This window comes from Rhodoblastus sp. 17X3 (genome assembly GCF_030056575.1).
In the GTDB taxonomy this organism is placed as follows: domain Bacteria; phylum Pseudomonadota; class Alphaproteobacteria; order Rhizobiales; family Beijerinckiaceae; genus Rhodoblastus.
Genome location: NZ_JASHHX010000009.1, coordinates 1 through 110,908 on the forward strand (window position 1 = coordinate 1; position 110,908 = coordinate 110,908).

At 64.7% G+C, this 110,908-nt stretch carries 112 protein-coding genes (1 of these 112 cut by a window edge); 53 read left to right on the forward strand and 59 right to left on the reverse strand.

Features of this window, described 5'->3' with window-relative positions:
* The coding region (locus tag QM467_RS10100) for a Calx-beta domain-containing protein (RefSeq protein ID WP_283366193.1) at positions 1–1,828 on the forward strand (1,828 nt) is incomplete at its 5' end.
* Between the two features lie 20 nt (positions 1,829–1,848).
* Here the strand turns inward: QM467_RS10100 and dnaN are convergent.
* On the reverse strand, positions 1,849–2,979 hold the full coding sequence (gene dnaN, locus QM467_RS10105) for a DNA polymerase III subunit beta (protein ID WP_283366194.1): 1,131 nt from the start codon (positions 2,977–2,979) through the stop codon (positions 1,849–1,851).
* A gap of 290 nt (positions 2,980–3,269) precedes the next feature.
* Here dnaN and QM467_RS10110 point away from each other — a divergent pair, with 290 nt between their 5' ends.
* Both QM467_RS10110 and QM467_RS10115 read left to right on the forward strand, forming a co-directional pair.
* Positions 3,270–5,498 carry a transglycosylase domain-containing protein gene (locus tag QM467_RS10110; protein WP_283366195.1) on the forward strand — a complete coding sequence of 743 codons (2,229 nt, stop codon included), beginning with the start codon at positions 3,270–3,272 and terminating at the stop codon, positions 5,496–5,498.
* A gap of 51 nt (positions 5,499–5,549) precedes the next feature.
* Positions 5,550–5,897, forward strand: a complete 348-nt coding sequence (locus QM467_RS10115; protein WP_283366196.1) for a hypothetical protein — start codon at positions 5,550–5,552, stop codon at positions 5,895–5,897.
* A 17-nt stretch (positions 5,898–5,914) separates the two neighbouring features.
* On the opposite strand, the gene QM467_RS10120 is transcribed toward QM467_RS10115, so the two are convergent.
* Together QM467_RS10120 and QM467_RS10125 are read right to left on the reverse strand one after the other, a co-directional pair.
* Positions 5,915–6,394, reverse strand: coding sequence for a GyrI-like domain-containing protein (locus QM467_RS10120; protein WP_283366197.1), 480 nt, complete (start codon positions 6,392–6,394; stop codon positions 5,915–5,917).
* The gene (locus tag QM467_RS10125; protein WP_283366198.1) at positions 6,391–7,719 is read right to left on the reverse strand and encodes a dihydroorotase; all 1,329 of its coding nucleotides are present in this window, start codon (positions 7,717–7,719) and stop codon (positions 6,391–6,393) included. The genes QM467_RS10120 and QM467_RS10125 overlap by 4 nt, the downstream gene beginning before the upstream one ends.
* Before the next feature lie 252 nt (positions 7,720–7,971).
* Between QM467_RS10125 and ygfZ the strand changes: the two genes are divergently transcribed.
* The gene (gene ygfZ, locus QM467_RS10130) at positions 7,972–8,784 is read left to right on the forward strand and encodes a CAF17-like 4Fe-4S cluster assembly/insertion protein YgfZ (protein WP_283366199.1); all 813 of its coding nucleotides are present in this window, start codon (positions 7,972–7,974) and stop codon (positions 8,782–8,784) included.
* A gap of 2 nt (positions 8,785–8,786) precedes the next feature.
* On the opposite strand, the gene QM467_RS10135 is transcribed toward ygfZ, so the two are convergent.
* A complete protein-coding gene (locus QM467_RS10135) occupies positions 8,787–9,149 on the reverse strand; it encodes a carboxymuconolactone decarboxylase family protein (protein WP_283366200.1) in 363 nt (120 codons plus the stop codon).
* 110 nt (positions 9,150–9,259) lie between these two features.
* On the opposite strand from QM467_RS10135, the gene QM467_RS10140 reads away from it, so the two are divergent.
* From QM467_RS10140 to QM467_RS10170, 7 genes are all read left to right on the forward strand, one after another.
* A complete protein-coding gene (locus tag QM467_RS10140; protein WP_283366201.1) occupies positions 9,260–9,889 on the forward strand; it encodes a DNA-3-methyladenine glycosylase I in 630 nt (209 codons plus the stop codon).
* Between the two features lie 11 nt (positions 9,890–9,900).
* Positions 9,901–10,503 carry an HD domain-containing protein gene (locus QM467_RS10145; RefSeq protein ID WP_283366202.1) on the forward strand — a complete coding sequence of 201 codons (603 nt, stop codon included), beginning with the start codon at positions 9,901–9,903 and terminating at the stop codon, positions 10,501–10,503.
* Positions 10,503–11,012: a tyrosine phosphatase family protein gene (locus tag QM467_RS10150; RefSeq protein WP_283366203.1), complete on the forward strand. Its 510-nt coding sequence runs from the start codon at positions 10,503–10,505 to the stop codon at positions 11,010–11,012. The genes QM467_RS10145 and QM467_RS10150 overlap by 1 nt, the downstream gene beginning before the upstream one ends.
* Entirely contained in the window at positions 11,009–12,028 is a 1,020-nt protein-coding gene (locus QM467_RS10155; RefSeq protein ID WP_283366204.1) for an NUDIX hydrolase, read from the forward strand. Before QM467_RS10150 ends, QM467_RS10155 begins: the two co-directional genes overlap by 4 nt.
* 61 nt (positions 12,029–12,089) lie before the next feature.
* Positions 12,090–12,335, forward strand: coding sequence for an exodeoxyribonuclease VII small subunit (locus QM467_RS10160; RefSeq protein ID WP_283366205.1), 246 nt, complete (start codon positions 12,090–12,092; stop codon positions 12,333–12,335).
* A gap of 4 nt (positions 12,336–12,339) precedes the next feature.
* The gene (locus tag QM467_RS10165; RefSeq protein ID WP_283366206.1) at positions 12,340–13,233 is read left to right on the forward strand and encodes a pirin family protein; all 894 of its coding nucleotides are present in this window, start codon (positions 12,340–12,342) and stop codon (positions 13,231–13,233) included.
* Positions 13,230–14,126, forward strand: a complete 897-nt coding sequence (locus QM467_RS10170; RefSeq protein ID WP_283366207.1) for a 4-(cytidine 5'-diphospho)-2-C-methyl-D-erythritol kinase — start codon at positions 13,230–13,232, stop codon at positions 14,124–14,126. Before QM467_RS10165 ends, QM467_RS10170 begins: the two co-directional genes overlap by 4 nt.
* Positions 14,127–14,264: 138 nt before the next feature.
* On the opposite strand, the gene QM467_RS10175 is transcribed toward QM467_RS10170, so the two are convergent.
* Positions 14,265–15,647 (reverse strand): cation diffusion facilitator family transporter, encoded by a 1,383-nt coding sequence (locus tag QM467_RS10175; protein WP_283366208.1) that lies wholly within the window; start codon positions 15,645–15,647, stop codon positions 14,265–14,267.
* 174 nt (positions 15,648–15,821) lie between these two features.
* Here QM467_RS10175 and QM467_RS10180 point away from each other — a divergent pair, with 174 nt between their 5' ends.
* The 5 genes from QM467_RS10180 (at position 15,822) to QM467_RS10200 (ending at position 19,124) form a co-directional block, all read left to right on the forward strand.
* Complete coding sequence (locus QM467_RS10180) at positions 15,822–16,262, forward strand: VOC family protein (RefSeq protein WP_283366209.1); 441 nt, start codon at positions 15,822–15,824, stop codon at positions 16,260–16,262.
* Complete coding sequence (locus QM467_RS10185; protein WP_283366210.1) at positions 16,262–16,969, forward strand: class II aldolase/adducin family protein; 708 nt, start codon at positions 16,262–16,264, stop codon at positions 16,967–16,969. Before QM467_RS10180 ends, QM467_RS10185 begins: the two co-directional genes overlap by 1 nt.
* A gap of 200 nt (positions 16,970–17,169) precedes the next feature.
* Positions 17,170–17,568 carry a hypothetical protein gene (locus tag QM467_RS10190; protein WP_283366211.1) on the forward strand — a complete coding sequence of 133 codons (399 nt, stop codon included), beginning with the start codon at positions 17,170–17,172 and terminating at the stop codon, positions 17,566–17,568.
* Positions 17,569–17,727: 159 nt separating this feature from the next.
* Positions 17,728–18,318: a DedA family protein gene (locus QM467_RS10195; RefSeq protein WP_283366334.1), complete on the forward strand. Its 591-nt coding sequence runs from the start codon at positions 17,728–17,730 to the stop codon at positions 18,316–18,318.
* A gap of 116 nt (positions 18,319–18,434) precedes the next feature.
* Positions 18,435–19,124 (forward strand): DedA family protein, encoded by a 690-nt coding sequence (locus QM467_RS10200; RefSeq protein WP_283366212.1) that lies wholly within the window; start codon positions 18,435–18,437, stop codon positions 19,122–19,124.
* A gap of 27 nt (positions 19,125–19,151) precedes the next feature.
* Here QM467_RS10200 and QM467_RS10205 read toward each other — a convergent pair whose 3' ends face one another.
* The 5 genes from QM467_RS10205 to QM467_RS10225 all read right to left on the reverse strand — a co-directional run bounded on the left by QM467_RS10205 (position 19,152) and on the right by QM467_RS10225 (position 23,830).
* A complete protein-coding gene (locus QM467_RS10205) occupies positions 19,152–20,129 on the reverse strand; it encodes a branched-chain amino acid ABC transporter permease (protein WP_283366213.1) in 978 nt (325 codons plus the stop codon).
* Between the two features lies 1 nt (position 20,130).
* Positions 20,131–21,018: a branched-chain amino acid ABC transporter permease gene (locus QM467_RS10210; RefSeq protein WP_283366214.1), complete on the reverse strand. Its 888-nt coding sequence runs from the start codon at positions 21,016–21,018 to the stop codon at positions 20,131–20,133.
* Between the two features lie 73 nt (positions 21,019–21,091).
* Positions 21,092–22,318, reverse strand: a complete 1,227-nt coding sequence (locus QM467_RS10215) for an ABC transporter substrate-binding protein (protein ID WP_283366215.1) — start codon at positions 22,316–22,318, stop codon at positions 21,092–21,094.
* Positions 22,319–22,359: 41 nt separating this feature from the next.
* Complete coding sequence (locus QM467_RS10220; RefSeq protein ID WP_283366216.1) at positions 22,360–23,067, reverse strand: ABC transporter ATP-binding protein; 708 nt, start codon at positions 23,065–23,067, stop codon at positions 22,360–22,362.
* Positions 23,060–23,830, reverse strand: coding sequence for an ABC transporter ATP-binding protein (locus QM467_RS10225; protein WP_283366217.1), 771 nt, complete (start codon positions 23,828–23,830; stop codon positions 23,060–23,062). The genes QM467_RS10220 and QM467_RS10225 overlap by 8 nt, the downstream gene beginning before the upstream one ends.
* 457 nt (positions 23,831–24,287) lie before the next feature.
* Between QM467_RS10225 and ccoN the strand changes: the two genes are divergently transcribed.
* From ccoN to thiD, 11 genes are all read left to right on the forward strand, one after another.
* Complete coding sequence (gene ccoN, locus QM467_RS10230; protein ID WP_283366335.1) at positions 24,288–25,910, forward strand: cytochrome-c oxidase, cbb3-type subunit I; 1,623 nt, start codon at positions 24,288–24,290, stop codon at positions 25,908–25,910.
* 10 nt (positions 25,911–25,920) lie between these two features.
* Positions 25,921–26,655, forward strand: coding sequence for a cytochrome-c oxidase, cbb3-type subunit II (ccoO, locus tag QM467_RS10235; protein WP_283366218.1), 735 nt, complete (start codon positions 25,921–25,923; stop codon positions 26,653–26,655).
* 8 nt (positions 26,656–26,663) lie between these two features.
* Positions 26,664–26,813, forward strand: coding sequence for a cbb3-type cytochrome oxidase subunit 3 (locus QM467_RS10240; protein WP_283366219.1), 150 nt, complete (start codon positions 26,664–26,666; stop codon positions 26,811–26,813).
* A 3-nt stretch (positions 26,814–26,816) separates the two neighbouring features.
* Positions 26,817–27,686, forward strand: a complete 870-nt coding sequence (gene ccoP, locus QM467_RS10245) for a cytochrome-c oxidase, cbb3-type subunit III (RefSeq protein ID WP_283366220.1) — start codon at positions 26,817–26,819, stop codon at positions 27,684–27,686.
* Positions 27,687–28,001: 315 nt separating this feature from the next.
* The gene (ccoG, locus tag QM467_RS10250) at positions 28,002–29,480 is read left to right on the forward strand and encodes a cytochrome c oxidase accessory protein CcoG (protein WP_283366221.1); all 1,479 of its coding nucleotides are present in this window, start codon (positions 28,002–28,004) and stop codon (positions 29,478–29,480) included.
* Between the two features lie 33 nt (positions 29,481–29,513).
* The gene (locus QM467_RS10255; protein WP_283366222.1) at positions 29,514–30,017 is read left to right on the forward strand and encodes a FixH family protein; all 504 of its coding nucleotides are present in this window, start codon (positions 29,514–29,516) and stop codon (positions 30,015–30,017) included.
* Position 30,018: 1 nt separating this feature from the next.
* Positions 30,019–32,307: a heavy metal translocating P-type ATPase gene (locus tag QM467_RS10260; protein WP_283366223.1), complete on the forward strand. Its 2,289-nt coding sequence runs from the start codon at positions 30,019–30,021 to the stop codon at positions 32,305–32,307.
* A gap of 27 nt (positions 32,308–32,334) precedes the next feature.
* A complete protein-coding gene (gene ccoS, locus QM467_RS10265; protein ID WP_283366224.1) occupies positions 32,335–32,487 on the forward strand; it encodes a cbb3-type cytochrome oxidase assembly protein CcoS in 153 nt (50 codons plus the stop codon).
* Positions 32,484–33,680, forward strand: a complete 1,197-nt coding sequence (locus QM467_RS10270; RefSeq protein ID WP_283366225.1) for an MFS transporter — start codon at positions 32,484–32,486, stop codon at positions 33,678–33,680. Before ccoS ends, QM467_RS10270 begins: the two co-directional genes overlap by 4 nt.
* Before the next feature lie 242 nt (positions 33,681–33,922).
* A complete protein-coding gene (locus QM467_RS10275; RefSeq protein ID WP_283366226.1) occupies positions 33,923–34,822 on the forward strand; it encodes a TonB C-terminal domain-containing protein in 900 nt (299 codons plus the stop codon).
* Between the two features lie 8 nt (positions 34,823–34,830).
* Entirely contained in the window at positions 34,831–35,667 is an 837-nt protein-coding gene (gene thiD / locus QM467_RS10280) for a bifunctional hydroxymethylpyrimidine kinase/phosphomethylpyrimidine kinase (RefSeq protein WP_283366227.1), read from the forward strand.
* 34 nt (positions 35,668–35,701) lie between these two features.
* Here the strand turns inward: thiD and QM467_RS10285 are convergent, their stop codons facing one another.
* Both QM467_RS10285 and QM467_RS10290 read right to left on the reverse strand, forming a co-directional pair.
* Positions 35,702–36,550, reverse strand: coding sequence for a C40 family peptidase (locus QM467_RS10285; RefSeq protein ID WP_283366228.1), 849 nt, complete (start codon positions 36,548–36,550; stop codon positions 35,702–35,704).
* A gap of 56 nt (positions 36,551–36,606) precedes the next feature.
* Positions 36,607–38,016, reverse strand: coding sequence for a leucyl aminopeptidase family protein (locus QM467_RS10290; RefSeq protein WP_283366229.1), 1,410 nt, complete (start codon positions 38,014–38,016; stop codon positions 36,607–36,609).
* A gap of 149 nt (positions 38,017–38,165) precedes the next feature.
* On the opposite strand from QM467_RS10290, the gene QM467_RS10295 reads away from it, so the two are divergent.
* On the forward strand, positions 38,166–38,996 hold the full coding sequence (locus QM467_RS10295; RefSeq protein WP_283366230.1) for a tetratricopeptide repeat protein: 831 nt from the start codon (positions 38,166–38,168) through the stop codon (positions 38,994–38,996).
* Between the two features lie 77 nt (positions 38,997–39,073).
* On the opposite strand, the gene QM467_RS10300 is transcribed toward QM467_RS10295, so the two are convergent.
* The 11 genes from QM467_RS10300 to QM467_RS10350 all read right to left on the reverse strand — a co-directional run bounded on the left by QM467_RS10300 (position 39,074) and on the right by QM467_RS10350 (position 48,913).
* Positions 39,074–40,048: a type II secretion system F family protein gene (locus tag QM467_RS10300; protein WP_283366231.1), complete on the reverse strand. Its 975-nt coding sequence runs from the start codon at positions 40,046–40,048 to the stop codon at positions 39,074–39,076.
* 33 nt (positions 40,049–40,081) lie between these two features.
* The gene (locus tag QM467_RS10305; RefSeq protein ID WP_283366232.1) at positions 40,082–41,068 is read right to left on the reverse strand and encodes a type II secretion system F family protein; all 987 of its coding nucleotides are present in this window, start codon (positions 41,066–41,068) and stop codon (positions 40,082–40,084) included.
* A gap of 18 nt (positions 41,069–41,086) precedes the next feature.
* A complete protein-coding gene (locus QM467_RS10310; protein WP_283366336.1) occupies positions 41,087–42,526 on the reverse strand; it encodes a CpaF family protein in 1,440 nt (479 codons plus the stop codon).
* Positions 42,527–42,582: 56 nt separating this feature from the next.
* A complete protein-coding gene (locus QM467_RS10315) occupies positions 42,583–43,833 on the reverse strand; it encodes an AAA family ATPase (protein WP_283366233.1) in 1,251 nt (416 codons plus the stop codon).
* A gap of 3 nt (positions 43,834–43,836) precedes the next feature.
* Positions 43,837–44,586 carry a CpaD family pilus assembly protein gene (locus tag QM467_RS10320; protein ID WP_283366234.1) on the reverse strand — a complete coding sequence of 250 codons (750 nt, stop codon included), beginning with the start codon at positions 44,584–44,586 and terminating at the stop codon, positions 43,837–43,839.
* Between the two features lie 80 nt (positions 44,587–44,666).
* Entirely contained in the window at positions 44,667–46,121 is a 1,455-nt protein-coding gene (locus tag QM467_RS10325) for a type II and III secretion system protein family protein (RefSeq protein WP_283366235.1), read from the reverse strand.
* 49 nt (positions 46,122–46,170) lie between these two features.
* Entirely contained in the window at positions 46,171–46,980 is an 810-nt protein-coding gene (gene cpaB, locus QM467_RS10330) for a Flp pilus assembly protein CpaB (RefSeq protein ID WP_283366236.1), read from the reverse strand.
* A gap of 196 nt (positions 46,981–47,176) precedes the next feature.
* Entirely contained in the window at positions 47,177–47,683 is a 507-nt protein-coding gene (locus tag QM467_RS10335; protein WP_283366237.1) for an A24 family peptidase, read from the reverse strand.
* Positions 47,684–47,825: 142 nt separating this feature from the next.
* A complete protein-coding gene (locus QM467_RS10340) occupies positions 47,826–47,990 on the reverse strand; it encodes a Flp family type IVb pilin (protein ID WP_283366238.1) in 165 nt (54 codons plus the stop codon).
* Positions 47,991–48,287: 297 nt separating this feature from the next.
* Complete coding sequence (locus QM467_RS10345; protein WP_283366239.1) at positions 48,288–48,452, reverse strand: Flp family type IVb pilin; 165 nt, start codon at positions 48,450–48,452, stop codon at positions 48,288–48,290.
* Between the two features lie 296 nt (positions 48,453–48,748).
* Positions 48,749–48,913: a Flp family type IVb pilin gene (locus QM467_RS10350; RefSeq protein WP_283366238.1), complete on the reverse strand. Its 165-nt coding sequence runs from the start codon at positions 48,911–48,913 to the stop codon at positions 48,749–48,751.
* A gap of 419 nt (positions 48,914–49,332) precedes the next feature.
* Between QM467_RS10350 and QM467_RS10355 the strand changes: the two genes are divergently transcribed.
* From QM467_RS10355 to QM467_RS10365, 3 genes are all read left to right on the forward strand, one after another.
* The gene (locus QM467_RS10355) at positions 49,333–49,794 is read left to right on the forward strand and encodes a pilus assembly protein N-terminal domain-containing protein (RefSeq protein WP_283366240.1); all 462 of its coding nucleotides are present in this window, start codon (positions 49,333–49,335) and stop codon (positions 49,792–49,794) included.
* 131 nt (positions 49,795–49,925) lie between these two features.
* Entirely contained in the window at positions 49,926–50,555 is a 630-nt protein-coding gene (locus tag QM467_RS10360; protein ID WP_283366241.1) for a TadE/TadG family type IV pilus assembly protein, read from the forward strand.
* 92 nt (positions 50,556–50,647) lie between these two features.
* The gene (locus QM467_RS10365) at positions 50,648–51,328 is read left to right on the forward strand and encodes a TadE/TadG family type IV pilus assembly protein (RefSeq protein WP_283366242.1); all 681 of its coding nucleotides are present in this window, start codon (positions 50,648–50,650) and stop codon (positions 51,326–51,328) included.
* A gap of 191 nt (positions 51,329–51,519) precedes the next feature.
* On the opposite strand, the gene QM467_RS10370 is transcribed toward QM467_RS10365, so the two are convergent.
* The 3 genes from QM467_RS10370 to QM467_RS10380 all read right to left on the reverse strand — a co-directional run bounded on the left by QM467_RS10370 (position 51,520) and on the right by QM467_RS10380 (position 53,143).
* A complete protein-coding gene (locus tag QM467_RS10370; RefSeq protein ID WP_283366243.1) occupies positions 51,520–51,738 on the reverse strand; it encodes a hypothetical protein in 219 nt (72 codons plus the stop codon).
* Positions 51,739–51,872: 134 nt separating this feature from the next.
* On the reverse strand, positions 51,873–52,529 hold the full coding sequence (locus tag QM467_RS10375; RefSeq protein ID WP_283366244.1) for a uracil-DNA glycosylase family protein: 657 nt from the start codon (positions 52,527–52,529) through the stop codon (positions 51,873–51,875).
* Between the two features lie 2 nt (positions 52,530–52,531).
* Complete coding sequence (locus tag QM467_RS10380) at positions 52,532–53,143, reverse strand: glutathione S-transferase family protein (protein ID WP_283366245.1); 612 nt, start codon at positions 53,141–53,143, stop codon at positions 52,532–52,534.
* Positions 53,144–53,310: 167 nt separating this feature from the next.
* Between QM467_RS10380 and QM467_RS10385 the strand changes: the two genes are divergently transcribed.
* Positions 53,311–54,855 carry a sensor histidine kinase gene (locus tag QM467_RS10385; protein ID WP_283366246.1) on the forward strand — a complete coding sequence of 515 codons (1,545 nt, stop codon included), beginning with the start codon at positions 53,311–53,313 and terminating at the stop codon, positions 54,853–54,855.
* A 302-nt stretch (positions 54,856–55,157) separates the two neighbouring features.
* Here QM467_RS10385 and QM467_RS10390 read toward each other — a convergent pair whose 3' ends face one another.
* The 3 genes from QM467_RS10390 to QM467_RS10400 all read right to left on the reverse strand — a co-directional run bounded on the left by QM467_RS10390 (position 55,158) and on the right by QM467_RS10400 (position 57,312).
* Complete coding sequence (locus QM467_RS10390; protein WP_283366247.1) at positions 55,158–55,451, reverse strand: HdeA/HdeB family chaperone; 294 nt, start codon at positions 55,449–55,451, stop codon at positions 55,158–55,160.
* A 25-nt stretch (positions 55,452–55,476) separates the two neighbouring features.
* Positions 55,477–55,776: an HdeA/HdeB family chaperone gene (locus tag QM467_RS10395; RefSeq protein WP_283366248.1), complete on the reverse strand. Its 300-nt coding sequence runs from the start codon at positions 55,774–55,776 to the stop codon at positions 55,477–55,479.
* A 102-nt stretch (positions 55,777–55,878) separates the two neighbouring features.
* A complete protein-coding gene (locus QM467_RS10400; RefSeq protein WP_283366249.1) occupies positions 55,879–57,312 on the reverse strand; it encodes a DUF1254 domain-containing protein in 1,434 nt (477 codons plus the stop codon).
* A gap of 109 nt (positions 57,313–57,421) precedes the next feature.
* On the opposite strand from QM467_RS10400, the gene QM467_RS10405 reads away from it, so the two are divergent.
* Positions 57,422–58,456 carry an AraC family transcriptional regulator gene (locus QM467_RS10405; RefSeq protein WP_283366250.1) on the forward strand — a complete coding sequence of 345 codons (1,035 nt, stop codon included), beginning with the start codon at positions 57,422–57,424 and terminating at the stop codon, positions 58,454–58,456.
* 203 nt (positions 58,457–58,659) lie between these two features.
* Here the strand turns inward: QM467_RS10405 and cobT are convergent, their stop codons facing one another.
* A complete protein-coding gene (gene cobT / locus QM467_RS10410; RefSeq protein WP_283366251.1) occupies positions 58,660–59,691 on the reverse strand; it encodes a nicotinate-nucleotide--dimethylbenzimidazole phosphoribosyltransferase in 1,032 nt (343 codons plus the stop codon).
* A 137-nt stretch (positions 59,692–59,828) separates the two neighbouring features.
* A complete protein-coding gene (ispH, locus tag QM467_RS10415) occupies positions 59,829–60,800 on the reverse strand; it encodes a 4-hydroxy-3-methylbut-2-enyl diphosphate reductase (RefSeq protein WP_283366252.1) in 972 nt (323 codons plus the stop codon).
* Between the two features lie 209 nt (positions 60,801–61,009).
* Here ispH and QM467_RS10420 point away from each other — a divergent pair, with 209 nt between their 5' ends.
* Positions 61,010–62,878, forward strand: coding sequence for a cation:proton antiporter domain-containing protein (locus QM467_RS10420; RefSeq protein ID WP_283366253.1), 1,869 nt, complete (start codon positions 61,010–61,012; stop codon positions 62,876–62,878).
* A 398-nt stretch (positions 62,879–63,276) separates the two neighbouring features.
* Positions 63,277–64,659 (forward strand): glutamate--cysteine ligase, encoded by a 1,383-nt coding sequence (locus tag QM467_RS10425; RefSeq protein WP_283366254.1) that lies wholly within the window; start codon positions 63,277–63,279, stop codon positions 64,657–64,659.
* Between the two features lie 35 nt (positions 64,660–64,694).
* Here QM467_RS10425 and QM467_RS10430 read toward each other — a convergent pair whose 3' ends face one another.
* From QM467_RS10430 to QM467_RS10440, 3 genes are all read right to left on the reverse strand, one after another.
* Entirely contained in the window at positions 64,695–64,985 is a 291-nt protein-coding gene (locus tag QM467_RS10430) for a hypothetical protein (protein WP_283366255.1), read from the reverse strand.
* A gap of 81 nt (positions 64,986–65,066) precedes the next feature.
* Complete coding sequence (locus QM467_RS10435; protein WP_283366256.1) at positions 65,067–65,816, reverse strand: 16S rRNA (uracil(1498)-N(3))-methyltransferase; 750 nt, start codon at positions 65,814–65,816, stop codon at positions 65,067–65,069.
* Between the two features lie 25 nt (positions 65,817–65,841).
* Positions 65,842–66,717 (reverse strand): protein-disulfide reductase DsbD domain-containing protein, encoded by an 876-nt coding sequence (locus QM467_RS10440; protein ID WP_283366257.1) that lies wholly within the window; start codon positions 66,715–66,717, stop codon positions 65,842–65,844.
* Between the two features lie 8 nt (positions 66,718–66,725).
* Here QM467_RS10440 and QM467_RS10445 point away from each other — a divergent pair, with 8 nt between their 5' ends.
* Positions 66,726–67,394 (forward strand): YqgE/AlgH family protein, encoded by a 669-nt coding sequence (locus tag QM467_RS10445; protein ID WP_283366258.1) that lies wholly within the window; start codon positions 66,726–66,728, stop codon positions 67,392–67,394.
* A 13-nt stretch (positions 67,395–67,407) separates the two neighbouring features.
* On the opposite strand, the gene QM467_RS10450 is transcribed toward QM467_RS10445, so the two are convergent.
* The 4 genes from QM467_RS10450 to thrC all read right to left on the reverse strand — a co-directional run bounded on the left by QM467_RS10450 (position 67,408) and on the right by thrC (position 73,838).
* Entirely contained in the window at positions 67,408–70,293 is a 2,886-nt protein-coding gene (locus tag QM467_RS10450; RefSeq protein ID WP_283366259.1) for an EAL domain-containing protein, read from the reverse strand.
* A gap of 168 nt (positions 70,294–70,461) precedes the next feature.
* Positions 70,462–71,085, reverse strand: a complete 624-nt coding sequence (locus tag QM467_RS10455; RefSeq protein ID WP_283366337.1) for a GNAT family N-acetyltransferase — start codon at positions 71,083–71,085, stop codon at positions 70,462–70,464.
* Positions 71,086–71,147: 62 nt separating this feature from the next.
* Positions 71,148–72,410, reverse strand: a complete 1,263-nt coding sequence (locus QM467_RS10460) for a M16 family metallopeptidase (RefSeq protein WP_283366260.1) — start codon at positions 72,408–72,410, stop codon at positions 71,148–71,150.
* Between the two features lie 12 nt (positions 72,411–72,422).
* Positions 72,423–73,838 (reverse strand): threonine synthase, encoded by a 1,416-nt coding sequence (gene thrC, locus QM467_RS10465; RefSeq protein WP_283366261.1) that lies wholly within the window; start codon positions 73,836–73,838, stop codon positions 72,423–72,425.
* Positions 73,839–74,012: 174 nt separating this feature from the next.
* Between thrC and QM467_RS10470 the strand changes: the two genes are divergently transcribed.
* The gene (locus QM467_RS10470; RefSeq protein ID WP_283366262.1) at positions 74,013–74,366 is read left to right on the forward strand and encodes a diacylglycerol kinase; all 354 of its coding nucleotides are present in this window, start codon (positions 74,013–74,015) and stop codon (positions 74,364–74,366) included.
* A gap of 46 nt (positions 74,367–74,412) precedes the next feature.
* Here the strand turns inward: QM467_RS10470 and QM467_RS10475 are convergent, their stop codons facing one another.
* The 10 genes from QM467_RS10475 to coxB all read right to left on the reverse strand — a co-directional run bounded on the left by QM467_RS10475 (position 74,413) and on the right by coxB (position 82,098).
* Positions 74,413–74,937 (reverse strand): SixA phosphatase family protein, encoded by a 525-nt coding sequence (locus tag QM467_RS10475; protein WP_283366263.1) that lies wholly within the window; start codon positions 74,935–74,937, stop codon positions 74,413–74,415.
* A gap of 26 nt (positions 74,938–74,963) precedes the next feature.
* The gene (locus QM467_RS10480; protein WP_283366264.1) at positions 74,964–75,296 is read right to left on the reverse strand and encodes a hypothetical protein; all 333 of its coding nucleotides are present in this window, start codon (positions 75,294–75,296) and stop codon (positions 74,964–74,966) included.
* Between the two features lie 133 nt (positions 75,297–75,429).
* Positions 75,430–76,185, reverse strand: a complete 756-nt coding sequence (locus tag QM467_RS10485) for an SURF1 family protein (RefSeq protein WP_283366265.1) — start codon at positions 76,183–76,185, stop codon at positions 75,430–75,432.
* Positions 76,186–76,193: 8 nt separating this feature from the next.
* The gene (locus QM467_RS10490; protein WP_283366266.1) at positions 76,194–76,556 is read right to left on the reverse strand and encodes a DUF983 domain-containing protein; all 363 of its coding nucleotides are present in this window, start codon (positions 76,554–76,556) and stop codon (positions 76,194–76,196) included.
* A gap of 106 nt (positions 76,557–76,662) precedes the next feature.
* Positions 76,663–77,532, reverse strand: a complete 870-nt coding sequence (locus QM467_RS10495) for a cytochrome c oxidase subunit 3 (protein ID WP_283366267.1) — start codon at positions 77,530–77,532, stop codon at positions 76,663–76,665.
* Between the two features lie 73 nt (positions 77,533–77,605).
* A complete protein-coding gene (locus tag QM467_RS10500; protein ID WP_283366268.1) occupies positions 77,606–78,235 on the reverse strand; it encodes a cytochrome c oxidase assembly protein in 630 nt (209 codons plus the stop codon).
* A gap of 3 nt (positions 78,236–78,238) precedes the next feature.
* Positions 78,239–78,400, reverse strand: coding sequence for a hypothetical protein (locus QM467_RS10505; RefSeq protein ID WP_283366269.1), 162 nt, complete (start codon positions 78,398–78,400; stop codon positions 78,239–78,241).
* 3 nt (positions 78,401–78,403) lie between these two features.
* Positions 78,404–79,348, reverse strand: coding sequence for a heme o synthase (locus tag QM467_RS10510; RefSeq protein WP_283366270.1), 945 nt, complete (start codon positions 79,346–79,348; stop codon positions 78,404–78,406).
* Between the two features lie 71 nt (positions 79,349–79,419).
* On the reverse strand, positions 79,420–81,105 hold the full coding sequence (gene ctaD / locus QM467_RS10515) for a cytochrome c oxidase subunit I (RefSeq protein WP_283366271.1): 1,686 nt from the start codon (positions 81,103–81,105) through the stop codon (positions 79,420–79,422).
* Positions 81,106–81,162: 57 nt separating this feature from the next.
* Positions 81,163–82,098, reverse strand: coding sequence for a cytochrome c oxidase subunit II (coxB, locus tag QM467_RS10520; RefSeq protein ID WP_283366272.1), 936 nt, complete (start codon positions 82,096–82,098; stop codon positions 81,163–81,165).
* A 320-nt stretch (positions 82,099–82,418) separates the two neighbouring features.
* Between coxB and QM467_RS10525 the strand changes: the two genes are divergently transcribed.
* The 4 genes from QM467_RS10525 to QM467_RS10540 all read left to right on the forward strand — a co-directional run bounded on the left by QM467_RS10525 (position 82,419) and on the right by QM467_RS10540 (position 85,344).
* On the forward strand, positions 82,419–82,952 hold the full coding sequence (locus tag QM467_RS10525; protein WP_283366273.1) for an invasion associated locus B family protein: 534 nt from the start codon (positions 82,419–82,421) through the stop codon (positions 82,950–82,952).
* A 78-nt stretch (positions 82,953–83,030) separates the two neighbouring features.
* Positions 83,031–84,167 carry a glycine cleavage system aminomethyltransferase GcvT gene (gene gcvT, locus QM467_RS10530; RefSeq protein ID WP_283366274.1) on the forward strand — a complete coding sequence of 379 codons (1,137 nt, stop codon included), beginning with the start codon at positions 83,031–83,033 and terminating at the stop codon, positions 84,165–84,167.
* A 15-nt stretch (positions 84,168–84,182) separates the two neighbouring features.
* Positions 84,183–84,560, forward strand: a complete 378-nt coding sequence (gene gcvH, locus QM467_RS10535) for a glycine cleavage system protein GcvH (protein WP_283366275.1) — start codon at positions 84,183–84,185, stop codon at positions 84,558–84,560.
* Positions 84,561–84,588: 28 nt separating this feature from the next.
* Positions 84,589–85,344, forward strand: a complete 756-nt coding sequence (locus tag QM467_RS10540) for a tRNA-uridine aminocarboxypropyltransferase (RefSeq protein ID WP_283366276.1) — start codon at positions 84,589–84,591, stop codon at positions 85,342–85,344.
* Here the strand turns inward: QM467_RS10540 and QM467_RS10545 are convergent.
* Positions 85,324–85,758 (reverse strand): ribosomal maturation YjgA family protein, encoded by a 435-nt coding sequence (locus tag QM467_RS10545; RefSeq protein WP_283366277.1) that lies wholly within the window; start codon positions 85,756–85,758, stop codon positions 85,324–85,326. The genes QM467_RS10540 and QM467_RS10545 overlap by 21 nt on opposite strands.
* A gap of 102 nt (positions 85,759–85,860) precedes the next feature.
* On the opposite strand from QM467_RS10545, the gene rlmN reads away from it, so the two are divergent.
* On the forward strand, positions 85,861–87,069 hold the full coding sequence (rlmN, locus tag QM467_RS10550) for a 23S rRNA (adenine(2503)-C(2))-methyltransferase RlmN (protein ID WP_446737761.1): 1,209 nt from the start codon (positions 85,861–85,863) through the stop codon (positions 87,067–87,069).
* Here the strand turns inward: rlmN and QM467_RS10555 are convergent.
* Positions 87,066–87,509, reverse strand: coding sequence for an organic hydroperoxide resistance protein (locus tag QM467_RS10555; protein ID WP_283366278.1), 444 nt, complete (start codon positions 87,507–87,509; stop codon positions 87,066–87,068). The genes rlmN and QM467_RS10555 overlap by 4 nt on opposite strands.
* Positions 87,510–87,673: 164 nt before the next feature.
* Here QM467_RS10555 and QM467_RS10560 point away from each other — a divergent pair, with 164 nt between their 5' ends.
* The 7 genes from QM467_RS10560 to QM467_RS10590 all read left to right on the forward strand — a co-directional run bounded on the left by QM467_RS10560 (position 87,674) and on the right by QM467_RS10590 (position 98,641).
* Entirely contained in the window at positions 87,674–88,768 is a 1,095-nt protein-coding gene (locus QM467_RS10560) for an ATP-dependent DNA helicase (protein WP_283366279.1), read from the forward strand.
* Positions 88,769–89,172: 404 nt separating this feature from the next.
* Positions 89,173–90,603 (forward strand): bifunctional enoyl-CoA hydratase/phosphate acetyltransferase, encoded by a 1,431-nt coding sequence (locus tag QM467_RS10565; RefSeq protein ID WP_283366280.1) that lies wholly within the window; start codon positions 89,173–89,175, stop codon positions 90,601–90,603.
* A gap of 100 nt (positions 90,604–90,703) precedes the next feature.
* Positions 90,704–91,912 (forward strand): acetate/propionate family kinase, encoded by a 1,209-nt coding sequence (locus QM467_RS10570; RefSeq protein ID WP_283366281.1) that lies wholly within the window; start codon positions 90,704–90,706, stop codon positions 91,910–91,912.
* A gap of 11 nt (positions 91,913–91,923) precedes the next feature.
* The gene (locus QM467_RS10575) at positions 91,924–94,311 is read left to right on the forward strand and encodes a DUF3141 domain-containing protein (protein ID WP_283366282.1); all 2,388 of its coding nucleotides are present in this window, start codon (positions 91,924–91,926) and stop codon (positions 94,309–94,311) included.
* A 177-nt stretch (positions 94,312–94,488) separates the two neighbouring features.
* Positions 94,489–95,583, forward strand: a complete 1,095-nt coding sequence (locus QM467_RS10580; protein WP_283366283.1) for an HlyD family secretion protein — start codon at positions 94,489–94,491, stop codon at positions 95,581–95,583.
* A complete protein-coding gene (locus QM467_RS10585) occupies positions 95,580–97,160 on the forward strand; it encodes a DHA2 family efflux MFS transporter permease subunit (protein WP_283366284.1) in 1,581 nt (526 codons plus the stop codon). Before QM467_RS10580 ends, QM467_RS10585 begins: the two co-directional genes overlap by 4 nt.
* Complete coding sequence (locus QM467_RS10590; RefSeq protein WP_283366285.1) at positions 97,157–98,641, forward strand: efflux transporter outer membrane subunit; 1,485 nt, start codon at positions 97,157–97,159, stop codon at positions 98,639–98,641. Before QM467_RS10585 ends, QM467_RS10590 begins: the two co-directional genes overlap by 4 nt.
* Before the next feature lie 3 nt (positions 98,642–98,644).
* Here the strand turns inward: QM467_RS10590 and QM467_RS10595 are convergent, their stop codons facing one another.
* Both QM467_RS10595 and uvrB read right to left on the reverse strand, forming a co-directional pair.
* The gene (locus QM467_RS10595) at positions 98,645–100,267 is read right to left on the reverse strand and encodes a long-chain fatty acid--CoA ligase (RefSeq protein WP_283366286.1); all 1,623 of its coding nucleotides are present in this window, start codon (positions 100,265–100,267) and stop codon (positions 98,645–98,647) included.
* Positions 100,268–100,328: 61 nt separating this feature from the next.
* On the reverse strand, positions 100,329–102,872 hold the full coding sequence (uvrB, locus tag QM467_RS10600; protein ID WP_283366287.1) for an excinuclease ABC subunit UvrB: 2,544 nt from the start codon (positions 102,870–102,872) through the stop codon (positions 100,329–100,331).
* 233 nt (positions 102,873–103,105) lie between these two features.
* Here uvrB and QM467_RS10605 point away from each other — a divergent pair, with 233 nt between their 5' ends.
* Positions 103,106–103,702, forward strand: a complete 597-nt coding sequence (locus tag QM467_RS10605) for a cache domain-containing protein (RefSeq protein WP_283366288.1) — start codon at positions 103,106–103,108, stop codon at positions 103,700–103,702.
* Positions 103,703–103,873: 171 nt separating this feature from the next.
* On the opposite strand, the gene QM467_RS10610 is transcribed toward QM467_RS10605, so the two are convergent.
* Positions 103,874–104,458, reverse strand: coding sequence for a hypothetical protein (locus QM467_RS10610; protein ID WP_283366289.1), 585 nt, complete (start codon positions 104,456–104,458; stop codon positions 103,874–103,876).
* 159 nt (positions 104,459–104,617) lie between these two features.
* Between QM467_RS10610 and QM467_RS10615 the strand changes: the two genes are divergently transcribed.
* Together QM467_RS10615 and QM467_RS10620 are read left to right on the forward strand one after the other, a co-directional pair.
* On the forward strand, positions 104,618–105,820 hold the full coding sequence (locus QM467_RS10615; protein ID WP_283366290.1) for a pyridoxal phosphate-dependent aminotransferase: 1,203 nt from the start codon (positions 104,618–104,620) through the stop codon (positions 105,818–105,820).
* 124 nt (positions 105,821–105,944) lie between these two features.
* Positions 105,945–106,265 (forward strand): hypothetical protein, encoded by a 321-nt coding sequence (locus tag QM467_RS10620; protein ID WP_283366291.1) that lies wholly within the window; start codon positions 105,945–105,947, stop codon positions 106,263–106,265.
* 9 nt (positions 106,266–106,274) lie between these two features.
* Here the strand turns inward: QM467_RS10620 and QM467_RS10625 are convergent, their stop codons facing one another.
* The 5 genes from QM467_RS10625 to QM467_RS10645 all read right to left on the reverse strand — a co-directional run bounded on the left by QM467_RS10625 (position 106,275) and on the right by QM467_RS10645 (position 109,952).
* The gene (locus QM467_RS10625) at positions 106,275–106,427 is read right to left on the reverse strand and encodes a DUF3309 family protein (RefSeq protein WP_283366292.1); all 153 of its coding nucleotides are present in this window, start codon (positions 106,425–106,427) and stop codon (positions 106,275–106,277) included.
* A gap of 363 nt (positions 106,428–106,790) precedes the next feature.
* On the reverse strand, positions 106,791–107,474 hold the full coding sequence (locus QM467_RS10630) for a haloacid dehalogenase type II (protein ID WP_342395120.1): 684 nt from the start codon (positions 107,472–107,474) through the stop codon (positions 106,791–106,793).
* Positions 107,475–107,592: 118 nt separating this feature from the next.
* Positions 107,593–108,234 carry a 3-oxoacid CoA-transferase subunit B gene (locus tag QM467_RS10635; protein ID WP_283366293.1) on the reverse strand — a complete coding sequence of 214 codons (642 nt, stop codon included), beginning with the start codon at positions 108,232–108,234 and terminating at the stop codon, positions 107,593–107,595.
* Positions 108,234–108,965, reverse strand: a complete 732-nt coding sequence (locus tag QM467_RS10640) for a CoA transferase subunit A (RefSeq protein WP_283366294.1) — start codon at positions 108,963–108,965, stop codon at positions 108,234–108,236. Before QM467_RS10640 ends, QM467_RS10635 begins: the two co-directional genes overlap by 1 nt.
* Positions 108,966–109,043: 78 nt before the next feature.
* Positions 109,044–109,952, reverse strand: coding sequence for a class I SAM-dependent DNA methyltransferase (locus QM467_RS10645; protein ID WP_283366295.1), 909 nt, complete (start codon positions 109,950–109,952; stop codon positions 109,044–109,046).
* A gap of 136 nt (positions 109,953–110,088) precedes the next feature.
* Here QM467_RS10645 and QM467_RS10650 point away from each other — a divergent pair, with 136 nt between their 5' ends.
* Positions 110,089–110,394 (forward strand): hypothetical protein, encoded by a 306-nt coding sequence (locus tag QM467_RS10650; RefSeq protein WP_283366296.1) that lies wholly within the window; start codon positions 110,089–110,091, stop codon positions 110,392–110,394.
* Positions 110,395–110,453: 59 nt separating this feature from the next.
* Here QM467_RS10650 and QM467_RS10655 read toward each other — a convergent pair whose 3' ends face one another.
* Positions 110,454–110,908, reverse strand: the 3' portion of a protein-coding gene (locus QM467_RS10655) for a universal stress protein (protein WP_283366297.1). The gene runs 367 nt beyond the window's last position; the window shows 455 of its 822 coding nt (coding positions 368–822); the start codon falls outside the window, past its right edge; the stop codon is at positions 110,454–110,456.

A 110,908-nucleotide genomic window follows, 5' to 3' on the forward strand; every position in this document is an offset into this window, starting at 1 on the left:
CGTGGTCGGCGACATCTCGATTGGAGACGTGTCCATCGCCGAGGGCGATTCCGGCACGAAGACGCTGACCTTCACGGTGAGCCGCACGGGAACGGCGGCGTTCAGCGTCGGCTACGCCACGGCGGACGGAACAGCCTCCGCCGGCAGCGACTATGTCGCAGCTTCGGGAACGCTGAACTTCGCGCAAGGCCAGACGACCCAGACCATCTCGGTCACGATCAATGGCGACGCGACTATCGAGCCCAACGAGACCTTCTTCGTCAATCTCGCCAACGCCACCAATGGCGGCGTCATCTTCGACGGGCAGGGGCTTGGGACGATCACGAATGACGACGGAGCCGGCGTCAATCACGCGCCAACCGCGATCGCGCTGGACGCACCGCAACCGGTCAAGGAGAATGTTGCGGGGGCTGTCGTCGGAACTCTGTCGACGACCGATGACCTTGGCGATACACACGCCTACACAGTGAACGACTCCAGGTTCGAAGTCGTGGGCAACCAGCTCAAACTGAAGGCTGGCCAACGCCTTGATTTTGAGCGCGCGCCGACGATCGGTCTCAATATCACAGCCACCGACCAGGGCGGACTGAGCGTCACCAAGGGGGTGACCGTTTCCGTCGGCGACGTGGCGGAGGTTCGGTTCGCCGAAACCAGCGATTACGGCGGCGGCGCAGGCGAGGCGGCTGTCGCCGCTCTCATAGCGAGCATGAACGTCGACTTTATTGTCACGGCGGGCGACAACGTACAGTTCAGCGGCGTTCCCATAGACCAGCAGATCGGGCTATATTACTCCAGCTATATACAGAATTATATTGGCGCATATGGAACGGGGAGCGCAATAAATCGCTTTTTCCCGACAGTTGGCAACCACGAGTACGAGGAGGCCGCCGGCGGCGTCAATGCAAGCAATTATTACAATTATTTCACCCTACCGGATAACGAGCATTATTACGACTACCAGATGGGCTCCGTTCACTTCTTCTCGATAAATAACACGCAATACGAGCCGGACGGTTACAAATATCCATCGACGCAGGCCAGTTGGCTGCAAGCGGGCCTCGCGGCGTCGGATTCGGCGTTCAATATAGTGCTCTCGCACTATCCGGCATATTCTTCGGGCTCGATCCATGGATCGCAACCATCCGCACAGTGGCCTTTCGAGGCTTGGGGCGCCACGGCCGTTATCAGCGGGCACGATCACGACTACGAACGCATTCTGCGCGACGACAATGGCGACGGCCAGACAATGCCCTATTTCGTCGCGGGGCTCGGAGGCTTCGGCAGGTATGATTTCTCCACCCCTGTCGATGGAAGTCAGATTCGTTACAATGCCGATTACGGAGCGATGCTGATCCAGGCCAGCGATGCGACGATTACATTCGAGTTCTGGTCGGTCGCCAATGGCGGCACGCTCATTGACAGCTACACGATCGATCGCCAGGGCGCGGATCCGCTTCTGGCCGACGGCGACGACATAATGAACGGCAGCTCGGGCTCCGACTACATGAATGGACTTTCGGGCGCCGATCGTCTTGAAGGCAAGGGCGGCGACGACATGCTCATCGGCGGCCAGGGCGCGGACACCTTTGTGTTCAAGCCGGGCTTCGGCCGGGACACCATCGCCGACTTTGTCGTCGAGGGGTTCGGCCATGACGTCATCGAGTTCTCAACCGCTGTCTTCGCCGACTGGAACGCTTTGCGCGCGGCGATTACCGACAGCGTTCAGGGCGCGGTGATCACGCTTGACGCAAATAATACGATCACGCTGGCCAATGTGACGAAGGCCCAGCTCGTCGCCAATAATGGCGAAGACTTCTTATTCGTGTAGGAACGCGCCTTGGCGCCCGTCTACACGCGCATGGGCATGAGCACATAGAGCGCGCTGGCGCCGTCGCGGTCCTGGATGATGGTCGGCGAGCCGGAATCATTCATCTTGAACAAAGCCGTGTCGCTGTCGAGCTGGTTGGCGATGTCGATCAGATAACGGGCGTTGAAGCCGATTTCGAGCGGCGGCGCGTCATAATCGACCTCCAGTTCTTCCACGGCGGAACCCGAATCGGGATTGGTGACCGAGAGCACCAGCTTGCCGTCGGCGACGGCGAGCTTCACGGCGCGGCCGCGCTCCGAGGAAATGGTCGAGACGCGATCCACGGCTTCGGAGAAGTCCTTGCGCTCGACGGTGAGGAACTTGTCGTTATTGGGCGGAATGACGCGGGCGTAATCGGGGAAGGAGCCGTCGATCAGCTTGGAGGTCAGCACCACCGAACCCAGCGTGAAGCGGATCTTGGCCGAGGACAGCTCGATCGAGATCTCGGCTTCGGGGTCTTCGATCAGCTTTTGCACTTCGGCGACCGCCTTGCGCGGCACGATCACGCCCGGCATGCCGACGGCGCCTGCGGGGGCGGCGGTTTCGAGCCGCGCCAGCCGGTGGCCGTCGGTGGCCACCGCGCGCAGTAGGGACTTGCCGTCCACTTCCGTCACATGCAGGAACACGCCATTGAGGTAATAGCGCGTCTCCTCGTTGGAAATGGCGAATTGCGTCTTGTCGAGCAGGCGTTTGAGCTCGCCGGCGCCGAGCTTGAAGCTGTGGCTCAGCTCGCCGGCGGCGAGATCGGGGAAATCGCTTTCGGGCAGGGATTGAAGGCTGAAGCGCGACCGGCCCGAGCGCAGTTGCAGCTGTCCGCTGTCATGCCCAATTTCTTGTCCGCTTTCCAGCGACACCTGCGCGCCGTCCGGCAGCTTGCGGACGATTTCATAGAGCGTATGGGCGGGCAAGGTGGTGGCGCCGGGCTGGCCGACATCGGCTGGCGTGGTCTCGGTGACCTCGAGATCGAGATCGGTCGCCTTCAGCTGCAAACCGCCGCCGCTCGCGCTGAGCAGGACATTGGAGAGAATCGGAATGGTCGTCCGCCGCTCGACGACGCGATGGACATGACCGAGCGACTTCAGGAGAGCCGTTCTCTCAAGCGTGACTTTCATGGGGCGGCGTTCCAGATTTCAAAACTTGCCTTGCGGGGGCGCAACTTTGCAGCGGCTCGTCTGGCAAAGCAAGCGCCGCGCGCCAATTGGCGGTTCGGTGGCGGGGGATAAGCCAATCGTCCTGTGGCCCTAACGGTTAACTGGCCCTTAAACCGCCGGATTTATTCTGTCTTTCGCCGGAAGCGAAGGGTCGCGGCCGCCGATTCCCTTCGGCGCCCGTCGCGCGCGCTGATTCTTCGCTGGCGAAGCCGCCCGGCAAGGCGGCCCATTGGGAAGTCGGACCGCGAGACATGGCGCGCAAAAAGGCGCTGAAAGAGCGCATCGAGCCCAGATTTTCCGCCGGAGACGACGAAGCTGCGCCGCGCGTCGTCGCGGAAAAGCGCGCCTCGCGCGGTGATCGCGGCGTCGGCGGCGAAAAGCCCGCGCGCGGCAAGACGAAGAAAAAAGCGCGGCGCTCCCTGCTCGGCGGCCTGTTCTACTGGGGCTTCGTGCTGGCGATCTGGGGCGTGATCGGCGCCGGCGGGCTGTTCGTGTTCTATGGCTCGCAACTGCCTCATATCGACCAGCTCGCGGTGCCCAAGCGCCCGCCCAATATCGCCGTGCTGGCCGTGGACGGCTCGCTGCTCGCCAATCGCGGCGACACCGGCGGCGCGGCGATCCCCGTGCAGGACCTGCCGCCTTACCTGCCGAAAGCCTTCATCGCGATCGAGGACCGGCGCTTCTACAGCCATTGGGGCGTCGATCCGCTCGGAATCGTGCGCGCGCTCAGCAAGAACATCATTGGCCATGGATCGATGCAGGGCGGCTCGACGCTGACCCAGCAATTGGCGAAAAACCTCTTCCTGACGCAGGAGCGCACTTTTTCCCGCAAGATCCAGGAGGCGATCCTCGCGCTCTGGCTGGAGCATAAATATTCCAAGGACCAGATTCTCGAACTTTACCTGAACCGGGTCTATTTCGGCTCCGGCGCTTATGGCGTGGACGCTGCGTCGCAGAAATATTTCGGCCATTCGGCCAGGGCGGCGACTTTGCCGGAGGCGGCCATGCTCGCCGGCCTCATGAAGGCGCCGACCAAGCTCGCGCCGAATCACAATGAATCGGCCGCGATCGAGCGCGCAAATCAGGTCGTTACCGCCATGGCGCGCGAGGGCTTCATCACCGAGGCCGAGGCCAAGGCGGCGCTGGCTCACCCGGCCCACGCCGTGCGCGGACGCGACGGCGGCTCGCTCAATTACGCCGCCGATTATGTAATGGACGTGCTCGACGACACCATCGGCGCCATCGACGAGGACATTGTCGTCACCTCGACCATCGCGCCCGCCATGCAGGCTTCGGCGGAGCGCGCCCTGACCGACGTTCTCAACAAACAGGGCGGGAAGTTCGGCGTCTCGCAAGGGGCGCTGGTCTCGCTTGACGGAACCGGCGCGATTCGCGCCCTGATCGGCGGACGCGATTACGAGGACAGCCAGTTCGACCGCGCCGTGCTGGCGCATCGCCAGCCGGGCTCTTCCTTCAAGCCCTTCGTCTATCTGACGGCGCTGGAGCATGGCCTGACGCCGGATAGCGTGCGCGAGGACGGCCCGATCAATGTGCGCGGCTGGCAGCCGGAAAATTCGACCCATAAATTCATGGGCCAGGTCAATCTCACGACGGCGCTGGCGCTGTCGCTCAATACGGTCGCGGTGCGGCTGGGCCTCGAAGTCGGCCCGCGCGCCGTGATCCAGACCGCGCATCGGCTCGGAATCGCCTCCGAGCTTCAGCCCAACGCCTCGATCGCGCTGGGCACGTCCGAGGTCACGCCGCTCGAACTGACGACGGCCTATGTGCCCTTCGCCAATGGCGGCATCGGCGTGCAGGCGCATATCATCACCAAGGTCCGCACGGCGGACGGCAAGCTGCTTTACGCCCGCAAGGGGTCGAGCAATGGAAGGGTGATCGACCCGACCTATGTGGCGATGATGAACGCCATGCTGGAGCAGACGCTCATCATCGGCACAGGCAAGAAGGCGGACCTGCCCGGCTGGCAGGCGGCGGGCAAGACCGGCACCAGCCAGGATTACCGCGACGCCTGGTTCGTCGGCTACACCAGCCAGCTCGTGACTGGCGTCTGGCTCGGCAATGACGACAATTCGCCGACCAGGAAAGCGTCGGGCGCCAACCTGCCGGTGGAAATCTGGTCGCGCTACATGCGCGAGGCCCTGCGCGGCATGGCGGTCGCGGGCCTGCCGAGCGGCGGCTGGCGCAGCGAAAGCCTCGCCGGCCCGGCAAATTCGCTCTGGCCCTTCCCGCAACCGGCGCAAAACCCGCCGCCACAGCAGACGCCGCATATGGACACCAGCAATCCCTCCGCGCCGACCGTCATGACCGGCGCCGGCCGGCCAGCCGCGCCGCCCTCCGCCGCGCCGCGCGGCGACGATGCGCCGATTCCGCCCGAGGACATTCCCGGCGCGCCGACGGGCGACCGCCTGCCGCCAGTCCCTGACAACCGCAATATCCTGGAAAAACTTTTCGGCGGTTGAGTTTTTCCTTCGCGTCTCCAATTAGAAAGCAGGCGCGGAAAGGTCTCGAACATGTTTACCCGGCTTTTGATCGCCAAAGTGATATTGGGTGCGGGCCTTGTCCTGTGCGGACAGGCGGCCCCGGCGCAGGCGCAGAAAATGAAGATCGTCCAGGGGCAGGCCTATTGGGATGAGGATCCGGGGCCGGTCTATGATTCCTACTGGGTCTCGGGCCAGTACAAATATGATCCGAACGGCTATATGGAGCGCAATTGGCGCGATCCGGAGCTCCACGTCATGACGGTGCTTGCCGATCATGCCGGCAAGGCCAATTGCGTCTTCCGCAAACGCGTCCAGGTTTCGGATTGGGATTTCAACCATCCCATCCTGCGCGTGTGCCGTACGCCGCCGAAGGATTGAAGCCGGCGTTTTACGGATCAGTCCAGCGGCTGCGCCAGCTCGGTCCGCCAGTCCTGCGGCGGCAGGCCGGAATCCGGGCCGCAGAGATAGGTTTCCCAGAAATCGGCGCGGGTTTTCACGCCCTGCGCCGCGACCCAGTTTGAAAACGCGGTCCATGCGCCCGGCAGGCCGGAATAATCGCCGACATATTGGCCGCGCGCGATCCTCGCCGCCGATATGACGCCGGGGCGAACGCGGCCCGCCGCGGCGATGGGGCGCTGCGTCGGCAGACAAAGGTCGAAAAGGAATTTTTCGTCCGGCCACCGCCAATGATGCGTGAGCCAGGGGCCGTCCGCTGCAAGGCCCTGCGCGGCGACGGCGACGCGAAGCTCGGCCAGAGTTGGCCCCATGATGTCGCGAATGCGCGCGGCCTCAACCTCCACCGGGATGAAGGCGACGTCGAAATCCGCCATATCCACGATTTCCAGCCGGTCCAGCGTCGGTGATCCGGTCGTCACAACGCTTCCAGAAAGCGGATCGCCTTCCCGGTCGAGGGCGCCAGAACCTCGCCTTCCCACATTACGCGGGCGCCGCGCACGAATGTGCCGACGGGCCAGCCCGTGACCTCCTTGCCGTGATAAGGCGTCCAGCCGCAGCGCGAGGCGATCCATTCGTCGCGGATGGTTTCCCGCCGCTTGAGATCGACGATGGTCAGGTCAGCGTCATAGCCCACGGCGACACGGCCCTTGCGCGCGATCTGGAACAGCCGCGCCGGCCCGGCGCTGGTGAGGTCGACAAAACGCTGCAGGCTCAGGCGGCCCGCCGCGACATGGTCGAGCATGATCGGCACGAGGGTCTGCACGCCGGTCATGCCGGACGGGCTGTCTGGATAGGCTTTGGCCTTTTCCTCCAGCGTGTGCGGGGCGTGATCGGAGCCGAGCACGTCGACCACGCCCTGATCGAGCCCGCGCCAGATCTTTTCGCGATGGCTCTTGTCGCGCACCGGAGGGTTCATCTGGATTTTCGTGCCGAGCGTGGCGTATTCGTCTGCTGACAGGGTCAGATGATGCGGCGTGACCTCGACGCTGGCGACATCCTTGTGCGCCGCCAGAAAGGTGATTTCCTCAGCCGTAGAGACATGCAGCACATGGATGCGCGCGCGCTGCTCGCGCGCGATGGCGATCAGGCGCCTGGTGCAGGCCAGGGCGGTCTCGGCGTCGCGCCAGACCGGATGCGAGGCCGGGTCGCCGGGGATGCGCTCGTTCATGCGCTCGTTGAGGCGATATTCGTCCTCGCTGTGGAACGCGGCGCGCCGGCGCGCATGGCGCAGGATCTCCTTGACGCCCGCGTCGTCCTCCACCAGCAGCGAACCGGTCGACGAGCCCATGAAGACTTTTATGCCCGCCGCGCCTGGCAGGCGCTCCAGTTCCGCGACATGTCTGGCGTTTTCATGCGTGCCGCCGACGTAAAAGGCGAAATCGCAGTGCATCCGCGATGTCGCGCGGGAAACCTTTTCCGCCAGGGCCTCGGGCGTCGTGGTCAGCGGATTGGTGTTGGGCATTTCGAAAACGGCGGTGACGCCGCCAAGCACGGCGGCCCGCGACCCGGTTTCGAGGTCTTCCTTGTGGGTTGGGCCGGGCTCGCGGAAATGGACCTGGCTGTCGATCACGCCCGGCAGGATGTGTAGCCCGGCGCAGTCAATGACCTGACCAGCGCTTGCCTGCGACAGGTCGCCGATGGCGGCGATGGTCTCGCCAATAATTCCGACGTCGCGCGGCGCGACTCCGTCCTGATTGACCAGCACGCCGCCGCGCAGGATCACATCATAGGTTTCTTGCGGCATGGGGCCTCCGGATATTTTGTTCGAGCGCGGACCAAAGCTTGCATGGACGCGTTGGTTTGGAGCGAGGCCGACATTATATCGGACAATTGCGTTTGGACAGGGCGACCCACTGGCGCTTGCCTTTGTGCACGGACGTCGGCTCTTGCAGAATGGGGATCAGTCAGGAGCGAATGCGACGCCGAACTGATGTGAGGGATCCGGTGATTGCGACGCGTCGCGATCACCGGCAACGGAAATAAGGTGGGGAAGACGATGAAAGCGGCTCTTTTGACGGATCGTGGCGTGGTGCGGGTCGGCGGCCCGGAGGCGCGCAGTTTCCTTCAGGGTCTTGTCACCGGCAACGCCGTGACGCTTGGGGAGGACGAGGCGCGCTGGGCGGCGCTGCTGTCGCCGCAGGGCAAGATCCTGTTCGATTTCCTGATGAGCGCGACTCCCGACGCCATCTTGCTCGACGTCAATCGCGAGAAAATCCCGGATCTGGTCAAGCGCCTGACTATGTACAGGCTGCGGGCGAAGGTCGAGATCTCGGACGAGAGTGAAAATCTCTCTGTCATCGCGCTCTATGACGGCGCTCCGGGCGAGGGCGCGCGCGATTCGCGCCATGCGGAAATGGGCACGCGCCTGATCGTCCCCGCGGGCAAAGTCGCCGCGCAAATGCTGACCTTCGGCGGCGATTTCGGCCTGGCCGATTACGCCGCCCATCGCATCGCGCTGGGCGTGCCCGAGGGCGGGGTCGATTTCGCCTATGGCGACGCGTTTCCGCATGAAGCCGACATGGACCAACTCAATGGCGTCGATTTCAAAAAAGGCTGTTTCGTCGGCCAGGAAGTGGTGGCGCGCATGCATTATCGCGGCACGACCCGCAATCGCGTGCTGAAAGTGCTGTTGGAAGGCGCTGCGCCGCCGCCCGGCGCCATCGTCATGGCGGGCGAGATCAGGGTCGGAACCATGGGGTCGAGCGCCGGCGCGCAGGGCCTCGCCTTGCTGCGGATCGACCGCGCCGAAGAGGCGGCGCAGGCGGGCCAGGCTTTGGTCAGCGGCGAAACCCGGCTGCGGCTGGCCTGATTTCAGGCCTCGGCTGTCTCGACGGCGAATTGCGAAAAGGCCTGGACGGCGTGGCTGGCGTACATGACCGAAGGCCCGGCGCCCATATAGATCGCCATGCCGAGAGTCTCCATGACCTCTTCGCGCGTCGCGCCGAGTTTTGCGGCGGCCTTGGCGTGGAAGGCGATGCAATCGTCGCAGCGGGTGGCCACGCCGATCGCCAGGGCGATCAGCTCCTTGGTCTTGGCGTCGAGAGCGCCGGCTTTGGTCGCGGTCTGCGCCATGGCCGAAAATGTCTTCATCACTTCGGCGGCGCCTGCGCCCGCGCGCAGGTCGCGCAACTGTGCGGAAAGCTTTTGGGTGGTTTCGGGCCAGTCGAGAATCATCGGGCGCTCCCTTTATCTGTTCAAAACATATATATGAATAAACGCATATAACAAGGGGCGGCGAGGCCCCGTCCTTGGCGAAAAGCCGCCAAGCGGCTAAAACTTTCCAGATGACGGACGCTCCCAGACGAATCGCCATCGCCCATCTCGACGGAAAAATGCGCTGCCCCTGGCCGGGGCAGGACGCCGCCTATGTCGCCTATCACGACGACGAATGGGGCGTGCCCGAATTCGACTCCCGCGCGCTGTTTGAGAAGCTCATTCTCGATGGTTTCCAGGCCGGGCTGTCCTGGATCTCCATCCTGCGCAAGCGCGAGAATTTCCGCCGCGCCTTCGACGGCTTCGATCCCGAAAAGATCGCGGCCTATCAGCCCGCCAAGCTGGAAAGCCTGATGCAGGACGCGGGCATCGTCCGCAATCGCGCCAAGATCGCCGGAACCGTCGCCTCCGCGAGGCTCTATCTCGAAATCGAGGCCGGGCAGGGCTTCTCCAATTTTATTTGGGATTTCGTCGATGGGCGGCCCATCGTGAATACGTTCCGCGCCCTTGACGACGTTCCCGCCCTCACGCCGGCATCGGAAAAGCTCTCGCGCGAGTTGAAGCGGCGCGGCTTCAAATTCTGCGGTCCCACTATCGCTTACGCCTTCATGCAGGCGGTCGGCATGGTCAATGACCATCTGGTCGATTGCCATTGCCATCAGGCCTGCCAGCTGGCCTACACAAAATCGGGGTCGGCATGAAGGCCAAGGCTATGAAAACGAGCGCTGCGCCGCGCGCCTGGCAGCGCATGCTGTCGGGCCGGCGTCTCGACATTCTCAATCCTTCGCCGCTGGACGTCGAGATCGAGGACATCGCCCACGGCCTCGCCCGCGTCGCGCGCTGGAACGGCCAGACCCAGGGCGGCGTCATTTTCTCGGTGGCGCAGCATTCTGTTCTGGTGGCGGATATCTGCGCGCTGCTTGACCCCGCCCTTTCTCCGCGCGGAAAACTTTACGCCCTGCTGCATGACGCCCCGGAATATGTCATCGGCGACATGATTTCGCCCTTTAAGGCGGCGCTCGGCAGCGTCTATCGCGAGTTCGAGGCGCGGTTGGCGCAGGCGATTCTGCAGAGGTTCTCGCTCAACCCGGATCCGCCAGCGGCGCTCGAACGCCTGACCAAGAAGGCGGACCGCATCTCGGCCTTTTTCGAGGCCACGCGCTACGCCGGCTTCGAGGCCGACGAGGCGAAAACCCTGTTCGGCGCGCCGGACGTCGCGCCGGAGCCGCTCGAAAGCCTGCTGGCGCCGATGTCTTCGGAGCAGGCGCAGGCGCTGTTCCTTGATCGGTTCAAAGCCTTCGACAGGGGGCCATGATGGGCCGGCTCTATGTCTGTCCGCTCGGCAAGGTCGAACAGGTTGTCGAGCAAAGCGGCGCGGAAAGCCTGATTTCCCTGCTCAGCCCGCCTGCGTCGCCGCCGCGCCCCTCGCGCATCGCCCCGCAGCGCCATCTCGTGCTCGGCCTGTCCGACATTGTCGCGCCCTGCGACGGCCATGTGCTGGCGGGCGCGGATCATGTCGAGGCCTTGCTGGCTTTTCTGCGGGACTGGGATCGCACGGCCCCGCTCGTCATTCATTGCTATGCCGGGGTCAGCCGCTCGCCGGCGGCGGCTTTCATCGCCGCCTGCGCGCTGACGCCGAGGCCAGAAGGCGAAATCGCCCGGGACCTGCGCCGCTTGTCGCCCTCGGCCACGCCGAATAGGCATCTGATCGCACTTGCCGACTCGCTGCTGTCGCGCGAAGGAAGGATGATCGCCGCCGGCGAATCGATCGGGCGCGGCGCTGAATGTTTCGAGGGCGAAATCTTCTGCATGGATCTGGCATGAGCGGGGTCCCCCATCCATCCGTCCCGGTGGAGATCGGCCTCACGGCGGCCATCGTCGCCGTGCGCGGCGATGCGCCCTTGATTCTGGTGGCGCGCGGCGCGCGGCGCGAGGATCTTGCATCGCGGCGCGCGGATATTGGCGCGGGCGTGGCGGCGCTGCCGTCCGGTCCGTTCGATCCGGTCAATCACCGCACCTTCGAGATGGGCCTGCGCGCCTGGGTTGCCGAACAGACCGGCGTGCCGGTCGGCTATGTCGAGCAGCTCTACACTTTCGGCGACCGCGGCCGCCACAGCCGCGCCGACAGCCGCGACCCCCATGTGGTTTCGATCGGCTATCTGGCGCTCACCCGCATCAGCGGCGAGGACATCGCCACGGCGCCAGATGCGGGCTTTCGCGAATGGTACCGATTCTTCCCCTGGGAGGACTGGCGCCAGGGCCGGCCCCCGCTGATCGACGCCGCCATCATGCCGGGGCTGCGCGCCTTTATCGCGCGCGGCGGCGATTCGACCCATCGGCGCGGCCTTTCGCGCATCGAGCGCGTGCGCCTGCTGTTTGGCGAGGACGGCGACCGATTTGACGAGGAGAACGTCCTCGACCGTTATGAACTGCTCTATGAGGCCGGTCTGGTCGAAGAGAGCGTGCGCGACGGCCGCGAGCCGGCGCCGGGTTTCAAGGAGCGTCCGCCGCTGGGCGAATCCATGCAGGCCGATCATCGCCGGATTCTGGCCACCGCCATGGGCCGGCTGCGCGCCAAGATGAAATATCGCCCCGTGATCTTCGAGCTGATGCCGGAAAACTTCACGCTCACGGCTTTGCAGACCACGGTCGAGGCCATTTCCGGGCGTCATCTGCACAAGCAGAATTTCCGGCGCCTCGTCGAGGCCTCCGCCGTGGTCGAGCCGACCGGCGAAATGTCGCGCGCCACAGGGGGGCGTCCGGCGGCTTTGTTCCGCTTCCGCCGCGACGTGCTGCAGGAGCGTCCCGCCCCGGGTCTTAGGGTGGGCATAAGGGGCTGAACTTGTCGAGCGCGGCCGCGCGGTCCATATTGGAGCGCAGCGAACAGGACGGAAGACGATATTGAGCCAGCCCGAAACAGTCGCCAGTTTGAGTTTCGAAGCCGCCATGCGCGAGCTGGAGGAAATCGTCGGCGCGCTCGAAAAGGGCAATGTCGATCTCGACAAGTCCATCGCGCTTTATGAGCGCGGCGAAATCCTCAAGAAACATTGCGACGCGCTGCTGAAAAGCGCCGAGGCGCGTATCGAGAAAATCGTGCAGGGGGCGGACGGCGCCGCCAAGAGCGTAGCCCCCCTCGACGTGGAGTGAAATCATGTCCGAGCTTGCGTCGGCTTCGGTCGAAACCATCGTCGTTCCGGTGGCGAAGGACCTCGGCGGCTTCGGCGTGCGCCGCGTTTTGCCTTCGGCGAAACGGCGCATGGTCGGCCCCTTCGTCTTCCTCGACCGCATGGGGCCGGCGGATTTCGCGCCCGGAACCGGCATTGACGTTCGCCCGCATCCCCATATCGGCCTCGCCACACTGACCTATCTGCTCGATGGCGAAATGTTCCACCGCGATTCGCTCGGCAGCTCCCAGCAAATTTCCCCGGGCGCGGTCAATCTCATGGTCGCGGGGCGCGGCATCGTCCATTCGGAACGCTCGCCGCAGGATTTCCGCGCTTCGGGCGGGCGCATGGACGGGCTGCAATTCTGGGTCGGCTTGCCCAAGAAATTCGAGGAAACCGAGCCGAGCTTCGAGCATCACGAGCGCGATGCCTTGCCGGAGATTGGAGGCGAGGGTTGGCGCCTGCGCCTCGCCATCGGCACCCTGCACGGCCATAGCGCGCCGGTCAAAACCTTCTCGACCTGCTTTTTCGCGGACATCCAGCTCGACCAGGGCGCCGTTTACGAATTTTGCGGCGGCCATGACGAACGCGCCTTTTACATCGTTTCCGGTCAGGTCGAGATCGACGGCGCGACTTTCGCCGCCGATCAATTGGTCGTTATCCGTCCCGGCGCGCGGGCGGCGGTGCGCGCGAGCGAGCCGAGCCGATTCGCTGCGCTCGGCGGCGACGCAATGGATGGCCCGCGCTTCCTGTGGTGGAATTTCGTGTCCTCCGACCGGGAGCGTATTCTGGCCGCCCGCGCCGATTGGGTTGCGGGGAAGTTCAAGATGCTCGAAGGCGATCCGGAATTCACCCCGGCGCCGGAACTGAAAGCTCTATGACGGAAACGAAAATCTCGACCGCCGCCGTGCTGGCGTCCCGCGCCCCGGCGAAAATCAATCTCACGCTGCATATCGAAGGGCGACGCCCCGACGGCTATCACGAATTGCAAAGCCTGGTCGCCTTCGCCGGAGCGGGCGATTACCTCAGCTTCACGCCCGCCGAATATTTCGACCTGACGCTGGAAGGCCCGACCGCCTTCGAGGCGGGCGACGGAGGCGATAATCTGGTGGCGCGGGTCGAGCGGGCGCTCCGGGCGGAAAAGCCGGGCCTGATCTCGGGCGTCTTCCATCTCGTGAAACGCCTGCCGGTTGCGGCGGGGATCGGCGGCGGCTCCTCTGACGCGGCCGCCGCCTTGCGCCTGCTCGCCCGGGCCAATGGGCTCGCCGCCGACGATCCGGCGCTCTATGCCGCCGCCCGCCTCACCGGCGCGGACATTCCGGTTTGCCTTGATCCGCGCGCAAAGATGATGGGCGGCTCCGGGGAAAGGCTCGGTCCGCCGATGGCGCTGCCGCCGCTTTTCGCGGTGCTGATCAATCCGCGCGTCCCGGTCGAGACGCGGGCGGTGTTCCAGAAGCTCGGCCTCAGGCCCGGCGAAAGCCTGGGCTATGGCCCGCATCCGGCGATCGCCTCGGGCATGGATTTCGAAAGCCTGCTGCGCGCCTTGAAAAAAGGCCGCAACGACATGGAGGACGCGGCTTGCGTGCTGGCGCCCGTGGTCGGCCATGTGCTGGCGGTGCTGAGCGGCGCGCGCGGCTGCCGGCTCGCCCGCATGTCGGGCTCCGGCGCCACCTGTTTCGCCTTGTTCGAGTCCTGCCGTCAGGCCGGCGCGGCGGCGAAGGCCATTTCGCGCGGCCACCCCGACTGGTGGGTGAAGGCGACCCTGCTGCGCTAGAGAGGAACGCCAGCCCCCATAAATGAAGGCTGGCCAGGAGCGAATGCGACCAACAGCCCTCCGAACGACGGGCGTCTGTAGACGCCCTTTGGCAGATGCGAGGGGCCCGTCGATCGCGGATTTTGCGATCGACAAAATTTAGGCCGCGCAGCAGAGCGGCTCGGCGTGGCCGACGACGCGCAGCAGGCCCGGCGTGGCTTCGCGGATGGCGCGCTCCAGCCGGTCGACGGCGTCGTGGGTCGCCGCCACGGACAGGGCCGGATCGACGGTGGCGTGGAAATTGACCACCAGCCCGTCCTCGGTGCGGCGGACGCGCACGTCATGCACGCCATGGAGCACGCCGCCCTCGCGCGCCAGTTGGCGCAGGGACCCCGCAATCGCGGCGACCGTGTCGGGATCGGCTTCATGTCCGGTCAGCGCATGGTCCTGCAACGGCTCGATATGGCTTTCCACTTCGATCCCGGCGCCGACCTCCGCGCGAATTTCGTCTTCCAGCGCCGTGGCGATCTCATGGGCGGCGCCATGGGACATGGCGCCGTCGATCTCGAGATCGAAGGCAATGCAGTCGCGTCCGTCAAGGCGCTGGACGATGATGTGATGCACCGCAAGCTTGCGCCGCGCGGCGATCAGCATGATCCGCTCGGTCAGGGTCTCTTCGTCGAGCGCGCGCGGCGAGGTGATGATGCTGGCCTGGGTCTCGGGCGAAATCTCCGCGATCTTCGCCTGCACGGCGCGCTCGATCTGGATCAGGCGCTCCACCGGCAGCGTGCGCGAGACGCCGACGGTGACCTCGCCCAGAATATGCGGGCCATTGCCGCGCAGCTTCACGTCCTCGACCTCAACGACGCCGGGAATCTGCCCGATGGCGGCCCGGAGATCCTCGGCCAGCCCCTCGGGCGCCGTATCGAGCAGGGTCTCGATGGTTTCTCGGCCCAGATGATAGCCGGCGTAGCCGATGAACAAGGCGACGCCGATAGCCGCTAAGGCGTCGCCCTGGTGGAATCCGTATGAACTGGCGGCAAGTCCGATCAGAACCAGCGCCGAGCCGACGAGGTCGCTGGCGAAATGCATGGCGTCGGCGGCGAGCGCATGGCTGCCGGTCTTTTTCGCCACGGCGCGCAAGGTCTGCCAGCGGGCGAGGTCCACCACGATGGAGACGCCGAGCACGGCGAAGACCGGCCAGCTCGCGTCGATGGGCTCGGCGCCTTCCCATAGCCGCCGGATGGCGGCGACGAGAACATAGCAGGCGAGGCCGGCGAGCAGGCCTGTTTCGGCCAGAGCCGAAAGCGATTCGAACTTGCCGTGGCCATAATGGTGGCGGTCGTCGGCGGGCTTATTGGCCTCGCGCACGGCGAAATAGGTAAGGATGGTGGCGCCGGTGTCGAGCGCGTTATGGGCGCCTTCCGACAGAAGCGCCAGCGATCCGGACGCGACGCCCGCCACGAGCTTGCCGATCGTGAGCAGAAAGCTGGCGATGATCGAGCTGAGGGCGACTTTTTCCTTGAGGGCGGCGTCGGTCAAGGGCGGTCCTCCTGCCTTGCGCGGCTGCAATAACATTTCGGCGCGGGGCCGGGCAAGGCGGAAAAGCCCCAAACGCCTCGCGCAGCGCCCGCGGCGGCGGCGCGGGCGCATTGAAATCGGGCTCGAATTCGCGTGAATTCGGTTATAAAGGCGGCGCAACAGAAGGAGGCGGCGATGCGCTACCTGCATACGATGATCCGGGTCGGCGATCTCGACGCGGCGCTCGATTTTTTCGTCAACAAGCTTGGCATGGTCGAAACCCGCCGGATGGAGAATGAAAAGGGCCGCTTCACGCTCATCTTCCTCGCCGCGCCGGGGGACGCCGCGCAAGCCTCGGCGAGCGCCGCGCCCGTGGTGGAGTTGACCTATAACTGGGACCCGGAGACCTATACGGGCGGCCGCAATTTCGGCCACCTCGCCTATGAGGTCGACGACATCAACGCCTTCTGCGACAAGCTTTCCCAGGCCGGCGTGACCATCAACCGTCCGCCGCGCGACGGTCGCATGGCCTTCATCCGCTCGCCGGACGGCATCTCCATCGAATTGCTGCAAAAGGGCGGGGCGCTGCCCGCGCGGGAGCCCTGGGCCAGTGCGCCGAATATTGGAAGCTGGTGATGGCCAAGTCGAAACAAGCAGTGTTGAAACAAGCAGTTTCGAAAAAGGCGGAGCGCAAGGCGCGCGAGGCGATCGTGGCGGCCTGTCGCGCGATGAACGCCAAGGATTTCAACCAGGGCGCGGCGGGCAATATTTCCGCGCGTCTCGGCGAAGCCATGCTGATCACGCCGAGCGGCGTCGATTACGACGAGCTGACGCCGGACATGATCGTCGCCATGGATCTCGCCGCCGAGGCTCCGGTCCGCGACGCGAAGACCGGGTTCAAGGCCTCCAGCGAATGGCGTTTCCATCGCGATATTTTCCGCGCGCGTCCGGATGTCGCCGCCGTGGTGCACGCCCATGCGCCCTACGCCACGGTCATGGCCATGCTGCGCCGCCCGATCCCGGCGAGCCATTACATGATCGCGGCCTTTGGCGGCGCCAGCATTGAATGCACGGATTACGCGCCCTTCGGCACGCCGGAGCTGTCCGAACTGGCCGTGGCCGGGCTCGGGCCGCGCCAGGGCGTGCTGCTCGGCAGCCATGGCATGATCGCGGTCGGGCCCGACCTCAAGCGGGCGCTCTGGCTCGCCGGAGAACTCGAAACCCTGGCGCGGCTGCATTTTCTCGCCAGCCTCGCGGGCGGCCCGGTCATCCTGCCGGACGAGGAGGTTCTGTCGCTGGTGGAGCGCTTCGCCGGCTATGGTCCCGGCGCGCAAAAACGTTAACGAATCCTTAAACCGCGTCAATTCAACGCGCCCCATTTCGGGATTCTCACGGCATTGTGATTCGTTCGCCGTCCTCCTTCATTGGTATTATCTCCGCGTTCCCACTGGCGTTGAGTTTTTGGAACGGTTTTCCCCGAAATGCCGCGCGGTCGCACTTGCATAAGCAAGGTGGCGGCGCCCACCGGAAATCGGAGACCTTCATGCGAACGAGCGAATTGTTCCGAACATGCGCCAATGAACATGTCGCCGCAGCGGCTCTCGCCTGCATCGGCGGCAAGCTTCAGCGGCGGGTGGCGGCGGCGGCGCGAAACGCGGGCGTGCCGGCTGGCGCATTCGTGGCGCTTCTGGCCGCCGATTATGACCGCAAGGCCAGCCCCCTGCGGCGCAAGATGCTGGAAACCGGGATGGTCCGCAGCGAAATGCCGATCCTGACCGGCTTGCGCCATGTCGTCGAGACGGCGCTGGAAGACGCCTGGGACGCCACGCGTGACATCGCGCGCGCGGAAGCCGGCGCCATGGAGCAGCGGCGCCTGCGCTGGGAGGCCGGACCGCGCACATTGCTGCGCCGGGAGCCCGAGTTGAAGAGCGTTTACGGCTGAGCCGGATCGGAGCGCTGTGAGGGCGCTCCGATCCGTCCCGGGCCTTGCGCTCGCCAGCATTCCCGGGGATAAGGCTTCCTTCCGGGCGAGGTCCGATTGGAACATCTCCATTCCCTGCTGGTTCATTATGGCCCCTGGGCCATTTTTTTTATCGTGGCGATGGAAAGCGCGGGCATCCCCATGCCCGGCGAAACCATTCTGGTAACCGCCGCCATTGTCGCGGGCCGCACGCAGCAAGGCTCGATCGGACTCATCATCGCCGCCGCGGCGGCGGGAGCGATTTGCGGCGACAACGCCGGCTTCTGGGCCGGGCGGCGCTTCGGCCTCGACATCCTGATCCGCCACGGCGGGCGCATCGGCCTCGACGAGGATCGGCTCAGGCTCGGGCAATATCTGTTCCTGCGTTATGGCGGCGCCATTGTATTTTTCGGCCGCTTCGTCGCCGTGCTTCGCGCTTTCGCGGCCGTGCTGGCCGGGGCCAATAAACTGGCGCCGTGGCGATTTTTCATCTACAACGCCTGCGGCGGCGTCGTCTGGGCGACGATTTTCGGCCTTGGCGGCTATTTTCTCGGCGGGGAATTTCACAAGATCGCGGGGCCATTCGGAATCGCGGGGCTCGTTCTCGCGATTGGCCTGATTTTCGCCGCGTGGCGCCATTACCGAAAGAACGAGCGGCGCATGATCGAACTGGCGAAGGCCGCGCTGCCCGGACCCATCGGCTTTGATGGGCGGCACGAGACCGCGTCATAAGTTGCAGTTACGCCAAGGGAATTTCAACCCTATTGTCTTAACCTGGGCGCAAGCGCCACCTCATGGCGCGGCCAGCCCACGCCGGAAACGACAGCCCGGCGCCGACGGAATCCGAAATGTTCATCGAAACGATAAAGCCCCTGATTGCACAGCATGGCTATCTCGCGGTCTTCTGCATCGTCGCTCTTGAAAGCGCTGGCATTCCGCTGCCGGGCGAAACGGCGCTGGTCCTCGCCGCGATGTTCGCCGGCGCGACGGGCCTGATCGACATCAAGCTGGTCATCTTTTTCGCCGCGCTCGGCGCCATTCTCGGCGACAATGTCGGCTTCTGGGCGGGGCGGCGCTTCGGCCTGCCGCTGTTGCTGAACCATGGCGCCCGGTTGGGGCTCACCGACGACCGGATCAAGCTCGGGCAATATCTGTTCGAGCATCATGGCGCGAAAATCGTGTTTTTTGGCCGCTTCATCGCGCTGCTGCGGATTTTCGCGGCTTTCCTGGCCGGGGTGAACCGTTACAGCTGGGGACAGTTCCTGTTTTATAACGCCACCGGCGGCATCGTCTGGGCGGCGATCTTCGGCCTCGGCGGCTTCGCCTTCGGCGACGCCTTCGAGCGCGTCGCGGGCCCCTTGGGCAAGATCATGCTCGGCCTCGCCGTGCTGGGCGTCGTCTTTGTGTGGTGGATCATCCACACGCAGGAGAGAAAGCTGATCGCGCGCGCCGTCGCCGCCTATCCGGGACCGCTGCGTGAGCGCGCGTCCGCCGCCGCGTCGGAATCGGCGCGGGAAGAGGCCGCCGCCGGCGAATAGCCGGCGACGAGGGCAAATCCCTCCGATTTACAGCGAGATTTTGAAGCGGTTCGCGATCTCGCCGATCAGGCCGCGGCGGAAGCTCAGCACGCTGACCACGAAGATCGCTCCCTGAATCACCATCACCCACTGGCCGAAGGTGGACAGGTAATTCTGCATGGCGAGGATGACGAAGGCGCCGAAGACCGGCCCGACCATCGTTCCCATGCCACCGACCAGCGTCATCAGGATGACTTCTCCCGATGTGGTCCAGTGCACGTCGGTCAAGGTTGCGCTTTGTGCGACAATGGCCTTGGTCGCGCCTGCGAGCCCCGCCAGCGTGGCGGACAGCACGAAGGCGGCGCGCTTGTATTGGTCCACGCGATAACCGAGCGAAATGGCACGGGTCTCATTCTCGCGGATGGCCTTGAGCACCGTGCCGAAGGGCGAATGGACGATGCGGTAGATCGAGAACAGGCCGAACAGGAAGATCGCCAGAACGACATAATAGAGCGTGACGTCATTGCTGAGGTCGATCAACCCGAACAATTTTCCGCGCGGCACCGCCTGCACGCCGTCTTCGCCATGGGTATAGGGCGATTGCAGGGCGATGAAATAGACGAGCTGGGCCAGAGCCAGCGTGATCATCGAGAAATAGATGCCCTGGCTGCGGATCGACAGCGCGCCCGAGGCGAGGCCGAGCAGGCCGGCGCCCAGCGTCCCGGCGAGGATGGCGGCTTCGGGCGGCAGGCCCCAGACCTTGGCGGCATGGGCGGCGAGATAGCTGGCCGAGCCGTAGAACATCGCATGGCCGAAGGAGAGCAGGCCGCCATAGCCGACCAGCAGATTGAAGGCGCAGGCGAACAGGGCGAGGCAAAGCGCCTGGGCGAGGAAAAAGGGATAGGCCGCCAGCGGCGCCGCCGCGAGAACCAGGGCGAGACCCGCGATGGCGAGCAGTTCGGTGGAGGACTTCGCGGCGGGGGCCGAGGCGGGCGGCGCCGGAGCGTGGGGGGCGATATCGGTCATCTCACGCCTTCCTGCCGAACAGGCCGGCCGGCTTGACCAGCAGCACCAAAGCCATGACGACGAAGACGACCGTATTGGCCGCCTGGGGATAAAAGACTTTGGTCAGGCCCTCGATCAGGCCGAGCGCGAAGCCGGTGACGATGGAGCCCATGATCGAGCCCATGCCGCCGATCACCACCACCGCGAAGACGACGACGATGAGATCCGCGCCCATCAGCGGCCGCACCTGATAGATCGGCGCCGCCAGCACGCCCGCGAGCGCGGCGAGGCCCACGCCGAAACCATAGGTGAGGGTAATGAGGCGAGGGACATTGACGCCGAAGGCGCGCGTGAGCTGCGGATTTTCCGTCGCCGCGCGCAGCACCGCGCCGAGACGGGTCTTTTCGATGGCGAACCAGGTCAGCAGGCAAACAGCAAGCGAGAAAACGATGGTCCAGGCGCGATAATTGGGCAGATACATGAAGCCGAGATTGGCGCCGCCCTTGAGCAGTTCCGGGACCGGATAGGGTTGGCCGGACGAGCCGAAATAGTTTTGGAACAGGCCCTGGATGATCAAGGCGAGTCCGAAGGTCAGCAGCAGGCCATAGATATGGTCGAGCCCTTGCAGGCGGGTCAGCATGGTCCGCTCGACGATCATGCCGAAAATGGCGACGCCGAGCGGCGCCAGCACGAGTGCCGGCCAATAGCCGATGTGGAGCGCGTTCAACAGGAACCACGCGAAGAACGCGCCCATCATATAGAGCGCGCCATGGGCGAAATTGACGATGTTCAGCATGCCGAAGATCACGGCGAGGCCGAGACTCAGCAAGGCGTAGAAGGCGCCGTTGATGAGCCCGACCAGCAATTGCGCGAACAGGGCCTGGGTCGTGATGCCGAGCAGGGGGATCATGCGGCCCCCCCGTTCCGGCGGCGCAGGGGGAACTCGCGCTCCCCCTTTTCTCGGCAAAAAACGTCCGAGACGCTCATTTGGTCACCAGCGGGCATTCGCTCTGCGCCAGCGGGCGGAAGGCTTCCTCGCCGGGGATCGTCGCGACGACGGAGGCGTAATCCCACGGATATTTCGATTCCGAGGGCTTCTTGACCTGGAGCAGATAGACCGGGTGGATCTTGCGGCCGTCCTGGCGGATATAGCCCGCGCCCATGGCCTCGTCGTCGGTGGGCATGGCTTTCATCGTGGAGACGATGGCCGCGCCGTCGGTCGTCGGGCCGAGCGACTCGACGGCCTTCAGATAATGGATAAGGGAGGAATAGACGCCGGCCTGGACCATGGTTGGCATCGCGCCGTTCTTGACGCGCTTGGAATAGCGGTTGGCGAAGTCGCGGGTCTTGTCGTTCAGGTCCCAATAGAAGGATTCGGTGAACTCCAGGCCCTGCGCGGCGGGCAGGCCGAGCGCATTGACGTCGGTGATGAACATCAGCAGCGCGGCGAGCTTTTGTCCGCCCTGGGTCAGGCCGAATTCCGCCGCCTGCTTGATGGAGTTCGCGGTGTCGGCGCCGGCGTTGGCGAGGCCGACCACCTTGGCCTTGGAGGACTGCGCCTGCAGCAATTGCGAGGAAAAATCGGCGTTGTTGAGAGGCGCCATCGCATTGCCGATCACCTTGCCGCCATTGGCGGTGACCACGGTGGTGGTGTCGCGCTCAAGCGCCTTGCCGAAGGCGTAATCGGCGGTAACGAAGAACCAGCTGTCGCCGCCGGCCTTGGTGATGGCCTTTCCGGTGCTGTTGGCCTGCGAGAAGGTGTCATAGGTCCAGTGGATCGAATTGGGCGAGCAGGCCTTGCCGGTCAGGTCCGAGCTGGCGGCGCCCGAAATCAGCGCGACCTTGTTCTTTTCCTTGACGATCTGGTTGACCGCGAGAGCGACGCTGGACGTCAGGAGGTCGAGGAACACGTCGGCCTTGCCCTGGTCGATCCATTCGCGGGCGAGATTCGAGCCGACATCCGCCTTGTTCTGATGGTCGGCGGAGATGAGGTCGATTTTCCAGCCCTTGGCGAGCATGCCGGAATCCTCGATCGCCATTTGCGCAGCGACCGTCGAGCCGGCTCCGCCGACGTCGCCATAGGGGCCGGACATGTCGGTCAGCACGCCGACCTTGATGGTCTTCTCCTGCGCCAAGGCCGCGCTGACGAAAAGTGAGCCCGCGCTGGCGAGCATCAGGCCGCAGGCGGCCCCCGCCAAAGAACGTTTCATCATTTTCCCTCCCTTTCGGCGCTTTTTCCGCGCCAAATTGCTCAGACGCCCAGATAGGCGTGCAGTTTGTCCCTATTGGCCGGAAGTTCGGCGCTGCTGAAGGCCTCGACGATCTGGCCGTGATCCATGACATAGAAGCGGTCGGCGAGCGCCGAGGCCCAGCGGAAGTTCTGCTCGACCAGCAGGATGGTGAAGCCCTTGGCCTTCAGCTTCTCGATGGTCCGGGCGATCTGCTGGATAATGACAGGCGCGAGGCCCTCGGTGGGTTCATCGAGCATCAGGAGCCGGGCGCCCGTGCGCAGGATGCGGCCGATCGCCAGCATCTGCTGTTCGCCGCCCGACAATTTGCCGCCCGGGCTGCGCAGGCGCTCGCGCAGATTGGGGAAAAGCTCGAAAATCTCGTCCAGGCTCAGGCCGCCCGGCGCAATCCTGGGCGGCAGCAGCAGGTTTTCCTCGACATTGAGGGTGGTGAAGATGCCGCGCTCTTCCGGGCACAAGGCGATTCCGAGCCGCGCGATGCGGTCCGACGGCAGCGCGATCGTCTCGACTCCGGCGAAGCGGATCGAGCCGCGGCGCTTCGCCATCATGCCCATGATGGATTTGAGCGTCGTCGTCTTGCCGGCGCCGTTGCGCCCGAGCAGGGTGACGATCTCGCCCTCCCGAATCTCCAGCGCGGCGCCGTGCAGCACATGGGACTCGCCATAGAAGGCGTGAAGGTCGGATACGCTCAGCAGCGGGGCGTCAGCCATGACCCGCTCCTTCCGGCGATTCGGAGCCAAGATAGGCCTCCTGAACGGAGGGATTGGCCGAGACAACGGCGTAATCGCCCTCCGCCAGCACTTTTCCGCGCGTGAGAACGGTGATCACATCGCAGATGCGCGAGACGACGCTCAGGTTGTGCTCGACCATGAGCACGGTGCGTCCCTCTGCGACGCGCTTGATGAGATCGGCGATCCGGTCGATGTCCTCGTGGCCCATGCCCGCCATGGGTTCGTCGAGCAGCAGCATTTGCGGATCGAGCGCGAGGGTCGCGGCGATTTCCAGCGCCCGCTTGCGGCCGTAAGGCATTTCCCCGGCCTTCGCGTCGGTCCAGGCCGAAAGGCCGACCTCGTCGAGCAGCTCGCGCGCCCGCGAATCATATTGCCGCAGCAGTTTGTCGGATCGCCAGAAGTCGAAAGAGTCGCCGCGCTTGCGTTGCAAGGCGATTCGGACATTGTCCAGCGCCGAAAAATTTGGAAACACGGCCGAAATCTGGAAGGAGCGCACCAGGCCGAGGCGGGCGACGTCCGCCGGGCGGGAGCGGGTAATGTCGCGGCCTTCATAGCGGATCGAACCGCGCGTCGGTTCGAGAAATTTGGTCAACAGGTTGAAACAGGTGGTCTTTCCGGCGCCGTTCGGGCCGATCAGCGCGTGAATCGTGTGACGCCGAATCCGCAAGCTCACGTCGTTGACCGCCGTGAAGCCCGAAAATTCCTTCGTCACCCCGTCCGTCTCAAGGGCGTAGGCGCTCAAAAGGCAATGCTCCCTTATGGCCGATTCGTGCGTCCTTCCAGGGACATGGCCGTTACTTCGAATTTAGGCGGGGGCCAGAGGCTGAATCAAGCGCTAATCCCGGGAAATTAGTTGAATGTTGAACCGCGCCCGGCGCGATCGCAAAAAGGCGAGAATGTCAATAAACGCGGCGAAGAATTGGTCAAATTGCGGCGCTGACGCTTTGGTTCAAACCGCGGCGAAAAGTCGCGCATTGGAAACTTTGGACTGTTGTCCTATCGCCTGCAGAACATTTTCAAGCTAATGAAGGCGTTAAGCGCTTCATTTGACTTGAGTCAATGAAAGCTTTGACGGGGCGGGCGATGGTCCGCCCAATGGCGAGCCGGCGCCCTGACAAACGCCGGCGCGATTTCATTGGGGCGAAAACATGGCGCAAGCAAGTTCAATAACCACAGCGTCGCCGTCCGGCGGCAAGAAAATGACGATCGGCGAATTGCTCGGGATCGTCCTCTCGTTCGCCGGCGCCTTCCTGGCGCTGTTCATCGCTTCGAAGGCCTACACGGCCGCCTACGCGTTCCATATGTTCGTGTTCGCGCTTGCCGGCTTCGGTTCGGCGTTCCTCATCTTCAAGCACTACACCAACCGTGCGGCGGTCATTCCGCAGGAGATCAACGGCCGGCCGAACTATCAATACGGCCCCATCAAGTTCGCAAGCCTCGCGGCGGTGTTCTGGGGCATCGCGGGTTTCCTGGTCGGCCTCATCGTCGCGCTGGAGCTCGCCTATCCCGATCTGTCGATGGGTCTCCAGTGGATCAACTTCGGCCGCTTGCGCCCGCTGCACACCTCGGCGGTGATCTTCGCCTTCGGCGGAAACGTCCTGCTGGCGACCTCGCTTTATGTCGTGCAGCGCACCTGCCGCACGCGTATCGCGGGCGAACTCGCTCCCTGGTTCGTCATTCTCGGCTACAACCTGTTCATCGTCATCGCTGGCACGGGCTACCTGCTCGGCATCACGCAGTCGAAGGAATATGCCGAACCGGAATGGTACGCCGACCTCTGGCTGACCATTGTCTGGGTTGTCTACCTGCTGGTCTTCCTGGCGACGTTGTGGAAGCGCAAGGAGCCCCACATTTATGTCGCCAACTGGTTCACCCTGGCGTTCATCCTCACGATCGCCATGCTGCACCTCGGCAATAACGCGTCGATCCCGGTGTCGATCTTCTCGCCGAAATCCTACATCGTATGGTCCGGCGTGCAGGATGCGATGTTCCAGTGGTGGTATGGCCATAACGCGGTCGGCTTCTTCCTGACCGCGGGATTCTTGGCCATCATGTATTATTTCGTGCCCAAGCGCGCGGAGCGTCCCGTCTATTCCTACCGGCTGTCGATCATCCACTTCTGGGCTCTGGTCTTCATGTACATCTGGGCCGGCCCGCACCATCTGCACTATACGGCGCTGCCGGACTGGGCGCAGACCCTGGGCATGACCTTCTCGATCATGCTGTGGATGCCTTCCTGGGGCGGCATGATCAACGGCCTGCTGACGCTGGCTGGCGCCTGGGACAAGCTGCGCACCGATCCGGTCCTGCGCATGCTGGTCGTGTCTGTCGCCTTCTACGGCATGTCGACCTTCGAAGGTCCGCTGATGTCCATCAAGGTGGTCAACTCCCTGTCGCATTACACCGACTGGACCATCGGTCATGTGCATTCCGGCGCGCTGGGCTGGGTGGGCTTTGTCTCCTTCGGGGCCCTCTACTGCCTGATTCCCTGGGTGTACAACCGCAAGCTTTACTCGATGAAGCTCGTGAACTGGCACTTCTGGATCGCGACTATCGGCATCGTGCTCTACATCACCGCGATGTGGGTGTCCGGCATCCTTCAGGGCCTGATGTGGCGCGCTTATACCTCCAACGGCTTCCTTGAATATTCCTTCATCGAAACCGTCGAGGCCATGCACCCCTTCTACGTGATCCGTGCGGCGGGCGGCGGCCTGTTCCTCATCGGTTCGCTGATCATGGCCTATAATTTCTACAAGACCCTTGCTTCGCCTGAAGAGGCCGAAGCTCCCGAAGCCAAACCCGCGCTCGCGCCGGCCGAGTGAGGAGCTGTCCATGTCCATGTGGAAACATCACGCAATCTTCGAAAAGAACAGCCTGGTTCTGTTGGTCGGCATCCTGATCGTGATCGCCATTGGCGGTTTGGTCGAAATCGGCCCGCTCTTCTACCTGAAGAGCACGATCGAGACGGTCGACGGCGTGCGGCCCTATACGCCGCTCGAACTCGCCGGCCGCAACATCTACGTCCGCGAGGGCTGCTATCTCTGCCACTCGCAGATGATCCGGTCCCTGCGCGACGAGGTGGAGCGCTATGGCCATTATTCGCTGGCTGCGGAATCGAAATATGATCATCCGTTCCAGTGGGGGTCCAAGCGCACGGGTCCCGATCTCGCCCGCGTCGGCGGCAAATATTCCGACGACTGGCAGCGCGGCCATCTGAACGACCCGCGCTCGGTGGTTCCGGGTTCGGTCATGCCGCGCTACGGCTTCCTGGCCGAGACGCCGCTCGACTTCGCCCATATCCAGGAGGACATGCAGGTTCTGGCGATCGAAGGCGTACCCTATACGCCCGACCTGATCGCCAAGGCCAAGGTCGATATCAAGGCCCAGCTGAGCCCCGACGATCCGTCTGTCGCCGATCTGGTCAAGCGCTATCCCAAGGCGGTCGCTCACGCGAGCCTTGGCGGCGAAGCGGGTCCGACCGAACAGGACGCGCTGGTCGCGTATCTCCAGATGCTCGGCACGACGGTTGACTTCAAACTGTTCGACGCAAAAGCCAACTGGCGCTGAGGGGCGATATGGACTTCGAAGCCATTCTCGGACCGCTGAAATTATTCAGCCTGCTATCGGTCATCATCGCATTCGTCGGCGTCGTCGTCTTTGCGCTGTGGCCCTCCAAAAAGAAGAGCTTCGACGAGGCCGCCCGCCTGCCGCTGAACGAGGATTGAACGATGGTTGACAATACGCATCAAGACATTGACGCGGCCACGGGTACGGCGACCACGGGCCATGAATGGGACGGCATCAAGGAGCTGAATACGCCGCTCCCCAAATGGTGGCTCTATATTCTCTACGCCTGCATCGTCTGGTCGGTGGGCTACTGGTTTCTGTACCCGGCGATTCCGCTCCCCGGTGGCCACACGCCCGGCTTGCTCGGCTGGACGTCGCGCGGGGCGGTCACGGCCGACCTGCAGGAACTCCAGGCCCAGCGCGCCACCCTGGTCGGCCAGCTGAACAAGTCGACTCTGCAGCAGATCGCCGCCGATCCGAAGCTGGCGGAATTCGCCCGCGCTTATGGTCGCTCGTCGTTTGGCGTGAACTGCGCGCCGTGCCATGGCTCGAACGGCCAGGGTTCGGCCGGCTATCCCAATCTCACGGCCGATCGCTGGCTGTGGGGCGGCAAGCTCGACCAGATCAGCCAGACCATCACCCATGGCGCGCGCTCGGGCGATCCGGACGGTCATGAAGGCAACATGCCGGCCTTCGGCAAGGATGGCATCCTGACCAAGGATCAGATCGGTCAGGTCGCGGCCTATGTCGTCTCGCTGTCGACGCCGACCACCGCCGACGTTTCCGCGGGCCAGAAGGTCTTCGCCGAAAATTGCGCGCCTTGCCATGGCGACAACGCCAAGGGCAATCCCGACGTCGGCGCCCCGAACCTGACGACCAAAATCTGGCTCTATGGCGGCGACAAGGCGACGATCCAGGAAACCCTGACCAATGGTCGCGGCGGCCACATGCCAGCCTGGGGCTCCAAGCTCGATCCGGCCACGATCAAGGCCCTCACGGTTTACGTCCACGCGCTGGGCGGCGGCCAATAAAGACTGCGGGCGCGGAGTGGCGTTCAAACGCATCTCCGCGCTCGTTGCGTTAAAAAGCGTCCTCCCGCGCGCCGGCCTGAAATGGGCAAAAAAAGCCAGAAAATGTGCTGAACCTGATCGCCTCTGGCCGGTTTCTTCCGTCAGGACCGCAGAATCTGGACAAAAGGCGAAAAACGAGGCGATTGCGCCCCGCAATCGACCTGCGACAAATTCGCGCGCAATTTACTCGACTCCGACTGCAGGCTTCGGCTTATAAGGGGGAATGATGCGCCGCGCCCTGACCGGAGCGCGGTCAAGCTTTTTCGAGATGGCGAGATGAGCGCGATACCAGGTTTGGGTCTCAAGAAGCCTGCCGCTGTGGCGGCGGAGGGGAATGAAGGCGAGCTATACGAAGCCCGCAAGCAGATCTATCCGCAGAGCGTTTCGGGCACGTTCCGGAACATCAAATGGGCGCTGCTTACGGTCGGAATGCTGGTTTATTATTTCCTGCCCTTCGTCCGCTGGGACCGAGGGCTGGATCTTCCCTCGCAGGCCGTGCTGGTCGATCTCGCCAACGGCCGCTTCTATTTCTTCGGCATCGCGATCTGGCCTCAGGAAGTCTATTATTTCACCGGCCTGCTGATCCTCGCCTCCTTCACCCTCTTCCTGATGAATGCGGTCGCCGGCCGTATCTGGTGCGGCTATCTTTGCCCACAGACAGTCTGGACGGATCTCTTCCTGCTGATCGAACGCTGGACGCAGGGCGACCGCCGCGACCGGATGATAAAGGCCAAGCAGCCCTGGTCTCTCGAAACCGTCACCGAAGCGATTCTCAAACATTCGCTCTGGCTGATGATCGCCTGGTGGACCGGCGGCGCCTGGGTGCTTTATTTCGCCGATGCGCCGACATTGGTGAAGCAGCTCGCGACTTTCCAGGCGCCAGCCCAGGCCTATATCTGGATCCTGATCCTGACGGCATCGACCTATGTCCTCGCCGGCTTCGCCCGCGAGCAGGTCTGCATCTATATGTGTCCCTGGCCGCGCATCCAGGCGGCGCTGACGGACGAATACGCCCTCAACGTCACCTATCGGGTCGATCGCGGCGAGCCGCGCGGCTCGCTCAAGAAGGCCAAGCTACTGCGCGCGGAAGGCAAGCCCGCGGGCGATTGCGTCGATTGCGAGCAATGCGTGGTTGTCTGCCCGACCGGCGTCGACATACGCGGCGGCCTGAACATGGGCTGCATCCAATGCGGCCTGTGCATCGACGCCTGCGACACTGTCATGAAAAAGGTCGGCCGCCCGACCGGGCTGATCGGCTACGACACGGATGACAACATCCGCCGCCGCGCCGAAGGCCTTCCGGCGCTCAAGCCGCAGATCATCCGCCCGCGCACTCTGGTCTATATCGCGCTTATCGTCGCCGTCTCCGCCGCGATGACCTACTCGTTCACGACGCGCCGCAGCCTTGGCGTCGACGTGATGCATGACCGCAATCCGATCTTCGTGAGCCTGTCGGATGGCTCTGTGCGCAACGTCTATACGGTGCGCGTGCTGAATCCGAAGGGCTTCGAGCGCGCCTTCAAGCTTTCGCTGGTCGGCCTGCCGCAGGGCAAGCTGGCGGTGATGGGAGAGCCGGTCGGCGACGAGGCCGGCGTGCCGGTCACCGCGCCGCCGGACCAGACGCTTGAACTCCGCGTGACGGTCACTGTTCCGCCGGACGTCAAACTGCCGCAAAGCACGGCCATTCAGATGATTCTGACCGATATGGCGACCGGCGAGTCCGTCAAGAAGGCGGATTATTTCAAGGCGCCCTGAGCCGAATCGGCTTGGGCCAGAGGACAGGCGATCATGAAGGAAGAAAGCGACTATCGGCCGACGGGCCGGGTTTTGACGGGCCGTATGGTCCTGTTGATGCTCGCCGGTTTTTTCGGCGTGATGCTCGTCGTCAATTTCATCTTCGCGACCTATGCCGTGAAGACGTTCAGCGGCCTCGATTCCGACAATCCCTATGATTCGGGGCTCGCCTATAACAAGGAAATCGCGGCGGCCAGGGCGCAGGCCGAACTCGGCTGGACGGTCGATCTCAACCGCGCGCCGGACGGGAGCGCGACCCAGGTCGCGGTGACGGTCAAGGACAAGGCGGGCCAGCCCGTCACGGGTCTGGACGTCGGGCTGCATTTCTATTTCCCCGCGACCCGCAAGCTCGACCGGCAGGTTTCGGCTTCGCCCGTGGCCGATGGCGTCTATTCCGGCTCTGCGCCCTTGCAGTCGGGCCGCTGGGACGTCGAAGTGACTCTCGGGCGCAATGGCGAGCGGCTGTTCCGTTCGCGCAATCCGTTGATCGTCGAGTAAGATGGCCGCCTCGCCCGATTATTCGCATTTCGTGAAGACCGATGCGGACGGGCGCTCGCGGCTCGATCTGGCGATAGACGGCATTACCTGCGCCGCCTGTCTCGACGATATCGAAACGGCGATGAAGCGTTCGCCCGGCGTCATTCTGGCGCGGCTCAACCTCACCAGCCACCGCCTTGCCGTGACCTTCGACGCCGCCAGCATAGACGCCGGCCGCCTGACCGGCGCGCTGGAGTCGATCGGCTATCGCGCCTATCCCTATGAGCAGCGCCAGGTCGAGGCCGACGAGGCGGCGCGATTCTCGATGCTGCTGAAATGCCTCGGCGTCGCCTTTTTCGCGGCGATGAACATCATGCTGCTGTCGATTTCGGTCTGGTCGGGCGAAGCGACGTCCATGCCGCCCGAGACGCGGGATTTCTTTCATCTTCTGTCCGCCCTGATCGCCTTGCCGGCCGCGGCCTATGCCGGCCAGCCCTTCTATGTCAGCGCCTGGACCTCGCTGCGCCAGGGCCGCCTCAATATGGACGTGCCAATCACCATCGGCGTGTTTCTGGCGCTTGGCCTGTCTGTCTATGAGACGAAGCATCACGCCGAGCACGCCTATTTCGATTCGGCCATCATGCTGCTCACCTTCCTGCTCGCAGGCCGCGTCATGGATCAGGCCATGCGCCGCAAGACCCGCGCGGCCGCCGGAAATCTTGCGGCGCTCAAGGGCGAAAACGCGTTGCGATTCGCGCCCGGGGCGGGTGAGGGACAAGAAAAAGACGCCGACAATCTCACACTCGTTCCCGTTGCGGCGCTGGCCGAAGGCGACCGGGTGCTGGTGCGCGCCGGCGAACGCATTCCGGCGGACGGCGTCATCGAGCAGGGCGCGAGCGCGGTGGACGAAAGCGCGATCACCGGCGAGACGCTCGGCAAGCCCGTAACCCCCGGCGACAATATTTATGCTGGCTCGATCAATGGCGAGGGCGCGCTGACCGTTCGCGTGACGGCGGCGGGCCATTCCTCGCTGATCGACGAAGCGGCGCGGCTGATCGACGCCGCAGGCGCCGCTCGCTCGCGCTACATGCGGCTCGCCGATCGCGTGTCGCGGCTCTACGCGCCGGTCGTTCATCTCACGGCGCTGACGACCGGCCTGACCTGGTGGGCTTTCGGGGCCAGCGCCCATGATGCGCTGGTGATCGCGATCTCCGTGCTCATCATCACCTGTCCCTGCGCTCTCGCTCTGGCGGTGCCCACCGTGCAGGCCATGGCCTCCGGCGCCTTCTTCCGCGCCGGGCTGTTCGTCAATGACGCCGCCGGTCTGGAAAAGCTCGGCGAGGTCGATCACGTCATTTTCGACAAGACCGGGACGCTCACCTTGCCGGAGCCCCGCGTCGCCAATGGGGACGAGATCGCGCCCGATCTGCTCGAACTCGCCGGAAGGCTCGCCCATTCCAGCAGCCATCCGCTGGCCCTCGCCCTTGCCCGTTCGGCCCGCGCCGCGGCGCCGCTGGCCGATGTGCGCGAGACGCCGGGGCAGGGCGTTGCGGCGCCTTATGGCGACGGCGAGGCGCGCCTGGGCTCGGCCGCCTTCTGCGGCGCGACTGCGCCGGGCGGCGAAGCCGACGCCAGCGCCATTTTCATCCGGCAAGGCGAGCGCTGGGCGCGCCTTCTGATCCGCCAGACCCTGCGGCCGGACGCGGGGAAGGTCGTGGCCCATCTGCGCAGAAAGGGGCTGAAAATCGCGATTCTCTCGGGCGACCGGCCCGAGGCCGTGGCGCCCATTGCGCGCGAGCTTGGCGTCGAGACATGGCGCGGCGGACTGAAGCCGGCGGAAAAGATCGCCTTCATCGAGGATCTGGCCAGCAAGGGCGCCAAGGCGCTGATGGTCGGCGACGGCCTGAACGACGCCCCCGCGCTCGCCGCGGCCCATGCGTCGATCTCGCCAATCGACGCCGTCCACCTTACCCAGACGCAGGCCGACGCCGTCTTTTTGGGTGAGAGGCTGGCGCCCGTCGCCGCCGCGCTGGCCATTGCGGATCAGGCGCGCAAGTTGATGCGCCAGAACCTCGCGCTCGCCATCGGCTATAATTTCATCGCCGTGCCGGTGGCCATGGCGGGGCACGCCTCGCCGCTGTTCGCCGCTCTGGCCATGTCCGGCTCGTCGATCCTGGTCACGCTTAACGCGCTGCGCTTGCGCGGGCCGGGCAAAGGGGTCAATCTCCTGCTGCAAGAGGCGCGGGGTGGAAGCCCCTCGGCGCCGAGACCGGGCGCGCCGCCGGCGGCAACAGCCGCCTCCTCCGCCTGAAGCGCGGAAACTCAACGGATTTGCGCGATGAACGTCCTGATCATTCTGATTCCCGCCGCGCTCGCCCTGGGCCTTGTCGCCCTCTATGGCTTGTTCTGGTCGCTCAGGCGCGGGCAATATGAGGATCTCGAAGGCTCTGCCTATCGCATCCTGCAAGACGACGATATCGAGAAGAAATGACCGCCTTCGACCGCCCCGCGCCCGGCAGGGAATCCCGGGACAGGATCGACGAGGCTCCCGCGGCGCGCGCCGGGCGCATGGCCTGTTTCTGCCCGCCCGGCGCCCCGGCGCCGGGGGCGGCGCTCGACGCCGGGCGCTGGAGCCCAGGCGTCGCGACGCTCGCGGCGGGTTTCGCGCTCTCGGTGCTCTCGCAAAGCCTGACGCTTGGCGTGCTGCCGTTGGCGGGCCGCCTGCTAGCCCCCGAGCCCCACCTCATGGCCGCGCCCTATGTGGCGATGCTGCTCGGCGCGGCGACCGCGACCTTTCCCGCCTCGTTTCTGCTCGACGCTTTCGGGCGGCGCGCGGCGCTCGCGCTCGGCGCGAGCCTCGGCGTGGCCGGCGGCCTGATCATGGCCTGGGCGCTCAGCGCCAATCTGTTCGCCCCTTTCTGCCTCGGCGCCTTCTGGCTCGGCGTCGCGCAGGGTTTTTCCTTGTTCTACCGCCATGAGGCCGCGCTGGGCGCGACGCCGGCCGAGCGGACGCGCGCCGCGATCATCGTGTTCGGCAGCGGCGCCTTCGCCGGTCTGGCCGGTCCTGCCCTGGCCTATGTCGTGGCGCAAGCCGCGCCAGCCTCGCTCTTCGCCGCGACGGCGCTCGCCGCCGCGCTCGCGCAGGTGCTCGTGCTCATTCTCGCCGTGCTGACCACGGCCCGCGCGCCGGTGCTGCCGCGCCAGTCGCCGCGGACCGAAAGCCCGCCGGACTGGCGCGCCTTTGTCGCGCCGACGCTGCTCGCCGGCCTCGCCTGGTTCGGCATGACGGCGGCCATGGTCGCCGCGCCCGGCGCCATGGCCGGCTGCGGCATCGGCGTTCCGGTCGTGTTCAGCGCCATCTCCTGGCATGTCGTCGCCATGTATGCGCCGGCCTTTTTCACCGGCCTCGCAGCGCGCCGGATGGGCGCCCAGACCGTGGCCGCGCTCGGCCTCGCGATGATCGCTGCAGCCTGGGCAATCGAAGCTTTCGCCAATGATTATTGGCGTTTCGCGGCGGCGTTGATCGTCGTGGCCATCGGCTGGAGCTTCGCCACGGCGGGGGCTTCATTGCGTCTCTACGGCCGCGCCCGTCCGTCGCGGGCCATGCTGGCGGCGCATGACGCGGTCCTTTTTCTTTCGGCCATCGCCGGGGCGATTTTCGCCGCCATCTGGCTGCTTCCATAACGATCCCTCAAGCGCGAGACGTTCCGCCTTTGCCGCGCTGCGCGTTACGCCCCTTTGTCCGTCGCCGCCCATGTCATTGGCTCCGGCGCCTCCCTCGGATCGCCGGCGCCATGGCGGCGGCTTTCCAGGCGCTGGCGCAGAGAGCGTTTTTATTCTCTTTTCCGAGCGCGAAGGCCAAACCCGCCTCTGTCTGCTATAGAAGCCAGACTGACCCTGAAGCTCTTCCCAGCGCAGACGGATTCATGCAACTCGCCGCCTCGACCGAACAACGTCTGCTTGAAAAACCGCCGCGCGCGCCGGCGGCGGACCGGCGCCGCCTTGGTTTGATCGTGCTGGCGTGCCTTTTCGCCCATTTGGCTGCGATTTCGCTTTTCGTCCGGTTCGATAGGCCGGCGCGTCCCGCGCCGACGGAGGAGGAAACCGCCGTCGAAGTCATCGTCGAGCCGCCGCCCAAGGCGCCGGATCCGGCTCCCGCTCCGGAGACCGCCAAGGACCGCGAACAGCCGATGAAACAGGCCGTGCTGGACGAGAAGGAGGCGACGGACGCGCCGCGCGCCAGTGACGAAAAGTCCGAAAAGGACGTTCGCGCGGAGGCTCCGCATGCCGCACAGGCGGCGGCGAAGGCGGATTCGGCGGCAGTTGCGCGCAAACCGGCCAATCCGGAACAGGCCAAAGCTGCCGAGCAACTGGCGCAACAGCCGAAGAACGATCAGGCCGAGGGCGATCCTCGCCCGGAGGCGCCGGAACAGACGAAAGCGCAAAAGGACCCGCTCTTGCCGGAAAAGCCCCCGGCGCCGGCGACGCCGAGCTTCGCTTCGTCGAGCGACGCGCTGGCCGCGGCCTTGCGCTATGCGCCCGTCGGCGGCGGAAATGCGGAAGCGACCTATCTTTCCACGGTGTACGGCCTACTCGCCCGCCATCTGAACTTGCAGAAACTTATCGCGGGGCGCCCTCATACACCGGGCGAAATCGTCTTCGCGATCGATTATGGCGGCGCTTTCGTCGGCGCAAAACTGACCAAGTCGTCCGGGCTCCGCGACGTTGACGCCGCCGCTATGGCCGCGCTGCGGGCGGCCGGACCCTTTCCGTTGCCGCCGACCGGAGGCGGCCTGACCCTGAGTTTCAAATTCGCGGGCCAATAGGAGGTTCCATGACCGCAGTCGCCAAGATCCTTTCCATCGCGGGCTCGGACCCTTCCGGCGGCGCCGGCGTGCAGGGCGACATCAAGACCTTCTCCGCGCTGGGCTGTTACGGCATGGCGGCGGTGACGGCGCTCACCGCACAGAACACGCTCGGCGTGCAGGGCGTGCAGGTGGTCGCTCCCGAATTCGTTGCCGCGCAGATCGAATCGGTCTTTTCCGACATTGCGGTCGACGCGGTGAAGATCGGCATGATCGGCTCGGTCGCGAATGTCGAGGCCATCGCCGCGCAATTGCTGCGTTTCAAGGCGGCGAATGTCGTGCTCGATCCGGTCATGGTCGCCACCGGCGGGCATAGTCTCGGTGGCGACGAACTGGTCGGGCCGATCCGCGACAAGCTGTTTCCGCTGGCGCGGCTGGTGACGCCCAATCTCATCGAGAGCGCGCTGCTGGCGGGCGACCGCATGCCGGAGGAGCCGGGCGACATGCGCGCGATCGCGCTCAAGCTTCATGCGCTAGGCGCGCCCGCCGTTCTCGTCAAGGGCGGCCATCTGCCCGACGGCGCGGCCTACGACCTGCTCTATGACGGCGCCGAATTCACGGAATTTTCCGCGCCACGCGTGGCGACGCGCAATAATCACGGCACCGGCTGCGCCTTGTCATCGGCGATCGCGGCGCGGCTCGGGCAGGGCGCGGAGCTGAAACAGGCCATAGCGGACGCCAAGGCCTTCCTCAGCGGCGCGCTCGAAGCCGGAAAGGCGTTCGAGATCGGGGCCGGTCACGGCCCCCCGCACCATTTCTTCGCTCTATGGCGAGATCGCGCCGTTTCCCTCGGGGGAAACGGCTAGGGGCGAATGCTCGCGACCAGCAAAAGAAACTCGATCAGACCCGTCTGATCGCCGTGATGTCCGAGCCATTGTTGGAACGGACGCGGTCGCGAACGGCCGAGAGCAATTCGCTGGCGACGGTCATGCTATGGGCGTTGGCGTGAATCAGCAGCTGCTCGTTCTGCATGATGCCGACATGGCCGGGCCAGAACACAAGATCGCCGCGCCGCACGCCGCGCAGGTTTTCCCCGACATTGGCGGGGCGGCCGAGCTGGGTCTCCATCATGTCGGTGTCGCGCGGCGCGGCGACGCCCACCGCCGCGAGCGTCACCTGGACGAGGCCCGAGCAGTCGATCCCGACATCGGTCTTGCCGCCCCAGAGATAGGGCGTGTGGAGGAACATTTCGGCCAGACCGGCGAAATCGCTCAGCGGCCTGTTGTTCGGGGCCAGATGACGCGTGAAAATGAAGCCGCCGGTATGGGTTTCCGCGAAATTGCCGGTGGCTGAGATGATCTGCACCTCGGCGTTGAAGGGCAGGGCGTCGAGCGGCGGGGATTTAAGATCCGGCGCCGAATAGACGAGGGTGTGGCGCGAGCGCACGCGATGGTTGGGCTTTGCGATCCGCTCGGTGAGGGCGTGGGATTCGACATAGCCTACATAGCGGTCGCGATCGAGCTGGCACCAGCTCCAGCCGTTCTTATCCTCATAGACGATCAGCGTCTCGCCATGGAGAGCCTGGGTGTCGGTGGCGGCCTCGTCGGACGGGGAGCGGCGCAGATCCGCATAGGAGGCGCTGACCTGCATACGGCGGCCGGGAACATAGGTTTCCGCCTGTACGGTGTCGCGCAGATGTTCGGCGGCGAGATCGGGCCGCGCCGGCGTCAGTCTCTGGTCGTAATTCAATTCTTCACTCCCGCCCGCCCGTCGGGGCAGACCGTATAGATATTACCCTTTTCGGGTTACCGAAGCTTTGCTGCGCCGAATTTCTCGCGCGCCAGGCTGAGGATGAGCCGCGCCGCCTGGGCTTCGCCGCCCTCCGGCCGGCCGGGCCGCGCGGACGGGGTCCAGCCGTAGACGTCGAAATGGACCCAGGCCCCTGCCTTGCCGACGAAGCGGCGCAGGAATAGAGCCGCCGTGATGGAGCCAGCCATGCCGCCGGCCGGCGCATTGGTCAGGTCCGCGATCTTGCCGTCGAGCTTTGCATCATAGGCGCTCCACAGCGGCAGACGCCAGACCGGATCGTTCACAGCCTCGCCATGGCGCGCGATGTCGGCGGCCAGTGCGTCGTCATCGGTAAAGAAGGGCGGCAGGTCAGGTCCGAGCGCGACGCGGGCGGCGCCGGTGAGCGTGGCGAAATCGAGCAGGAGCTCCGGCTCGTCCTCGTCGGCGAGCGCCAGCGCGTCGGCGAGAATCAGGCGGCCTTCCGCGTCGGTGTTGCCGATCTCGACCGTGAGGCCCTTGCGCGAGGGATAGACGTCGCCGGGGCGGAACGCCTCGCCCGAGACGGAATTCTCGACAATGGGAATGAGCAGCCGCAGCGACGCGTCGATATCCGCCGCCATGATCATGGCGGCCGCAGCAAGCGCCGTGGCGGCGCCGCCCATGTCCTTCTTCATCAGGCCCATGGCGCTTTCCGGCTTGATGTCGAGGCCGCCGGAATCGAAACAGACGCCCTTGCCGACCAGAGCCAGCTTGCGCGCCCGCTCCGGCTTCCAGCGCAATTCGACCAGGCGCGGCGCGCGCGGCGAACCCTTGCCGACCGCGTGGATGAGCGGAAAGCCCTGCTCCAGCGCCTCGCCGCGAGTGACCTCGACGCTGGCGCCGAAACGCTCCGCGACGGCGCGAATGGCGGCTTCCAGCTCGTCGGGGCCGAGATCGTTGGCGGGCGTGTCGATGAGGTCGCGCCCCAAAGCGATGCAGCTGGCGATGGTCTCGATCGCGGCGGCGTCGATTCCTTCGGGCGCGATCAGGCGCGGCGCTTCGCGCCGGCTCTTGTAGCGGGCGTAGAGCCGCCCGCCAAGGAGGAAGGCGAGCGCGGCGAGATCTGGCCTGACCGGCGCCGAGGCGAGGCGATAGGCGCCGGAGGGCAGCAGGCCCGCCAGGGCGCCGAGCTGGAATGGATCGGCCTTGGCGCTCGCGTCGATGAAGAAGACGGCGCCCGGCCCGCCCCCCGACGTCACGAACCAGAGCAGGCGGCCATTCTTGGCCTCGAACCCGGTCGCGGCGGCGAATCGAAGCGCCTCCGGCGGGAGATCTGGCGCCGTTTCGGGCGCCTTCAGCGCGGCGGCGAAGGACTTGGCCTCGGCCAGCCAGACGGGGACGCCATCTTCCCCGGGCTTCGCGAAATTCAGGGCAGGCAATTCAAACATCGAAAATGGCGCTCCGTCCGGCGGCGCAGGGCCCTGAAGGCCCCGGCGCATTAACGCTCTATTAGTCTATTAACGCTCTATTAGGGTTAACGAAATATTCATTGCAACTGAAGCACGAAACAGCCTCTGCGGCTGGGGGAAAGCGGAACATGGGTGGAGCCTTCATCAAGCCGCGCGCGCTCGGCGGCGTCGCCATTGTCGCGCTGCTGGCTCTTTCGGGCTGCAAGACGATGAGCGTGGACGACATGACCGCCTCGATCGGGGCGCCAAGCAAGCCGGCTTCGTCCTCGCCGCAGGATTTGCGCGCCTTTTCCGAGCAATTGCAACAACGCTACGAAGCGCATCCCGACGACAAGCGGATCGCGATGGCCTATGCGAAATCGCTGCGCGCCCGCGATCTCAACGATCAGGCGGCGGCGGTGCTGCAGAATGTCGCGATCAAATATCCGCGCGACCGCGAAGTCCTCGCCGCCTATGGCAAGGCGCTGGCCGACGCCGGCCAGTTGCAGCAGGCGCAGGGCGTGCTCGAAGGCGCCGATTCGCCCGACGATCCCAACTGGTCGGTGGTCTCCACGCGCGGCTCGATCGCGGACCAGCTCGGCGACCACAAGGCGGCGCAGAACTATTACGAAACAGCGCTGAAAATCGCGCCCGGCGAGCCTTCGGTTCTTTCCAACCTGGGCCTGTCCTACGCCCTGGCGCGCGATCTGCCGCAGGCTGAAAGCGTGTTGCGCGAGGCTTCGTCGAGCCCTCGCGCCGACATGCGGGTGCGGCAGAACCTCGCTTTGGTGCTGGCCTTGCGGGGCAAGTTCCCGGAAGCCGAGCAGGTGTCGGAGCGCGATTTGCCGCCACAGCAGGCCAAGGAAAATGTCGCGGCGATTCGCCAGATGATTTCGCAATCCAACGCCTGGCGCGACATCCAGACCGCATCGGCCGGCAAGAAGTTGGAGCGGATGAACCTCGACGCCGCCGCGCGCTGACGACGCCTTTTCTCTTCCCCGCGAAATAAATCAGGCGGCCCGTTTTGCGGGCCGCCTTTTTCTGGCTCTAGGCCTTGTCAGTAGTTGCGCGAGATCTGGATGGCCGCCGGCGTCAGGATGACGGCAAAGAGAACGGGCAGGAAGAACAGGATCATCGGCACGGTCAGCTTCGGCGGCAGCGACGCCGCTTTTTTCTCGGCTTCCATCATGCGCTGGTCGCGCGATTCCTGGGAGACCACGCGCAGCGCGGTGCCGAGCGGCGTGCCGTATTTCTCGGCCTGGATGAGCGAGGTAACGATGTTCTTCACGCCGTCGAGTCCGGTCCGCTTGTAGAAATTGTCATAGGCCGTGCGGCGGTCGGGCAGATAGGACAGCTCGGCCGTGGTCAGGGTGAATTCCTCGGCGAGCGGGATCGAGCGCACGCCGATTTCCGTGCTGACGCGCCGGAAACTCTGTTCGATCGACATGCCGGATTCGACGCAGATCAGAAGCAGGTCGAGGGCGTCCGGAAAGGCGCGCCTCATGCTGAACTGGCGCTTCGAAATATTGTTGGCGACGAAGATTTCCGGTCCCTTGAATCCGGCATAGGCGACGCACATCACGATCGACAGGCGCATCATGAAGGTCCAGTCGTTTTCGACCAGGACGAAGGCATAGAGCGCGCCGACCAGCAGGAAGGTGATGGGCGTCACGAGCCGGAAGAACAGGAAGCCGATTTCGGCCTGCGGGCCGCGATAGCCCGCCATGGTCAGCTTGGCCTTGGCCTGGTCCGTGCCAAGCCATTTCGACAGGCTGAACTTGTCGACCACGTCCTTCATATAGGCTTTGGGCGTCTGGCGCAGCTTGCCGGAATTGCGGTTCATCAGCTTTTCGCGCTCGCGCGCGCGGATGCGCTCGCGCTCCGAGGCGACCAGCTTCATCCGGTCTTCCAGCTTGTCGCCTTCGAGCACGGGCAGGCCGATGGAGATCAGGCTCGCGACGGTGAAGACGCCCACGAGCAAAGCGACCAGGGTTTTCTGATCCGAAAGTTTTTCGACGAGCAGATTCAGCATCGCGAGCAGCCTTGCTTGGTCCCGCGCCCGACGTCAGATGTCGAACGCAATCATTTTCTGCATGATGAATATGCCGAACCCCATGACGGCCGCGCAGATCGCCAGGACGACGCGGCCGGTTTCGGTGATCCAGAGCAGTTCGATGTAACGCGGGCTCGTCACATAGACGAGCAGACCGACGACGATCGGCAGGGCGCCGATGATCATGGCCGAGGCCTTGGCCTCGGAGGAAATCGCCTTCACCTTGTCGCGCATCTTCTTGCGTTCGCGCAGCACGCGCGAAAGATTGGTCAGCGCTTCCGCGAGATTGCCGCCCGATTTCTGCTGGATGGCGATCACGATTGCGAAGAAATTTGCTTCGGGCGTGGGAATGCGCTGGGGCATGCGCTCAACGGCCTCTGCGATTGAAAGGCCGAGCGTCTGGGCCTCGACGATCTGGCGGAATTCCGAGCGCACCGGCTCGCCGGATTCAGCCGCGATGATCCGGACGCAATCGTTCAGCGGCAGGCCGGCCCGGACGCCGCGGATGATAACGTCGATGGCGTTGGGAAACTCGATGCCGAATTTCTTCATGCGCCGGTTGGTGACGAATTTCAAAATGAAATTGGGCAGGCCGAAGCCGCCGATGACGACGCCAGCGAGCGCGACCGGCGCGCTGCGGGTGATGACGAACAGCAGCAGGGTGACGACGAGGGCCGCGCCGGCTGAGGCGGCGATGAAATTCGTGCGGGTGAGTTCGAGACCCGATTGCGCGATGCGGGTCTCCAGCGTGATCTTTTTCTTCTCGGCGCTGCGCTGTTCGAGCTCCTTGAGGCTGTCCGTCACCTGCTTGCGGCGCGCGGTCGCGTCCACGATCCTTTCGGCGCCGGTGGCGCGTCGCCCGCCCGCGCGCGCGGTGATCTGCGCATGACGCTTTTCCGCGAGCGCCTCACCGGTCAGATAGGGGAAGACGAAGATGTAGAACACCCCCGCGATGGAGACCACGAAAAGGGCGATGATGAGAAAAGAGCGAAGGTCCATAGCGTCAGATCTCCGGCTTTATTCCCTGACTTCGGAAGCGTCGAGAGCGGCGGCGAGGCGTTCTTCCTCGCCAAAATAGCGCGCGCGGTCCCAGAAGCGCGGACGTCCGATGCCGGTCGAACGATGACGGCCCTTCAGCTTGCCGTTGGCGTCCTCGCCGACGATGTCATAGAGGAACAGGTCCTGCGTGATGACCACGTCTCCTTCCAGCCCCATCACCTCGGTAATGTGGGTGATGCGGCGGGAGCCGTCACGGAGGCGCGCGGCCTGGACGATCACGTCCACCGACGACACGATCATTTCGCGGATCGTGCGCGGGGGCAGGGCGTATCCGCCCATGGTGATCATGGATTCGAGACGGCTGAGGGCCTCGCGCGGGGAGTTGGCGTGCAGCGTGCCCATCGAGCCGTCGTGGCCGGTGTTCATGGCCTGAAGCAGATCGAAGGCTTCAGGTCCGCGCACTTCGCCGACGATGATTCGCTCGGGGCGCATACGCAGGCAGTTCTTGACGAGATCGCGCATGGTCACGGCGCCCTGGCCTTCAAGGTTGGGCGGACGCGTTTCCAGTCGCACCACATGCGGCTGCTGCAATTGCAGTTCCGCGGCGTCTTCGCAGGTGATGACGCGTTCGTCGAGGTCGATGTAATTGGTGAGGCAATTGAGCAGCGTCGTCTTGCCGGAGCCCGTACCGCCCGAAATCAGCACGTTGCAGCGAACGCGGCCGATGACCTTGAGGATCTCGCTGCCTTCCGGCGAGATCGACCCGAAGCGGCAGAGCTGATCGAGGGTCAGCTTGTCCTTCTTGAATTTACGAATCGTGAGAGCGGGGCCGTCGATGGCGAGTGGCGGCGCGATGACGTTGACGCGGGAGCCGTCGAGCAGGCGGGCGTCGCAGATCGGCGAGGCTTCGTCGACGCGGCGGCCGACCTGGCTGACGATGCGCTGGCAGATGTTCATCAATTGCGCATTGTCGCGGAAGCGCACATTGGTCAGCTGGATCTTGCCGCTGACTTCGATGAAGGTGCGCGTCGCGCCATTGACCATGATGTCGGCGATGTCGTCGCGCGCGAGCAGGGGCTCCAGCGGGCCGTAGCCGAGAACGTCGTTGCAAATGTCCTCGAGCAGGTCTTCCTGCTCGGAGATCGACAGCACGACATTCTTGATCGCGATGATCTCATTGACGATGTCGCGGATTTCCTCGCGGGCGTTTTCGGAATCCAGCTTGGACAACTGCGACAGATCGATCGCCTCGATCAGGGCGCCGAAGATAAGGCTCTTGGTCTGGTAATATTCGTCCGAACGGCGCACTTCCGGCGCCGGCGGCGGCGGCGCGACAGGCGCGGGTGTTGCGGGCATGGAGGGAGTCCCGGCGGGAGCGAATACTGCTCCTGCGCTGGCGCTGGCCGGCGCCGGCGCGCGCGGCGCCGCGCTCTGATCGCCCGGACGCTTTCCAAACATCGCCATTCCCGTGCTCCCTGACTCTTACTTCACATCGGATGCGGACGAGGCTCTTTTCAGCCCTTGAAAACCGCCAGAAGCGGCGACAGCAAGCTCTTGCGCTCCCGCTTGACGGCGCTGCGGCCGGTGACCAGGCGGGCGAGATCGCTATAGATGGTCGCGACTTTCGCGCCGTCTTCGAGCTCCGCGATCATCTGGCCGTTATTGGCGGCGGTCCCGAACAGCTTGGCGTCGAAATTCACGATCGCCGCGAGCTCGGCCTCCACCGCCTTGGCGAAGTCGGCGGGCGAGATTTCGGGTCGCTTGGGCTGGCCGACGCCGTTTAGCACGATGCGCGGCGCCGGATCGTTGCGGCGGGCGGCGCGAAGATTGTCGAGCAGGCTCTTGGCGTTGCGCAGGCTGGCAAGCTCCGGCGAGGCGACGATGATCGCCTCGTCCGATGACGACAGCAGCCGGCGCGACCACGCGGTCCAGACGTGGGGCAGGTCGAGCACGATATAAGGCGTCGTCGCGCGGAGAATTTCGAGCAAGCCGTCGAAGGCGTTCTCCGGCAGGTCATAGGGGCGGTCGACCGTAGCCGGCGCGGCGAGGATCGAGAGCTTGTCGCTGCATTTCGACAACAGGCGGTCGACCAGGTTGGAGTCGAGGCGCTCGGGCGAGAAAATCGCCTCCGCGATGCCTTGCGGCGGATCCTGGTTGAAGTCGAGGCCAGTGGTCCCGAACGCCAGGTCGAGATCGGCGACGACCGTGGCGCTGTCGAGGTCGCGCGCGATCGACCAGGCGAGATTATGGGCGAGGCAAGAGGAGCCCACGCCGCCCTTGCTGCCCGCCACCGCGATGACGCGGCCCAACGGCGCCGCGAGATCGTGATGATAGAGCGACGAGAGCGCGGCGATGAACTCCATCACCCCGAACGGCTCGACCAGATAGTCGCTGACGCCACGCGCGATCAGCTCGCGATAAAGCGTGATGTCGTTCTGCCGGCCGACGACGATGACCTTGGTGCCGGAATCGCAGAATTCGGCCAGCGCTTCGAGTTGCTCCATCAGGTCGGAGCGCCCGGCGTTGGATTCGATCACAATGACGTTCGGCGTCGGCGATGTTCGGTAGGATTCCACGGCGGCGCCGGAGCCGCCCATGTTCACCTTGACGTGGGCCTTTTCCATGCGTCGGTCGTTGGCGGCCTCGGTGATGAGGGCCGCCAGTTCGACCGTTTCGCAGAAGGCCTGCAGCGAAATCCGCGGCATCGGCGCGATCGACGCCGTGTGCGGGGAGTGAGCGGGGGGATCGAGAGACTCGCTGGCCATGACTCAGTTTCCTAAACCGCTGATATTGGTGTTCTGGGTGGTCCAGGTCGTGCCGGGATCCTTGCCATGGCGCACGGCGTCGATGGCGCGGCCGATGATGTGCGAATCGGGGGGCGTCTCGGCGGCGGGGCCGACAAGGTCGCGCGGATCCGCGACCTGCGTCGCCACCATCTGTTGCGTGGCGCAGCCGAAATTCCAGTATTCGTTGTTCTGCCAGCCGTTGACCGAGCTGCCCGACGCCAGGTCGTTGGGCCATTGCCCGCAGCGTGAGGGCGTCTGCGCGACGATGGTGGAATAGGAGAGCCGCACGGGCGCCGCGAGCGCCGGATTGGCCACCGGATAGGAGGAAACGCTGACATAGCCATGAGCGCCGCCGGCTGCGAGCGCCCTGCGCAAGCCTGGCAGCGCCGCGCGCGCCTCGCCGCCGCTGGGGCCGCCCTGGGGCAAGGCGATGGCGATCTCGCCGGAGCCCTTGACGCGATATTCCTGCGCGAATTGCTTGACCTGCGCGCGGGTGCGCGGGTCCAGATCGCCGGCGCGCACCTCGGGAAGCACTTCCAGGCTGGCGTGGCCCTGCTTGAGTTCGATCGGATGCCGCACGCGGTAATCCTGGGGCCCGATCGAACTGGTCACGATGCGATCCGCGCCGGAACAGGCGGCGAGCGGCGCGGCCAGCGCCAGCAGCGCGACGAGTTTCCGTTTTGCGGCGAGCGGCCGGCGGGCTTTAGTCCGAAGGGGGCGAAGGTGCGACATGATGTGTCCGTCTCGATCGTTGCGCTTGCCGGAAAGCTTGGCTCCGGGCGCGTCCCTGAAGGGCGCGCGCCGGGCGCGGCTCAGTCGTGGATGAAGCCGACGCGGCCGTTCAGATGGCGGGCCGCTTCGGGGTTGTCGGTGGTCGAATAAAGCTTGTTCACGCGACCGAGCAGCCAGGCTTGCGGGTCGTTGGCGTCGGCGAAATTCTGGTCGGGCCGGGCGAGGGCGCTGGCGGGCACGGCCTTGACGAGATAGGGCGTGACGATGATCATCAGCTCCGTCTCCTTGCGCTGGTAGTCGCGCGAACGGAACAGGCCGCCGAGGATCGGCAGGTTCATCGCGCCCGGAACGCCGTTGATCGCCTGGTTGGAGCTGGATTCGATCAGGCCCGCCGTGGCGATCGAGCCGCCGGTGGGCAGTTCGACCGTGGTGTCGTGACGGCGGGTGCGGAAGCCGGGCACGACGGTGCCGCTGATCGAGGCCGAAGTCGCCGGGTCGATGTCCGAAACTTCGGTGGCGAGACGCAGCGAAATGCGGCCGGAGGCCAGCACGACCGGGGTGAAGTTCAGCGTGACGCCGTACATCTTGTAGGTCACGGAGGCGGCGCAGCTCGAGGACGTGCCGGAGCCGGTGCAGGTCGTGCCGGCGGAGATCGGCACTTCGCCGCCGACGGTGAACTTCGCGCTTTCGCCCGACGTGGCCGTGACGGTGGGCTCGGCGAGGGTGCGCGCGACGCCGTTGCGCTCGAAGGCGGTCAGGGTCTGGGTCAGCGACCAGGGGCCGCCGAACTTGGTCACGGTGTTGAGCGCGCCGTCGGTCAACGGGCCGCCGTTGATCGAGAAGGGATTTTGCTGCGTGAAGGTGCCCCAGTTGCCGGCCAGCGTCGAAGACGAAATGCCGAGCTGCTTGGCGATGTTGCGCTGGATTTCCGCGATGGTGACCTTGATCATCACCTGGTCCCGGCCCTTGACGGTGATGGCGTTGACCACCATGCCGGCGCCGGTCGCGCCGCCGACGCCGCCGGAGTTCTTGTTGACGCTGTCGACGAAGCCCTTGGCGATGTCGAGCGCGGTCTGCATGTCCCCGGGCGAATCGACTTCGCCGGTGAGGATGATGGAATCGTTCACGGTCCGCGCGACAATGCGCGCATTGGGCAGGGCGGTGCGGATGATGCTCTGCAATTCGCCGATGTCGCGGCCGATGGAAAGTTCAAGCGTGGCGATGCGGCGTCCCTGCTTGTCCATGGCGTAGATCGTGGTCTGCCCCGCAGTCTGGCCGATGATGTAGATCTTCCGCGCCGAGCGGACCACCGCATTGGCGACGGCGGGATTGCCGACGAAGATCTCGCCGGCGTCCGCGGGAAGGTCCACGATGATCGACTTGCCGACGCCCATGGTCACGCGGCGCACCGCGCTCGATCCCTGTAGGGCGACGACATCGTTGTCATAGGCCTGGGCGGGGCCCTGCATTGCCGGCGCGGCAAAGGCGAGCAACGCGACAAAACCTCCGACCAGCCTGGGGCGCATTATCTGCATCGTTTCTCACTCCTGGGCGGCGCCCTCTCAGGGGCGGGCCGCCGGTTCCTTATTTGCCGCGCGATTGGGTTGCGACGCCCGCGCGCACCACGGTGACGGCGCGGTTGTGATCTTCATGGGCGACCGACGCGGGCGCGTCGGCCTGCTGGCTGTCCTGCATCGAGCGCAGCACCAGCGAGAGCTGGCCAACACGCTGGGCCAGAACCACCGTCTCCGCTTGGCGCGGATCGAGCTCAAGCGTCGCGGTGACGCCGGAGGCGAAAGGCTGGCCGCCTTTTTCCTGGGCGTTCTGGCCGATGGCGAGCACGCGGACATTGGCGACCAGCGTTTCGCTGATGAAGGCGTCGCCGGAGCCGGTCTTGGCGGCGTCCTCGTCGCGATAGATGCGAATCACGTCGACGCGGTCATTGGGAAGGATGAATTTGCCGGCGGAATTGGCGCCATTGTCGTCGATCGTGATCGCCACGGCCCGAAAGCCGGGGTTGAGAATCGCGGAGAGGAAGCCCGAAGCGCCGCCTTTGAACAGTTTCTCGCGGCGAATCGGCTCGCCCTGGAGGAACGAGCCGCGCACGACCGATTCCTTGACCTCGTCCATCCCGTTCGGCGTCTCGGACTTGCGAATCACGCCCTGCGCCGCGGCGTTCCTGGGCCAATCCTGCCAGGCAAGGTCGCCGGGCTGGAGTACCGAACCGAAGTTGAGCTCGCGGGCGGCGACCAGCACCTGCTCCGTGGAGGCCGGCGGCGGCGCCTGGACGATCGGCGCGGGCATCGGCGGCTCGGGCCGCGACAGGACGAGATAGGTTGCGCCGAAGCCGGACGCCAGGACGACGCCTAGAAAGATGAGCCGGGCTTTTTTCATGGCTGGTTCAACGGTCCGCAAAGAGTCCCCGAATTGGGACGTTGACCGAATTGAAACAGTGAAACGTCAAATTAAGGTTAATGGAATTTCACGAATCTTAGACGCTTGGCAGAGGGGCGGAAAAAAAAGCATACGCCCCGCGTCAGGGCGGGGCGTCGAGGAGGCGTCATCGCGCGGCTTGCCGAATCAGCCGGGGTCAGCCGCTCAGCGTCGCAAGAAAGATCCGGGTTTCCGGGTAGAGAACGAGGCCTGCGGCGGCGAGCGCGACGCCATAGGGCACGCCGTTGTTCTTGTCGTGCAGGCGCATGATCCAGGCGCGCGCCTGCGCCCAGTTCGGCATCGGCAGGCGGCGGAACTGCAAGATGGCAAGCGTCAGGGCGCCGCCGAGCAGGGCCGAGCTGATACCATATTCGGCCAGATGGTCGAAGCCCATCCAGACCGCGGTCGTGGCGGCGAGCTTGGCGTCTCCGCCGCCGATCCAGCCAAAGGCGAACAGCGCGAAGGTGAGGGCGAGGACCGCCATGCCGCTGGCCAGATGGAGGCCGATCGTCGAAGCGGGAAGGCCCAGGAAAAGGGCGAGAACAATGAAGGCCGCGACGAGCAGGATCGAGATCCAGTTCGAGATCGTCATCGTGAACAGGTCGGAGAAGGCCGCATAGGCCATGAGGGCCGGAAAAATGACAATCGTCAGCGCGTCGAGCATGGGAGTCCCGCGATTGGAAAACGCCGGGATCATCGCGCCTTGCGATTACCCCTTCGTTACTGCGCGTCGGCGCGCGGAAAATAAAAAAGCCTCGGCGCTTGGCCGAGGCTTCTGATCTTCCGGCGGGGCCGAATCGACCGAATCAGTTCAGAGCGTTGGAGACCGAGTCGAACTTGGCGTTCAGCTTGGTGCCGACCGAGGTCAGGACGGTGATGCAGACGACCGAGATGAGGGCGGCGATCAGGCCATATTCAATGGCGGTGGCGCCGGACTGATCCTGAACGAAACGGGAGAAAAGCGACTTCATGACGTGCTCCATATGATCAGTTGTTCGCGCTGAAACGTGCTCGCGTCCTGCTGCGATGGAGCAACCCTATGCGGGGAGCGTCGCCAGTTCGTTAATTTCATCGGCGCAATTTGGTTAACGTCGCAAGGCGGTTAAGGGAGTTTGAACGAACCCGGAAAAAAGCGCGCCGACTGTCGCCGACGCGCGTGTCGCGGAGGCCGGCTACGCCAAAGAAAACGGCCCCGGAGCAAGCCGGGGCCGTTGTGCAAATCCTGTGGCGCTCTCGCCATCGCCGGGCGAAGGCGAGAAATTGCTCGATCAGTTGAGAGCGTTGGAGACCGAGTCGAACTTGGCGTTCAGCTTGGTGCCGACCGAGGTCAGAACGGTGATGCAGACGACCGAGATGAGGGCGGCGATCAGGCCATATTCAATGGCGGTGGCGCCGGACTGGTCCTGAACGAAACGGGCGAAAAGAGTCTTCATAGCGTGCTCCAGTAGATCTGTACCTCGCGCCGATACGTGCTCGCGTCTGGCTGCGATGGAGCAACCCTAGGGCGGAAAGCCTAGCCGTTTCGTTAATTTATTCGGCGCAAATGGGGCAACTCCGCAATGCAGTTAACGGAGCTTGAACGGGTCCGCGAAAAGGGAACGGGTTCGGCTCCGCCGCGTGGCAAGGCGGCCCGCCGCGCAAAAGAAAACGGCCCCGGAGGGAGCCGGAGCCGTTGTGAGACAGTCTGCGCTTCTTTCGCCTTCGCCGGACGAAGGCGACGATCGTGCGATCAGTTGAGAGCGTTGGAGACCGAGTCGAACTTGGCGTTCAGCTTGGTGCCGACCGAGGTCAGGACGGTGATGCAGACGACCGAGATGAGGGCGGCGATCAGGCCATATTCAATGGCGGTGGCGCCGGACTGGTCCTGAACGAAACGGGAGAAAAGCGACTTCATTTTGAACTCCTGACTAAGACCGTGTGAACGACGCGAATGACCTGCTCGGGAATGGCGTCGTTGAAGCCAGGTTAGGCGGCTCAGATTGCCGATGCGTTAACGCGAGGTCATCGGATGAGCTTGGGTTTTGTTATACTGAAGAAACTGCAAACGACTTCGCTAAAGGGGAGCGCCTCTGCGTCAGGCGTCTCTTCTTGCGCGATTTCGGCAGCGGCTCGCTCTTTCTTTCAGCCATATGAAATTTTGCGGATTCAGCCGCATTTGTTGCGGCCGCCCGCGCCGAAATTTAGCAATCGTTCACCAAGTCATGCCTAAATTGCCGCTTGATATTGACGCGCATGTGCGGGCGGAAGGTTCGCCGCGAGCCGTCGGCGTTCCGTGCGGGCGACTCGACGGGGTTTCGAATTCGGGAGAGGTTCATGCGTCTAAGCGCATTTCGTTCGATTGGCGGCGCGCTGGTTCTCGCCGGGCTCGTCGCGCAGTCCAGCGCCGTGGCGGCGACAGTCGATCTGGTCGTCGTCTCGGTCGACAAGGCGCGCGTCGCGCGCATTCCGGACAAGACTCAGACCCTTGTCATCGGCCAGCCGGGCATAGCCGACGTGACCATGCTCAAAAACAGCGGCATGGGCGTCATCACCGGAAAGAGCTTCGGCGAAACCAATCTGATCGCGCTCGACGGGCAGGGCAACCTGCTGGGAGAATGGACGATCCGGGTCGGGGGCGAAAACGCGGACCTGCTCGTGCAGAACGGCGTCAATCGCGAGAGCTACATTTGCGCGCCACATTGCCTGCCGACCATCGATCTGGCCGACGCCAAGACGGTCGCGGCGGATCGCGCGGCCGCGGTGACGGCCCATTCCAATTTTTCCGGTGGTAAATAAGCCGTTTGCGAATGCACGGCGATCAATTGCATCGCGTAACGCAATGGCAATCTCTCCGGTTGAAAATGCCTCGTCGGCCTGAGCTTTCCGACGGCGTTCGGAACATCGGGCAAGCCGATCGGGGATCATTGATGGAACAAACCGGATCGCAGCGCTGTGAAAAGCGCTCCAGAACCCTTGGCCTGCTTTCACGCTTCGCGCGGAGCCGCAAGGGCGTGACGGCGATCGAATTCGGAATGATCGGCATTCCGTTCCTTGGCCTGATTTGCGCGATTTTCGAGACGGCCTTTGTCTTTTTCACGCAGGAGACGTTCGACAACACGGTCAACAATGTCGCGCGCCAGGTGCTGGTCAATAATTTCCTGTCCTCGTCGACGCAGACCATGGCGTCGTTCAAGACCAATACGTTCTGCACGGGACTGCCGTCCATCATCAATTGCAGCAAGGTCACCCTGAACATCCAGGCCTTCGACCCCAAGACGACGACCTTCGCCAATGTCGCGTCCACGATCGGCAAGAACTGGTACAATAATCCGTCGACCAATGTGAATCTCGGTCAGCCGGGCTGGATCGTCCTGTTCCAGGCCTTCTATCCGATGCCGGTCTATCTCTCGATCCTGGTCGCCAGCGGTCCGACCAACAACGGCGCCGCCAATCTGCTCGGCCACAGCTCGAACACCGTCTATGCAAACCCCGCTACCGGCGGGACGGGCTTTGTCCACGCCATCTTCTCGACCGTTGTTTTCAGGAACGAGCCATGACGGGGCGCGAAAAGCACCTGGCTGCCCAAAAAAAAGGGATTTTCGCGGTCCTGCGTGACGTCGTCAAACGGCTGCGGCGCGGACAAGGCGGCATGGCGGCAGTCGAGTTCGCCCTGATCCTGCCGATGATGCTGGCGCTCTATTTCGGATGCGTCGTTCTGGCCCAGGGACTTGAAGTCAGCCGCAAGACGCAAGCGCTGTCGCGCACTCTGGCGGACCTGACTTCCCAGACCTTGCCCGCGACAGGCCAAAGCAATCCGATTCTCGCGGATACTGATTTCGTCAATTTTTTCGGCGCCTGGCAGGCCGTGCTTTATCCCTTCGTCAACGCCGGTTCGCCGAACATGACGATCACCGAGGTCATCTTCGACAATGTATCGAGCACCAACAGCAAATGCTGCGTCGCCAAGGTGCTCTGGAGCGTCAGCTCCGGCCCAAGCCCAACATTGCGGCAATGCGGAACTTTGACGCAATCCTCCAATGGCGTGAACAATCCCACCAGCATGCCGGCCGGGCTTTATCCGCCCGCCGTGGCCTCAGGCAACGCCACGGATTATTACATCATCGTGGCCGACGTGAGTTACACCTATGTGCCCTCGTTCGGTTTCACGCCCTTCGCCTGGAACAGCGCGCCCAATGGCGGCGCAGGCTACAGGATTAGCCAGACCACCTATATGGCGCCACGCATCAGTTCGACGGCCCAAATCAAGTGGACGCCGGGCGGGACGATTTCGGCATCGAATTACGTGACCTGCACGCCCAACATTCCATAGATGCGGCTGCAGCGTTTTGCGCCTTTTCGGCGCCGGTCCCTCAAGACAGATCGGAGCGCCTTTCGGCGCCGGTCTCTCAAAAAAGATCGGAGCGCCTTTTGGGCGCCAGTCCCTCAAAACAGATCGGGGCGCCCTTTGGGCGCCCCGTGAGCTTCTGAAAATCTCCGCCGCACCGCGAGAGCGGCCGGCCTTCAGGCGGCGTCGTCCTCGACCGTTTCGAATTGGTCGTCGGGAACGCCCCAGATGACGAGACCGGAGCCGAAGCGTACGTCCAGTCGGCGTCGGGTGACGCCAGTCGCGCGCAGCAAACCATAGCTGCACAAAACGGCGCCAAGCGCTTCGGACGGCAGATTCAGCTGCTGTTTCAACGGCGAGGCCGCTTTCAGACGAACTTTCTGACCAGCACGCATGAGATTTTTCCTTGCGGACATAGTCCAACTCGTTCGAGCTTGATTGCGCGAGCAAGGATTGATGAAAATCAATTCTATTGCCGCGCTGCAACATGGCAAGTTAATTCGCCACCAATTTAGGAAATATGTACTTTTTAAGGAGGCGGCGGGGCGTCGCGAGGCGGCAGCGCTTCGGCGACCAGCCTTCGCGCAAGCGGGACGATCTCGTCGTCGAACCATGGATTGCGTTTCAACCAGGCATTGTTGCGCCAGGACGGATGGGGCAAGGCCAGCAGGCGCGGCTTGCGGCCGGAGGCTTCGGCGCTGGCGCGCACGATCTCGGCGAGCGAGGCGCCTTTGGGCAAGGGGCGTCCGAGCCGCGCGAAATGATAGTCCTGCGCGGCCCGTCCGATGGCGAGAATGATCTCGATCTGCGGCATGAGGTCGAACAGGCTTTTGTGCCAGCGGGCGCGGCATTCGCGGCGCGGCGGCAGGTCGCCGCCCTTCGCGTCATGCCCCGGAAAGCAGAAGCCCATCGCCGCGACGGCGACTCGGGTCGAATCGTAAAATTCCGCCCGGCCGATTCCCATCCAGCCGCGCAGCCTTTCGCCGGAAGGGTCGTCGAAGGGCAGGCCGGAGCGATGGACGCGTACGCCGGGCGCCTGTCCCGCGATCAGCAGGCGCGCCGTGGACGAGACGCGCAGCACGGGGCGCGGCGGATGGGGGAGGGGCGGACCCTCCGGCGTTTCGCTGCAAATCCGGCAGTCGCGAATCTGCGCGACGAGCGCCGCCAGTTCCGCTTCCCGCGACATTGTCACGCCCCGGCGCTGGGGCGCGCCGAGACGTCCGCGCGCCACCGCGCGAAATGAACGAGTTCGTCCGGGAATTTTATGCGCGCCGGCCTGGCGAAGTCCGCGGCGACGAGGGCCGTGATGTCGGCGATGCTGAAGGCGTTTCCGGCAAGGTAGCGGCGATTGGCCAGTTCGGAATCTAGGAAACGCGCAAAGGCGATCGCGCGCGGCCGGTTCAGTTCGACCAGCTGCGGAATCTGCGGCTTCTCCATTTCGATCATGGCGGGGTGGCTGTGGCGGAAAGCCAGGGCGATGGGGAAGAGGAAGTCCAGTTCGGCGCGGCGCTGCCACATCTCTACCCGCGCCCTTTCCAGCGCGTCGCGCCCGAACAGCGGTGGATCGGGCTGGATTTCCTCGAAATAGCGGCAGATCGCGACAGATTCGCAGATGATCTCGCCCGAATCCAGCGCCAGCGCGGGAATGCGCCGCAAGGGATTGATCGCCGCATAGGCCGGATCGTTCTGCTGCAATTGGGCCAGGTCCACATTTTCCGTGGGGACGACGACGCCCTTCTCGGCGAGAAAGATGCGGACGCGGCGCGGATTGGGCGCCACAGGAGAATCATAGAGTTTCATGCGCCGCCCGAGGTTTGAAATTCCGTGGGAGGATGCCGCCGCCGCGCAAAGCTTGTCAATCTTGCGCCGGATTGGCGCCAAGTTTAGCGAATAAGTCAGCCGGTCATTAAGCTTTTTCGGGCAGTTTGGCGCATTGGCGCTAGCGCAGGCTCTGACCTTTCACGGGAATGTCCGAAGTCACCGCAGAAATGATCGCCCGAGGGCGCTTTGCAGACGGACGCTCCCCCGAGCGGCGCCGCATGGCTAATCATATGCGGGAGGCGCGCGAGCGGCTGACGTCGTCCGGCGCCGGCAACATCGTCTTCGATGTCGAGCTGCTTCGCCTCTATTGCAAGGGGCGCAAGGAAGCCATCGTGCCGCAGGCGCTGCTCAGCCTCGCCGTCGCCGCCATGACCTTGCTGTGGATGCCGCTGTCGCTGGTGGGCATATGGCTCGTCGGCGTGTTGAGCGTGCTTGGCCTCGGCTGGGCGCTGGCCGACCGTTTCCTGCGGCAGGGCGACGGCGCCCAGAAGGCGCGCAATTGGCAGGCGCGTTTCATCTGCGTGGAGGCGGCCAATGGACTGGCCTGGTCCTCCTTCGCACTGCTGATGAGCGGCGTTTCGGACCCTTGGGCGACCACCTATGTCATGGTCGTATTCATGCTTGCCGCCGCGATCCACACCGTGGTCACGGCCTTCCTGCCGGCAGCGGTTTATGCGGCGCTCGCGCCCAACGCGCTCGCCATCGTCCTTTACATGCGGCCGGCCAGCCTCTCAGGCCCCATCGCCCCGCTGACTCTGCTGGCCTGTGGCACCCTGTTCTATTTCGCCATCCTGTCGCGGCGCATCTATGCGAGCCAGCTCGACAGGCTGGCGATCCAGGGCGAGAAGGACGCGCTGATCGCGGAACTGGAGCAGGCGAAGTCCAATTCCGACGAGGCGCGGCGCCGCGCGGAGGAGGCGAGCCTCGCCAAATCGCGCTTCCTGGCCACAATGTCGCATGAATTGCGCACGCCGCTGAACGCCATCCTCGGCTTTTCCGAAGTGATGAAGAGCGAATTGTTCGGCCCCCACGCGGTCGACGCCTATCGCGATTATTCCAACGACATCCACAACAGCGGCCAGCATCTGCTGATGCTCATCAACGAAATCCTCGATCTCTCGCGCGTCGAGGCCGGGCGCTACGAGCTGAAGGAAGAGGCCGTCCTCATCGCCGGCGTGATCGAGGATTGCCGGCACCTTCTGACGCTGCGCGCACGGAAGCGCGGCGTGACGATGAGCGAGATCATCGAGCCGAACATGCCGCGTATCTGGGCCGACGAGCGCGCCGTGCGCCAGATCGCGCTTAATCTCCTGACCAACGCGATCAAATTCACGCCGCAGGGCGGCCAGGTCACGATCAAGGCCGGCTGGACCATGGCGGGCGGGCAATATTTCTCGGTCAAGGACACCGGCCCCGGCATTCCCGAAGAGGAAATCCCGATCATCATGTCCTCGTTCGGGCGCGGCTCGACGGCGCAGAAAAACGCCGACGAGGGCACCGGTCTCGGACTGCCGATCGTCAAGGGGCTGGTCGAGCTGCATGGCGGAACCTTCACCCTGCGTTCAAAATTGCGCGAGGGCACGGAAGTCATCGTCGTTTTCCCGCCGGAGCGCGTGATGTCGGCGCTGCCGCAGTTCAATCAAGGCTCCGAGCCGCCGGAAAGGCAGCGCGGCGCACGCGGAGCCGCGTGAGGGGAAGCGTCCAGTGGCGTCGGCCGCCTCCACGCCGGTTCCGAATTCAGGCTGGCGACCTCGCCGCTCCATCTCAATGAGGTCTCGATCGATCAGGGCGGCAAGCTGCGTGTGCTGCGCTCGGGCGTGGATATCGAGGCTTACGCCGCCGAAGTCGCGCCGGAAGGCGGCCTTACACGCGCAGCACCGGAAGGAACGCGCTCTGCGGCGCCGGAAGCCACGCCGGCGAAGATGAAGGAACTCGGCAAGGCGGGTTGGGCCGCGACGGATCGCGGCCCTGCGCCCGAAGGCGCCGGCTCGGATCAGTGCGCTTCTTTCATGAACGAGGCGAGGAATGGCTCGGTCTTGTGTTCCCTGCAATATTTGAAGATGACGTCCGTATTGCGCTTGGCGTAATTCGACTGGAACATATTGAGGTTCTTGGAGGCGCTGTAATAGCCGCCCGCCCAGGAGCCGATGAGGAGCTGCCGATCGGGATCGGCGTCCAGGAATTGCTGGCAGGTGATCTGGTCCATCTGAATCAGAACCTGCGCCGACGCGGGCCTGGCTGCAAAAGCCGCGAAAAGAGCGGCAGCGACGAGAAAATTGCGCTTCATTCGGTTTCTCCCAATCCCAAAAAGGTTATTTGGCTCCGCCGGTGGCGGCCTGCAGACCGCCCATCACCGAATCCTTCGGATTCGACGCGCACCATTTCTTTACGTTGGCGACATTGCGGGCGTAGGCGTCGAGATCGACCGTGGTATAGCCCTTCTTCTGGTTGAACCAGCCGCTCATCCAGGCGGAAAACACCTTTTCCATGCCCGGCGTCATCGCCAGGTAATCGGCGCACGTGATCGCGCCCATGTCGATCTCGACCTGCGCGCGTGTCATGGACGGCGCAAACATCGTCGCCAGCGCCAGAACGATTGCCGTTTTTTTCATGTGTGTGCTCCTGATTCGAAAGTCATTGTGAAAGTGTCGATGACGTGGAGCTCGCCCCGCATCCCGGCCCGACGCCGGAATGGGCGACCAGCTCGGCTCCGCCTAATTTGCGACCGTGACCGGCGGGATCGCCCAGCTGCCGTCGAGGATCGACGGGTCCGCCGGGTTCGGCCAATACAGGCGCAGCATGAGCTGGAACTTGCCTGCCGGAGCCGGCAGCCAGTTCGATTCCTTGTTCGCGCCCGGCGAGTCGTGCTGGATATAGAGATCGACCGTACCGTCAGGATTGGTCTTGAGGTTCTGTCGGGCGCTGATCGAATAGCGGTTGATCGGATTGGCGACGAAGAAATAATTCTCGTCATACATGGTCAGCGACCAGAAGCCCTTGGCCGGCGGCAGCTGGCCCTTGGGGAAATGCATGACATATTTGTTGGCGCCGTCATATTTGCGCCCGATGATTCCGCCGCCTGATTTGGTCGACATGGGATAGACGGCGTCTTCCGGCCGGTTGGCGCCAAGGCCGACCGCGGTGACGAGCGCGCGCTGGGCGTAATCCACGCCATAGACGCCCATGTTCGTGCTGTAGAGCCAGCCATTGACCCGCTTGAAATCGCCGCCAGTCACGAAATGCAGCATGATCTTGTCGAAGGCGATTTTCGGCACGCGGTTCAGCACCGCCGGATCGGCGGCGGAGGGATCAAAATCCTTGCCGGGAACGACGCCGACCTGCGCCAGCCTGGGCAGGACCGGGGCGTCGGCTTCCGCCGGCGGATTGGTTTTCAGCAATTCCGCCAGCAGCTTGAAATAATCGATGCCGCTCAGGTCGTTGACCTGATCGCGCACCGCCTTCTTCATGTCGATGGACGGGTCGGCCATGCCGGCGGGCGGGGTCCAGTCCTTGCCCCAGGCGCTCAGCGGGACGATCTTGCACTGGTCCTGCAGGGCGTGGACGGCGGCGTAGTCCTCGGGCGTGCCGGTGCAATAGATTCGGCCGAGCAGCCAGACGATGGCGGTCGGCGATTTATATTCGACGACGCCCGCGGGCAGCGTTCCCTTCCAGCCGGGCCCCGTGATGGCGTAGGTCTGCCCGCCGGTCCCGGTGGTGCGGGAACCGGGAACCTGGAATACATTGGTCCAGCCGTCGAGCATCGGGAACAGGAAATAGCGGCCCTTCATGTCCGGAATGCTCAGGACCCACGGCTCCTCGCCGACATCCACCCAGCCGGTGGTATAGAGCGTGTCGGCATTGGGCGCGGTCACGTCGCGATAGCTGGCGTCGGGATAAGAGCGCATGCGCACGAACTGGCCCATCGGCGCGCGGGTCGCCTCCGCCGCCGCGACATTGGTCATGACGCGCCGGGTCATTTCCATCGTCACCAGCGGATAGCCGTAGATATAGGCCTCGACGCCGGCGCGAAAATCCTCGATGTCTCCGCTCAACTCGCTGAGCAGGCCTTCCGCATGGACTGAGGTGAGTGCCTGGCCGGCGCCGAGGGCGCCAAGCGAAATCACCATTGAACGTCGTGAAACCTTCATGTTCGCTCCTTTGACCGCGCCGCCTTATTTTATTAGCGTAGCGCTTGAGCCGGACGTTACACTTATCCGCGAACAGGTGTTTCTCAGTTTCCGACAAGACGCATTGAAAATGAAGCATTCTAACGACGCGCCCCTGCAACAGGCTCAGGCGCTCTGCGGAGCGCTGGACCAGCTCCGCGAGCTGGGCGTCGATCCGCGCGAGGCCTGCGCCGGACTGGCGTTCGGCGAGCAGGATTTGACGCCAGATGCAATGATTCCGTTCGGCGATGCCGTCGCATTTCTGGAAAATTGCCAAAGATTGACGGGACTGGAGCAATTCGGGCTGCTCGCCGGCGCGCGCGGCGACCATCGTTCGTTCGGCGCAATTGGACAACTCATGGATGTCGCGCCGACGCTCGGTCACGCCATACGCGATTTTCTCGGCGTTCAGGTCGGCATATCGCTCGGCGCCACGACCTATTGTTACGCGCTCGGCGAATGCATCGCGCTTGGCTACGCCATTTTTGAGCGGCACCACCCCAGCGCAATTCAGGTTTACGGTCTGACCATGGCAGTCGGCGCAAACATGGTTCGTGCGCTGACAGGAGGCGATGTCAGTCCGCTCGAAATTCATTTCTGCCACAGGCCGCCGGCCGATCCCGGCGTTTATCGGCAGGTTCTGAAAACGAAAGTGCTTTTCGATCAGTATCAATCCTGCCTGATCCTGAAGCGCGAAGATCTGGAGCGGCCCAATCCACGCGCCGATGCGCCGCGTCACGCTGCGCTTGGGGCGCAGCTAAGGGCGTCTTTCCTCGGCGCCGCCGCGACTCCGGGGGTCGTGCTCCGTCATTTGATCAAGCCGCTTGTCCTGCAGGGCGCGCCGTCGTTCAACGACGTCGCCAGGAATCTCGACATGCACCCCCGCAAGCTGAATCGGCGGCTCTTGGACGAAGGAACCTCGTTCATCGAAATTCGCGATGAAGCTCGTTTCCGGCTCGCCCAGGAGCTTCTCGCCCTCACCGACCTGCCGATCGGCGAGATCGCGTCCGCGCTGTCCTATTCAGGGCATGGCAGTTTCGTGCGCGCGTTCAAGAAGAGATCCGGCAAGACGCCATCGCAGTGGCGTGAGGAATACGCCGTCGGCGCGCGCGGCGAAGACGCGTGAAACATCTGCGCCAAAGGCCCCCTGTTTTGCTCTTTGCCGCCATTCCAGGATGAACGCTTATTGCCGCTTCGGGTCGACTTGGGACGATCGCCGAACATCCTGCGGATGACGGCTTCGAGCCGACTGCGGCCATCCGGCGGGGAGCGCCGGGGGGGGGAGATTGCGCCTACTTGCAGCTGGCCCCGAGATACGAGAGCCGCGCCTCACGCGCCCTTGTTGTCGACGCCGGCCGACGAGAATGTCGCCATGTCCTTGTGGCAAGCGACCGCCGCCTTGACCAGGCCGATGGCGAGCGCCGCGCCGGAGCCTTCGCCGAGCCTCATGCCGAGATCGAGCAGCGGCTTCTTGCCGAGCCGTTTCAGCACTTCCGCATGGGCGGCTTCCGCCGAGGCATGGCCGGCGAGGCAATGGTCAATGCTTGACGGGTCGAGCGCGTGCAGAACTGCCGCCGCCGCGCAGACCACATAGCCGTCGAGCAGCACCGGCGTGCGCTCCATGCGCGCCGCGAGAATGGCGCCGGCCATGGCCGCGACCTCGCGCCCGCCAAGGCGGCGCAACAGTTCGAACGGATCGTCGAGATGGTCGCGGTGCAAGGCGACCGCGCGCCGCACGGCGTTGGCCTTGCGCGCCAGGCCTTCGTCATTGACGCCCGTGCCGCGCCCGACCCAATCTTCCGCCTCGCCGCCATAGAGCGCGTAATAGATGGCCGCGGCGATGGTGGTGTTGCCAATGCCCATTTCGCCGAGCGCCAGCAGGTCGGCGCCGCCGGCGATCGCCTCCATGCCATAGGCGATGGTCGCGGCGCATTCGCGCGCCTCCATTGCCGGCGCCTCGGTGATGTCCTTGGTCGGCAGGTTGAGCGCGAGTTCGAACACTTTCAGCCCGGCGCCATTGACGGCGCAGATCTGATTCACGGCCGCGCCGCCCGCGGAGAAATTCTTCAGCATCTGCGCGGTGACGCTGGCCGGATAGGGCGAGACGCCCTGTGCGACGACGCCGTGATTGGCGGCGAACACCACCACGGTCGGCCGCTCGGCGGTCGGCTCGGCGCGGTCCTGCCAGGCGGCGAGCCACTCGACGATCTCCTCAAGCCGGCCGAGCGCGCCCGGCGGCTTGGTCAACTGCGCGTCGCGGGCGCGCACGGCGGCGACGGCTTCGGCGGAGGCGACGGGCATTTGCGCGAGCAGGGCGCGGAAGGCGTCGAAAGGATGTTCGGCGGAGGAGTTCGTCTGCATGGTCTTTCGCGGAGTCTTGCGCCGCGCCGGAGGCGCCGCGCGGTCATGAAGCGTTGTGCCGAAACGTAAAAGGGCGGCACGGTCGGTGACCCTTGCGCCGCCCTTGAGACATTCCGGCTGAACCGGCTTTGGGCCGGTCAGGCGACTTTTTCGCGCAGGGTGCGCGGCAGCGGGAAGGATACGTCTTCCGTGGCAGTGGTGATGGTGTCGATCACCAGCTCGAATTTTTCGCCGACGGCGTCGAGAATTTCCTCGACTAGCACTTCCGGCGCCGAGGCGCCGGCGGTGACGCCGAGCGAGGCGACCCCTTCCAGCTGGCTCCAGTCGATGTCGGTGGCGCGCAGGACGAGTTGGGCGCGGCGGCAGCCGTTGCGCTCGGCCACTTCCTTGAGGCGCTGCGAATTGGAGGAATTGGGCGAGCCGACCACGATGAAGGCGTCCACCTTGTGGGCGATTTCCTTGACCGCTTCCTGGCGGTTGGTGGTGGCGTAGCAGATGTCCTGCTTATGCGGCCCCGCGATCTGGGGATATTTTTCCTGCAGGGCGTTGACCACTTCCTGCATGTCGTCCACCGACAAAGTGGTCTGGGTGACATAGGCGATCGGTTCGTCGGCCGGGAAGGGCAGCGCGGCGACGTCTTCCGGACTTTCCACCAGCACCACCGCGCCTTCGGGCAGCTGGCCCATGGTGCCGATGACTTCCGTGTGGCCCTTGTGGCCGACCAGCACGACCTTGCGGCCGCGCCGATAATGGATCTCCGCCTCGCGATGGACCTTGGTCACCAGCGGGCAGGTGGCGTCGATCGCGAGCAGCTTCCGGCTTTCGGCCTCGACCGGCACGGCTTTCGGGACGCCATGGGCCGAAAACACGACGGGAGCGCCATTGTCCGGCACTTCGTCCAACTCTTCGACGAAGATCGCGCCCTTGCGCTTGAGGCCCTCGACAACATAGCGGTTGTGGACGATCTCGTGGCGCACATAGACGGGCGCGCCGAATTTGCGCAGGGCGTGTTCGACAATGTCGATCGCGCGCACGACGCCGGCGCAGAAGCCGCGCGGCGCGCAAAGAAAGACGTTCAGACGGGGCTTCAGAGTGGGCGTGGCGCTCATCCGGGGACCTCTAGGGACAGGTCTGGGACCTCTAAGGACGGGTCTTGGCTGAAAAATCTTGTGGGCGCGGGGCGCGGCGATGTCAAGCGCGGGCCGGGGGCGAAACGGCTTCCCGCGCCGCGCTTTCGCCTCTATCCTTGCCTAAGGCATCGCCGGCGCGCGGCGAATCGCCGCCATGATCTGAACCTCCTGCGGGCCACATGCCGGAAATGAGCAGCGAGACGAGCTTTCTCGTCCCGATCCTGATTCTTCTCGCCGCCTCGATCGTGTTTGCGGCGTCCTTCCGCTTCGCGGGGCTCGGCTCCGTCATCGGCTATCTCGTCGCCGGCATCGCCATTGGCCCCTCGGGCCTCGGGCTGATCGCCGAGCCGAAGATGACGCTCAACATTTCCCAACTCGGCGTCGTGCTGCTGCTCTTTCTGATCGGCCTGTCGCTCAAGCCCCAGCGGCTCTATGCCTTGCGGCGCGACATCGGGCTGATCGGCGTCAGCCAGATGGTGCTGACCGCCGGGCCTCTGGCCTATGCCGCACACAAATTCCTGAATCTCGGCCTGTTCGGCGCCCTCGCGGCGGGTCTGGCGCTGGCCTTTTCCGCCACCGCCATCGCCATGCAATTGCTGGAGGAGCGCGGCGACGCGCAAACGGCCTACGGCCGGCGCGCCTTCGCGGTCCTGCTGGCGCAGGATATCGCCGTCGCGCCCGCTTTGGCCCTGATTCCGCTGCTCGGCGGCGGGGCGGCCGGCGCCGCGTCCTCGCTGGCCGGTTCGATGCACGACGCGCTGATCAATCTGTCGCAGGCCTTCGCGGCGCTGGCTTTCGTCATTCTCGCCGGCCATTACGCCCTCAACCCGCTGTTCCGCGTGCTGGCGCGGGCCGGCGCGCGCGAAATCCTCACGGCGGCGGCCTTGTTTATCGTGCTCGGCGCGGCGGTGCTGATGCAGGCGGTCGGCATGTCGATGGCGCTGGGCGCCTTTCTCGCGGGCCTGCTGCTGTCGGAGTCCAATTTCCGCCATCAGCTCGAAGCCGATATCGAACCGTTTCGCGGCCTGCTGATGGGCCTGTTCTTCATGTCGGTCGGCATGTCGGTGGACGCCCATCTGGTCGGGGCGCGGCTCGGGCTGCTCGCGGGCGCGGCGCTGGCCATTCTCTGCGCAAAAATGGCCATCGTCTTCATTCTGTTCCGGCTGACAGGCTCGACCTCGCGGGAATCGCTCAGCGCCGCCGGAATCCTGACGCCGGCGGGCGAATTTTCCTTCGCCATTTTCCCGCTCGCGGCTGCGGCCCATCTGATGCCGCAGGCGGATTCCAGCCTGTTGTCGGCGCTCGCCGCGATCACCATGGTCGCCGGGCCCTTTTTCGCCAAGGGCGTGGAGTATTTCGCGGCCCGGTTCGAAAGCCGCCATCCGCCCGAACCGGAAGGCGCGGTCGAGCCGCCGCCGCCGTCCGTTCCCAAGGAAAAGCGCGGAAAGGTGCTGGTGGTCGGCTTTGGCCGCTTCGGGCAGATCTCGGTGCAGCCTCTGCTTGCCGAGCGCATCGACGTCACCGTGATCGATTCCTCGGTCAAGCGCATCCGCGACGCCGGCAAGTTCGGCTTCAAGGTCTATTTCGGCGACGGCTGCAGGCTCGACGTGCTGCGCGCGGCGGGCGCCGGCGAGGCGCGGATCATCGCCATTTGCGTTGGCGACCGCGACATCGCCAACGCCATTGTCGCCCTGGCGCGCGACAATTTCCCGACGGCGAAGATTTTCGTGCGCGCCTATGACCGCATTCACGCCATCGACCTGCTCGACAGGGGCGTTGATTACCAGATCCGCGAAACGCTCGAATCGGCGCTGACCTTCGGCGGCGCGGCGATCGCGGAAATTCGCGGCGATCCCGACGCCGCCCGCGAGGCCGTGGACGCGGTGCGCCTGCGCGATCTCGACCGGCTGGCGATCCAGAAGGCGGGCGGCGCGCCGCCGCCCTTCTTCGCGCCCGACCAGCCGCGCTTCAATCCCGAGCCGCTGGTCAAGCCGGCCAGCAAGTCGAAGGGGCTGACGCCGGAAAGCCAGACGATCGTCGATCAGGCCTCCGACTGACGCCAGATCAGGTGAGGCGGCCGGCTTCTTATAAATCTCAGGAAGCGGGATTGGCTCTTGTCTGGCGCGAAACCTGCTTGTATCGAGCGGCCTCCGGCGCATTCCCGCGCCGGAGGGGTCGAACGCCCGGCTGGCTTGCTGCTCTCTCCAGAAATGCAAAGCCGATTTTTCCGGGCGCGGACAGGCTGCGATTGCAGCTTCCGCCGCATCGTCCTATCTAGTGCATCGTCGGAGGGGAAAAGGCTGCGCTGCGCGCGACCGCATCCTGGGGCGTCGACCGCCCCGATGAGGAGCGCGCAAAACGGAATGGAACTGGACGGCGCCGCCCGGCGCATTCCAGGCATTTTGCGCCAGTTCCCGACCCTCCCCGACCTTGAGACCCCGTTTGAAAGCCGGACATGGCCCGTGACCTAGTCGATGAAAACCGCATCTCGTCGCGCGACGAACTGGTCGGATGGTTTGAGGCCGGGTGCAAGCCGCAGGGGCCGTTCCGCATCGGGACGGAGCATGAGAAGATTCCATTCTATCGCTTGGGCCATGCGCCCGTGCCCTATGATGGACGTCCCGACGGACGCGGGGGCATTCGCGCGCTGATGGAAGGCCTGCGCGCGTCAAGCGGCTGGGAGCCGATCGAGGACGGCGACGCGCTGATCGGACTTTTCGATCCGCAAGGCGGCGGCGCCATTTCGCTCGAGCCGGGCGGGCAATTCGAATTGTCGGGCGCGCCGCTTGACAATGCGCACCAGACGGGCGCTGAGCTTGAGGCGCATTTCGCGGCGCTCGCGCCGATTTGCGAAAAGCTCGGCCTCGCCTTTCTCGATCTTGGCATGAGCCCGCTGTGGCGGCGCGACGAGACGCCGGTCATGCCGAAGCAGCGCTATCAGATCATGGCGCGCTACATGCCAAAGGTCGGAAAGCTCGGCCTCGACATGATGTTCCGCACTTCGACCGTGCAGACCAATATTGATTTCGGCTCCGAAGAGGACATGGTCGCGAAACTGCGGCTGGCCCTGAGCCTGCAGCCTTTGTTCACTGCGCTTTTCGCCAATTCGCCCTTCACGGACGGCAAGCCCAACGGCTTCCAGTCGATGCGCTCGCAGATCTGGACCGATACGGACGCCGACCGCACGGGCATGTTGCCCTTCGCCTTCGAGCCGGGAATGGGCTTCGAGCGCTATGTCGATTACGCCCTCGACGTGCCGCTCTATTTCGTCAAGCGCGGCGACGTCTATCACGATGTCGCGGGGGCCTCGTTCCGCGACCTGCTGGCGGGCAAGTTGCCGCAATTGCCGGGCGAATTCGCAACGATCTCCGATTGGGCAAACCATCTTTCGACCATTTTCCCCGAAGTGCGGCTCAAGCGTTATATGGAGATGCGGGGCGCCGACGTCGGCCCGCGCGCCCACATCCTCGCCTTTACCGCGCTGTGCGCCGGCCTGTTCTACGACAAGGAGTCCAGCGCGGCGGCCTGGGAACAGGTGAAGGGCTACAGTGTCGGCGATCGCGCGGCGTTGCGGGCGGCGGTCCCGCGCGAGGGGCTTGCGGCGCGGATCGGCGGGCGCAGCCTGCTGGAGCTTGCGCGCGAAATTCTTCCCCTGGCGCGGTCCGGACTCGTGCGCCGTCGTCGGTTCGACGCCGAGGGGCGCGATGAAACGATTTATATCGATGTCCTGGAAGAGATCGCCGCGCGCGGGGAAAATCTCGCCCAGAAGCGGCTGGCCCTGTTTCACCGGGCCTGGAAGGGCGATATCGCGCCCGCCTTTGAAACCTGCGTGTATTAATCGACGCTTGCGGTCTTACACGCCCCCGAGCTTCCTTACATGCCCCCGAGATTCATGGGGCGCAGGCGCAGGCGGCCGCGCGGCTCGACGATCTCGGCGTTGCCGGCCATGTAATTCATATGCGCGGGCGCCGAAGCGGCGGGCCGGGCGGCGGGTATGTGCGTTTCGCCGGTCGTGATCGGCGGGGGGAGCGCGAGCGGCGCGCTGAGCCGGAGTTGATTTTCGGCCGCCACGGAGGCGGCTGCGCCCAAAAATGGGCTGAGAGCGAGCACAGCGCAGGCGATCAGGTGAATTGGGGCCGACTGTTCTTGCTTTTTGGCGGTCATCCCGAATCTCTCTGGAAAGGGTCGCCTTTTTGACCCCAACATGATGGCGACATCATGTCGCGCGGGTTGGCCGCGCCCCGATCAGCCGCGCCAGTCGCCCAGCGTGGCCTGGACGAGAGCCAAAGCGGCGACAGCAGCCGTGTCGGCGCGCAGAACGCGCGGCCCCAGCGACAGGCGGGCGACCGGCGCGACGCGGGCGAGAGCTCCCCTTTCCGCCTCGTCGAAGCCGCCCTCGGGCCCGATCAGCACGGCGAATTTCTGGAAGCCTGCGCCAGCCCGGCGCAGGGCGTCGAGCGGATCGGCGATCTCCGCCGCCTCGTCGCAGAAGATCAGCAGCCTGTCTTCAGGCCAGTTGTGTAAGATGGCGTCGAGTTTCTGCTCCTCCAGCACCTCGGCGAGCGCAAGCAGGCCACATTGCTCCGCTGCCTCGACGACATTCGCGCGCATGCGTTCGAGATTGATCCGGCTGGCCTGGGTGCGCCGGGTCAGCGCCGGACGCAGCCGCCGCGCGCCCATTTCCACCGCCTTCTGGGCCATGTAGTCGAGCCGGGCGTGTTTCAGCGGCGCGAAGATATAGTCGAGATCGGGCAGGTTTTCCTGCGGACGGCTCTGCTCCTCGATGCGCAAGGACGCGGATTTCTTGCCTTGCGGAGCGAGCGCCGCGCGCCACTCGCCGTTGCTTCCGTTGAAGACGAGCAGCCGCGCGCCTTCGCCGAGACGCAGGACATTAACCAGATAATTGGTCTGTTCGCGCGTCAACTCGATGGTCGCGCCCGCCTGGAGCGGGGCGCCGACGCAAAGGCGATGGCTGGTGAAATCCAGTCGCGACATGGCGGCAGAATCCGTTTCGTATGGTTCAGTTGCTGGCGGCGGGCAGGGCGAGGTCAAATTCGGCGGGGGCGGGGCCGGAAACGGTGATCCGCAGCGGCAGGTCCGGCCGCTTCTTCTTGCCGGGGTGCTGGGCGAGGGTCAGAAGGAAGGCGTTTTTCTCCTTATCCGGCCGCACGTCGAAATAGAAGCCCGTCGGCGGCTCGACGAACAGGTCGCGCGCGTCAGCGTTGATTTTCACCTGCCATTGCGGCTTCCCGCTCGCGGGCGGCGCCGGCGCCGCGACCGCGAAGCTCGCGGCCGCCTCGCCTTCGAGAATTTTCGGAATCTGCCGCAGGGAATCGTCGAGCAGTTGGCTTTCGGCCTCGCGCGGCTGCGGCGGCAGGGACAGGCTCAACTGCGCATGGGCGGGAATGCAGATCTTCTCGCAGGCGGCGTAATCGAGCTTCAGCGCCAAAGTCATCGGCTTTTTGGGATCGACGGGCGCGATCCGGATGGGAAAGAGGACCTCGCCGCGATAGCCGAAAACCTGATTGCCGTCCTCGTCGATCCGCTCAGGCTGAGGATAGACCACGTCCGCCTCGGCGACATTGTCCGATCCGGCGAAATCGAAGGTCGGCGGAACGCCGGCCTCGCCGGGATCCCGCCAATAGGTCACAGCCGCGCCGGAGAGGCGGATTTGCGCTCCGGCATATCGGGCGCCATCATGAATCCCGCCATCGACCAGCCGCGCCTGGGATTTCGGCCCCGAGACCCAATCCGCGGCAAGAGTTGGGGCGTAAAAGGCGCTTGCGAGGGCGAGGGCCGCCGCCGCGAGAGAGAGGGCCGCCGCCGCGAGGGCGACAGGCGTCGCACGACCCGACCGGAAAGTGCGAAACGTTTTGGCTTCCCTTTGCGCGGCCATCCTTTAGCATGTCTCCTCAGTCTGCGTGCTGCGCCGGCGTCCGGCTTGGGACGCGGAAGGGCAGCGGGAAGGTTGCGAAAGTGAACAAAGCCGGGCCAGGACCATTTCTCGAAGGCAAATGTCTTGTGGCCATGCCCAGCCTGCAAGACGATTATTTCGTGCGGTCGGTCATCTATATCTGCGCCCATTCCGAGGAAGGGGCCATGGGCATTATCGTGAATCATCCCGCCCACGGCGTCAATTTCGTCGATCTGCTGCTTCAACTCAAGGTGATCGGCTCGCAGGACACGCCGCGATTCGCCGAAACCATGGGCCGGCATCGCGTTCTCGCCGGCGGGCCGGTGGACGCCAGCCGGGGCTTCGTGCTGCATTCGCCGGATTATCGCGCCGAGGAGGCCACGTTGTTGATCGACGACAGCGTCTCCATGACGGCGACGCTCGATGTTTTGCGCGCCATCGCGCAGGGCGACGGGCCGGAAAAGGCCGTTCTGGCGCTGGGCTATGCCGGGTGGTCGCCAGGCCAGCTCGAAAAGGAGATTCTGGCCAATAGCTGGATGATTTGCCCGGCCGATTCGTTCCTGCTGTTCGATCCCGAGCACGAGACGAAATATGAGCGGGCTTTGGGCGCGATCGGCGTCGATCTGCGCTTCCTCGCCGACGACGCCGGTCACGCCTGACCGCCCGCTCTGATTAAAGGGCGGGCTCGGCCGACGCGCCCACGAGCTTGCGGGCGTCGGTGGCGCTCAGCGGATGGCCGAAGGCGAAGCCGACGGCGTATTCGCAGCCGATTTGCGAAAATTCGATCACATCCGATTCGCTCTCCGCGCCCTCGGCGATCGCCTCCATGCCGAAATCATGGGCGAGCGTAACGACAGAGCGAAGCATGGCCGGGCGATTGGTCAGTCCGTCCTGACGGGCGAAGGCGCGGTCGATCCGGATCATGTCGAACGGAAAGCGTTGGAGATAGGCCAGCGAGGAATAGCCCGAGCCGAAGCCGGAGAGGCCGAGGCCCGCGCCCAACTCCTTGAGGCGACCGAGAATCTGCGCCGCATATTCGGGATTGGCCATCACCAAAGCCTCGCTGAATTCCAGCTTCAGCGAGCCGGGGGCGACGCCGACTCGGGTCAGGACGTTCTTCACGTCGGGCAGCAGGTCGTGGCGCAGCAGGCGCGCCGAGGAAATATTGACGCTGGCGAAAATCGGCGGATTGACGTCCAGCGCCTTCTGCCAGGCGGCAAGCTCTCGCGCCGCGCGCTGCATGACGAAGCGGCCGAGATCGACGATCAGCCCGGTTTCCTCGGCGAGCGGCAGGAATTCGCTTGGCTCGACGCGGCCAAGACGCGGATGCTGCCAGCGCAGCAACGCCTCGAAGCCGGCGACGGTGCGGTCGTCCAGCCGGACGATGGGCTGGAAGAACAGCTTGATCTCGTCGCGATCGAGCGCATGGCGCAACTCGCTTTCCAGCGCCTGCCGATTGGAGCCCTGCGACCGCATGGAGGGCCGGAAAACCTCGATCCGGCCGCCGCCGTCGCGCTTGGCGTGGCGCATGGCGATCTCGGCGTCCTTGAGCATGTCCTCGCGCTTGGGATGCCATTGCGGGTCGAACAGGGCGATGCCGACCGAAACGCCGAGAGGGATTTCCTTGTTGGCGAAGGTGACCGGCGCGGAGACGGTGCGGCGGATGCGGTCGGCCAGATTGACGATCTGCTCCGTCGCGGCCTCGGAAGCGAGAATCACAGCGAACATGTCGCCTGAAATGCGCGCCAGCGTGTCGCGGGGCTGCAACAGGCGGCCCAGCCGCCGCGCAACGGTCAGCAGGATCGAATCGCCGGCCGAGACGCCGACGGTTTCGACGATCTTGCTGAAGCGGTCGATATCGACGCACAGCACGGTCGGGCGATGGTGGGGCGGCGTCTCGGCCTGGATCAGCGCCAGTTCAAGACGGTCGAAGAAGATTTCGCGATTGGGCAGGCCGGTCAGATTGTCATGGACGGCGTCGTGCAGCAGGCGCTCGAAGGCGTTTTTCTGCTCGGTCACGTCGGTCAGCGTGCCGACCAGCCGCACCACGTCGCCATCCGGCCCGACCACAGGGCGCGCGCGCAGTCGGAACCAGAAATAATGGCCGTCGCTCGCATGAAGGCGGAAGTCCTGGCTGACGCGGCCGCGGCGCTGCTCCAGCACCGTGTCGAGGCAGGCGCGATAGCGGTCGCGCTCCAGCGGATGCAGCAGGCTCATCCAGGACGAGGCCGGACCTTCGAGGTCGCTGCGGCGCAGGCCGAGCTGATCCTCGATTTCCGGGCTGACATAGATCTGGTCGTTGATGACGTCCCAGTCGAAAATGATGTCATTGGCGCCTGTCAGCGCCAGCGCCTTGCGCTCGACGTCGCTGATCGCGCCATGGGCGACGCCGCCGGCGGCGAAGGCGCTCTGCATGATGGTGAAGCCGATCAGCATCACCAGCAGCACGAGGCCGCCCAGCAGCGCGGGGGAGGCGAGGTCGTTGGCGATGGAGCCGTTGACCGTGAAGGCCGCCGCGCAGACCCAGACCACCAGCAGCAGCCAGGTCGGAATGAGCATGACCGCGCGTTCGACGCCATGGGTGGCGAGATAGATCACCAGGATCAGGCCGACGGCGGCCACGGTGGCCAGGGAAATGCGCGCCACGCCCGCCGCGACGGAAGGATCATAGACGGCGAGGCCGACGAGGGCGAGCAGGAAGGCCAGCCAGACGCCCGCGATATGGGAGGCGCGGACATGCCAGCGGCTGAGGTTGAGATAGGCGAAAAGAAAGACCACAAGCGTGGCCGAGAGCACGGTTTCGGCGCCGGCGCGCCAGACGCGGTCGGCATTGGCCTCGGTGCCGAAGATCTTGGACCAGAAGCCGAAATCGATGGAGATATAGGCCAGAACCGCCCAGGCCAGCGCGGCGGCGGCCGGGAAGATCACGGCGCCCTTGACGACGAAGACGATGGTCAGGAACAGGGCGAGCAGGCCGGCGATGCCGATGACGATGCCCTTGTAAAGCGTCAGGCCGGTGGTCTTGTCCTTGAAGGCTTCGGGCTCCCAAAGATAGAGCTGCGGCAGTTTCGGCGTCTTCAGCTCGGCCACATAAGTCACGGTGGCGCCGGGGTCGAGCGTCACGCGGAAGACGTCGGCGTCGGGCGTGTCTTCCTTTTCGGGAGGAATGCCCTGGCTCGCGGTGATTTCGGAAATGCGCTCGGAGCCGAGGTCCGGCCAGATCACGCCAGAGCCGACCAGGCGGAAATGCGGCGCGACGATCAGCCGCTCCATCTGCTCGTCGGTGTCATTAGTGAGCGCGAACACGATCCAGGACGGATGCGCGCCGGCCTCGCGGGCGTGAACCTCGATTCGGCGGACGATGCCGTCGGGACCTGGCGCGGTGGAGACCTGGATGCGGTCGCCCTGATTGGAATAATTCTCGACCCAGTGCGTCAGGTCGATGGCCTGGGCGTCCGGCGGCACGCGCACCGATTCGACGGCAGCGGCGGGATTAAGCCCGGCGAGCGCGGCGAAAAGCGGCAACAGCAGCAGGAAGGCGAAGCGGGACAGGCTCACATGACCTTTGGGCGTGAAAGGGCGTAACGCGGCGCACGAAAGGCCGCAGGGGGTTTTCGCAAATCTCGCCGCGATTGCCTAGGCTCTCAAGGTGGGATTTCCGGCGCGATCGGGCGAAGGGGCTGCCGTGCCGCAGCTTAGTGTCGAAACTGTGACGAAGACGGCTCCTCAGCCCGGAAGCGACGGATGCGCGGCGGCGGCGTCTCCACGCAGGAAATCGCCCTCCAGCATGGCGAAAAGAAGATGGTCCTGCCAGGCGCCGTCAATGAGCAGATAGGCCCGGGCGAAGCCCTCGCGCTGGAAGCCGAGATGTTCGAGCAGCCGGCGCGAACGCTCGTTTTCCGGCGCGCAGGCGGCCTCGACGCGATGAAGCCGCATTTCGAGAAAGGCGTGGCGCAGCAAGGCGCGAACGGCCTTGGCCATATAGCCTTGGCCGGCGTGTTTTTCGCCCATCCAATAGCCGAGCGTCGCGCATTGGGCGACGCCGCGCCGCACATTGCCGAGCGTGATTCCGCCGAGCAGGGCGTCGTCCCGGGAGCGAAAAATCAGGAAGCCATGGGATTCGTCCTCCGCGCGCTCGCGGTCCTGGCGCTGGATGCGGCGCTGAAAGGCGGGCTTGGTCAGGTCGTCGACCGGCCAACTCGGCTCCCAAGGCGTCAGAAAGGCGCGGCTCGCGCTGCGAAGCTGCCGCCACGGCTCGAAATCGCCGGGCAGCGCGGCGCGCAGATAGACGCCCTCGCCGTCGAGGCGGCCGGGGACGGGTTTTTTGCGCTGAAGTCCGAAAAAATTCATGGTCATCGCGGCGTATCTTGCGTCAGGTTAGCATAAAGCGCGCAATTTATGACAGTCTCGAGCTAGACGCCGCCGAGCAGCGCCGCAACCTCGGCGGCGCCCGGCGCCTTGCGGACGGCGCCGAGAATGGCGACGGTCGGGGCCGTGCGCAACATGGCGGCGCCCGCCGCCTGCACGTCGGAGAGGCCGAGGGCGTCAATCTTCTCGATCATTTCCGCGCGCGTCAGAACCCGGCCGAATATCGTGATCTGCCGTGCGATCTGTTCCGCGCGCGCCGAAGAGCTTTCCAGCGCCGTCAGCAGGCCGACCTTGGTCTGCGCCTTCGCCCGGACGAGATCGGCCTCCCCCAAGGAATGCGCGGCCCCGGCGAGGCACGACAGGCTGACCTCCACCAGTTCGCGCACGCTGCGGCCCGAGGTCGCGGCTTCGAAGCCGAACAGGCCGGTGTCGAAGAAGGGCCAGTGGAACGAGGAAATGGAATAGGCGAGGCCGCGTTTTTCCCGCACTTCCTGAAACAGCGGGCTGGCCATGCCGCCGCCGATAGCGTTGGCGAAGAGATGCGCGGCGTAATTCTGCGGGTCGGCATAGGCGCGGCCCTCGAAGCCGATCACGACCTGGGTCTGCTCCAGCTTTTTCGCGACCAGCTTTTCGCCGCCGGCATATCGTGCGGGCTCCAGCGCGACCGGCGGCGCGACGGGCAGGGAGGCGAACAGGCGTTCCGAGGCGTCGCGGATCTGCGCATGATCGACCGCCCCCGCGCCCGCGATCACGCAGGCCCGCGCGCCATAATGGCGCTGGAGATAAAGCTCGATGGCGTCGCGGTCGAAGCCGCGCACGCGCTCCGGCGTGCCGAGGATGGCGCGGCCGACGGGCTGGTCGGGAAAGGCGGCGGCGTTGAACAGATCGATCACGAAATCGTCGGGCGTGTCCTGCAAAGCCGCGATTTCCTGCAGGATCACATCCTTCTCGCGCTCCAGCTCCGCCGGGTCGAACAGGCTTGCGGTCAGAATATCGGCGAGCACGTCCAGCGCCAGTTCGCAATCCTCGCGCAGCACGCGGGCGTAATAGGATGTGCTTTCCACGCCGGTCGCGGCGTTGAGATCGCCGCCCGCGCTTTCGATGTCTTCCGCTATGGCGCGGGCGTCGCGCCGCCGCGTGCCCTTGAAGGCCATATGTTCGAGCAGATGCGACAGGCCCTGTTCGGACGCGTCCTCGTTGCGCGAGCCGGCGGCGACGAAAACGCCGAGCGAGGCGGTCTCCAGCCCGGGCATGGAATCCGTGACGATTCGCAGTCCGGAGGGCAGTTCGCTGATTTCAACCGCCATGCCGGGCCCGTTTCACTTTTGAGCCAAAGTGACGGCGCGGGCGCGGGCGCGGACGAAGCTCGCGATCGCCTGTTCGTCGTTCGGCAGCACGTCGAAACGCTCCTTGCGCTCGAACAGGTCGGCGAGATGCGCCGGCAGCGGCGCGGACAGGCCGGTCGCCGCGCGCACGGCGTCGGGGAATTTGGCCGGATGGGCGGTGCCGAGCGCCACCATTGGGGTCGCGGGATCGCGCGCCAGGTTTTTCCGCGCGACATGGACTGCGACGGCGGTGTGGGGATCGAGAATATATTCGCACTCGCGCCAGGTCCGCGCGATTTCGCCCGCGGTTTCCGCCTCGCTGGCCGCCCCGGCGGAGAATTCCTCGCGGATTTTTTCCAGCGCGGCGGGCGGAATGTCGAAAGCGCCGGACTGGTCGAGACTCGCCATCAGGCCCCGGATCTCGGCCGCGTCGCGGCCGACGGCGTCGAACAGAAGGCGCTCGAAATTGGACGAGACCTGAATGTCCATCGAGGGCGACTGCGTCGCATGGACGCCGCGCACCTCATAGCGGCCCGTAGCCAGCGCGCGGGCGAGAATGTCGTTGGAATTGGTGGCGACGACGAGCTTTTCGATGGGAAGGCCCATCTGTCGCGCCATGTGGCCGGCGAGAATGTCGCCGAAATTGCCGGTCGGCACCGTGAACGAGACTTTCCGCAACGGCCCGCCCAGCACGGCGGCGGAGGTGAAATAATAGACCATCTGCGCCACGACGCGGGCGAAATTGATCGAATTCACGCCCGAGAGGCCAAGCTCTTCACGCAAGGGCTGGTTGCGGAAGAAGCGCTTCAGGATGGCCTGGGCGTCGTCGAAAGTGCCTTCGAGCGCGATGGCGTGGATATTGTCCGCCGCTACCGTGGTCATCTGGCGGCGCTGCACGTCGGAGACGCGGCCGTGCGGATAAAGAATGAAGACATCGACCTGGTCGAGGCCGCGAAAGGCCTCGATCGCGGCGGCGCCGGTGTCGCCCGATGTGGCGCCGATGATGGTGGCGCGCTTGCCGCGCGCTTTCAGCGCCCGGTCCATCAGCCGCCCGAGCAATTGCATCGCCACGTCCTTGAAGGCGAGCGTCGGGCCGTGGAACAACTCCAGCACGAAGAGATTGTCGTCGATCTGGGCCAGCGGCGTCACCGCCTTGTGGCGGAAGCTCGCATAGGCGGCCTCGAGCATGGGTTTGAATTCGTCGGCCGGCAGAGTCGCGTCGAGGTAGGGGGAGATGACCGACTGCGCCACATCGACATAGGGCTTGCCCGCGAAGCCGCGCAAGGTCTCGGCCGCGAGATGCGGCATGGCCTCCGGCACGTAAAGGCCGCCGTCGGGCGCGAGGCCGGCGAGCAGTGCTTCGGTGAAGGAGAGTTTGGGCGCTTCGCCGCGCGTCGAAATATAGGCCACGGGTTCTTTCCGGTGAGACGAGCCGCCTTTTAGCGCCTTGTCGCCCCGCTGTCATGTCCGGGCGGCGCTTTGAGTCCGATCCACGTTTCCAGCGGAGAGAGAACGGAAACAATTTTATGCGACCGTTCGACGCGCCATCAAACGGCGCTCAATCTGTCGAAATCGCGGCCCATCTTGAGCAAGCATCAAATTTCCCGAGCCTTGACCGCCTCTCTCGCGGGTCTCGCCAGCGCCTGGCGGACCGAGCGCGCCTTCCGCCTGGAAACGGCCGTGCTCGCCGCCGCAGTCCCTGTCGCCTTACTGCTGACGCCGGATTTCTTTCGTCGCGCGGAACTGATCGCGTGTCTGCTGGCTGTGCTGGCGGTCGAGCTGCTCAATACGAGTATCGAAAAGCTCTGCGATCGAACGACGCCCCAAATCGATCCCGTCATCAAAATCGTCAAGGACATGGGCTCGGCCGCCGTCTTCTGCGCGCTTTGCATGGCGGGCGCGATCTGGATCGGCGCGGCCCTCGCGCGCTTCGCCTGAGGCTTGGCCATCGTCCCGCATCGACGCCGCCAGGGCGGTCCAGAGCCTATTCCAGCTCTCGCGGCGTAACGAAACGCGTCAGCCGTCCCGCTCCGCGACCAATTCGCGCCCATGAACAATCCAGGGCGAATTCCGCCAAAGCCCCCGTAGGAAAAGATTCGGCCAGACGTCGTCTGAGCGCATCCTCCGCCAAATGGTCGTTACCGCCGACGAGGAGAAGGGCCAATTCCTGCAGGCCGGGATTATGGCCGATCACGAGAACGGCGCGCGTCGAATCCGGGATTTTGCGCAACCGCTCCAGAAGTTGCGGCGCCGGCGCCAGATAGAGCGCTTCCTCGACCTTTATCTCTGGCGGTTCTTCCCACGGCTGGAGCGCCTCAAGCGTCTGCTGGGTTCGCAGCGCGCTGGACACGCAGATGAGATCCGGGCTTATCCGCTCGGAACGAACCAGCCGCCGCATGGCCGCGGCCGCCTTGCGCCCGCGCTTGTTCAACGGGCGGTCGTGATCCGGGAGCGACAGATCCTTCCACGACGACTTGGCGTGACGAAGCAGGAACAGCCGCTTTTTCATTTCTTCTTTTCTGAGGCGCGCTTTGGTCAGAGCGTCGGCGCTTCCTGATCGGGGCGGCGCCAAAATGAGGACTGTGACCGCATCGGGGAGAGCTTCGCCGCCGCGCCTTTCCTGGCCTTCAGAGGGCAGTCCGGGCGGCTGCACTTTCCAATCATGGCCAGCGCGGTGGCGACGCCGGTGAGAATGACGATGCCGCCATCGGCGTTCTTGACCCGAATGGAGGCGCCGTCGCGATGCCCGATCGTGAGCGCAAGAGCTTCGACCTGACACCAGGCCGCGCGGATATCCGGCAAGGATTCGGTCCGCGCGACGAAGGGCGGCTTACCGCCTTGAGCGATCTCGAACGAGAACAGCGGCATGTCGACCCCATTTCTGGTTTGGACGACACTATCCGCCCGTTGAGGAAGAGTCATCGAGCGCCGCAACAGAATTGATGTTGTTGCGCAGCATGAGTCGCGTCCGATGCAAATCGCGGCGGCCTTCGAAAGAGGCTTAGCGGGTCTCGCGTCCCGCCTCTCGCCCGGCGATTTCTCGTCGCCAGACATAGAGTCCGGCGACGGCGGCGAGCGTCGCGGCGAGCGCGAACCAGGTCAACGCATAGGACAAATGATTGTTGGGAATGGTCGTCACGGTCGCGGCCCCCTTCGGCCAGCCGCCGGGATTGGGCGCCGCATCGGCGTCGACGCTGAAGGGCGCTGATTCGGCCAGGCTCCAATGCGCGGCCAGAGCTGAGGGGTCGCGAGTGAACCAGAGGTTTTTCGCCGGTTCGTCGGGCGGAGTGAAGAAATTGCGGCTTTCGGGGCGACGCATCAGTCCGGTGACTTGCGTTTCACCGGCGATCTGCCCAGTCGCGCGCGCCGCCGGATCTTTCAACTCGGCCGGCACAAAGCCCCTATTGACGAAGACCACGCCGCCACCGTCGAGGCGCAGCGGCGCGACGATCTCATAGCCGGGGCCGCCGCCCGCGGCGCCGGTGGCGCTGGCGCGGAAGAGGTAGGATTCCTTCGTGTGATCGAATACGCCGCGCAAGGTCACGGGACGGTAGTCGTAATCGTCGGGCTTGAGGCCGGGCCAGTCGGCGCGGGGCGGCGGGGGCGCGGGCGAGGCGTCGCGGCGCGCGGCGATCTGCGCCAGCAGGCCCTCTTTCCAGGCGAGGCGATGCCATTGCCAGAACCCGAGCCCGGAGCACAGGCCGACGCCCAGAACGACACAGATCAGCAGAACGAAGTGGCGGCGCAGCAGGCCCATTTTGCGCTTCAGTCCTTCAGCCGGCCTTCCTCGGCCTTGTGATGGAATTGCGCGGCGACCATGAAGCTTTTCAGCGGGCGCAACATGCCGAGGCAGATGATGATCGTCAGTGGGAAAAAAATGACGAGATGGAGCCAGAACGGCGGCTCATAGGTCAATTCGACCCATAAAGCGATGCCCAGCACGACGAAGCCGGCGAGCAAGGTGACAAAAACGGCAGGGCCGTCGCCGGAATCGGCGAAGGAATAGTCGAGCCCGCAGGAGTCGCAGCGCGGGGCCAGCGTCAGGAAGCCGTCGAATAATTTGCCCTGGCCGCAGCGCGGGCATTTGCTGGTGAGGGCGGCCTTGATCGGAAAAGCTGTCTGGGGCATGGCGTCCTGCGGCGGGCGAGGCGCGCCAGTCTAGCATGATGGCGCCTTTGAAAAAACAAACCGGCCCGAAACAGGTTCGGGCCGGTGGAAATCCGAGGGGGCGCGTTCAGCCCGGACTGGCCTCCATCACCGCGCCCCAGGAGCCCCAGACATAGATGGCGGAGAACAGGAACAGCCAGACGACGTCCACGAAATGCCAGTACCAGGCGGCGAATTCGAAGCCGAGATGCTGTTTCGGCGTGAACTGGCCGGCCGTCGCCCGGATCAGGCAGACGATCAGGAAGATCGTGCCGACGATCACGTGAAAGCCATGAAAGCCGGTGGCCATGAAGAAGGTCGCGCCATAGATCGAATCTTTGAAGCCGAAGGGCGCGTGGATATATTCATAGGCTTGGATCGAGGTGAACAGCAGGCCGAGCAGGATGGTGGCGGCCAGGCCTTTCTTAAGGCCTTCGCGGTCGTTTTCCAGCAGGGCGTGATGGGCCCAGGTCACCGTGGTGCCGGATGTCAGCAGGATCAGCGTGTTGATCAGCGGCAGGTGCCACGGGTCGATCGCCTCGATTCCCTTGGGCGGCCAATGCCCGCCGGTGAAGGCGACGCGGGCATATTGAATGGGCTCGTTGGTGAAGAGGCTGGCGTCGAAAAAGGCCCAGAACCAGGCGACGAAGAACATCACTTCCGAGGCGATGAACAGGGTCATGCCATAGCGGTGGCTGAGCTGGACCACCAGAGTGTGGTCGCCGCTCTCGGCCTCCTTCACCACATCGGTCCACCAGAAGGCGATGACGGAGAGCAGGCCGATGATGCCGGCGCCGAACATCATGCTGCCGAGCTTGAGCCCGCCCAGTTCGAGATGCTTCATCCAGAAGATAAGGCCGACGGCGGTCAGGAAGGCGAAAATCGAGGCGAGTAGCGGCCAGGGGCTCGGCGCCACGAGATGGTAGTCGTGATTTGGCTTGGCGTGACCGTCGGCCATGTGCATTTCCTCCTCGCGCCCGGCTTTGCCGGGCTTTGTTCTGCGCCGGTTTTTCCGGCGGATCAGCTCTTGATCAGCTCTTGCCGGGAACGGCCGCGATGTCGGCCGCCCCGGTGGTCTCTGCGTTTCTCTTGGCGCCCGGAGGCGCGAAAAAGGTGTAGGACAAGGTGATCGCGTCAACGGCAGCCATGGTCTCGTCCTGTTCCAGTTTCGGATCCAGGAAAAAGACCACCGGCCATTCGGCGGTTTCATGGGGCCCCAGCTTCTGCGCGTCGAAGCAGAAGCATTTCAGCTTGTCGAACCAGGCGCCGGCCTGATCCGGGGCGACATTGAAACGCGCCACGCCTTCGGTGGCGCGGTCGGACAGGTTGGCGGCGCGGAAAAAGACCGTGACGGTCTCCCCGGGGCGCAGCAGGATTTCAGGCGTTTCCGGCTCGAAGCGCCAGGCGAGACCGGGCGCGACATTGGCGTCGAAGCGCACCGCGATTTTCCGCAAACCGCGCTCATCAGGCGCGCGGGAAGCCGATTGCGTCGTGCCGCCATAGCCGGTCGCGGCGCAGAACAGCCGATAAAGCGGAACGGCGGCGAAGGACGCGCCAAGCATCAGCCCCGCCACGACCGCAAGCGCCGCGGCAGTTCGATGCGCGGCGGCGGTTTTCTGCTGCGTTCCTGACGCTTTGTTCTGGCCCGGCTTCGCGGTCATGGTTCAATCCGGCCGCATGAAGACGTTCGGACCGAGCCGCACGATGGTGATGGCGTAGAAGATCGCCACCAGAGCTGCGACGGCCAGCGCAATGGCGATATTGCGTTGGCGGCGGCGCTTTTCCTGTTCGGGCGTGAGCGGCTTGTAAAGGATTTGCGTCGGCATGGCTCAGGCTCCCAGCCAGATCGTCGTCAGGCGCTCGACCACCAGAACGGCGAAAAGCGTGAAGAGATAAAGGATCGAGAAGCCGAAATTGCGCATCGCGGTTTTCCGCGCCAGATCGCCCTCGCGGCGTGAGAACACCGCCCAGCCGCCAAGAATCATCCCGATTCCGCCGAGGCAGGCGACCGCGCCATAGACGGGGCCGGCGTAGCCCAGAACCCAGGGCAGGGCGCCGATCGGCGCCAGCAGCAGGGAATAAAGCAGGATCTGCAGGCGCGTGGCGTCTGGGCCCCAGACATTCGGGGCCATCGGCACGCCGGCGCGGCCGTAATCCCCAGCCTTGACCAGCGCCAGCGACCAGAAATGGGGCGGCGTCCAGACGAAGATCAGCGTGAAAAGCAGCAGGCTCGACAGGTCGAGCGATCCGGCGGCGGCGGCGTAGCCGACCATCGGGGGCAGGGCGCCCGCCGCGCCGCCGATCACGATGTTCTGCGGCGTCGAACGCTTCAGCCACATCGTATAGACGACGACATAATAGAAGATGGTGAAGGCGAGCAGCCCGCCGGCGAGCCAGTTGGCGGCGAGGCCCAGCGTGAGGACCGCGAAGGCCGAGAGCACGAGGCCGAAAGCCAGAGCTTCGCCGCGCGCCATGCGTCCAGCGGGAATCGGGCGGTTGGCCGTGCGCGCCATCAGGCGGTCGATGTCGGAATCATACCACATGTTGAGGGCGCCGGAGGCTCCGGCCCCAACCGCGATCGCCAGCAGGGCGATCGCTCCGATCACAGGATGGACCGGATGGGGCGCCATCAGCATGCCGGCGAAGGCCGTGAAAATGGATAGCGACATGACGCGCGGTTTGAGCAGCGCGACATAATCGGACGGGCTGGCGTCCGAGGCCGCCAATCCAAAATCGCTGCGTTGACCGAGATCGCTTTCGCTGACGAGACTCATCGGCTGTTCACTTCATTCCGGTTCTCTGGGGCGCCACGCCCCGCGAAGGACAGTGGGACGCCCCGCCAAGGTCAATGGTTCGTGTCGGCGAAATGTGGCAGGTCGTTGAACTGATGGTAGGGCGGCGGCGAGGACAGCGTCCATTCCAGCGTCGTCGCGCCCGGACCCCAAGGGTTGTCGCCGGCCGCTTCCTTGCGCTTGAAGGCGTCATAGACGCAGTAGAAGAAAATCAGCAGAGAGCCGCCGGAGAGGAAGGAGCCGATCGACGACACCTGGTTCCAAAGCTGGAAAGCGTCGGGATAGTCGATATAGCGGCGCGGCATGCCGGCGAGGCCGAGGAAGTGCTGCGGGAAGAAGGTGAGGTTGATGCCGATGAACATCACCCAGAAATGCAGCTTGGCCAGGCCCTCATTGTACATGTAGCCCGACATTTTCGGGAACCAGTAATAGAAGCCTGCGAAAATGGCGAAGACCGCGCCGAGCGACATCGTGTAGTGGAAGTGGGCCACGACATAATAGGTTTCGTGCAGCGCGCGGTCGACGCCCGCGTTGGACAGCACGACGCCGGTGACGCCGCCGACCGTGAACAGGAAGATGAAGCCGATCGCCCACACCATCGGGGCGCGCAGCGAGATCGAGCCGCCCCACATCGTGGCGATCCAGGAGAAGATCTTCACGCCGGTCGGCACCGCGATGACCATCGTGGCGAAGACGAAATAGCGCTGCGTGTTGAGCGACAGACCCACCGTGTACATGTGGTGCGCCCAGACGATGAAGCCGACGAAGCCGATCGCCACCATCGCATAGGCCATGCCGAGATAGCCGAAGATCGGCTTGCGCGAGAAGGTCGAGATGATGTGCGAGATGATGCCGAAGCCGGGCAGGATCAGGATGTAAACTTCCGGGTGGCCGAAGAACCAGAACAGATGCTGGAACAGGATCGGATCGCCGCCGCCGGCCGGATCGAAGAAGGTCGTGCCGAAATTGCGGTCGGTCAGCAGCATGGTGATCGCGCCGGCGAGAACCGGCAGCGAAAGCACCAGCAGGAAGGCCGTGACCAGCACGGACCACGCGAACAGAGGCATCTTGTGCAGCGTCATGCCCGGCGCGCGCATGTTGAAGATGGTGGTGATGAAATTGATCGCGCCGAGGATCGACGAGGCGCCCGCGATATGCAGGGAGAGGATGATGAAATCCATCGCCGGGCCGGGCGCGCCGGTGTTGGAGGAGAAGGGCGGGTAGAGCACCCAGCCGCCGCCGAAGCCCTTCATGCCGGGCGAGCCCTCGAAGAACAGCGACATGAACAGCAGCGTGAACGAGGCCGGCAGCAGCCAGAACGAGATATTGTTCATGCGCGGAAAGGCCATGTCCGGCGCGCCGATCATGATCGGAACGAACCAGTTGCCGAAGCCGCCGATCAGCGCCGGCATGACCATGAAGAAGATCATGATCACGCCATGGGCGGTGATGAAGACATTGTAGAGATTCTTGCCCGCGTCGAGACCCATCGCCGGATCGGCGCCCTGCAATAGATGGGCGAGGCCGGGGAAGATCTGGATGCCGGGATACATCAGCTCGGCGCGGATCGCCATCGACATCAGGCCGCCGATCACGCCGGCGATGATGGCGAAGATGAGGTAGAGCGTGCCGATGTCCTTGTGATTGGTCGAGAAGAGATAGCGCCGCCAGCCGGTCGGAACGCCGTGCGTCTCGTCATGTGTGTCGGAAGCGTGGAAGTGGGCGTCGCTGGCGGACATTCTCGTGATCCTTGAAAAAAGTCGTCGGGCGGACCGCCTGCAGCGGCCCCGCGAAAATCAGCGGGCGGCTTGCGCGGCTTGATTCGGGCCTGGATTCTCGGCGAACTGGTCATGCGCCGGGGCGGCGGCGAATTTCTTCTTCGCGCCTGCGAGCCAGTCGGCATAGTCCTTTTCGCTGACCACGCGGAAGGCGATCGGCATGAAGGCGTGATCCTTGCCGCAAATCTTCGAGCACTGGCCGTAATAGATGCCGACCCGTTCGGCCTGGAACCAGGACTCGTTCAACCGCCCCGGGACCGCGTCGATGCGCACGCCGAACGCCGGGATCGTGAACGAGTGGATCACGTCCGAGGCGGTGACCTGGACGCGGATCTTCTTCCCGACCGGCACCACGGCCTCGTTATCCACCGAGAGCAGGCGGATCTGGCCCTTGGACGGGTCGATCTGGTCTTCGGGGATCAACAGCGAATCAAAGCTGAAGCCGCCGCCCTGATCCTTGGGGTAGGCGTAGGACCAGTACCACTGGTTGCCGGTGACCTTGATCGTCACATCGGGCTGCGGAATGATCAGCTGATGCGCGAGCAGACGGAAGGAGGGAATGGCGATGAAGACCAGGATCAGCACCGGAAGGACCGTCCAGGCGACCTCCAGCAAGGTGTGATGGGTCGTGCGCGAGGGGTTCGGATTGGCCCTGTCGTTGAATTTCCATACGACATAGATCAGCAGACCCAGCACGAAGAGGCTGATGACGATGATGATCGGGAGCAAAATTCCGTTGTGGAACGCGTGAATCTCGTCAGCGATCGGCGAGTTGGCCACTTGCATGCCCATCTGGCCGGGGGCCGGAAAACCATCGCCCGGCGCCTGCGCGGCGAAGGCGGCGGCGGGCAAAGCCGAGAGCGCGGAGCCGACGGCGAAAGCCCCACGGCGGGCCGTGGGCCAAAAAACTGAAACCGCCGGCGCGTCGCCGGGCCGCAAATTCGCCTTGCGCATTGTCTGTTTTCACTCCCGAGAACGCGATCGCCCGATCAGCGTTGTCCCGTCTCGTTGGACGGCTTCTTGTTTGGATGCAGCGAAACACAAAGTTTGACGCAGATCAATACGCCTTCGATCCTCCCGCCAAGCTTTCGCCGTAATCATGGGTCGTTCAGCGCTCCGCGCTTGACAGGAGCGGCTCTTTTGATAGGCCTGTCCTGCCCGATTTTCTCGCGCGGGACGGATTTCGCGCCGCGTGAGAAAATCGGGCGAAGTCGGGGCCATAGCGGCGGTTGAGCGGAATCGCGGGCGCCCCGCCGAGGCACATCGGAGGAAATATGGCGTCCCAAGGCAACGGCTCGAAAAAAGCCGGCAAGTTTCTTCACGCGATTCTTTTCGCCATCCTGCTGAGCGCCGGCTTCGGCTTCGCGCCCGCCGCCGCGCAAGGCGTGGTCAAATCGAAAAATGGCGATTGGGAAATGCGCTGCGAGACCCCGCCGGGCGCCGCGCGCGAGCAATGCGCGCTGATGCAGAGCGTCGCCGCCGAGGACAAGCCCAACGTCAATCTGGTCGTGATCGTTCTGAAGACGGCGGATGGCAAGAGCAAGCTGCTGCGCGTCATCGCGCCGCTGGGCGTGCTGCTTCCCTCCGGCCTCGGCCTGAAGATCGACCAGGCCGATATCGGGCGCGCCGGCTTCGTGCGCTGCCTGCCCTCGGGCTGCATCGCCGAAGTTGTGATGGAAGACAAGCTGCTGGAGCAGATGCGCGCCGGGACCACGGCGACCTTCATCATCTTCCAGACGCCGGAGGAAGGCATCGGCATTCCGCTGGCGCTCAACGGCTTCAAGGATGCTTTCGAAAAGCTGCCCTGATCGGGCCGGCTTTTGCGCCGGGGCGGCGAATCGCCTTCGCTCCGGCCGCGAATCGTGGCGATTTCTGCTGGAGGGCGCATGACGTCGGAACTTGAACAGGCTCCCGCCCGCACCCCGCTTTACGCCCGCCATATCGCGCTCGGCGGACGCATGGTGGAATTCGCCGGCTATGCCTTGCCCGTGAACTACAGCAAGGGCGTGCTGGCCGAACATCTGTTCGCCCGCGCCAAGGCCGGCCTGTTCGACGTGTCGCACATGGGCCAGGCCTTTCTCTCGGGCCGCGAGGCCGCGCGAAAGCTGGAAAGCCTTGTGCCAGGCGACCTGCTCGCGCTGGAGCCGGGTCGCATCCGCTACAGCCAGTTCACCAATGAGCAGGGCGGCATTCTCGACGATCTGATGATCACGCGGCTGGCGCCGGGCGCGACAGGCGAGCGGCTGTTCCTCGTCGTCAACGCCGCTTGCAAGACGGCCGATTTCGCCCATTTGCGCGCCAGGCTGCCGGACCTGCGGCTGGAGATTCTGGAAGACCGCGCGCTTCTCGCCTTGCAGGGGCCGTCCGCCGCCGCCGTGCTGGAGCGCTATCTTCCCGGCGTGTCCGCGCTCGGCTTCATGTCGCAGGGCGCTTTCGTCTGGCGCGGCTTCGAGCTGTTCGTCTCCCGCTCCGGCTATACCGGCGAGGACGGATTCGAGATTTCCCTGCCGGCCGACGCAGCCCGCCCCTTCGCCGACGCCTTGCTGCTGGAGGAGGATGTCGAGCCGGTCGGCCTCGGCGCGCGCGATTCGCTGCGGCTCGAAGCGGGGCTTTGCCTCTATGGCCATGACATCGACACGACGACCAGCCCGATCGAGGCCGGCCTCGCTTGGTCGATTTCGAAGCGCCGCCGCGAGGAAGGCGGATTTCCCGGCGCGGCGCGGATCAAGAAGGAACTGGCCGGCGGACTGACGCGCATGCGCGTCGGCTTGCTGCTCGAAGGCAGGGCGCCCGCGCGCGAGGGCGCCGAAATCGCCAATGCCGAGGGCGTCGTGATCGGCCGGGTGACCTCGGGCGGCTTCGCGCCCTCGCTCGGCCGCCCCATCGCCATGGGCTATCTGCCGCCCGCCTACGCGCTGGAGGGAACGCTCGTGAACCTGATCGTGCGCGGAAAACCGCTGCCGGCGCGCGTCGTCGCGACGCCATTCGTCCCGAACCGCTATTATCGCCCCGCCAAAGCCTGACCGCCGGAGTCCTTCATGTCCGAAACGCTTTTCACCAAGGATCACGAATATATTGTCGTCGATGGCGACGCGGGCCTCGTCGGCATTACCGAATTTGCTCAGGGCCAGCTTGGCGACGTGGTCTTTGTCGAGCTGCCGGAGATCGGCGTCGCGCGCAAGAAGGGCGAGCAGACGGCGGTGGTCGAGAGCGTCAAGGCGGCGAGCGAAGTCTATGCGCCGGTCGCCGGCGAAATCATTGCGGTCAATGACGAGCTGGCTGACAATCCGGCGCTGGTGAACGAGGACCCCCACGGCAAGGGCTGGTTCTTCAAGATCAGGATCGCGGACGCCGGCGAATTGTCCGGCCTGCTTGACAAAGCCGCCTATGACGCGCTGATCGGCTCTTTGGCCTGAGCGGAATTGCGGGCAAGGGGGGAATGGCATGGCGGAACATGATCTGAGCGCGCCGGCCGCCGCCCCAGCGGAGGAGCCCATACTCTGCCCGCTCTGCGCCAAGCCGGAATTTCTCTGCGTCTGCGATTCCGTCGAGCCGGTCGCCAACCGCGTCTCCCTGCTTATTCTCCAGCACCCGCAGGAGCAGGACCGCCTGCTCGGCACCGCGCGGCTGGCGCTGCGCGCGCTGAAAGACGCCCAGCTCAAGATCGGCCTGTCCTGGCCGAGCCTGAGCAAGATTCTGGGGCGCGACGCTGATCCGGCGCAATGGGCGGTCCTTCACCTCGGCGCGGCCCATGTGAAGGATTTTCCGCCCGACCGCGAACTGGTCGCGCTGGACAAGAAAGGGCTGCCGCTGCCGGATCAGGACAAGGCGCTTGCCGGGCTGAAGGGCGTTGTGATCTTCGACGGCTCCTGGGCGCAGGCCAAGACCCTGTGGTGGCGCAATCCATGGGTGCTCAAGGCGAGGCGGCTGGCGCTGAACCCGAAGCGCGCCTCGCTTTACGGCAATTTGCGGCGCGAACCGCGCCGTGAGGCGCTGTCCACCATCGAGGCGGCCGGACTGACTCTGAGCCGGCTGGAGCGCCGTCCCGAGATCGAAACCGCGCTTGGGAAAAGCTTTGCGGCCATGCTGGCGAAGTATCGCGCCGCGCTCGCCTCGGGCGCCGTGGTCGAGCAGGCGCCGGCGCGCAAAGGCCGCCCGCCGAGGCGGCCGGCGAAGAAGTCAGCGGCGCCGACCGCGTGAGGTCTTTTTGAAAGGGTTGCGGAAGCCGCCCGCAAGCAGGGCGTCGAGTCCGAGCGCGGAAGCGAGACCCGCCGCATAGGCGAGAAAATTGCTCCAGCCGAACAGACGGCCCAGCACCCAGGCGCCGACGGTCGTGAGGCGGAAGATGTCGAGCGCGGGCGTATGGCTCAGCTTGGAAAACTCTATCCCCGCGCAAATCACGGCGGCGACGATCAAGATCTGTTTGCGCGGGCGGGAGCGCAGCAGCAGCGCGATGACGAAATAAATCGCCCCCGCCCAGAGCGCTCCCGCGCCCATGCGGATCACAAAGGGCGACAAGCCATGGGCCGGGCCGTAGCGGCGCAGGACGATTCCTGCCCCGATCAGCAAGACGAGGGCGAGGAATCGGCGGAAAGGCAGGGCGGAAAAGACCATGCCGCTGTGTGGCGAAAATCCGCGCCAGGCGCAATCGGTTTCCCCGGCCCGCGTCTTATGATAAAAGTCTTACTTTCCGTTTCCCTGACTTCCAAGGACGCCATGACCCTGGCCGCCGAAGCCGCGCCGCAAGGCCCGGCCGAAACTTCCTCCGTTCCGCCTGCGAATACGCCTTCGCTGGTTGGCCTGACCCGCGCGGGGATGGCCGAAGCCCTGCGCGAAATCGGGACGCCAGAGCGCGAGATCCGCATGCGCGTCGCGCAATTGTGGCACTGGATCTATTTCCAGGGCGCGCGCGAATTCGACGTCATGCTGAACGTCTCCAAGACCATGCGGCAGAAGCTGGCAGAGCACTTCACGCTGGCGCGGCCGGAAGTTGTCGAGGAGCAGGTTTCCACCGACGGCACCCGGAAATGGCTGATTCGCATGCCCCCGGTCGATCGCCTCGACAAGGGCGCGGAAGTGGAATGCGTCTATATTCCGGAAAGCGACCGAGGCACGCTTTGCGTGTCGAGCCAGGTCGGCTGCACGCTCAACTGCACTTTCTGCCACACCGGCACGCAGAAGCTGGTCCGCAACCTGACCACCCAGGAAATCGTCTCCCAGCTCATCGCCGCGCGCGAAATGCTCGGCGATTTCCCCGGCCTGACGCCGCCCGACAACGGCCTCATCCCTTCGGGCGAGGGCGTGCGGGCTGTGTCGAACATCGTCTTCATGGGCATGGGCGAGCCGCTTTATAATTTCGAGAACGTCCGCGACGCGGTGGAGATTCTCTCGGACGGCGACGGGCTTTCGCTGTCCAAGCGCCGCATCACTGTCTCGACCTCGGGCGTCGTGCCGGAAATCGAGCGGCTCGGCGCCGAGGCCGGCGCGGCGTTGGCGATCTCGCTGCACGCCGTGCGCGACGATCTGCGCGACAAGCTGGTGCCGCTGAACAAGAAATACCCGATCAAGCAACTGCTGCAGGCCTGCCGCGACTATCCCGGCGCCTCCAACGCTCGTCGTATCACCTTTGAATATGTGATGCTGAAAGGCGTCAATGATTCGCCCGCCGAGGCGCGCGAACTGGTGCGCCTGCTCAAGGGGATTCCGGCCAAGATCAATCTCATCCCGTTCAATCCCTGGCCCGGCGCGCCTTACGAATGTTCGAGCTGGGACACGATCGAGAAATTCTCCGATATCGTCTTCAACGCCGGCTACGCCAGCCCGGTGCGCACGCCGCGCGGCCGCGATATTCTCGCGGCCTGCGGCCAGTTGAAAAGCGAAACGGAAAAGCTGCGCGCGCGGGCGCGGCTGGCGGCGCTGGACTAGGCTCCTTCCACCTCCAGATGGAAGGCGATATTGCCCCGGGTCGCGTGGCTGTATGGGCAGATGTTCTCGTGGGCTTCCTCGACGATCTTGCGCAATTCGGCCGTCGGCAGGCTCTTCGACGTAACTTTCATCTCGGCTGCGATGCCGAAGCCGCCGCCCTCGCGCGGGCCGACCGAGACCGTGCAGGTCACCTTGGCGTCCGGAATTTTCACCTTGTGCTGCGAGGCGACGAAATCCACCGCGCCGCCGAAACAGGCGGCGTAGCCCGCGGCGAACAGATGTTCCGGGGTCGTCGTGCCGGGTAGCCCGGGCCCGCCCATGCCCTTGCGCACTGACAGATCGACGCTGACCGAGCCGTCCTCGGTCTCGGAATGACCGTTGCGTCCGCCGGTATTATGGGCGACGGCGGTTTCGAGCGGCTTGATCGTATAGGCGGTCATCGGGTTCTCCTGTGAAAGGACTCGTCGCTCCACCAACCCGGCAGGAACGCTTAGGTTGCGCCCCAAAGCGATTTTCGCAGCCGCTCTCGCCTTTCCTGAAAATGTTCTGTAAAGGTTCTCTTTATTCGCCTTGGATTTGGCGCGAAACGAAACTGGAATTGCCCATGGACTGGTCCGCGCAGCAGGAGAAGGCGCTTTCCACCGTCGCGGACTGGATTTCCGATTCCCGCGCGCCGCAGGTTTTCCGGCTGTTCGGTTATGCTGGCACCGGCAAGACGACCCTGGCGCGCCATGTCGCGGAAAATGTTGATGGCGAGGTGCAGTTCGGCGCCTTCACCGGCAAGGCCGCGCTCGTCCTGCGCGAAAAGGGCTGCGGCGAGGCGCGCACGATCCATTCCATGATTTACCGGCCCAAGGATCTCGACACGGAAGAGCCGAGCTTCGTGCTGAATGAGGACAGCTCGGCCTCCAAGGCCAGCCTGATCGTCATCGACGAATGCTCCATGGTCGATGAGGAATTGGGCCGGGACCTGCTCTCCTTCGGCAAGAAGGTTCTGGTGCTGGGCGATCCGGCGCAATTGCCGCCGGTCAAGGGCGGCGGCTATTTCACCGAGCAGGAGCCGGACGTCATGCTGACCGAGGTTCATCGGCAGGCGGCGGGCAATCCCATCGTGCGGCTGTCGATGCAGATCCGTGCCGGGGAAAGGCTCGCGCTGGGTGATCACGGCGCAATGCGCGTGGTGTCGCGCACGGCGATCGACGCCGAACTGGTGAAAGGGGCCGATCAGGTCCTGGTCGGCCTCAACAAGACGCGCCGCGCCTATAACAAGAGGCTGCGGGAGTTGCTTGGCTTCAAGGAGGCCATGCCCGAAGTCGGCGAGAAGCTGGTCTGCCTGCGCAACGACAAGACCAAGGGCCTGCTCAATGGCGCGATTTTTCGCGTCAACAAGGCGGCGGGCCTGCGCCGGGCGCGCTATCGCATGAGCCTGACGCCAGACGAGGCCTCGGGCGGCAAGCCAATCCGCGTCGGCGTGCTGCCGGCCTTTTTCGAGGGCGCGGAGGAAGGCCTGTCCTACGCCCAGCGCCGGGAATCGGATGAATTCGATTACGGCTATGCGCTGACGGTGCACAAGGCGCAGGGCTCGCAATGGGACAATGTCGTGCTGTTCGACGAAAGCTGGGCCTTTCGCGAAAACCGCGAGCGCTGGCTCTATACCGGCGTGACCCGGGCGGCGAAAAGCCTAACGGTGGTGGTTTGAATTGACAAAGCCGCCGGCTTTTTGCCGGCGGCTTTGTCATGTTGATACCGATCGCGACGCGTCGCGATCAGGCGCCCTCGCGTCAGCTTGGCCGGGCGCAGACCATAAACCGTGAAATTGGTCTCCTGCATCGCCGCCAGAGCGGTGGAGAGCTGGCGGTCCGAATTCGAGACTTCCGCTGAAACGGCGTTGAGGCCTCGGCGTGGTTTCATTCATTTGCATGTCATCATTTCTGGCTTATATTGCGGTGCAGCAAATCAGGATTCGCGGCGCGCGTCGGCGCGTTGACGCCAAGGATTATTGCAGGGGCGGCCCAGCGGCCCGTTCCGTCCGGCCCGCCTGAGCGCGAAAGCCGACGGCGGAACGGCGAGCGTTCCGGCCCCTTTTTGTTTGCGAGGCGATTTATGAAAACGGTGAAAACCATTTCAAACAAGACCTGGGCCCAGCTGCAGGTTGGCGATACGGCGACGATCGAGCGCGTCTGCGCCGACCGCGACCTGTTCCTTTTCGCGCATGTCTCGGGCAACATTAATCCGCTGATGCTGCCCGTTGACGAGGACGCGCCTGTCGCCGACGCGCCGATCGCGCCGTCAATGTGGGTCGGATCGCTGATTTCGGCTGTTCTGGGCAATATCCTGCCCGGCCCGGGCACGCTCTATCGCGAGCAGAACTTCGAATTTCTCAATCGCGTTCACGTGGGCGACCATTTGCGGGTGACGGTGACCTGCCGTGAAAAGCGCGCGGAGCCGACGGTGGTGTTCGAGACGGTCATCGCCAATGGCGCGGGCGAACTCGTCTGCAAGGGAACGGCCCTGATCGACGCTCCGATCCGCAATGTCGAGACCCCGGTGCGCGAATTGCCGGCCCTGATCATGGACAAGAAGGACCACTTCTCCCATCTGCTGGCTCTCGCCGCGCAACTGCCGCGCCTGAAGACCGTGATCGTCTGCCCGGAGAGCCATAATGCGCTCAATGGGCCGCTACTGGCGTTCGAGAAGGGCCTGATCGAGCCGATCTTCATCGGCGATCCGGAGCGAATCGCCAAGGCGGCGCTGGAGCTGGAGGCGGATCTTTCGCCCTTCAGGATCATCGATGAGAAGAACCATCGCGCCGCCGCCGACAAGGCTGTGGCCATGGTGCGCGCGGGAGAGGCCGGCGCGGTGATGAAGGGCGATCTGCATTCGGATGACCTGCTTGCCGCGGTCGTCAAGAAGGACGGCGGCCTGCGCACCGGGCGCCGGATCAGCCATGTGTTCGTGCTCGACACGCTCACCCTCGACGACCTGCTGTTCGTCTCCGACGCCGCGATCAATATCGCGCCCGATCTCCTGACCAAGGTGGATATCGTCCAGAACGCGATCGATCTTGCACTCGCCTGCGGCGTCGAGCCGAAGGTCGGCGTGCTCTCGGCGGTCGAGACCGTCAACCCCGCCATTCCCTCCAGTCTCGATGCGGCCATCCTGTCGAAAATGGCTGAACGCGGCCAGATTCGCGGCGGCGTCGTCGACGGCCCGCTGGCAATGGACAACGCCATCGACGTGGACGCGGCGCGCACCAAGGGCATCGCCTCGCTGGTCGCAGGCCACGCCAATGTGCTGATCGCGCCCAATCTGGAATCCGGCAACATGCTGGCCAAGGAACTGACCTTCGTCGCCCATGCCGAAGCCGCCGGCCTGGTCGTCGGCGCCTCGGCCCCCGTCATGCTCACCAGCCGCGCCGACAACGACAAGGCGCGCCTCGTCTCCTGCGCGCTGGCGCAGCTTTATAATTATTGGCGTCAGAACGGCCACGCCTATGCCGGGGCGCAGGAGTCCAAGGCGCTCGCAGCCGAATAAGGCCGCACGGACGCGCCGATCATCCGGCGGCGGCGCCGATGCGCCGCCCTCTCCCATGCGCGGCCCGGGCCGCCCCGGGGGCAAGGAAAAAAGGAAGAACATGGCCGACATCATTCTGACCATCAACGCTGGCTCCTCCTCGGTCAAATTCTCGGTGTACGAGATCGCGGAGGGCCAGCTGATCCCGCTCGCCCTCGGTCTGATCGACGGCATTGGCGCCAATGCGACCTTCACGGCCAGGAAGAGCAATGGCGACAAGACGCAGTTCGCGCTCGATCAGAGTCATTACGCGGTCGATCACAAGATGGCGCTGGCGGCGGTGCTCGACTGGATGGAGAAGGAAGAGCGCGGCGCCACTGTCGTCGGCGTCGGCCACCGCGTCGTCCACGGCGGCCCGATCTATTCCGAACCCCTGCTCATCGACGCCGAGAACTTCCGCATTCTTCACACCTTCGAGCCGCTGGCGCCTTTGCACCAGCCCTATAATCTCGCGGGAATAGAGGCGGCGATCGAAGCTTTCCCCAACGCGGCGCAGGTCGCCTGTTTCGACACCGCGTTCCACCGCAGGCATCCCTATCTCGCCGATACATTCGCCTTGCCGCGCAAGTATTATGACGAGGGCGTGCGCCGCTACGGCTTTCATGGCCTGTCCTATGAATTCATTCATCGCATCCTGCGCTACGAGGAGCCGGTTCTGGCGCGCGGAAGGGTAATTGTCGCCCATCTCGGCAATGGCGCTTCGCTCTGCGCCATTCACGCCGGAAAATCGGTCGCCTCGACCATGGGCTTCACGGCGCTCGACGGCGTGCCCATGGGCACCCGCTGCGGCCAGCTCGACCCCGGCGTCGTGCTCTATCTGATGGCCGAGAAGAAGATGAGCGCGGCCGAGATCACCGATCTGCTTTACAAGAATTCCGGCCTCAAGGGCATGTCGGGCATTTCGCATGACATGCGCGTGCTGGAAGCCTCGAACGAACAAGCCGCCAAGGATGCGATCGCCTATTTCGTCCGGCGCGTGCGCCGCGAGATCGGCGGCCTCTGCGCGATGCTCGGCGGCTTGGACTGCATCGTGTTCACAGGCGGCATTGGCGAGAACGCCGTCCGCGTCCGGCAGTCCATTCTCGAAAACATGGAATGGATCGGCATCCAGATCGACGCGGAGGCCAATGCGGCCAATGAACGCGTCATTTCCGAAAAGGGCTCGCCCGTCGTCGCGCTGGTCCTGAAGACCGACGAAGAACGCATGATCGCCGCCCATACCTCGGAACTTCTCGGCCTGAAGCAGCCGCTCGTCCCCGCCATTTCCTGAAGGAATGCCCCATGACCTCGACCTATAGCCCCGAAAACATCTTCCGCCGCGAGGCTGAAGACGGCTCGACCCAGGCGGCGCAGGCGCAGCATCTGGGCGAAATTCTCAGCACGCATGTGAGGAAGATCACACGGAACCACGGCCAGCGCCTCCGCAGCGCCTGGGAGCAGTTGAACCCGCTGCTCAACCGCCTGCAGGATTCCGCCAATCGTGGCGAACTGATCAAGGAGGCGCGCGCCTATGCCCGCGACGCAGGCGAGCGCTATGTCCTGACGCTCGATGTCCTGCGCGAGCGCGGCAATAACGACCTCGCGCATGAGGCCGCGGGCACGCCGCCGGTGCTGATCTATGATTACGAGGTCGCGCTCGATGGCAGGGATCTGTCCCCGCCGGTCAATTACCTGCTCCTGAAGATCAAGCCGCCACAGGGCGTCGAGGTGTTCGACTGGAAGCGCCCCTATCTGATCATCGACCCGCGCGCGGGTCACGGCGCTGGCATCGGCGGCTTCAAGCAGGACAGCCAGGTCGGCGTCGCGCTTCACGGCGGCCATCCGGTTTATTTCGCCGTGTTCCGGCCGATGCCCGAGCCCGAGCAGACGCTTGCCGACGTGATGCGCGCCGAAGCCAAATTCGTCGCCGAAATCCGCCGCCGCCATCCCGAGGCGCCCAAGCCGATCGTCGTCGGCAATTGCCAGGGCGGTTGGGCGACTTTGGTGCTCGCCGCGGCCAATCCCGACATCACCGGGCCGCTGGTCATCAATGGCGCGCCGGTCGCGGCCTGGTCCGGACGTAAGGGCGAAAACCCGATGCGCTATAATGGCGGGCTGCTCGGCGGCATTCTGCCGGCCCTGATCCTGTCGGACATCGGCGGCGGCGTCTTCGACGGCGCCCATCTCGTGTCGAATTTCGAGCAGCTCAATCCGGGCCGCAATTTCTTTGGTAAATATTACGACCTCTTCGCCAATGTCGAGAAATCGCGCCACAGCTTCCTCGATTTCGAGCGCTGGTGGGGCGGCTTTCACTATCTCAACGAGGCCGAGATCCATTGGATCGTTGAGCAGATCTTCGTCGGCAACCGGCTGTCGCGCGGCGAGGCGCGCATTGAGCGCGGCCGTCGGCTCGATCTGCGCAGCATCCGCTCGCCGATCATCGTCTTTGCGTCGAAGGGCGACAACATCACCCCGCCGGAGCAGGCGCTCAACTGGATCGTGGACACCTTCGTCGACGAGCATGAAATCCGCATCCGCGGCCAGCGCATCATCTACATGCTGCATGACAAGGTCGGCCACCTCGGCATTTTCGTGTCCTCCTCCATCGCGAAGAAGGAACATGCCGAAGTGACATCCACCTTGAAGACCATCGAGGCGCTTGCGCCCGGTCTTTATGAAATGGTCATCGACGAGCAGACGGGCGAAGGCGTTCATGCGCATTTCCTCGTCAGCTTCCGCGAACGCAAGATGAGCGATCTGGCAGGCTTCGATGACTCGCGCGATGACGAGAAAATGTTCGCCACCGTGTCGCGCCTGTCCGAAATGGCCAGCGAAGTCTATGACATGGGCGTGCGCCCGATGGTCCAGGCCAGCTTCGGCGGCCAGACCGCCGAATTCCTGCGCAAGACCCATCCGTCGCGCGTGCAGCGGCGCATCTTCGCCGACGAAAATCCGGTGATGAAATTCGTCGCGCAAGCGGCGGAAAATGTCGCGAAGGCGCGCCAGCCGGCGGAGAGCGGCAATCCCTTCCTCGGTCTTGAGAAAGTCTGGGCCGACAGCGTCGTCCAGACTTTCGATTTCTGGCGCGATATTCGCGACGCCGCCTATGAACTGACCTTCTTCGGGATTTACGGCCAGCCGGGCATGCTGCGCCTCGGCGCCCCCAACGCCTATCAGCGCAAGCGGATGGATCCGGGCGAACTGGCGCATCTGCCGGAGGTCGAGGAGATACTGCTGGCGATTGATCGTGGCGGCTTCGAGGTCGCGGTGATCCGCATGCTGATCCTGATGGCGGAATCGCGCGGCGCGGTGCGGCGCGACCGTCTCGAGCGTTCGGCCAGGGTGCTCTGCAAGGACGAGCCCTTCGCCTCGCTCGGCGCCGAAAAGCGCAACGCCCTGATCCGCGAACAGACGATCGTCGTCGAGTTCGCGCCGGAGCGGGCCATCGCGACGCTGCCGGACCTGCTGACGGAGTTCGAGGACCGCCAGCGGGCCATCGACACCGTCGAGTTCATCGCCGGCTCCCATGATGAAATGGATCCGCAGACGGTCAAGACGCTGGAAAAAATGCGCGCAATTCTCGGCGTGCCGCTGCTGGTCGGCTCCGGCCCGGTCGCTGACCCGCTCGAAGGCGTCGTCCAGAAGTTACTTCCGGCGCGCGCGCGGAAAAAGGCGGCCTCGGACGCCTGATCCGCGCCGCTCAGGTCATCAAGAGCACCACCGAAGCCCGGTCGCGCCGGGCTTCGGCTTTTCTGGAGCGCCGTTGCGGAAACGCAATGGCGTCTTGTGCTGGGCTGGATCGAAGCCTCAAGACAAGCGCCGCCATTTGGTTTATGTCGAAACGGCAAGCGGCTCGGAGTTATCGGGGTGACGAATACGCAATCCACGGAGCCGGCGACGGTCGATCCCCGGGACGAAGCGCGAAATCGGCGCGCCGCGCGGCTCAAGCCAGTCGGGCTCGTCGTGGTCCTCGCGCTGGCGCTGGGCGGATTGTACCTCTGGTACGAGGGCCGCAACATCGAATCCACCGACGACGCCTATACCGACGGCCGGGCGATGATCATTTCGCCGCGTGTCTCGGGCAATGTCGTTTCGCTCGACGCGACGGACAATCAATTCGTCAAACAGGGCCAGGTCCTGTTGCGGATCGACCCGCGGCAATATCAATTCGAACGCGATCTCGCCGCTGGCGCGCTGGCCTCGGCCAAGGCGCAGCTTGCCGCGCAGCAATATGGCTTCGAGGTCGCGCAGAAGAATTTTCCAGCGCTTCTGGCGCAGGCGCAAGCGCAGCTCGCCTCGGCCAAGGCGACCTTGGCCAAGGCGCAGGCGGATTACGACCGCCAGCGTTCGCTCAGCAAGCTCGCCACCTCGGCGCAGGACGTCGACGCGGCCAAGGCGGCAATGGAGCAGGCCAGGGCGCAGGTGGCGCTGGCCGAGGCGCAGGTGGCGCAGGCCTCGCCCGTGCCGCAGCGGGTCGGCGAGATCGAGAAGCAGATCGGCCAGCTTCAGGGCGCGGTCCAGCAGGCGCAGGCGCGGCTGGATCAGGCCGAACTCAACCTGTCGTGGACGGAGCTTCGCGCGCCGGAGGACGGCTGGATCACCAAGCGCAATGTCGAACTGGGCAATGTCGTCTCGCCTGGCCAGCAGCTCTTCGCCATCGTCAGGCCGGAGCGCTGGGTGACGGCCAATTTCAAGGAAAACCAGCTCAATCGCATGCGCCTCGGCCAGAAGGTCAAGATCGAGGTGGACGCCTTCCCCGATCTCAAGCTCGAAGGCCATGTCGACAGCATCCAGCAGGGCACGGGCTCGAAATTCACCGCCTTCCCGCCTGAAAATGCGACCGGCAACTTCGTGAAGGTGGTGCAGCGCGTGCCGGTGAAGATCGCCATCGATAGCGGCCTCGATCCAAACGCGCCGCTGCCGCTCGGCCTTTCGGTCGTTCCCACGGTGGCGCTGAAATGACCGACGCGACGGAAGCCTCGCACGCCGACTGGAAGCCGCGCGGCAATCCCTGGCTGATCGCGGTCGCCGTCACCATTGCGACCTTCATGGAGGTGCTGGACACCACCATCGTGAACGTCGCCCTGCCGCATATCGCGGGCAGTCTCTCGGCCAGCCCGGAAGAGGCGACCTGGGCGCTGACGTCCTATCTGGTGGCCAATGGCATCGTGCTGACCATTTCCGGCTGGCTTGGCGATCTGCTCGGGCGCAAGCGCTATTTCGTCATCTGCATCGCCATGTTCACCGTCTGCTCCTTCCTGTGCGGGGCGGCGACAAGCCTTGGCCAGCTCATCGTGTTTCGACTCGCCCAGGGCTTTTTTGGCGGCGGCATGCAGCCCAACCAGCAGTCGATCATCATCGACACCTTCCCCGCCGCGCGGCGCGGCGCGGCCTTTGGCGTCGCGGCCATGGCCACCATTGTCGCGCCGGTGCTCGGGCCGACGCTCGGCGGCTACATCACCGATCAGGCGTCGTGGCGCTGGATTTTCTTCCTCAACATTCCGGTCGGCATTATCGCGGTCTTCCTCGTCGCGGCGCTGGTCGAGGACCCGCCATGGGTCAAGGAGCGCAGAAGCCGCGGCCTGGATTTCATCGGCCTGTCGCTCATCGCCATCGGCCTCGGCTGCCTCGAAGTGATGATGGATCGCGGCTCGGACGACGACTGGTTCAACTCGCCCTTCATCCAGCTGATGGCGCTGCTGGCCTTTCTCGGAATCCTCGGCGCGATCTTCTGGCTGCTGATTGCGCGCAAGCCCATCGTCCATCTCGAAGTGTTCAAGGATCGCAATTTCGCCACCGCCTGCCTGATGATTGCGGCGACGGGCGGCATCCTTTACGCCAGCGCCGTGATGATCCCGCAGATGGCCCAGCAATATCTGAATTATACGGCGACATGGTCGGGCATGATCCTGTCGCCGGGCGGCTTCATGGTCATCCTGCTCATTCCCTTCGTCGGCCGGCTGCTGAAGGTCACGCCGGCCCGCAATCTCATCGCGGCCGGCTTCACCATCATGGGCTTCGCCTTGCTCTATTCGAGCCATCTCGCCGCCAATATCAATTTCGGCGCGCTGGTCATGATGCGCATGTTCCAGACGGCCGCGCTGGCCTTTCTGTTCGTTCCGATCAGCACCGTGGCCTATATGACCCTGCCGCGCGACCTGACGCCGGACGGCGTCGCTCTGTTCGCCATGTTCCGCAATGTGGCCGGATCGATCGGCATCGCGCTCGCCACCGCCAATGTGACGCATCGCGCCCAGACGCATCAGAGCCACCTGACTGAATGGGCCACGCCTTTCCACCAGCCCTTCAACGAGTTGCTCGCCCAATATGCCGATGCGCTGAAGGCGATGGGCCATTCCGCCGCCGCCGCGCATGACATGGCGCTGGGGCAGATCTATCGCATGATCCAGACGCAGGCCGCGATCATGGCCTATTCCGACACCTTCGTCGTCTGCGCCGTCGTGGCTTTCGCGGTGACGCCGTTCTGCTTTCTGATGACGTCGCGCAAATCCTCTGGCGGACCGGGAGCGGCGCATTGAGTGGGCGGTGCGACAAGTTCAGCCTTTTGCGCCTGCTTTGCGCCTTGGGGGGCCTGTCGCCGCTCGCCGCCTGTTCGGTTGGCCCGGAATTCGCTCCGCCCGAAACCGGCCTGCCGTCAAGGTCTTTCGCCGCGCCGGACGCCAGCGGTTCGCTGGCTGCGCCGCCCGATCCGAACTGGTGGGCGATCTTCCATGACCGAACCCTGACAGAGATCGAATCAAAAGTCGCCGCCGCCAATCTCGACGTTCGCGCCGCGACGATCAGGCTGGCGGAAAGCCGGTTCCAGCGCAATGTCGCCGCCGCGGCGCAATTGCCGAGCGTCAATGGCGACGCCAAGGTCAATCGTGAGAATTTCAGCCAGAACGGTCTGGTCAGCCTGTTCGCGCCGCTCGTTCCCGCCGGGCGGAATTTCTCGATCCAGCCGATCACCGATTACTACACCGGCTTCGACGCCTCATGGGAGCTGGACCTGTGGGGCCATGTCCGCCGCCAGGTCGAATCCGCCGACGCCACCGTGCAGGCCGGAGCCGAGCAGCGGCGAGGCGCGCTCGTCTCGGCGCTGGCGGAGGTGGCGCGCGATTATATCTCCCTGCGCGGCGCGCAGGTGCAGCTTGGCATCGCGCGGGACAATCTCAAGATCAGCGAAGACGTGTTGCAGGTGACGCAGGAGCGCCAGCGCTCAGGCGTGCAAAGCGCGCTCGACAGCGAAAACGCCGCCGCCCAGATCGAATCCGTGAAGGCGGAATTGCCGGCGCTGGAGCAGAAGGAATCCGAGCTGACCAACGCGCTCTCCTTCCTGCTCGACGAGCCGCCGGGCGCCTTGCGGGCGAAGCTCGGCTCGCCTCGCGCGATGCCGTTGACGCCGCCGGTCGCGCCGGTCGGCGTGCCGTCGGAACTCGCGCGCCGGCGCCCCGACATTCGCGCGGCCGAGGCGCAATTGCATGAGGCCACGGCCAATATCGGCGTGGCGGTGGCGGCCTTCTATCCCACCGTGCAGCTCAATGGCGTCGTCGGCTTCGATTCGCTCACGCTGCCGAAAATGTGGTGGGCGAATTCGCTGCAATATAATTTCGGCCCCAGCGTCTCGCTGCCGATCTTTAATGCGGGCCGGCTGCAGAATACGGTGGAATTGCGCACGGCGCAGCAGCAGGAGGCGGCGCTGCTCTATCACCGCACCGTGTTGCAGGCCTGGCATGACGTGGTCAACGCCCTGACCGCGCATCGGCTGGAGCGCGAGCGCAACGCCCGGCTCAAGGCGCAGGTCGAACATGCGGGCCGGGCGCTCGATATCGCCCGCACGCGCTACAAGCAGGGCGTGACGGAATATATCAACGTGCTGAACGCCCAGCGCACCGCGCTGCTCGCCGAACAGAGACTGGCCGAAAGCACCACCAATCTGGGGCTCGACCTCGTGCAATTGTTCAAGGCGCTCGGCGGCGGCTGGGAATCGACTTTTCCGGTGACGACGGCGGCGAAGTAAGGCTCACCCCTCGCGCGGCGCATAGATCCGCCGCAATTCGGACTTGAGGACCTTGCCAGTAGCGCCATGGGGCAGTTCCTCGGCGATGACGACGCGGTCGGGGATCGACCAGTTTGGTACCTTGCCGGTGAAAAAGGCGCGCACGTCGTCGGGCTGCGGCTCATGTCCGGTGCGCGGGACAACGACCAGCAGCGGGCGCTCGCCCCATTTTTCGTCCGGCTCGGCGATGGCCGCCGCTTCCGCAACATCGGGATGGCCAACGGCGATATTTTCCAGCGCGATGGAGCTGATCCATTCGCCGCCGGATTTGATCAGGTCCTTGGTGCGGTCGGTGAGCAGAACATAGCCTTCGGCGTCGACCACGCCGACGTCGCCGGTGGGGAACCAGGCGTCCGGCGCGATCCCGGTCTCAGGCAGGCGGTAATAGCCATTCGCCACCCAATGGCCGCGCAGCGCCAGATTGCCCTGGGTGGCGCCGTCGCGCGGAACTTCCCCGGCCTCATTCTCGGCGCGCACATCCGCGCCATAGACGACGCGGCCCTGCTTGGCCTGCTGATCGAGCAGGGCTTCGGCGTCGAGCGCGGCGGTCGCCGGCTTGGGCGCATTGGCGGTCACCACCGGGCTGCTTTCGGTCATGCCCCAGCCATGCCGCACGCTGACGCCGCGCTGCTCGAATTCCGGAATCAGGGCGCGCGGGAACGCCGCGCCGCCAGCGAGAATCCGCTGCAGCGTCTGGAAGCTTTCGCCGGTCTGGCGCATGTGGCCGATCAGATTCAGCCAGACGGTCGGCACGCCGACGGAAAAAGTCGCGCGCTCGTCGTTCAGCAGGGCGAGCAGCGAGACCGGATCGAGATGCCGCCCCGGCATGATGAGCGACGCGCCGGACATGGGCGCGAGATAGGGCAGGCCCCAGGCGTTGACATGGAACATCGGCACGGCGGGCAGGACGCGATCCGTCGCGCGCAGCCCGAAAACATCCGGCGAATTGGTCGCCATGGCGTAAAGCACTGTTGAGCGATGCGAATAGAGTACGCCCTTGGGCTTGCCGGTGGTGCCGGAGGTATAGCAGAGCGCCGAGGCCGTCTCTTCGGCGAAAACGGGCCAGTCGGGCGCGTCACGCGCCTGGTCCAGCAGCGTTTCATAACAATAGAGGGCAACCTCGCCGGGCAGCTCGCAGGCCGGGATTTCGTCCGCGTCGCACAGCACGATCACGCCGCGCAGGACATGCGCGACCCGTGGCGCAATGGCGGCGACGATGGGCAGGAAGCCGGGATCGACGAAGATGAAACCGTCTTCGGCGTGATCGACGATATAGGCGATATCGTCCTGCGACAGGCGCGGATTGATGGTGTGGCAGACTGCGCCCATGCCGGAAATGGCGTAATAAAGCTCAAGATGGCGGTCGCTGTTCATGGCCAGGGTGGCGACGCGGTCGCTGAAGGCCGCGCCGAGGTCGCGCAACACGCTCATCAGTTTTCGCGCGCGTTGTTCCAGAGCGGCGTATGTGGTTCGGGCGATCTGGCCGTCGTCGCGGCGTGAGACGACTTCGGCGTCGCCGTGATGCTGTGCGGCGTGGGCAATGAGCGACGAAATCAGCAGCTCGCGCCGTTGCATCAGTCCAAGCATGAAATCCTCCCGGCGTTTTTCCGGAAGTATCCGCCTGGCCGGGCCCGCAAGCAAGCGCCGCTCAGCGCCGCTTGCCCTTGTGCTTCCAGCTCGCGGAGGCTTTGGGCCGCGCCTCGCCGCCGCCGAAATTATGCGGCCCCATGTCCTCATCGGTGGGCTTGTGGATGCGGGAGGGCGGCAAATTCGCCCCTTTGCCATATTTGCTCGCCCCGAGGAAGCCGCCGCCGCCGGCGTCGATGTCGCTCTGCCGCGCCAGCGGATCGTCGGAAACGGTCAGTTCCACCGCCTGCAGGCGCTTGATCTCGTCGCGCAGCCGCGCCGCGGTCTCGAAGTCGAGATCGCTCGCCGCCGCGCGCATCTTCTTTTCCAGATCGGCGATGGTGGCCTCAAAATTATGGCCGATGGCCGGGGCCGCGAGGCCCGCGTCCACGCTGACATGATCCTGCTCATAGACCGAGCCGAGAATGTCGGCGATGCCGCGCTTGATGGTCGCGGGGGTGATGCCGTGTTCGGCGTTCCAGCCAAGCTGCTTTTCGCGGCGGCGGGTCGTCTCGCCCATGGCGCGCTCCATCGAGCCGGTGATCTTGTCGGCGTAGAGGATGACCTTGCCGTCCACATTGCGCGCCGCGCGCCCGATCGTCTGCACCAGCGACGTCTCGCTGCGCAGAAAGCCCTCCTTGTCGGCGTCGAGAATGGCGACCAGCGCGCATTCGGGAATGTCGAGGCCTTCTCGCAGCAGGTTGATGCCGACCAGCACGTCGAAGGCGCCGAGGCGCAGGTCGCGGATGATCTCGATGCGCTCGATCGTGTCGATGTCGGAATGCATGTAGCGCACGCGCACGCCGTTCTCGTGCAGATATTCGGTGAGGTCCTCCGCCATGCGCTTGGTCAGCACGGTGACGAGGGTGCGGAAGCCGCGCAGGGCCATGTCCCGCGCCTCGCCGAGCAGGTCGTCCACCTGCGTTCGGGCCGAGCGCACTTCCACCGGCGGGTCGATGAGGCCGGTCGGGCGGATCACCTGTTCGACGAAAACGCCGCCGGTCTGGTTCATTTCCCAGTCGCCCGGCGTCGCCGAGACATGGACCGATTGCGGCCGCATCGCGTCCCATTCCTCGAAGCGCAGGGGTCTGTTGTCGAGGCAGGAGGGCAGGCGGAAGCCATATTCGGCCAGCGTCGCCTTGCGGCGGAAGTCGCCGCGATACATGCCGCCGATCTGAGGCACGGTGACATGGCTTTCGTCGGTGAAGACGATGGCGTTGTCGGGCAGATATTCGAACAGGGTCGGCGGCGGCTCGCCGGGGCGGCGTCCGGTGAGATAGCGCGAGTAATTCTCGATGCCGGCGCAGGAGCCGGTGGCCTGCAACATTTCGAGATCGAACATGCAGCGCTGTTCGAGCCGCTGCGCTTCGACGAGGCGCCCGGAGGCGTGCAGCTCCGCGAGGCGCTGCCGCAGCTCCTTCTTGATGGAGTCCGCCGCCTGCAACAGGGTCGGGCGCGGCGTGACATAATGCGAATTGGCGTAGAACTTGACCAGTTCGAGGTCCTGCATCTTCTTGCCGGTCAAGGGATCGAATTCGGCCAGCGATTCCACTTCGTCGCCGAAGAAGGTGATGCGCCAGGCGCGGTCCTCGTAATGCGCCGGAAAGACTTCCACCGTGTCGCCACGAACGCGAAAATTGCCGCGCGAGAAATCCGGCGTGCGCTTGTATTGCAGCGCCACGAGGTCTTGCAGCAATTGCCGCTGGTCGAGCTTTTCGCCAGTCTTGATCGAGAAGGTCATGGCCGTATAGGTTTCGACCGAGCCAATGCCGTAGATGCAGGACACGGAGGCGACGATGATCACGTCGTCGCGTTCGAGCAAAGCGCGGGTGGCGGAATGGCGCATCCGGTCGATCTGCTCATTGATCGAGCTTTCCTTCTCGATGAAGGTGTCGGTGCGCGGCACATAGGCTTCCGGCTGGTAATAATCATAATAAGAAACGAAATATTCCACCGCATTATTGGGGAAGAAGCTCTTGAACTCGCCGTAAAGCTGGGCGGCCAGCGTCTTGTTGGGCGCAAGGATCAATGCGGGCCGCTGCGTGTGGGCGATCACCTGCGCCATGGTGAAGGTTTTGCCGGAGCCGGTGACGCCGAGCAAGACCTGGTCGCGCTCCTGCGCGTTCAGCCCGGCGACCAGCTCCTCGATCGCGCGCGGCTGGTCGCCCTGCGGCTGATAGTCCGAGACGAGCTCGAATTTGACGCCGCCCTCGGACTTTTCCGGCCGGTCAGGGCGGTGCGGCGTCCAGGGCTTTGCGTCGCGGAGATTGGGATCGCCCTTTTCCAGCAGGTCCTGCAGCACGTCCGCCGTGGCGCCGGAAGCGGTCTGGAATTCCTCGCGGGCGGGGGCGCGGCGACGCGGCTTCTCGCGCTGGATCTCCGGCTCCTGGCCCAGCCCGTAGCGCGCGGCTTCTTCCGCGCTCAGGGGCTCGGCGAGAAAAGGCGACGCGGCCTCTTCAAAACCCTTGCTGACAAGGGCCGGATTCAGCAAGGCGGCCAGATGATCGCCGAGCGGCTTCACGTCAGGTTTTGAGGCCTTGCCGCGGGAAGTAGGTTTTTTCGCCATGCCCGCAATATGGGACGGCGCGGAAGGATTGGCCAGAGTCCAGCGGGCAGAAATCCATGCCGGGCGGCATCGAGCGCCGCAGGCGAGGACGGCTCGGCGCCATAGGCGTCATTCAGCGGCCGCGCAGATCGTTCGCGCCAAACGGAAAAGCGCCCCCGGCAAGCCGGACGTCCCGCACCTCCTTTGGTGGGAGATTGGCGCTATTTCGCAAAACGCGCCTGTGATGTAGCCTCATGGGCAGGCTGCGTGACGCGCCGAAATCACAAGACAAAAGCGGCAAGAACGCCGCTGCGAGCGCCTGCGCCACGCGCAAAAGTCAAAAAAATGCGCAATCAAGGGGAAATGACATGCTACGGAAAATTATCATTGCTGCGGCGTCTGGCTTGGTCCTCGCGCTTTCGTCGGGGGCTTTCGCCCAGCAGAGTGATCGATCGCCAGATGCGTACAAAGCCAGGGCCATGCTCCTGAATGTGGTTGCCGAGGTGAAGATCAACCGGGAGCAGGCCTTCGAAATGTTCAACCAGGGCGGAGGCAGGTTCAAGGACGGCGATCTTTATGTGTTTTGCACCGACGCCAAGAACGGGAAATTCGTCGCCATGGGCAACGCCAATGCGAAAGAATTGCTCGGCCAGGACGTGAGAACCCTCAAGGACCCGTCGGGCAAGGCTTTCGGTCAGGAAATTTACGATGCGGGCCAGAAGCCGGAAGATGAGATTACCGAGGTCAGCTATGTGTTTGTAAAGCCGAGCGACCCGAAGTCGGCCGCCAAGACGAGCTTCGTGACGAAGGTCGATGACGATTACGCCTGCGGCGTGGGCTATTACAAGTAGATCGCCGGCCTGGATCGAGCGGCGTTGCGACTGTTCGCTGCACTTGGAGCGCGAAGCGCGCGATCTGTCAGTCGGGCGATATCTTCTTGTAAAGCCGCTCGTCTTTCATGACGACGAGCGGTTTCCATTTTGACTCGGCGAGCAGGTCCGGATCGTCGGCTGAGCGCGCCATTACGGGAAAGAGCGCCGCCCCGCCAGCAGACGATAAAGCGCCGCGACGCCGCCGCCCGAAACGGCCTCCATGGCGTAGCCGATCTCGGTTTCGCCCAGACCGATCGCGCCCGTGGCGACGGCGACGGCGACGCTCGTCGCGGCGCCAATGAGCGAAAAGGCGGGAAAGCCCGACCAGTTCCGCCAGCCGCAGAGTTTCTGGGTCAGCCAGAGATTGGCGGCGAGATTGGAGGCGATGACGAAAATCGACCACGCCAGCGCGAGCGGCTCGAACCAGCCTCCGGCGAGCTGGAAGACGGCCTTGGCCTGTTCCTCCATCTGCGGCGGCAGAGCGGCGACCGTGTCATGCGGCTTGCCCAGCAAAGTGAGCGCGGCGACCAGCGCAGTGATCGCGGCGCAGGCGATGAATCCCGCGTGGCGGACATGGACTTTTGCTGCGGGCGTGTCCTCGACCGGCAAGGCTTCGGCGCCGAACAGATAGGCGCGCTGTTCCGGCGTCAGCGCGAGATCGCCGCCGAGGGCCTGAGCCGGCGCGGGGTCCGGAGCGGCGAGGCCTCGGCGGCCGAAGGAAGCGGGCTTGTTCATGGCGACATTCTGTCTGAAGAATCTTGCGAAAGCTTTTCGTCCCGGCTTCGCTTTTGCGCGTCACGCGGCGAAGGCGGCGCGGCGGGCGAATTTCGGCCTTCCCTTTTTCGCCGTCCGCACTATGGTCCCGCGCCAAACCGCAATCGCAAGGGCATAAAAATGGGCTTTCTCGCCGACGCGCTCTCTCGTGTGAAACCCTCCGCCACCATCGCCGTGACGCAAAAGGCGCGCGAGCTGAAGGCGCAGGGTCGCGAGATCATCAGCCTCTCGGTCGGCGAGCCGGATTTCGACACGCCGGACAACATCAAGGCGGCGGCGATCGACGCGATCCGGCGCGGCGAAACCAAATATGGCCCCGTGGCCGGGATCGTCCCGCTGCGCGAGGCCATCGCGCAGAAATTCAAGCGCGAGAATGGGCTGGACTACAAGCCCACAAGCTGCATCGTCGGCACCGGTGGAAAGCAGATCCTGTTCAATGCGCTGATGGCCAGCCTCAATCCGGGCGACGAGGTGATCATCTCGGCGCCTTACTGGGTGTCCTATCCGGAAATCGTCGCGCTTTGCGGCGGCAATGCGGTGATTGTCGAGACCCGGTCCGAGGAGTCCTACAAGCTGCAGCCCGAGGCGCTGGAGCGGGCGATCACGCCGCGCACCAAATGGGTGATCTTCAATTCGCCGTCGAACCCGTCCGGCGCGGCCTATACGCGCGACGAGCTGAAGGCGCTGACAGACGTGCTGCTGCGCCATCCTCAGGTCTGGGTGCTCACCGACGACATGTATGAGCACCTCGTCTATGGCGATTTCGTCTATACGACGCCGGCGCAGGTCGAACCCGCGCTTTATGACCGCACGCTGACCATGAACGGCGTTTCCAAGGCCTATGCCATGACCGGTTGGCGCATTGGCTATGCCGCCGGGCCGGACAAGCTCATCAAGGCCATGGACATGATCCAGGGGCAGCAGACCTCGGGCGCTTGCTCCATCGCGCAATGGGCGGCGGTCGAGGCGCTCAACGGCCCGCAGGATTTCATCGCCGAGAGCCGCAAACTGTTCGAGGGCCGGCGCGATCTCGTCGTCTCCATGCTGAACCAGTCGAAATTCCTCTCGACCCATCGGCCCGAGGGGGCCTTCTATGTCTATCCCTCCTGCGCCGAGGCGCTGGGCAAGACCTCGGCAGGCGGCAGGAAGATCGAGACGGATGTGGATTTCGTCACGGCTCTGCTGGAAGAGCAGGGCGTCGCGGTGGTGCAGGGCTCAGCCTTCGGGATGGGGCCGAATTTCCGCGTCAGCTACGCCACGTCCAATGAAGCCCTTGCCAAAGCCTGCGCGAAGATTCAGGCTTTCTGCGCCGATCTGCGGTAAGGCCGGCCCGCATAGGTGCGAACCTATGAGCGCGGTTAGGCGCGAATGCGGCGCCGAGCTCTTGCGAGGGTTTCCGTCATCGCGATGATGGAGAAATGGTATAAGTCGGGCATTGGAGGCGGCTATGCGGGCTAAAATCTGGAATGTTCTCGCGATTTTTGGGGTCATGACTCTGGTCGGCGCGCGAATCGACTCCGCCGAGGCCGCCAATATCGCCATGGGAACGCCCTATCAGGAATTGCGCCCGCAATTGCTGGCGGAAGGCTGGAAGCCCAACACCGGCTATGGCCTGAAGCTCGCCAATGGCAAGCCGATGCATCGCTTTCCGGAAGTTCTGTGCGGCATGGAGCAATGCCGCGCCAAATGGCGCGACGCCTCTGGCGCGGAGCGCGCGATCATGCTCAATCGCGGCGGCCCGACCGACGATTACCGCGTCGCGCAATAAGCATTCCCGTCAGCCGATCTGCGTGAACAGCGTGGCGGCGAGAATGAGCGCGCCCACGAACAGGCTGGGATGATAGCCCCATTGCGATGAATGCGGCCAGGTTGGCAGCGTTGCGAAGAAGGCGAGAATCAAGGCGGCGATCAACAAGGTTCCAGGGGACATGGCGGCCTCCTCGAGGCGGCGACGTCCGGCGCGCCGGGGCGCATTTCGTCCTGGTCGACCAAAACCCGCGCCCTGGGGCGAGCCGTCAGCGGTCTTTTCCTGGCCTAAAACGCGCGAGGCCGAGCAAAGTTCCCCGGTGGCCCCTTGATTTTACGGTGGTTTCTCCCCGCGTGGCAATGTCATGCGAATTTTATGATGCGGCGCAACAAAATGGTCTTGACTATTTGTGCGACGCAACATAAGTTTAGAACCGTAGCACAAGCGGTGCTTGTGCTGCAGCCCTCCTTGGGCGTTTCCTCCCTAGACTTGGGCCGCTGGTTTGACCGGCGGCCTCTTTTTTTATCTGGTCGCGTCCCTGGCGATTCAAAGCTCCGACAGCGTTGCGATCACGCGCTCGGGAGGCAGGTCCCGGTATTCGTCGGGCGCGCCGGCGCGGTTGACCCAGATAGTGCGGAAGCCGAATTTCCCTGCGCCCGCGATATCCCAGCGATTGGACGACTGGAACGAGACCTGTTCGGGCGCCACGCCGTAGCGCGCGCCCACCAGCCGGTAAATTTCCGGCGCGGTCTTGAAGCGGCCCAGAAAATCAGCGGAAAGCGATTCGTCGAGCAGATCCTGCAGTCCAGCGGAAGCGATGGCGCGCGTGAGCGCGCGGGGCGTGCCGTTGGAGAGAATCACGGTCTTCGCGCCCCGGTCTCGCAGGGTTAGCAGGGCCGGGGCGGCGTCGGGAAAGGCGTCGAGCGTTTCATAGGCTTCAAGCAGGGCCGCGCGCGCCTGCGCGGAAATTCCGCCGCAGCGGGCGGCGGCGAAGTCGAGCGCCTCTTCGGTCAGGGCGTCGAAATCGCGATAGGCTCCCATCAAGCTGCGCGTCCAGGTATATTCCAGCTGCTTCGTACGCCAGAGTTCGGACAGTCGCACGGCCTGCGGGCCGACGAGGCCGCCGTGCCGCGCGACGGCGGAATGCACGTCGAACAGAGTGCCGTAAGCGTCGAAGACGTAAAGGGGAAAGGTCATGAAGCCCCGGCTTTTTGCGTCCCGACGCGGCAAGACGTCCTCCTTGGAGCGCGTCGCCGCTTCCCATTTTTATTGCGCCGTGCGGGAAGCGCGTCACAGCGTCCTGCTGGTGGAATGACGCGCTCCGGAGAACGCGCCATCCATGTCGCTTTTACAGTGCGACGGTGAACGTCGCCTCCGTCTTGGACTTGATTTCCTCCACCGTCACGCTCTCGGCGAGTTCGATCAGCTTGGCGCCGCCATTGCCGTGCTTGTCGATGGAGAACACGCCGAGATCGGTGATCAGCAGGTCGACGACATGCGAGCCGGTCAGCGGCAGGTTGCATTTGTGGAGGAATTTCGGGCCGTCCTTGGCGACATGCTCCATCACCACCACGACCTTCTTGACGCCCGCGACAAGGTCCATGGCGCCGCCCATGCCCTTCACCATCTTGCCCGGAATCATCCAGTTGGCGAGGTCGCCGTTCTCGGCCACCTGCATGGCGCCCAGGATCGACAGGTCGATATGGCCGCCGCGGATCATGGCGAAGGAATCGGCGGACGAGAAATAGCTCGTCGTCGGCAGTTCCGTGATGGTCTGCTTGCCGGCGTTGATCAGGTCGGCGTCCTCTTCGCCCTCATAGGGGAAGGGGCCCATGCCGAGCATGCCGTTCTCGCTTTGCAGCTGCACGCTCATGCCGTCGGGGATGAAATTGGAGACCAGCGTCGGAATGCCGATGCCGAGATTGACATAGAAGCCATCGCGCAGCTCTTTCGCCGCGCGGGCCGCCATTTGATCGCGTGTCCAGGCCATCAGACTTCTCCTCCCGCGGCCGCCGCCGGGCTGGTGTGTTTGCGCGTGGTGCGCTGCTCGATATGTTTGGTCGGGTTTGGAATATGCACGATGCGCTGCACGTAGATGCCGGGGGTGTGGATCTCGTCGGGGTCCAGCTCGCCCGCCTTGAACAGGTGCTCGACCTCGGCCACGGTGATCTTGCCCGCCGTCGCCATCATCGGATTGAAATTGCGCGCGGTCTTGCGGAAGACGAGATTGCCCTCGGTGTCGCCCTTCCAGGCGTGGACGATGGAAATATCCGCGACGAGGCCCGTCTCCATGACGTAATTCTCGCCGTTGAAGACGCGGGTCTCCTTGCCTTCGGCGACGAGGGTGCCGTAGCCGGTCTTGGTGTAGAAGGCCGGAACGCCCGCGCCGCCGGCGCGGATGCGCTCCGCCAGCGTGCCCTGCGGGTTGAATTCGATCTCAAGCTCGCCGCCGAGATATTGCTGGGCGAACAGCTTGTTCTCGCCGACATAGGACGAGATCATCTTCTTGACCTGCTTGGTCTCAAGCAGCACGCCAAGTCCGATGCCGTCGACGCCGGCGTTGTTGGAAATGAAGGTGAGGTTCTTCGCGCCGGATTCCTTGACCGCTTCGATCAGGGACTCGGGGATGCCGCACAGGCCGAAGCCGCCGGCCATCAGCGTCATGCCGTCCTTCACCAGTCCGGCCATGGCGGAACTGGCGTCTGGATAAACTTTTTTCATGGGCGAATCCCGTATTTTGGACTTATTGCCCTGCAACCATAGAGCCGCCGCGCTTGGCGGTCCAGACGCCCGATAAGCCTAGATTTTACGCAGAATGACGGCCCATCCCGGCACGTCCGCGCCGCGATCCTTGCGGGTGACGGCGGGCGCCAGTTCAAGCGTCGCAAAGCCCGCCTGCGCCGCGCAGGCGCGCAGATAGGCCTCGCCGTGAGAGAATCGCATGTCCTCGCCGACGCAATAGCCGTCATGTTCTTGGCTTTGCGCCGTGAAGGCGAACAGGCCGCCCGACTCCAGAACGCGCGCGACGACGGCGAATAGGGGCGCAAGATCGCCGATATAGACAAAAACATCCGCAGCCGCCGCCAGATCGGCGCTCTCCGCCGCCTCTGCGGCGAGAAAATCAACCAGGTCGGCGGCGATCAGACGATCGTAGATCCCCTTGCCGCGCGCCTGTTCGATCATGGCGGGGGAGAGATCGATTCCGGTGAGCCGCTTCGCCCTGCCGCGAAAGGCCGCGCCGAACAGGCCGGCGCCGCAGCCAAGATCGAGCGCGTGGGCGAACATGCGGCCGGGCGCGGCGCGCGAGATGGCGGCGTCGAGGATTTGTGGCCCGCGATAGGCGAGCGCCTGGACGAGATGACGGTCGAATTTCGCCGCATATTGATCGAACAGCGCTGTTACATAGGCGCGCGGCGCCGTCGCGGGCTTTTCCCCGGCCAGAAAGGCGAGGTGCAGGCCGGCGCCGCCAATGTCGGCGGGGTCGAGCGCAAGTGCCTTGCGAAAGGCCGCGACGGCTTCGTCGCGCTTCTGCAGCGCCTCCAGCGCCTCGCCGAGGCCGCGCCAGCCGGGCGCCCATGCCGGGGCCAGTTCAAGCACCTGCGCGAAAAGATCGCGCGCGGCCTCGAAATCGCGCGATTCCAGGGCTCCGGCGGCCCATTGGTAGCGGCGGTCAGCGGCAAGATCGCCGGAAGATCCGGTCACAACCATGCTATTGCCCCATTCGGCTGGAAAAAGGGAACGGAATGCGCCACAATCCGTTCAGAAACCATTCAGCCGGTTGCGCGCAATTTGGCTTCAACAGCCTTTTGCGCCGGGAAGCAACCTTTTCGTGAGGAGAGCGAATATGACCATTTCACTGAAATCGACCGCGATCGCGGCGTTGGCCGCGCTCTCGCTGAGCGCCGCCTTTGCGACGCCTGCCGCAGCCTGGTGCAACGGCTGGGGCTGCGGCGGCGGCTATAACGCCGGTCCGGCCGTCGCCGCTGGCGTCCTTGGCGGCATGGCGCTTGGCGCCGCGGCCGCAGGCGCGGCCAACGGCCCTTATTACGCCGCTCCCGCTTACGGCGGCGGATGCTGGGTCGAGCGTCGTCCGGTCTATGACGACTGGGGCAATTACATCGGCCGCCGCCGCATCCGCGTCTGTGAATGACGCAGGCCGGCCTGAGGCCAGCAAAAAGCCCCGCTCGCGCGGGGCTTTTTTGTTGGATCTCAATGCGAGAACAGCACCGGCACGGTCATGTGCTTGAGCATGTAGCGCGAGCCGCTGCCGCGCGAAAACAGGGGATAGCCGCCGCCGCCGAAGGCGCCGATCGCCAGCAGGTCGGCGCCATGGTCGACCGCGCGGTTGAGCAGGGCGTCCATGAGCCCGATTTCGCTCAGGGCGAGCTGTTCCGGCAGCGCGGAGATCTTGTGAGCGGCGAGTTGCGCGACCGCGAGACGCAGCGATTCCTTCTGATAGGCGAAGCCCTGGGCGTCCTCCGGCTTGGAGAGCCCGACGACGAGCGCGGCGGCGCCCGGCGCGACCAGATTCATGCCGTCATAGAATCCGCGCGCCGACGAACGCGAGTCCGACCAGGCGAAGATTGGACGCGTCCCGACCTGGGCGAACGTCCCGGCAAAGGGCAGGACCAGCACCGGGCGGCCGGAATTGATGATCAATTGCT

Coding starts and splice junctions, on each gene's coding strand:
- QM467_RS10565 (WP_283366280.1), top strand. CDS start 89,173: ATGAAAACGGTGAAAACCATTTCAAACAAGACCTGGGCCCAGCTGCAG.
- QM467_RS10460 (WP_283366260.1), bottom strand. CDS start 72,410: ATGGCGGTTGAAATCAGCGAACTGCCCTCCGGACTGCGAATCGTCACG.
- QM467_RS10320 (WP_283366234.1), bottom strand. CDS start 44,586: ATGTCGCACCTTCGCCCCCTTCGGACTAAAGCCCGCCGGCCGCTCGCC.
- QM467_RS10170 (WP_283366207.1), top strand. CDS start 13,230: ATGACGGAAACGAAAATCTCGACCGCCGCCGTGCTGGCGTCCCGCGCC.
- QM467_RS10475 (WP_283366263.1), bottom strand. CDS start 74,937: ATGAAAAAGCGGCTGTTCCTGCTTCGTCACGCCAAGTCGTCGTGGAAG.
- ccoO (WP_283366218.1), top strand. CDS start 25,921: ATGTCCATGTGGAAACATCACGCAATCTTCGAAAAGAACAGCCTGGTT.
- QM467_RS10585 (WP_283366284.1), top strand. CDS start 95,580: ATGACCGACGCGACGGAAGCCTCGCACGCCGACTGGAAGCCGCGCGGC.
- QM467_RS10635 (WP_283366293.1), bottom strand. CDS start 108,234: ATGGCCTGGACACGCGATCAAATGGCGGCCCGCGCGGCGAAAGAGCTG.
- QM467_RS10125 (WP_283366198.1), bottom strand. CDS start 7,719: ATGCCGCAAGAAACCTATGATGTGATCCTGCGCGGCGGCGTGCTGGTC.
- QM467_RS10505 (WP_283366269.1), bottom strand. CDS start 78,400: ATGCCGACGCAAATCCTTTACAAGCCGCTCACGCCCGAACAGGAAAAG.
- ccoP (WP_283366220.1), top strand. CDS start 26,817: ATGGTTGACAATACGCATCAAGACATTGACGCGGCCACGGGTACGGCG.
- uvrB (WP_283366287.1), bottom strand. CDS start 102,872: ATGGCGAAAAAACCTACTTCCCGCGGCAAGGCCTCAAAACCTGACGTG.
- QM467_RS10205 (WP_283366213.1), bottom strand. CDS start 20,129: ATGACCGATATCGCCCCCCACGCTCCGGCGCCGCCCGCCTCGGCCCCC.
- gcvT (WP_283366274.1), top strand. CDS start 83,031: ATGACGTCGGAACTTGAACAGGCTCCCGCCCGCACCCCGCTTTACGCC.
- QM467_RS10395 (WP_283366248.1), bottom strand. CDS start 55,776: ATGAAAAAAACGGCAATCGTTCTGGCGCTGGCGACGATGTTTGCGCCG.
- QM467_RS10340 (WP_283366238.1), bottom strand. CDS start 47,990: ATGAAGTCGCTTTTCTCCCGTTTCGTTCAGGATCAGTCCGGCGCCACC.
- QM467_RS10640 (WP_283366294.1), bottom strand. CDS start 108,965: ATGAAAAAAGTTTATCCAGACGCCAGTTCCGCCATGGCCGGACTGGTG.
- QM467_RS10365 (WP_283366242.1), top strand. CDS start 50,648: ATGGCGGCAGTCGAGTTCGCCCTGATCCTGCCGATGATGCTGGCGCTC.
- QM467_RS10440 (WP_283366257.1), bottom strand. CDS start 66,717: ATGGCCGCGCAAAGGGAAGCCAAAACGTTTCGCACTTTCCGGTCGGGT.
- QM467_RS10255 (WP_283366222.1), top strand. CDS start 29,514: ATGAAGGAAGAAAGCGACTATCGGCCGACGGGCCGGGTTTTGACGGGC.
- thiD (WP_283366227.1), top strand. CDS start 34,831: ATGACCGCAGTCGCCAAGATCCTTTCCATCGCGGGCTCGGACCCTTCC.
- gcvH (WP_283366275.1), top strand. CDS start 84,183: ATGTCCGAAACGCTTTTCACCAAGGATCACGAATATATTGTCGTCGAT.
- dnaN (WP_283366194.1), bottom strand. CDS start 2,979: ATGAAAGTCACGCTTGAGAGAACGGCTCTCCTGAAGTCGCTCGGTCAT.
- QM467_RS10510 (WP_283366270.1), bottom strand. CDS start 79,348: ATGAGTCTCGTCAGCGAAAGCGATCTCGGTCAACGCAGCGATTTTGGA.
- QM467_RS10345 (WP_283366239.1), bottom strand. CDS start 48,452: ATGAAGACTCTTTTCGCCCGTTTCGTTCAGGACCAGTCCGGCGCCACC.
- QM467_RS10425 (WP_283366254.1), top strand. CDS start 63,277: ATGGCCCGTGACCTAGTCGATGAAAACCGCATCTCGTCGCGCGACGAA.
- QM467_RS10220 (WP_283366216.1), bottom strand. CDS start 23,067: ATGGCTGACGCCCCGCTGCTGAGCGTATCCGACCTTCACGCCTTCTAT.
- QM467_RS10140 (WP_283366201.1), top strand. CDS start 9,260: ATGACGGACGCTCCCAGACGAATCGCCATCGCCCATCTCGACGGAAAA.
- QM467_RS10610 (WP_283366289.1), bottom strand. CDS start 104,458: ATGAACAAGCCCGCTTCCTTCGGCCGCCGAGGCCTCGCCGCTCCGGAC.
- QM467_RS10240 (WP_283366219.1), top strand. CDS start 26,664: ATGGACTTCGAAGCCATTCTCGGACCGCTGAAATTATTCAGCCTGCTA.
- QM467_RS10485 (WP_283366265.1), bottom strand. CDS start 76,185: ATGGGCCTGCTGCGCCGCCACTTCGTTCTGCTGATCTGTGTCGTTCTG.
- QM467_RS10545 (WP_283366277.1), bottom strand. CDS start 85,758: ATGGTCTTTTCCGCCCTGCCTTTCCGCCGATTCCTCGCCCTCGTCTTG.
- QM467_RS10390 (WP_283366247.1), bottom strand. CDS start 55,451: ATGAAGCGCAATTTTCTCGTCGCTGCCGCTCTTTTCGCGGCTTTTGCA.
- QM467_RS10480 (WP_283366264.1), bottom strand. CDS start 75,296: ATGCCGCTGTTCTCGTTCGAGATCGCTCAAGGCGGTAAGCCGCCCTTC.
- QM467_RS10305 (WP_283366232.1), bottom strand. CDS start 41,068: ATGGACCTTCGCTCTTTTCTCATCATCGCCCTTTTCGTGGTCTCCATC.
- QM467_RS10350 (WP_283366238.1), bottom strand. CDS start 48,913: ATGAAGTCGCTTTTCTCCCGTTTCGTTCAGGACCAGTCCGGCGCCACC.
- QM467_RS10400 (WP_283366249.1), bottom strand. CDS start 57,312: ATGAAGGTTTCACGACGTTCAATGGTGATTTCGCTTGGCGCCCTCGGC.
- QM467_RS10570 (WP_283366281.1), top strand. CDS start 90,704: ATGGCCGACATCATTCTGACCATCAACGCTGGCTCCTCCTCGGTCAAA.
- QM467_RS10625 (WP_283366292.1), bottom strand. CDS start 106,427: ATGTCCCCTGGAACCTTGTTGATCGCCGCCTTGATTCTCGCCTTCTTC.
- ctaD (WP_283366271.1), bottom strand. CDS start 81,105: ATGTCCGCCAGCGACGCCCACTTCCACGCTTCCGACACACATGACGAG.
- QM467_RS10110 (WP_283366195.1), top strand. CDS start 3,270: ATGGCGCGCAAAAAGGCGCTGAAAGAGCGCATCGAGCCCAGATTTTCC.
- QM467_RS10420 (WP_283366253.1), top strand. CDS start 61,010: ATGAGCAGCGAGACGAGCTTTCTCGTCCCGATCCTGATTCTTCTCGCC.
- QM467_RS10540 (WP_283366276.1), top strand. CDS start 84,589: ATGGCGGAACATGATCTGAGCGCGCCGGCCGCCGCCCCAGCGGAGGAG.
- QM467_RS10380 (WP_283366245.1), bottom strand. CDS start 53,143: ATGAAACTCTATGATTCTCCTGTGGCGCCCAATCCGCGCCGCGTCCGC.
- QM467_RS10135 (WP_283366200.1), bottom strand. CDS start 9,149: ATGATTCTCGACTGGCCCGAAACCACCCAAAAGCTTTCCGCACAGTTG.
- QM467_RS10575 (WP_283366282.1), top strand. CDS start 91,924: ATGACCTCGACCTATAGCCCCGAAAACATCTTCCGCCGCGAGGCTGAA.
- QM467_RS10210 (WP_283366214.1), bottom strand. CDS start 21,018: ATGATCCCCCTGCTCGGCATCACGACCCAGGCCCTGTTCGCGCAATTG.
- QM467_RS10620 (WP_283366291.1), top strand. CDS start 105,945: ATGCGGGCTAAAATCTGGAATGTTCTCGCGATTTTTGGGGTCATGACT.
- QM467_RS10455 (WP_283366337.1), bottom strand. CDS start 71,085: ATGAATTTTTTCGGACTTCAGCGCAAAAAACCCGTCCCCGGCCGCCTC.
- QM467_RS10180 (WP_283366209.1), top strand. CDS start 15,822: ATGCGCTACCTGCATACGATGATCCGGGTCGGCGATCTCGACGCGGCG.
- QM467_RS10295 (WP_283366230.1), top strand. CDS start 38,166: ATGGGTGGAGCCTTCATCAAGCCGCGCGCGCTCGGCGGCGTCGCCATT.
- QM467_RS10615 (WP_283366290.1), top strand. CDS start 104,618: ATGGGCTTTCTCGCCGACGCGCTCTCTCGTGTGAAACCCTCCGCCACC.
- QM467_RS10195 (WP_283366334.1), top strand. CDS start 17,728: ATGGAAAGCGCGGGCATCCCCATGCCCGGCGAAACCATTCTGGTAACC.
- QM467_RS10315 (WP_283366233.1), bottom strand. CDS start 43,833: ATGGCCAGCGAGTCTCTCGATCCCCCCGCTCACTCCCCGCACACGGCG.
- cpaB (WP_283366236.1), bottom strand. CDS start 46,980: ATGAAAAAAGCCCGGCTCATCTTTCTAGGCGTCGTCCTGGCGTCCGGC.
- QM467_RS10500 (WP_283366268.1), bottom strand. CDS start 78,235: ATGACCGCGAAGCCGGGCCAGAACAAAGCGTCAGGAACGCAGCAGAAA.
- ccoN (WP_283366335.1), top strand. CDS start 24,288: ATGACGATCGGCGAATTGCTCGGGATCGTCCTCTCGTTCGCCGGCGCC.
- QM467_RS10115 (WP_283366196.1), top strand. CDS start 5,550: ATGTTTACCCGGCTTTTGATCGCCAAAGTGATATTGGGTGCGGGCCTT.
- QM467_RS10325 (WP_283366235.1), bottom strand. CDS start 46,121: ATGCAGATAATGCGCCCCAGGCTGGTCGGAGGTTTTGTCGCGTTGCTC.
- ispH (WP_283366252.1), bottom strand. CDS start 60,800: ATGAGCGCCACGCCCACTCTGAAGCCCCGTCTGAACGTCTTTCTTTGC.
- QM467_RS10215 (WP_283366215.1), bottom strand. CDS start 22,318: ATGAAACGTTCTTTGGCGGGGGCCGCCTGCGGCCTGATGCTCGCCAGC.
- QM467_RS10445 (WP_283366258.1), top strand. CDS start 66,726: ATGTCTCCTCAGTCTGCGTGCTGCGCCGGCGTCCGGCTTGGGACGCGG.
- ygfZ (WP_283366199.1), top strand. CDS start 7,972: ATGAAAGCGGCTCTTTTGACGGATCGTGGCGTGGTGCGGGTCGGCGGC.
- QM467_RS10495 (WP_283366267.1), bottom strand. CDS start 77,532: ATGGCCGACGGTCACGCCAAGCCAAATCACGACTACCATCTCGTGGCG.
- QM467_RS10300 (WP_283366231.1), bottom strand. CDS start 40,048: ATGCTGAATCTGCTCGTCGAAAAACTTTCGGATCAGAAAACCCTGGTC.
- QM467_RS10595 (WP_283366286.1), bottom strand. CDS start 100,267: ATGCTTGGACTGATGCAACGGCGCGAGCTGCTGATTTCGTCGCTCATT.
- QM467_RS10275 (WP_283366226.1), top strand. CDS start 33,923: ATGCAACTCGCCGCCTCGACCGAACAACGTCTGCTTGAAAAACCGCCG.
- QM467_RS10435 (WP_283366256.1), bottom strand. CDS start 65,816: ATGTCGCGACTGGATTTCACCAGCCATCGCCTTTGCGTCGGCGCCCCG.
- QM467_RS10290 (WP_283366229.1), bottom strand. CDS start 38,016: ATGTTTGAATTGCCTGCCCTGAATTTCGCGAAGCCCGGGGAAGATGGC.
- QM467_RS10145 (WP_283366202.1), top strand. CDS start 9,901: ATGAAAACGAGCGCTGCGCCGCGCGCCTGGCAGCGCATGCTGTCGGGC.
- cobT (WP_283366251.1), bottom strand. CDS start 59,691: ATGCAGACGAACTCCTCCGCCGAACATCCTTTCGACGCCTTCCGCGCC.
- QM467_RS10260 (WP_283366223.1), top strand. CDS start 30,019: ATGGCCGCCTCGCCCGATTATTCGCATTTCGTGAAGACCGATGCGGAC.
- QM467_RS10650 (WP_283366296.1), top strand. CDS start 110,089: ATGACCATTTCACTGAAATCGACCGCGATCGCGGCGTTGGCCGCGCTC.
- QM467_RS10560 (WP_283366279.1), top strand. CDS start 87,674: ATGGACTGGTCCGCGCAGCAGGAGAAGGCGCTTTCCACCGTCGCGGAC.
- QM467_RS10490 (WP_283366266.1), bottom strand. CDS start 76,556: ATGCCCCAGACAGCTTTTCCGATCAAGGCCGCCCTCACCAGCAAATGC.
- QM467_RS10645 (WP_283366295.1), bottom strand. CDS start 109,952: ATGGTTGTGACCGGATCTTCCGGCGATCTTGCCGCTGACCGCCGCTAC.
- QM467_RS10370 (WP_283366243.1), bottom strand. CDS start 51,738: ATGCGTGCTGGTCAGAAAGTTCGTCTGAAAGCGGCCTCGCCGTTGAAA.
- QM467_RS10270 (WP_283366225.1), top strand. CDS start 32,484: ATGACCGCCTTCGACCGCCCCGCGCCCGGCAGGGAATCCCGGGACAGG.
- QM467_RS10335 (WP_283366237.1), bottom strand. CDS start 47,683: ATGCTCGACGCGCTGACGATTGTCATTTTTCCGGCCCTCATGGCCTAT.
- QM467_RS10360 (WP_283366241.1), top strand. CDS start 49,926: ATGGAACAAACCGGATCGCAGCGCTGTGAAAAGCGCTCCAGAACCCTT.
- coxB (WP_283366272.1), bottom strand. CDS start 82,098: ATGCGCAAGGCGAATTTGCGGCCCGGCGACGCGCCGGCGGTTTCAGTT.
- QM467_RS10430 (WP_283366255.1), bottom strand. CDS start 64,985: ATGACCGCCAAAAAGCAAGAACAGTCGGCCCCAATTCACCTGATCGCC.
- QM467_RS10190 (WP_283366211.1), top strand. CDS start 17,170: ATGCGAACGAGCGAATTGTTCCGAACATGCGCCAATGAACATGTCGCC.
- QM467_RS10165 (WP_283366206.1), top strand. CDS start 12,340: ATGTCCGAGCTTGCGTCGGCTTCGGTCGAAACCATCGTCGTTCCGGTG.
- QM467_RS10150 (WP_283366203.1), top strand. CDS start 10,503: ATGGGCCGGCTCTATGTCTGTCCGCTCGGCAAGGTCGAACAGGTTGTC.
- QM467_RS10375 (WP_283366244.1), bottom strand. CDS start 52,529: ATGTCGCGGGAAGCGGAACTGGCGGCGCTCGTCGCGCAGATTCGCGAC.
- ccoS (WP_283366224.1), top strand. CDS start 32,335: ATGAACGTCCTGATCATTCTGATTCCCGCCGCGCTCGCCCTGGGCCTT.
- QM467_RS10525 (WP_283366273.1), top strand. CDS start 82,419: ATGGCGTCCCAAGGCAACGGCTCGAAAAAAGCCGGCAAGTTTCTTCAC.
- ccoG (WP_283366221.1), top strand. CDS start 28,002: ATGAGCGCGATACCAGGTTTGGGTCTCAAGAAGCCTGCCGCTGTGGCG.
- rlmN (WP_446737761.1), top strand. CDS start 85,861: ATGACCCTGGCCGCCGAAGCCGCGCCGCAAGGCCCGGCCGAAACTTCC.
- QM467_RS10200 (WP_283366212.1), top strand. CDS start 18,435: ATGTTCATCGAAACGATAAAGCCCCTGATTGCACAGCATGGCTATCTC.
- QM467_RS10185 (WP_283366210.1), top strand. CDS start 16,262: ATGGCCAAGTCGAAACAAGCAGTGTTGAAACAAGCAGTTTCGAAAAAG.
- QM467_RS10355 (WP_283366240.1), top strand. CDS start 49,333: ATGCGTCTAAGCGCATTTCGTTCGATTGGCGGCGCGCTGGTTCTCGCC.
- QM467_RS10385 (WP_283366246.1), top strand. CDS start 53,311: ATGTCCGAAGTCACCGCAGAAATGATCGCCCGAGGGCGCTTTGCAGAC.
- QM467_RS10555 (WP_283366278.1), bottom strand. CDS start 87,509: ATGACCGCCTATACGATCAAGCCGCTCGAAACCGCCGTCGCCCATAAT.
- QM467_RS10405 (WP_283366250.1), top strand. CDS start 57,422: ATGAAGCATTCTAACGACGCGCCCCTGCAACAGGCTCAGGCGCTCTGC.
- QM467_RS10155 (WP_283366204.1), top strand. CDS start 11,009: ATGAGCGGGGTCCCCCATCCATCCGTCCCGGTGGAGATCGGCCTCACG.
- QM467_RS10310 (WP_283366336.1), bottom strand. CDS start 42,526: ATGTTTGGAAAGCGTCCGGGCGATCAGAGCGCGGCGCCGCGCGCGCCG.
- QM467_RS10605 (WP_283366288.1), top strand. CDS start 103,106: ATGGGCAGGCTGCGTGACGCGCCGAAATCACAAGACAAAAGCGGCAAG.